Below are 92,488 nucleotides of genomic sequence, written 5' to 3'. Positions count from 1 at the left end.
CCTTCGGTTAACCCGATCTACGCCGGGCCATCGTGGGGGCGGACTTGTCCGCGAGCGCTGCTTTGTGCTCCGACTCCGAGTGCTCTGCCAAAAAGCTCGCGAATGAATTCGCTCCCACAAAAACAGCTGCTTTGTGCAGCAGTCGGATCACGCTTCGCGTGTGCCGTTGCGGTTCGTGGCGCCCATCGTGAGATTGATTGGGCCTGATTCAGCAGCTGTACTTTCATTGCCTTGCCGGCGGCGGCTCGTAAAGTGGTTGCATCGCATCCGGATTGGCAGAGGTTATCGCATGAATTTCGCTTACAGCCCGCGTGTGGAGGCGCTGCGCCAGCAGCTGCGCGCCTTCATGGACCAGCACATCGTGCCACGCATCGGTGCCTGGCATGCCGAGGTCGCTGCAGGTCAGTATCCCGTGTCCTTTATGGACGATCTCAAGGCGCTGGCACGTTCCGAGGGGCTGTGGAACCTGTTCCTGCCTTCGTTGCGCGACGATGAGCCAGGCATGGGCTTGAGCAATCTTGAGTACGCGCCCCTGGCAGAAATCATGGGGCGCGTGCACTGGGCATCCGAGGTGTTCAACTGCAATGCGCCGGATACCGGCAACATGGAGTTGCTGCACCTGTTCGCCACGCCCGAGCAGCGCGAGCGTTGGCTCAAACCTCTGCTTGAGGGAGAAATCCGCTCGGCTTTCGCCATGACCGAGCCGGACGTGCCGTCGTCCGACGCCACCAATATCCAGACGCGGATCAGTCGCGACGGTGGCGATTACGTCATCAACGGGCGCAAGTGGTTTATCACCAACGCCGCGCATCCCCACTGCAAGGTGCTGATCGTGATGGGCAAGACCGATCCCGACGCCGACACGCATCACCAGCAGAGCATGATCCTGGTGCCCTTTGACACGCCTGGCGTGGAGCTGGTGCGCAATATACCGGTGATGAACCACATCGCCCCGGAAGGCCATTGCGAGCTGCTGCTGAAGAACGTGCGGGTGCCTGCGAACTACCTGCTGGGTAAGGAGGGCGACGGCTTCATGATGGCTCAGGCGCGTCTCGGGCCGGGACGCATCCATCACTGCATGCGTTCGATCGGCATGGCCGAGCTGGCGCTGGAGCTGATGGTCGAGCGCTGCCAGGAACGCAAGGCGTTCGGCAAGTACCTGCAGCAGTACGCCAACGTGACCGACTGGATCGCCGAGTCGCGTATCGAAATCGAACAGGCGCGGCTGCTGGTGCTGAAGACTGCCTGGATGATCGACGAGGTCGGTGCCAAGGCCGCGCGCAAGGAGATTTCCATGATCAAGGCGCTGGTGCCGCGGATGCACACCAGCGTCGTCGATCGTGCCATCCAGGTCTACGGCGCGATGGGGCTGACGCCCGATACGCCATTGGCGGACATGTGGATTGGCGGCCGCTCCCTGCGCTTCGCCGACGGCCCGGACCAGGTGCACCTGCGCAGCATCGCCAGAATGGAGTTCAAGGCCAGCGAAGCCAGCCGCGGCGTTACTGCGGCCTACCTTACGCCACCGGGTCGCCACTGACCTGAGCGGTGCAGGCGGGAACCGTTCAGGTTCAGTGCCTCTCGCCAACGCCTCTTTCACAACCCGGCCCGATGGGACTTCCCATCGGGCTTTTGCTTTTCCAGTACGGAACTTAGCGTCTTGGGCTCCCGGGCCTGTGGACGACCGCTTAATAGCATCTAGTCTTCATGCAAGTGCGAGGCGTTATACGGCAGTGTTCGGACTTTCATTGACTTGGCTCAATGGAATCCCTTCTGGTGCGGGGCGGGCTTGATTGCAATCAAGGGTAATCTCGAACGCTGTCACCTACCATGCCTTGAACATTTCAGCCGGAAGTGGAGTTATATGAAGCCCCTGTGTAGCACGTCTGTTGTTGTCGGCAATTGGGGGAAGCATCTGCTGGTTGCAGTGTTCCTTATGCTTGCCAGCCTGGCGCTGCAGGCCAAAGAGTATGAGGTCGAACAGCAGCGCATCGAGCAGTTCTTCCCGCAGGTCACCCACGTCTCCGAGCCTGACGGCGAATACCAGGTGCGTACCCTTGCCGATGGTGTCGGCACCGTCCATGGCTATGCCTTCCAAAGCATCAACGTTACCCAGATCCCGGCTTATTCCGGCAAGCCGATCAACATGCAGGTGTTGCTCGACAACGAGGGCGTCATTGTCGATGCCTATGTGCTGGAACATCACGAGCCGATCCTGCTGATCGGTATTCCCGAGCAAAAGCTGCACGATTTCAACGCCAAATATGCCGGCATCAAGGCCGATCAGCGTGTAGTGATTGGCCGTTCGCGTGACAGCAACGCCGTAACCATCGATGCCTTGAGCGGCGCCACGGTGACCGTGATGGTCATCAACGAGATCGTCATGGGCGCGGCCCATGAAGTGGCGGCATCGCTGGGGTTGGTCAAGAGCAATATCGGTGCGCGGCAGAAGCCGGCGACCGTGCTCAAGGATGTCTATCGGCCCGCCAGTTGGAGCGAGCTGACCGGGGATGGCTCGATTCGACGTCTGCACCTGACCAATGGTCAGATCAACGAAGCCTTCCAGGGTACCGAAGCCGAGGGAATTGACGAGGCGTCAGCCGACAGGGTCGAGGAAACCTTCGTCGATCTCTACGTGGCGCAGCTGGATCCACCCACCATCGGTCGTAACCTGCTGGGTGACAATCAATACCGCTTCCTGATGGAAGAGCTCAAGCCGGGCGAGCATGCCATTGCCGTGCTGGGCAGCGGCGAATACTCCTTCAAGGGCTCGGGCTATGTGCGTGGCGGGATTTTCGATCGGGTCCAGCTACGCCAGTTCGGCAACATCTACAGCTTCCGCGACCTCGATTTCCAGCGTCTCAACGACGTCTACGCCGAAGGCATACCTGACTTCAAGGAAATGGCCATTTTCATCATTCGTGAGCATGCCGGGTTCGATCCGGGTACGCCGTGGACGATGGAGTTGCTGGTGCGTCGCCAGACCGGCCCGGTAGACAGCATCTTCACCAGTTTCGAGCTGCCCTATCAAATTCCCGAGGAATACATCGAACGACCGCTGCCGACCGCCGAGGAACTGGCGATCATCGAGGAAGCCAATCGTCCGATGTGGGTCAATATCTGGTATCAGAAGAGCTTCCAGATCGGCGTGATACTGGTCGCGCTGACGCTGCTGACTGTCATCCTCTTCATGCAGGACAAGTTCGCCAAGCACCCCAACTTCCTGAAAATGCTGCGTCATGGCTACCTGATCTTCACCGTGGTGTTCATCGGCTGGTATGCCCTGGGGCAGCTGTCGGTGGTCAACGTACTGACCTTCGTGCATGCGCTGGTACAGGATTTCCGCTGGGAGCTGTTCCTGACCGATCCGGTGATTTTCATTCTCTGGGTCTTCACCGCCGCAAGCATCCTGCTCTGGGGACGTGGCGTGTTCTGCGGCTGGTTGTGCCCCTTCGGTGCGCTGCAGGAACTGATCAACGAAGCCGCGCGCAAGCTGAAAATTCCCCAGTACGACGTGCCCTTCGCCGTGCATGAGCGGCTCTGGGCCATCAAGTACATCGTATTGCTGGTGCTGTTCGGTATCTCGCTGGAATCCATGATGCTGGCCGAGAAGGCTGCCGAAGTGGAGCCATTCAAGACCGCCATCACCCTCAAGTTCGACCGTCAGTGGTGGTTCGTGCTCTACGCGGTGGCATTGCTGGTGATCAATATATTCACCCGCAAGGTGTACTGCCGTTACATATGCCCGCTGGGTGCAGGGCTCGCGATCACCGGTCGCTTCCGGCTGTTCGATTGGCTCAAGCGGCGCAAGGAGTGCGGCAGTCCGTGCCAGATCTGCGCCAATGAATGCGAGGTGCAGGCAATTCATCCGGATGGGCATATCAACCATAACGAATGCCACTACTGTCTGGATTGCCAGATGACTTATCACAACGAAAACAAGTGTCCGCCGCTGATCGCGAAGAACAAGCGCGCCAGGCGTGACAAGAAGGCCCCAGCTGCACCGCAGTTGATTCCCGTGCAAGTGGTGGAACCCTGAGTGCTCGGTTGCGAGCTGCTCGAAACTGGTAGCAAGACCCGTTTTTGACAAGATGTCCCAAAGGAGCAAAACCCCATGAGCGAAAAAGATTCCAAGAACACCCCGCAAGCCCCAGAGAAGCTCGGCCTGAGTCGCCGTGGCTTCCTCGGCGCCAGCGCGGTTACCGGCGCGGCCGTAGCGGCGACCGCTTTCGGCGGCGCAGTAATGAGCCGCGAGTCCTGGGCTGCCGCGGTGAAGAATGCGCAGCAGAACATTCACGTCGCGCCGGGCGAGCTGGACGACTACTACGGTTTCTGGAGCGGCGGCCACCAGGGCGAAGTGCGTGTGATGGGCGTCCCGTCGATGCGCGAACTGATGCGCATCCCGGTGTTCAACGTCGACTCCGCCACCGGCTGGGGCCTGACCAACGAAAGTCGCGCGATCATGGGCGAGAGCGCCAAGTTCCTCAACGGCGACTGCCACCACCCGCACATCTCCATGACTGACGGCAAGTACGACGGCAAGTACCTGTTCATCAACGACAAGGCCAACACCCGCGTCGCGCGCATCCGTCTGGATATCATGAAGTGCGACAAGATGATCACCGTGCCGAACTGCCAGGCCATCCACGGTCTGCGTCTGCAGAAAGTGCCGCACACCAAGTACGTGTTCGCCAACGCTGAATTCGTCATCCCGCACCCGAACGACGGCAAGATCTTCGATCTGCAGGATGAGAACAGCTACACCATGTACAACGTGATCGACGCCGAGAAGATGGAGATGGCCTTCCAGATCATCGTCGATGGCAACCTGGACAACACTGACGCCGACTACACGGGTCGCTTCGCCGCTGCCACCTGCTACAACTCGGAAAAGGCCTATGACCTCGGCGGCATGATGCGCAACGAGCGCGACTGGGTCGTGGTGTTCGACATTCACGCTGCGGAGAAGGCAGTAAAGGAAGGCAAGTTCATCACTCTTGGCGATTCCAAGGTGCCGGTGATCGACGGTCGCAAGAAAGCCGAGAAGGACAGCCAGTTCACCCGCTACATCCCGGTGCCGAAAAACCCGCACGGTCTGAACACCTCGTCCGACGGCAAGTACTTCATTGCCAATGGCAAGCTGTCGCCAACCGTATCGATGATCGAAATCGCCAAGCTGCCTGACCTGTTCGCCGACAAGCTCAAGGACCCGCGTGACACCATCGCCGCCGAAGTGGAACTGGGCCTCGGCCCGCTGCACACCACCTTCGACGGTCGCGGCAACGCCTATACCACCTTGTTCATCGACAGCCAGGTGGTCAAGTGGAACATGGCCGACGCCGTTCGCGCCTATAACGGTGAGAAGGTCAACTACATCAAGCAGAAGCTGGACGTGCATTACCAGCCTGGCCACATCCACGCCTCGCTCTGCGAAACCAGCGAAGCCGACGGCAAGTGGCTGGTTGCGCTGTGCAAGTTCGGCAAGGACCGCTTCCTGCCGACCGGCCCGCTGCACCCGGAAAACGATCAGCTGATCGATATCTCCGGTGATGAGATGAAGCTGGTCCACGATGGCCCGACCTACGCCGAGCCGCACGACTGCATCATGGCCCGTCGCGATCAGATCAAGACCAAGAAGATCTGGGACCGCAACGATCCGTTCTTCGCACCCACCGTGGAAATGGCGAAGAAGGACGGCATCAACCTCGATACCGACAACAAGGTCATTCGCGACGGCAACAAGGTGCGCGTGTACATGACCTCGATGGCGCCGGCGTTCGGCGTGCAGGAGTTCACCGTCAAGCAGGGCGATGAGGTTACCGTGACCATCACCAACATCGACCAGATCGAAGACGTGTCCCACGGCTTCGTCATGGTCAACCATGGTGCGAGCATGGAAATCAGCCCGCAGCAGACTTCTTCGATCACCTTTGTCGCAGACAAGCCGGGCCTGCACTGGTACTACTGCAGCTGGTTCTGCCATGCGCTGCACATGGAAATGGTCGGTCGCATGATGGTTGAGCCGGCCTGACGCAAGGGCCGTACTCGTGGGAGAGGTTTGAAGCGGGATACGCTCTTGCATCGAATCGATCCCACGCTTTTCCAGCACGGCGACCCTTGCAGGGTCGCCGTGCTGCATTATTCGCCTGGACGCTGAAGAAGGTAATTAGCTGTGCTCGGATTTCAGGCCACCCGTAGGTTGCAACCACTGGCGCTTGTAGCGCTGATTATTTCCAGCGGTGCCGCCGTGGCGGAACCGCAACCCATCACCGCTCTGCCGCTGCAGGCAGAGGGTGAAAATCGCTGGACGCTGCCCGCCGGCGAGTACAGTGGTCAATTTCTCATTGACCAGCCGCTGACGCTTGCTTGTGCGCCCGGGGCGGTGATCCGCGGGGAAAACCAGGGCAACGTCCTCACCGTGCGTGCGCCCGATGTAACCATCGAAGGGTGCGAGCTGCGCGAGTCGGGCCGTGACCTGACCCATATGAACGCGGCGATCTTTCTGGAGCCCACTGCCAATGGTGCGGTAATCCGCAACAACTACCTGCAGGGCGCGGGTTTCGGTATCTGGTCTGAGCTCAATCAGAATGTGCTGATCGAGGGCAACCGGATCGAAGGTGAGCTGAGCCTGCGTTCCCAGGATCGCGGCAACGGCATACATCTGTTTTCCGTCAAAGGCGCCCGCGTGCTCGACAACCACGTCTGGAATGCGCGTGACGGCATCTATATCGACAACTCCAATGGCAACAGCATCGAGCGCAACCTGTTCGAGGATCTGCGCTACGGCGTGCACTACATGTTCTCCCACGATAACCGGGTGATCGGCAATGTCACGCGCCGGACCCGCACTGGCTATGCGCTGATGCAGAGCCGCAAGCTGACGGTGATCGGCAATCGCTCCGAGCACGATCAGAACTACGGTGTGCTGATGAACTACATCACTTACTCGGTGCTACGGGACAACTTCGTCACTGATGTCGAGCGTGGTGATACCGGTGGCGACAGCATGATCAGCGGCGGCGAGGGCAAGGGGTTGTTCATCTACAACTCGTTGTTCAACATCATCGAGAACAATCATTTCCAGCGCAGCGACCTGGGTATCCACCTGACCGCAGGTTCGGAAGATAACCGCATCAGCGGAAACGCCTTCGTCGGGAATGTCCAACAGGTCAAATACGTGGCCACACGGACCCAGGAATGGTCGGTCGACGGACGTGGCAACTACTGGAGCGATTACCTGGGATGGGATCGCAACGAAGACGGACTGGGGGATATTCCCTACGAGCCCAACGACAACGTCGACCGCTTGCTGTGGATGTACCCGCAGGTGCGTCTGCTGATGAACAGCCCCAGTATCGAAGTGCTGCGCTGGGTGCAGCGGGCATTTCCGGTGATCAAGTCGCCGGGGGTGCAGGACAGCCACCCGTTGATGAAACTGCCTACCGAGAAACTGATGAACACAACGCAGGAGCCCAACTCATGAGTGCTGTAGAGATTCAGGGCGTCAGCCAGCGTTATGGCGACATGACCGTATTGCACGATTTGAACCTGACCCTGGGCGAAGGCGAGGTGCTGGGGCTGTTCGGCCATAACGGCGCCGGCAAGACCACCACCATGAAGCTGATTCTCGGTCTGCTGCAGCCCAGCGAAGGGCACGTACAGGTGCTGGGGCGTGATCCACGCACCACCGATGTCCGCCGCCAGATGGGCTATCTGCCGGAGAACGTGACCTTCTATCCACAACTGACCGGCCGCGAAACCCTGCGCCATTTCGCCCGCCTGAAAAGCACGCCACTGGGCCAGGTCGATGACCTGCTTGAGCAGGTCGGCCTGGCTCATGCGGCGGATCGGCGGGTAAAAACCTATTCCAAGGGTATGCGCCAGCGACTGGGGCTGGCCCAGGCTGTACTGGGTGAGCCGCGCCTGTTGCTGCTTGACGAGCCGACGGTGGGCCTTGATCCCATCGCCACCCAGGACCTCTATCAGCTGGTCGATCGTCTGCGTCGCAGCGGCACCAGTGTGATTCTCTGCTCCCACGTGTTGCCCGGTGTGGAAGCGCATATCAACCGTGCGGCCATTCTCGCCAAGGGGCGCATGCAGGCCATTGGCAGTATCAGGCAGTTGCGCAGTGAAGCCGGTTTGCCGACGCGTATTCGCGCCAGTGGGGTCAGCCAGAGCGAAGCCTGGCTGGAGCGCTGGACTGCAGCGGGCTATGCGGCGCAGCGACATGGTGAAGATGGGGTCGAGGTTGTTGCCATCAACGGTCACAAGCTGCCGCTGCTGCGCGAGCTGCTCGGGGAAGGCGAGCCGGAAGACGTCGAGATTCATCAGCCGTCGCTGGAGGATCTGTATCGCTACTACATGGAACGCGCCGGTGACGTGCGGGTTGCGGAGGGCACGCTATGAATCAGGTCTGGAACATTGCCCGCAAGGAGCTCAGTGACGGCCTGCGCAACCGCTGGTTGCTGGCCATCAGTCTGCTGTTCGCAGTGCTCGCGGTGGGTATTGCCTGGCTGGGGGCGGCGGCTTCGGGGCAACTGGGCTTCACCTCGATTCCGGCGACCATCGCCAGCCTGGCGAGCCTTGCCACCTTCCTCATGCCGCTGATTGCGCTGCTGCTGGCCTATGACGCCATCGTCGGTGAGGACGAGGGCGGCACGCTGATGCTGCTGCTGACCTATCCGCTGGGACGTGGACAGATTCTGTTGGGCAAGTTCGTCGGTCATGGACTGATTCTGGCGCTGGCAGTGCTGATCGGCTTCGGCTGTGCGGCGGTAGCCATCGCGCTGCTGGTCGAGGATATCGAGCTGGGCATGCTGGTCTGGGCCTTCGGGCGCTTCATGATCTCCTCGACCCTGCTGGGCTGGGTGTTCCTGGCGCTGGCCTACGTGATCAGCAGCAAGGTCGGCGAGAAGTCCAGCGCTGCCGGCCTGGCGCTGGGCGTCTGGTTTCTTTTCGTGCTGGTCTTCGATCTGGTGCTGCTGGCGCTGCTGGTGCTCAGCGAGGGCAAGTTCAGTCCCGAATTGCTGCCCTGGCTGCTGCTGCTCAATCCCGCCGATATCTACCGGCTGATCAACCTGTCCGGTTTCGAGGGCGGCAGCGCCATGGGTGTGCTGTCGCTGGGCAGCGATCTGCCCATGCCTACTGCGGCGCTCTGGTTGTGCCTGCTGGTCTGGGTTGGCGTCTCGCTGTTGTGCGCCTATGGCGTGTTCCGCCGTCGGCTTGCCTGAATCTAGTTCTGAAGGAATTGCAATGATGAAAGCGTTTTACACCAAGGCCTCCGGGGTTTTAATTGCCATGTTGTTGCTGACGGGTTGTGGCGAAAGTGAGCAAACCACCCAGGTACAGGAGCCGTTGGCCTTTCACGCCGATGACGAATGCCATGTCTGCGGCATGGTCGTCCTCGACTTTCCAGGTCCCAAGGGCCAGGCGATAGAAAAGGGCGGGGTGAAGAAGTTTTGTTCCACGGGGGAAATGATCGGTTGGTGGCTGCAGCCGGAAAATCGCGTATTGGACGTACGGCTCTACGTGCATGACATGGCTCACGGCAGCTGGGAGCAGCCCGATGATGCTCATCTGATCGACGCGAAAAGCGCCTGGTATGTGGCTGGCACGCAGCTCAAGGGCGCCATGGGCGCGGTGCTGGCGTCTTTCTCCGATGAGGCTGCAGCACGGCAGCTGGCCGCCGAGCATGGAGGCCGTGTGCTGCGCTTCGAGGAGATAGACCAGGCGGTATTGCAGGAAGGCGTGGGCATGGAGCACATGGACCACGGCGACCATCTGGAGAACATGAAGCACATGGAACAGATGGGGCATGAGGCGTCCGATCAAGAACACGACCATGCGGGTCATTGAGCGGCAACAGACAACTTCAATGAGGTGAATGAAATGATGGGTATCAGTATCTGGCAGCTTCTGATCATTCTGCTGATCGTGGTCATGCTGTTCGGCACCAAGCGCCTGCGCGGCCTCGGTTCGGATCTGGGCAGCGCCATAAGCGGCTTTCGCAAATCGGTAAACGAAGGGGAAAGCACCCCTGAGCCGGTCAAGCACGAGATCAAATAGACCCGCTTGAAGACGGCTGCTTCTGCTGCAGGAGCAGTCGCCTTCCTCTGTTGTGGGGCGGACAAGGTCCGCGAAAGGCTCCTCGCCAGGGCATGATTCCCACTGCGGGCATGGTCTGCTCCTGCAAAAAAATACGCTACAGGTTCCCCTGTGCGCCGCCGCCGCTCGTCGTTGGCGCACCCTCTCTTGAAAAATCTGATTGCAATCAAGTCTGCCAAAGCCCCCTAAGCTGTAGAAAGTAACCCTGGCTGCCGTAATCGTGGCAGCCGTCATTCAGGCGTGGCGGAGCTGTCCGCTGCCCGCCGTAGAAGAAAGTTTTCAGGAGGCCTTGTGCAAGTTCTCGATCGGCGAAAAGCCCTGAGTATTCCACCTGTGTGGCGTCTCGCGTTTCGCCCGTTCTTTCTCGCAGGCAGCGTCTTTGCCATGTTGGCCATACCGCTGTGGATTGCTGCCTGGACCGGGCTGTGGCCGGGTTTTCAGCCCACCGGTGGCTGGCTGGCCTGGCACCGTCACGAGATGCTGTTCGGCTTCGCCATGGCCATTGTTGCCGGATTTTTGCTGACCGCCGGCCAGACCTGGACCGGTCAGCCGGGCGTTTCCGGCAACCGGCTGATGGTGCTGGCTGGCGTGTGGCTGGCTGCGCGTTTGAGTTGGTTGCTGGGCTTGCCACTGGGCCTGTTGATTCCACTCAATCTGCTGTTTTTACTCGGTGTGTTGGTGCTGATGGCGCGGATGCTCTGGGTGGTCCGGCAGAAGCGCAACTATCCCATCGTGGCTGTGCTCACCCTGATGATCGGCGCCGAGTTGCTGGTGCTTTGCGGTTTGGCGCTGGGCGACGATGGACTGCAACGACAGGGGGTATTGGCCGGCCTTTGGCTGGTGGCAGCCCTTATGGCGTTGATTGGCGGGCGTGTGATTCCGTTCTTCACCCAGCGTGGCCTGGGTCGTGTCGAAGGTGTGAAGCCCTGGGTCTGGCTGGATATCGGGCTGCTGGTGGGCAGTGCGCTGATCGCCGCGCTCTATGCGAGCGGAATTGCTCTGCAGCAGAGCATGGTGTCAGGCCTGTTGTTGCTGGCTATCGGCGCCGGACATTTGTTGCGGTTGCTGCGCTGGCATGACAAGGGAATATGGGGCGTACCGCTGTTGTGGTCCCTGCACCTGGCGATGTTGTGGCTGGTGGTGGCGGCAGTAGGACTGGCGCTGTGGAACTTCGGTTTGCTGATCAACCCCAGCCCCTCCCTGCATGCCCTGAGCGTAGGCGCCATGAGCGGGCTGATTCTGGCGATGATCGCGCGGGTGACGCTCGGGCATACCGGGCGACCGCTGGAATTGCCACCGGGTATCTTCTGGGCCTTCGTACTGTTCAATCTGGGTGCGCTGTCTCGGGTGTTCTTTTCGACCTTCCTGCCCCTGACCTCGCTATGGCTGGCAGCGGCTTGCTGGGCTGTTGCACTTGCCCTTTATGTCTGGCGCTACGCCCCCATGCTGGTGGCGGCACGAGTCGACGGCCATCCGGGCTGATCGCCCGAACCAATCATTCCCGGCCTTTGGCCATTGTTGAAAAACTGCTGCCCTTCCAGTGCGGGAGGGCAACCTGCGGCTCGGCAAAATGCCGGCATCGGAGATGAAGATGAAAAACGAGTTCAAGGATCGCCTCGCGGTGATCACCGGCGCCAGCTCGGGAATCGGCCTGGCCCTTTGCGCGGCGTTGCTGCAGCGCGGCGCTCGCGTACTGGCCATGTCGCGTAGCGTGGGTGGCCTTGGTCCGCTGCTGGAAACCTATGCCGAACAGCTGCACTGGCTGGCAGGCGACGTGACCTCAAGAGACGACCTGCTTGCGCTTGCCCGTCGGGCGGCGGAACTGGGGCCGGTGGATTATCTGGTACCGAACGCCGGTATTGCCGAGCTGGGCGATAGTCTCGACATGGGCGCCTTCGACCGTCAGTGGGCCGTCAACGGTGCGGGTGCATTGAACACGCTGGGGGCTCTGCGCAACGAGCTGGCCAAACCGGCTTCGGTGGTATTCATCGGCACCTTTCTGATAGGCAGAACTTTTCCGGGGTTGGCTGCCTATATCGCCAGCAAGGCGGCGCTGCTCGCCCAGGCGCGTACCCTGGCAGTAGAGTTCGCACCGATGAACGTGCGCATCAATGTCGTCTCGCCGGGTCCCACTGCAACAGCCATCTGGGGCACTCTGGGGCTGAGCGACGAGCAGTTCGAACAGGTGGCGGAAGGCGTGAGCAAGCGTCTGCTGCCAGGCCATTTCCTGGAAGCCGCAGCAGTTGCCAACGTCGTTCTTTTCCAGCTTTCCCAAGGCGCTCGTGGCGTATATGGGCAGGACTGGGTGGTGGACAACGGTTACACGCTGGCTTGACACCCTGAAACCACCGTCAAGGAGCACGCATGCTGTTCAAGTGGAAAAAGACTGCGAGGCGCTTGCAGCTGGAGCGCGACACTCTGCAGGCAACCTGTGACGATCAGGCCAGCCGTATCGCTGCATTGCAGGAGCAGCTGGCTGATGCCAGGACGGGCAGTCAGGATAGCCAGCAGCAACTGGACTACTACCGGGGCGTGGCCGGCAATCTGATTCGCTTCAGCGCCTCCGTTGCTCATCTGGGCGACTCGTTTGAGTACCTTACCGGGCAGCTCAGCGAGAACCATACGCGTGCGGAGCAGGTCGCTGATGCGGCCTTGAGCAACCAGGAGCACTTCGGCGAATTGCAGGGCAGAGCTGCCGAGATGGAGGGCGGGCTCAATCAGGCTTCGACGAAGGTCGATACCCTTGCCGGGCGCTCACAGGAAATCAACGGTATCGTCGATCTCATCAGCGGTATTGCCAGCCAGACCAATCTGCTGGCCCTCAACGCAGCCATCGAGGCTGCGCGGGCTGGCGAGGCCGGTCGCGGCTTCGCGGTGGTCGCCGGAGAAATTCGCAGCCTGGCTGAAAAGACCGCATTGGCCACTGCCGATATCGTGCACAAGATTGGCGAAATCCAGGCGGAAATCGCCAATGTGCACGACTATATCCAGTCACAGAGCAGCATGGCGCAAGGCTTCAGCCGTACAACGGAACGAGCGGTCGATGCCATGGAGAGGCTGCATCAGTTGGCTGGCAGCATGCGTCAGGGTATCGAAAGTTCGTCATTCCGGGCCGGCATCGAGCTGGCGAATCTGGACGAACTTTCGCTCAAGTTCGTGGTGTACAACTACGTTCTGGATTCCACTCGGCAGAGCGCGCCGTCGCTGCCTGGCGAGCGGGAGTGCCGTTTCGGTCGCTGGTATTACGGCGAGGCGAACCGCAGCATGCATCAGCAGGATCATTTCCGGCAGATCGAGCGGCCGCACATTGCCGTGCATGATCAGGGGCAGCGGGCAATACAGGCCTTCAGTCGCCAAGCGCTGGACGAGACGCTCGCCTGTCTCGGGCGGATGGAAGAGGCCAATCTGGATGTGATGCGTATCGTTGCCGCGGTGGTGCGCGACCATGAAAGAGGCACTCAGGCGGAACCTGCGCACGTTTGAAGTTCTTCATGCCCGCTGGCGACGACCGTGAGGTCTGTTGCCGGCACGCTGGTGTCTGCGCAAAGCGACCCGGCAAGGTTTGCATGAGCCTTACCGCTTGCTCATGCCAACTCGCCTGTTTATAGCAAAAATATTGCTTTCATAAAGCAATACTATCCATTGGCTCTTATTGTTGCGCGTGCCGATAATGGGCGCCTCCCCTGGCTGGCGTGTCAGCTCCTCGCGTCATCCTGGGTCTTGAAGCGTCGCTAGTGCGCAGTCCATGGAAGGACATTTTTAACTGGCCCTCTTCTGCTCAACCTCCATAGTTGAACCCATGCAAGAACGCCTCTTCGACTGGTGTCGATCCTTTGTGCCCGCTCCCCTGATCGCTCGCCCCATTGAATGGCTGCGTGCTTCGCTGGGTATCGGCATGGCGCTGGCACTGGTGATGACGGTCGGCGCCTGGGTGTTCGGTGCCGCCATCATGCTGCCGCTGGCAGCACCGGCGGCAGCGACCGCCGTGCTGCTGTTTGTTGCTCCGTCGAGTCCATTCGCCCAGCCGTGGGCGGTCGTTGCCGGCAACCTCCTGGCCACGTTGATTGGCGTGGTGCTGGGGGCCAGCGGCATGCCTGTGGTTGCGTCTGCAGGGATTGCCGCAGGGCTGGCGATTGCGTGCCTGTACGGGCTGCGTTGCCTGCACCCGCCAGGGGCTGCGCTGGCCCTGGTCGCGGTGGTGGGTGGTGAGCAGATCGAGTCGTTTGGCTTTGCATTGCTCTATCCGGTGGCGTTCAACTCGTTTCTGCTGGTGGTGGTTGCGCTTGTCTACAACAACCTGACCGGACACCCCTATCCCAAGCCCCGGCCACGGAAGGGCAACGCTCATCACACCCTGGATGCGCTGCCCGGTGAGCGCATGAGCTTCAGCGAGGATGATGTTGAGCGGGCTCTGGAGGATTTCGGCGAGTATGTGGACATCACTCGCGATGACCTTGCGCAATTGATCAAGCAGACCGAGAAGCATGCGCTGCGGCGCAGCATGGGTGAGATCACCGCAGCCGATATTATGTCTCGCGATCTGTATTGGGGTACGCCAGGCTGCACCATCCAGCGCGCCTGGCAGACGCTGCGCGAGCATCGCCTGCATTCATTGCCGGTGCTCGATGCCGACAGCCGCAGGCTGCTTGGAATCGTAACCCTGGTCGATCTGCTCAAGCACTTTCGACCGACTTCGGCACGACTGAAGTTCGGTCAGTTGAAGTTTCTGCGTGGGGTGCATCTGGGAACGATCATGAGCAGCCCGGTGGTGTCGGTGAGCGAAAGCGCACACATGGTAGATCTGGTGTTCTTACTGTCCGACCAGGGGCTGCATTGCCTGCCGGTAGTCGACGATCAGCAGCGACTGGTGGGCATGATTACCCAGACCGATCTGATTGCGGCGCTGTACCGAAACTGGCTCAAGCATCTGCCCGACTAGCAGGCCGTTGCTTCAGATTTCGTAGTTCCAGCGCGACCAGTCGTAATCATCCTTGGCCACCTCATGCAGCAGTTCGATGGCTCTGAACAAGGCCGGTGATTGCGCTGCGCGGACGTAGACCAGATAGACCGGATAGCTGAACTCCGGCGCCTGCTCGACCCGCTTGAGAATGCCTTCGTCCAGATAGCGTTGCACCACTCGGGTGCGGAAGTAGCCGCGGCCTCCGCATTGCAACAGGTACTGCAGCGCCAAGGGGCCCAGGCTGAAGGACAGCGCTGAGCGCATGTTGCCCGGCAGGGCCAGGTCGTGCTGCTCACGAAAGGCCGGGCCCCAGTCCACATAGATATAAGGTTCGGGATGGGCGACCTGCACGACCTGGATCAGCTTTTCTTCGAGTACCTGCTCGACCTGCAGGCCTGGCCAGTAGGCCGGTTGATGAACCAGCGCAGCGTCCAGAGCGCCGAGTTCAAGTTTCTTCAGCAATTCGTTATCACTGGCCACATCGCTGCGTAGCGCATGGTCGGGCAGCGCCTGGCGCAGACGCTGTACCCAGGCCAGCATCAGTGGGTTGCTCAGGCTGACTTCAGCTCCGAGAGACAGCAGCTTGTCGTATCCGCGCGGCAACGGCAGGTCGCGTTTTGCGGTTTCCCAGGTCTGCACCAGTTGTGTGGCATAGGTGACGAAGCGTTCGCCATCGCTGGTCAGCCGTGCACCGGCGCGGTTGCGTATGAACAGCCGGCAGCCAAGCTGTGACTCCAGGCTGCGCACGCGCGCAGTGACTGCTGTCTGGGTGATGTGCAGACGTTCGGCGGTGGCGATGAAGCTGCCGCTGCGAATGATCTCGAGAAAGGTGCGGGCGAGATCGATATCCATGAGCGGCTCGTGATGAAGAAGTTGGCTGGAAGGCGGCTCAGATGACGATCAAAGCCGACCGGGCGCTGAAGTCTGGCCAACGGGAGGAAAAGCGCCCTCGGGCCAGGCTTCAGTGAGTGGACGCGCAATGATGGCAGAAAGTGACAGCTGCTAACCGATGCTGCTGCGCGGCAGCCAGAGGATCATTGCACCGCAGAATACCGTCAGGGCGATACAGAACCACATGAAGCGACGCTGGCGGCGTTCCGGCGCGCTGTCGGCATGTTCGGGCAAAGGCATGCCGCAGGTGCCGCATTCGGCATCCCTTGGCGGGTTGTCTTGCTGGCAGTACAGGCACTTGGGCATGGCGGTTTGTCCTCATCGATCAATGCCAGCTTGCCATGCCGGCCTTGCGATCAGGGTTGACGGTAATCAACCCCGGTTACAACGCCGGCTGGCTACGGGCGGTCACTCGAACTGTTCGAGGCGCTGGCGATCGAGAATGGTGATCTGGCGGCCGTCCTGAGTGATGATGGCTTCATCGATCAGGCGCCGGATGATGCGCGAAAAGGTTTCCGGCTGAATCGAAAGATGCCCGGCGATCAGCTGTTTTGCCATGGGCAACTCGAAGCTGTTGCCGTCATCCCGGGTGCGCGCCAGTTGCGTCATCAGATAGCGCACCACGCGGTGGGTTGCGTTCTTCAGCGACAGCGTTTCAATCTCGTTGATGCGCTGGTGCAGGCGCACGCTCAACTTGCCGAGCAGGGCGAAGGACAGTCGCTGGTTGGCTTCCAGCAGGCGCATGTAAGCGGTGTTGGAGAAGCGGTAAACCTGCGAGGGGCAAACGGCTTGGGCCGAAGCGACATAGTTGGGCGTGTCCATCAGCATCATGGCTTCGGCAAAGGTCTGGCGATTGCCGATGACCTCGAAGACCTTCTCCTGCCCGTCAGGCGTCAGGCGATAGATCTTGATGGCTCCCGAAATGACGAAATAGAAGGAGTGTGCCGGCTCGCCCTGATGGAACAGGTTGTCGCCCTTGTCCAGGTTGAGCAGTTGGCTGGAGCTCATCAACTCATCCATTTGCTCGTCGTTGAGCGGCTCGAACAGATGGTGGCTGCGGAGGATCTGGTTGTGTACGCGATGAAGCACCATGCAAGGCATCCTGTTTCTAATAATTGGCCACCCGCATACGCCTTTTTACGGCGAGGCGGCAGATCGCTCGTACCCGAACGGTAAGCCTTTGGATCGTCGTGGGCAATCCGAAAGGCAGCACTCACTGAAGACTAGCCCAACAGTGCGAGCGCTTTTATTGATACAGGCCAGTGTTGCGAGAGGCAAAGGCTGGCCTGGGCCGTATTGAGACATGGCTCAATGATTGTGGCTGTCCGGCTCGTTCCAGTGCGGCGCAGCGAAGAGCTCGGGGTACTGATGCAGGCTGGCGAGAATGCGTTGAACACCCTGATCTCGCTCCGCCGGTTCGGACAGTGCTTCGGCGCCCTTGAGCAGATCGATCAGCAGCACGTGAAGCGCGGCGTCGGCCTGTTCCGATAATTGGCAATTCTCGATGAGGTACGAGACATGCGTCTCGACATCCTTCTGCAACTGGATGGCTTGCGCCTCGCCAATGGGCTGCGCCGGATTGCCCGCCAGCGCCGTCTCGACGGCGTGCTGCAGGCGGGTCATGCCTTCACGCAGCGGTGCGTCGGTTTGCCATTGCTCGCCGGTTGTCACAGGTGCCTCAGCGGAATGACCGGCATGATCGTGGTGGCTTTGTGCGGCGTGCGCGGTGCTGATGACCATATCCAGCGCCACGCCGCTGGCCATTGCCAGTATCGAAGCCAGTGCCAGGCCCCAGGCCAAAGGTTGGATGACTGCTTTCATATCGCCTCCGGTAGCTCGAATACCGCGAGCGGTTTGCCCGCTTGGACAGATCTTTCTCAGTGTGTCGGGGTTTTCAGGAACAGGATGTTGTTCTCAAGGTGAATGTGCTGCATCAGGTCATCACGCAGCTCTTCCAGCCCGCGGTAAAGCGCACGCCAGGTATTGCACGCATTGGCCGGTGGGGTGATGTCGTTGGTGAGTGCTGCCAGCTGGGCCAGAGCAGCGCCATGCTGGTCGTGCTCGTAGCGCATGACCGCAATGGGACCGTGGGTCTGCGGGACTTCGATGCCGCTTCGCAGCATCGGAAACAGAATCTGTTCTTCCTTGAGCATGTGGCTCTCCAGCTCCTGCTGCATGCTCCATAGGTGTTCGGCGAGGCCGAGTGGGCATCCGGGCTTGTTGCCGTGAACCTGCTCCACGCGGCTGGCCAGGCGGATCAGCTCGGGAAACTGCTCGCGGTGGCGTTCATGGAAGCGTTCGAGGATGTGTTCGATCAGCGTGCCGACCGATTCTGCGCGCCAGTCCGGATCGCTGTCGGGCGAGCTGCTCAATCCGGCCAGCTCGGCGGCAATCGCCTGGGCGTCAAGGTCGCGTTGCAGGGCTGCATCGCGCAGGCTGGTGTTGCCACCACAGCAGAAATCCAGCTTGTACTGGCGGAACACGCGAGTGGCGCCCGGGATCAGGCAGGCCAGAGTGCCCAGGGTTTGCTCGATCAGTGCAGTTGTCATAAAACGAGTTCCGGGTTGAAGTTTGACTGCATCTTCGCAAGCGCCATGCCATTGCCAACTTGTTGTTAAACAAGAAATTAAAATTAAGCATGGTGATAAATACCTGCACGGGTTAGGGTTTTAAAAACCTTGAGGGTATAGATGACCATGATGGAAGAAGCGCTGCTTGCCGATCTCGTCGCCGAACTGCCCAGTGCCGTGCGCCTGCAACGGCTGGTGCATACCCTGCACCAGAGGTTTCGCTGTGGCGCGGTGGTGCTGTTGCGGCTCGATGACGATACCTTGCGGCCCCTGGCGGCCGTCGGGCTGGTTCAGGAAGCGCTTGGCCGTCGCTTCGTCGTCGCCCAGCACCCACGCCTCGCCGCCATTCTTTCGCAGCGCGAGCCGACCTGGTTCGAGCCTGACAGTCGCCTTCCCGACCCTTATGACGGCCTGCTGGATGAGCATGTCGGTGAGCCTCTTCCGGTGCATGACTGCATGGGCGTCAGCCTTTATGTGGAAGGCAAGCTGTGGGGCGCACTGACGCTCGATGCCTTGCATGCCGGGACCTTCGGTGACGATGCCCGGCGCGATCTGCAGCGTTATACGCTGGTGATAGAAGCAGCGATCCGCATCACCCGGCTGGAGCATGAAAATCGCGGGCTGCGGCTGGCGCGCAGCGACGTGCTGGAAGCCACCCGGATGCCTGCCGATGGGGAAATCCTGGGGCAAAGCCGGATCATTGCCGAGTTGCTGCGCGAGCTGGAAGTGGTGGCTGACTCCGAGCTGCCGGTGCTGCTGCTGGGTGAAACTGGGGTCGGCAAGGAGTTGTTCGCGCGCTGGCTGCACCGTCACTCGCGGCGCCGCAACAAGCCGCTGGTGCTGGTAAACTGCGCGGCGCTGCCCGAATCGCTGGCTGAAAGCGAGCTGTTCGGGCATATGAAAGGTGCCTTCTCCGGCGCCACCACGGATCGTCCGGGGCGCTTCGATGCGGCCAATGGTGGCACCCTGCTGCTTGACGAGGTGGGGGAACTGCCATTGACCGTGCAGGCGAAGCTGCTGCGCACGCTGCAGAATGGTGAAATCCAGCGACTGGGCGCCGACAAGCCGCGACAGGTGGATGTGCGAATCATCGCTGCAACCAATCGCAATCTGCGCGAAAGTGTGCGCGACGGAAATTTCCGCGCCGACCTCTACCATCGCCTGTCGGTCTATCCGGTGCCGATTCCACCGCTGCGCGAGCGGGGCAATGATGTACTGATTCTTGCCGGCTACTTTCTCGAGCTGAATCGTGCGCGCCTGGGGTTGCGCAGCATGCGTCTTTCGCCTGCTGCAGAACGTGCCCTGCTGGCCTATGGCTGGCCGGGCAATGTGCGCGAGCTGGAACACGTGATCAGCCGCGCGGCGCTGCGACTGCTTAGCCGTGGCGCTTCGCGCAGCGAGATTCTCACGCTGGAGCCCGATCTGCTTGATCTGGACAGTTCTCACCTGACGCCACTGGCCCCGACCGCCGAGGCGCCGGTGGCGGTTGATGAGGGGATTGTCCCGCTGCGTGAGGCGGTCGATGCCAGTCAGCGCCAGGCCATCATCCGGGCGCTGGAGGCCAGTGGTGAGAACTGGGCGCAGGCGGCGCGACTGCTGGACGTTGATCCCAGCAATCTGCACAAGCTGGCGCGGCGACTGAAGCTGAAGTGATCGTCACTGATGAAGGGGCGTGCCGTGTGTCGCTTGTCGGGAATGGTCGGTGCTGCGCGAGGGTCTATCCTTTAGCTCATAACAAGACGAGGAAAGGTCATGGCTCTGGATCAACAGGAATTCGAGGCGCTGCTGGCTCAGGCGCAGACACACGCCGACCTGGCCGCCAGCGAGAATCAGCCGTTGCACTACCGGGCGGCCTTTGAGGCCAGTCTTAAGGCCATGCGCTTGCTGGCTGAAGAGTCTGGTGCCTGGCGGCAGATGGTCGCTCGTGCCACGGAAGAATTTCAGGGGGATGAGGGGGTTTAGAAAGAATCGGTCAAAGAGCCAGGCCGGGGCGTCAGGGAGCGCGCACCGGTAGATTGCGGCGCAACACTCCCAGGCCTTCCGCCTGACCCTCGCCTTGATGTCCATCAATGTTGTTAACGAGTCAGCTCCCTAGACTGCCGGCTGTTTCCTTTCAGCCCCGGAAAGCCGCCGTCGCTTGTGGCGCGGTGCGCATGTATCCGATTGTCTAGGAGTTGCCATGCACCTGGTCTGTCCGGCAGGAAGCCTGCCCGCGCTCAAGGCCGCCGTCCAGCAGGGCGCCGATGCCATCTATGTCGGTTTCAGAGACGACACCAACGCCCGCCATTTCGCCGGGCTCAACATGGATGAAAAACAGCTCGACAAGGGTCTGCAGCTGATTCGCGAGAAGGGCCGGCAGCTGTACGTCGCCGTCAATACCTATGCCCAGCCCGATGGTTGGAAGCGCTGGCAGCGTGCGGTGGATCAGGCTGCAGACATGGGCATGGACGCGCTGATCGCCGCCGATCCGGGTGTGCTGGGCTATGCCAGCCAGCGCCACCCGCAGCTCAACCTGCACCTCTCGGTCCAGGGCTCGGCGACCAACGCCGCAGCGCTGGCGTTCTATCAGCAGCGCTACAACATCAAGCGTGCGGTGCTGCCGCGGGTGCTGTCACTCAAGCAGGTCAAGCAGGTGGCGGCGGGCAGTCCGGTGCCCATCGAGGTGTTTGCCTTCGGCAGCCTGTGCATCATGGCCGAAGGGCGTTGCCATCTGTCGTCCTATCTCACTGGCGAGTCGCCGAACCTCTGCGGCGTCTGCTCGCCGGCCAAGGCGGTGCGCTGGAGTGAGGAGCCGGAAGGTCTGACCTCACGCCTGAACAATGTGCTGATCGATCGTTATGCCGAAGGTGAGTCCGCGGGTTATCCGACGCTCTGCAAGGGCCGTTTCATGGTCAATGGCGAGCGCTTCCATGCGCTTGAGGAGCCGACCAGCCTTAATACGCTGGACTTGATTCCCGAGCTGGCCTCTATCGGTGTCACGGCGATGAAGATCGAAGGACGCCAGCGCAGTCCGGCCTATGTCGAGCAGGTCACCCGCGTCTGGCGCGCCGCGCTGGATTCCTTCCTGCAGGCGCCGCAGCGCTATGCCGTGCAGCCGGGCTGGCGCGAAGTGCTGGACGGCCTGTCCGAGGGTTCGCAAACCACTCTGGGCGCTTACCACCGGGCTTGGCAATGAACGAGGAGCCAACCATGAAACTCAGTCTGGGCCCTGTGCTGTTCTACTGGGATCGTCAGCAGACGCTGAACTTCTACGCCGACATGGCCGGCTTGCCGCTGGATGTCATCTACCTGGGTGAAACCGTCTGCTCCAAGCGCCGCGACATCGGGCTGGATGACTGGATAGGGCTGGGGCGTGAACTGATGCAGGCATCATCGGCGCAGATCGTCTTGTCCGGACTGACCCTGATCGAAGCCGCCTCGGAGCTGTCCGGTTTGAAGCGCCTGTGCGACAACGGCGAGCTGCTGGTCGAGGCCAATGACATGGGCGCAGTCCACTACCTGTCTGAAAAGCGGCTGCCCTTCGTGGGTGGCCCCGCACTGAATCTCTATAACGGTCATGCGCTGGCCGAGCTGGTTAAAAGCGGCATGTACCGCTGGGTGCCGCCGGTGGAGATTTCCGGCGCGATGATCAGAAGCGCCCGCGAACAGCTGGTGAGTCTTGGTGTGACGCCGCCGGAAATCGAGATTTTTGCCTACGGTCATCTGCCTCTGGCGTATTCGGCGCGCTGCTTTACCGCCCGAGCGGAAAACCGCCCCAAGGACGACTGCCAGTTTTGCTGCCAGAACTACCCGGAAGGCATTCCGCTGCTCAGTCAGGAGGGCGAAGCGTTGTTCACCATCAATGGCATCCAGACCATGTCGGCCTCGGTCAGCAATCTGCTGGCCGATTACCCGGCGCTGGTGGCCAGCGGTGCCGATCTTCTGCGCCTGAGCCCCAGGGCATCAGGTATGAACGAAGTGGTCGCGGCATTCGATGCCGTGCGCAAGGGTGCCCTGCCGCCACTTGCCGTCGAAGGCTGCAACGGCTACTGGCACGGCCAGCCTGGCATGCTGCGGGCAGAGGAGGCTGGATTATGCTGAAACCACGCGCACAACTACTGAAGCTCGGTGAGCAGCTGTTGCCACTGGCGGCGCGCACGCCTTTCCTGTTGCAGCGCATCGCGCTCGAACGCAGCCTGAACCAGGTGTTTGCCGAGCCGCTGGCCGAGGGCGCCTTCGAGGCGCTGGAAGGCAACTGGATGCGCCTGGAAGTGGCCGACCTGAAACTGGGCTGGTGCCTGAGCTGCGATCGGCAGAAGCTGCGCATTGCCGAGCAGGCGCCGGTGCAGGTGACCATTCGAGGCAACTGGCGCGAGTTTCTGCTGCTCGCCAGTCGCCAGGAAGATCCGGATACTCTGTTCTTCCGCCGCCGACTGGTGATCGAAGGTGATACGGAGCTGGGCCTGTCGATCAAGAACCTGATCGACAGCCTTGACCCGGACATGCTGCCGCCCTGGCTGTGGAAGGTGCTGCAAGGTGCCGGAGAGGAAGTGGCCCAGGCAGGTCGGGCGCAGCCCGCAGCCGTATAGGCCGACTATGTTCCCGTCAGGTGTTGGCACGAGCCTGCTTTTGTAAGCCGGTCATCTGCGCGGTTCCCTTCGCGGCCAGGGGCTGCTCCTGCGGAGGTGCACGCCACCCGTAGGGGCAGGCGCGCCCGCAAATCAATACTCAGGCATTCAGACCGAATGCAGCCGATACACAGGCTGCATTCGGTCGCTGGCGATAATGCTCTTCATGTCCTCGAACAGCGCACTTGTTTCCTCTTCGCTGCAGTCCTCGCGGTAGCGCTTGCGCAGGCCATAGCTGCTAAGAGTGATGTGGACATTGGGGGTGACGCCATGTTGCGCCAGGCAGGCGCGTGCGCAATGCATCGGGCAGCCGTCGATGGCAAGGATGGGGCGCCCCGAGTTGGCCTTGTTGACCAGCGAGCCGACTCGACCGCCAACACCGGCGATGCAGGACATTTCCGCAATTCCGGCGCGATCGAGGCGTACTGCGAGGGTGTTGGCCAGCTGCGCCACGTTGGAGCAGCCGGAGCAGGAATACACCAAAGGTAGATGGGATGTCTTGGACATGGCGTTCTCCTGTCCGGATGCAAGGCCCGAGCAGTATGTTGCTGACCTTGGCTGTCCGCTTTGACGGCTATCAAGAACGCTGCGGCAATGCGTCGCGCTCACTCCTGGTAGGCAGCAAGACCCTGGCTGTCGAGGATCTCGATGCGGCGCCGCTGGACGTTGATCATTCCCGACTCGATCAGTCGATGCAGGATGCGCGAGAAGGTCTCTGGCTGGATGCCGAGCTTGGAGGCGATCAGGCGTTTGGGCACGTCGAGGGTGACCACGCCGCTGCTGTCATCCTGCGCCTGATAGAGAAAGCGCACCACGCGATGACTGGCGTTGGCGAGTGTCAGGGTGTCGATTTCGTTCATGCGCTGATGCAGGCGAATGCTCAGTGTGGCGAGGATATCCAGGCAGATGCTTGGATGCTCTTCCAGCATGCGCCGGTAATGTGGGCCGTGCAGGCTCGCCACCAGGCTGGCTTTGAGCGCCGTGGCGCTGACCGGGTAGTTGGGTGCGCCGGTAAACAGCAGGGCTTCGGCGAAGGACTCGCCGCTGCGGATGATTTCCACCAGCTTTTCCTGGCCGTCGCATACCACTCGATGCAGTTTCACCTGGCCGCTGAACAGAAAGTAGAACCGTTCGGCCTTGTCACCCTGATGAAACAGCGCAGCACCTGCGGGCAGGCGGCGGAGGTTGGCCGAAGCGCAGACTTCCTGTATCGCCGCTTCGGGAAGCCGGCTGAACAGGTGGTGGCGGCGCAGCTCCGCAACAAGAGATGTTTCGGTGAGCATGGTTTCTCCCCCCGGCACGAGTCCAGGATTGTTCGAGGCTGCATCCTAAAAGGCCCGATGCCGATTCTTCCTTGACCGCTGACAAGATTGCCTGCCGGAAATGATACGGGTCACGCCTTTGGAAAATGCCTGATGCAAATTGACCATCGTCAATTCATGTCTGGGCGTCATCCTCTAAGTTTCACACCATATTGTGTTTTAAGATTTTAATTAATCTATATGTTGTGTCTTGGGGGCTTAATGAACGAGGTTGTCGAACTGCATCAGCCCGTCTCGCTGCGTAAGCGTGACGGGCGATTGGTGGCTTTCGAGCTGGGCAAGATTGTGCGTGCGATCAAGGCGGCGGGACATGCCACTGGCGAATTCGATGGCGAAGCGGCACAGGCGCTGGCTGCACGGGTGCTGCTGCGATTGCCGCAGCGGGTGGTACAGATCGAGCAGGCGCAGGATGCCGTCGAGCGGCTGCTGATGGAGTCTGGTCACTACGCCACCGCGCGCGCCTATATTGTCTATCGCGAAAGCCACGGACGTCTGCGTCGCGACCGCAAGGCCATCGTCGATGTCGCCTCCTCGATGAATGAATACCTGTCGCGCGAAGACTGGCGTGTGCGCGCCAACGCCAACCAGGGCTATTCGCTGGGCGGGCTGATCCTCAACGTATCGGGCAAGGTTACCGCCAATTACTGGTTGGATGAGGTTTACAGCCCGGAGATAGGTGCTGCACATCGTGAAGGTGATCTGCATATCCATGATCTGGACATGCTCGCCGGTTACTGCGCCGGCTGGTCGCTGCGCACCTTGCTCAACGAAGGCTTCAACGGCATTCCAGGGCGTGTCGAGGCGGGTCCGCCGAAGCACCTCTCCAGTGCATTGGGGCAGATGGTCAACTTCCTCGGCACCCTGCAGAACGAATGGGCCGGCGCCCAGGCGTTCAGCTCCTTCGATACCTATCTGGCACCTTTCGTACGCAAGGACAGACTGGGCTACAGCGAGATCCGTCAGGCTATTCAGGAGTTCATCTACAACCTCAACGTGCCGTCGCGCTGGGGCACCCAGACACCCTTTACCAACCTGACGTTCGACTGGGTTTGCCCGGAGGATCTGCGCGAGCAGATACCTTACATCGGTGGCGAGGAAATGCCCTTTGCCTATGGCGACCTGCAAGCGGAAATGGAGCTGATCAACCGCGCCTATATAGAAGTGATGCAGGCGGGTGATGGTTTGGGTCGGGTGTTCACTTTTCCGATCCCGACCTACAACATCACCCATGACTTTCCCTGGGATAGCGAGAACGCCGACCGCCTGTTCGAGATGACCGCGCGCTACGGCTTACCGTATTTTCAGAATTTCCTTAACTCCGACATGCAGCCCAACCAGGTGCGCTCCATGTGCTGTCGCCTGCAGCTGGACGTGCGCGAGCTGCTCAAGCGCGGCGGTGGGTTGTTCGGCTCCGCCGAGCAGACCGGCTCGCTGGGGGTGGTGACTATCAATTGCGCGCGTCTGGGCTATCTGCATCAGGGCGACCGCAAGGGTCTGTACGAACATCTCGATGCGCTGCTGGAAATGGCCATGCAAAGTCTGGAGGTCAAGCGCAAGGTCATTCAGCACCATATGGATGCCGGACTGTATCCCTATACCAAGCGTTACCTCGGCACCCTGCGCAATCACTTTTCCACCATCGGCGTGAATGGCCTGCACGAGATGGTGCGCAACTTCAGCGAGGATGCCGAGGGTCTGCATACGGCTGCGGGCAGGGCGCTGGCCCTGGAGCTGCTGGACCATGTGCGGGCAGTGCTGGTGCGCTTTCAGGAAGAAACCGGCCATCTTTACAACCTCGAAGCCACGCCGGCGGAGGGCACTACCTACCGATTTGCCAAGGAAGACCGCAAGCGCTTCCCGGATATTCTCCAGGCCGGCACGGTCGAGGCGCCGTACTACACCAACTCTTCGCAGCTGCCGGTCGGCTTTACCGACGATCCGTTCGAGGCGCTGGCGCTGCAGGACGAGCTGCAGACCAAATACACCGGCGGCACCGTCCTGCATCTGTATATGGCCGAGCAGATCTCCTCCATTCAGGCCTGTAAAAGCCTGGTGCGCAAAGCGCTCGGGCGTTTCCGGCTGCCCTATCTGACGATTACACCGACGTTTTCCATCTGCCCCGTGCACGGCTATCTGAGCGGTGAGCACGAGTTCTGTCCGAAATGCGATGAAGCGCTGCTGCAGAAACAGCAGAGCTGCTGTGCCTGAACTATTTCCCATCCAAAGGAGTGAGCACCATGAAACAAGCGATTCAACTGCCCGAAGCCCAACGCCAGCGCTGCGAGGTCTGGACCCGTGTCATGGGCTATCACCGCCCGGTTGCCGCTTTCAACCCCGGCAAGCAGTCCGAGCACAATGAGCGCCAGCACTTCACCGAGGCCGCAACGCAGGCAGCGGTTGCGTGATCAGTACGTTACGGGTCGGGGGGCTGGTCCCTCTGACCACGCTGGACTTTCCGGACCATCTTGCATGTGTGCTGTTCTGTCAGGGCTGTGGCTGGCGTTGTCGTTACTGCCATAACCCGCAGCTGATCCCTGCCTGTGGCGAGCAGGAGAAGCGCTGGGATGAGGTTCTCGAATTTCTCCGGCAGCGCATAGGCCTGCTTGAAGCGGTGGTGTTCAGCGGTGGTGAGCCGACCTTGCAGCAGGCGTTGCCCGAAGCGATCGCCGAAGTCCGCGCCATGGGCTTCAAGATCGGACTGCACAGCGCCGGGATCAAGCCCCGGCTGTTTCGCCAGGTATTGCCGCTGGTGGACTGGGTGGGCTTTGACGTCAAGGCGCTGCCCGAGTACAGCACACTGATCACGGGTGTCGAGGGCAGCGGCAAGGCCAATTGGCAAAGCCTCCAATACCTGCTCGACAGCGATGTCGCTTATGAATGCCGCACCACGGTGCACTGGCATCTGTTCGATACCGAGCGGCTCTGGTGCATGGCTCAGCGCCTGCGGGCTCTGGGTGTCGAACGCTTCGTCGTGCAGTGCGTTCGGATCGCACGGATGCTTGATCAGAGCCTTGCGCCGGCGCAGGCGCCGCGGGATCTGTTGAGCCTCTGGGCACGTCTCGATGAGCTGTTTCCAGCTTTTCTGGTGCGCGATTGAGGCTGCTGGGCCGCCGCGCTGCCATTTCAGCGGCCTGTTAAGATGCTGCATTTCTCCAGCGGGGAATTCCATGCAGCAGTCTGTTTCACTGGACGCCCGCACCGCCCGTGTACTGCCCTGGCTGGTGGCCATCGCGTTCTTCATGCAGACCCTCGACGGCACCATTCTCAACACCGCCCTGCCGGCGATGGCGCAGGATCTGGCGGAGAACCCGCTGCGCATGCAGGGCGTGGTCATCGCCTACATGTTGACCGTGGCGTTGCTGATTCCAGCCTCTGGATGGCTGGCCGATCGTTTTGGCACGCGGCGCGTCTTCTTCCTTGCCATCGTGCTGTTCACCCTTGGCTCGCTGCTCTGCGCAATCTCCACCACTGTCGACCAACTGGTGATGTCCCGCGTGGTCCAGGGCATGGGTGGGGCGCTGATGCTGCCGGTTGGACGCCTGGTGGTGTTGCGTGCCTATCCGCGTAGCGAGTTTGTCAGGGTCATGACCTTTATCGCGTTGCCCGGCATGGTCGGCCCGCTGATCGGTCCGACTCTGGGCGGCTGGCTGGTGGAGTACGCTTCCTGGCACTGGATATTCCTGATCAACCTGCCGGTGGGGCTGGTAGGGGGCATCGCCGCGTTTCGCTTTATGCCTGACCTGAAAAGCCCCGAGCGGATACGTTTCGATCTGGTCGGCTTTCTGTTGTTCGGCGCAGCCATGGTGCTGATCACTGTCGCGCTGGAAGGCTTGGGCGAGATGCACATGCCGCACGCTCGCGTACTGCTGCTGATCGTGGTCGGTAGCGCCTGTCTGGCTGCCTACTGGTTGCGTGCAGGGCGCATCGACAGACCGCTGTTCAGCCCGTCGCTGTTCCGTACCCGCAGTTTCGCCGTGGGTATTTTCGGCAACCTGTTCGCGCGCCTGGGCAGTGGCGCGCTGCCTTTTTTGCTGCCGCTGCTGTTGCAGGTGGCGCTGGGTCACTCGCCGGCGCAGGCGGGGATGATGATGATCCCGCTGGCGCTCGGCGCCATGCTGATCAAACCGCTGGCCAAGCCACTGATCGATCGCCTCGGCTACCGGCGCATTCTGATTGGCAACACGCTGTTGCTGGGCGGTCTGATCGCCAGCCTGGCCACGCTCGATGCTGCCACGCCGATGGTGCTTCTGTTGCTGCACCTGAGCCTGATCGGCATGGTCAATTCGATGCAGTTCACCGCGATGAATACCGTCACTCTGGTGGGGCTCAGTTATCGGGACGCCAGCAGCGGCAACAGCCTGCTGTCGGTGGTCGTGCAGCTTTCCATGAGCCTGGGCGTTGCTGCTGCCGGCGCGTTGCTGGGCGGTTTTACCCTTCCGGACGCCCAGGGCGAGGCTGTGCTGCAGGCCTTTCAGCTGACCTTTCTTTGCATCGGCGGCCTGTCGATGCTGGCCGCCACGCTGTTCTTCCAGCTCGACAGCAAGCAGAAAATGGCTGCCCGGCTTGTGGATCTGGAGTAGGGCTGCCTGATTCTTCCGGGTCTGGGCGCCAGTGTGGGGGCTGAATCTGTTGCATCTGTCCCTGCGAGGCGTTACTACTGCGCGTCGTTTTCTGTCTGGGTGATATGCAGATGAGCCCGACCAATAAGCCGTGGGTGCTGGGTTTGACCGGCGGTATCGGCAGTGGCAAGAGTGCGGTGGCCGAGGCGTTCGGCAGGCTGGGTGTGCACTGGGTGGATGCCGATCATGCCGCGCGCTGGGTCGTTGAGCCTGGCAGGCCGGCGTTGGCGCTGATTGCTCAGCGCTTCGGGGAGGGCGTCCTCGCGGCGGATGGCAGCCTGGATAGGGCTGTGTTGCGCGGGCTGATATTTGACGATCCGGAGCAGCGCAAGTGGCTTGAGCAGTTGCTGCATCCGCTGATTCGCCAGGAGGTTGCTGAACATCTGGCCAGGGCGCAGTCCCCCTATGCGATCATGGTTTCGCCGCTGCTGGTCGAGTCCGGCCAATACCGCCAGGTTGACAGGGTGCTGGTGGTCGATGTGCCCGAGGCCTTGCAACTGCAGCGTGCCGCACGGCGCGATCAGGCCAGCGAAGAGCAGATCCGCGCCATTCTCAAGGCCCAGGCCAGTCGTGAAGAGCGTCTGCGCCATGCCGACGATGTGCTGGTCAACGACCGTGACATGGGCTGGCTGAAGACCGAGGTCGAACGCCTGCACACTTTCTATCTGACGCTGCGAGGAGGTCAGGAATGAGTACTGCTGTAGTGGAATGCCCAACCTGTGGCGCGCCAGTGGAGTGGGGGCCGCAGAGTCCGAACCGACCGTTCTGCTCGGATCGCTGCAAACTGATTGACCTCGGCGCCTGGGCTTCGGAAGAGCACACGATTCCGGGTGATGAGCTGGAGGATGATGTGTTTTCGGGCGATGTGCCGCCGCGTCAGCATTGACGGGTTGCCAGGCCTGCTGTTGTCTGCTGACTGCTACTCATCATTCCAGGGGGGCTGCAGGTAACGGCTTCGATTGAAGGTTTCCACCCAGTCGGGGTAGAACACGACCAGTGCGCTGATCACGGTGCCGTTGATGAAGGCTTCGGGAAACATCAGCAGCCAGATGAAGCCAGCGAAGTCATCGAGCCAGGGCGGCATCGGGTAGCGTCCGTCGAACAGCAGGATACCGAGTCCGGCCAGAATGCAGAAAAGCGCGGCCAGGCCTGCGGCGAAGAAGCCCGAGAAAAATATGTAAATGAACAGATTGCGTGGCTGCAGGCGCTCGACCAGTCGTGCACACAGATGGGTGATGCCGACCGGAATCAGTACCAGCAGTACGCCATTGAGGCCCAGCGCGGTCAGCTGCTGATGACCGATGAGCGTCAGGCCGACCTGCGCAGCGAAGGCGGCGAGGATTGCCAGTGGCCAGTCCAGCAGCAGGGTTACCGCCGTCAGGCCGATGAAATGCACGGACAGCCCGGAATCGAAGTCACGGCGGACCAGCCAGAGCAGAAAGATTGCCAGCATTGCACCACACACCAGGTGCTGGCGGCGGATATCGCTGAAAAGCTCCACCCAGGGCGCCCGCATGCACGCCCAGACCAGTCCGCCGGCATAGAGCAGCCAGCCCAGAAACAGGCTGGAGGGAGCAAGCAGTTCGGCGGCAATCATCCTTGTTTCTCCTCGTCGCAGATCTTTCGATAGCAGGCGGAGTATAAGAGGTGAAGTTGTGACCGATTGTCTGGACGCTGGTTCGTAGGAGCAAAGGAAGCTGGATGGGATGCTGTCGGCGGGGAGCTGCCGGAGGCGCTACTGCCGAGGTCAGGTGTTTGTGAGACGAAGCTGCTTGCTATTTCGCTGGTAATCCGGATAATTCCGCAGCCTGTCGCCGGGGATGCCTAGCCCGTCGACGCAAACCAAGGTGGGGGATGCCAAGCCCGCCGACACCACTGCCGTAGCGGACGCGCTGACCCGAGCCCCCGATAGCGTCTGTTTCCGGCTGTCCTGGCCTTGCCAGGGCGAGCACCATTCAGTAAGATTCGCCGTCTTATTTTCAGGGCGGCCCCTGAGGCTATAACGAATGAAGACTTTTACTGCTAAACCGGAAACCGTCAAGCGCGACTGGTTCGTCGTCGACGCTGCCGGCCAGACCCTGGGTCGTCTGGCAACCGAGATCGCTAGCCGCCTGCGTGGCAAGCACAAGGCGGAATACACCCCTCACGTCGATACCGGCGACTACATCGTCGTTATCAATGCCGAGCAAGTGCGTGTTACCGGTGCCAAAACCACCGACAAGATGTACTACTCCCACTCCGGTTTCCCGGGTGGCATCAAGTCGATCAACTTCGAGAAGCTGATCGCCAAGGCGCCAGAGCGTGTGATCGAGACCGCGGTCAAAGGCATGCTGCCGAAAAACCCGCTGGGTCGCGACATGTATCGTAAGCTGAAGGTGTACAAGGGTGCCAATCACCCGCATACCGCTCAGCAGCCCCAAGAACTGAAGATTTAACGGAATAGTTCATTATGTCGGCGACTCAAAATTACGGCACTGGCCGTCGCAAGACTGCAACCGCGCGCGTCTTTCTGCGCCCCGGTACTGGCAAGATTTCCATCAACAACCGCGAGCTGGACAACTTCTTCGGGCGTGAAACCGCTCGCATGGTTGTACGTCAGCCGCTGGAGCTGACCGAGACTGTCGAGAAGTTCGACATTTACGTTACCGTCCTGGGCGGTGGTGTAAGTGGTCAGGCTGGCGCTATTCGTCACGGTATCACTCGTGCGCTGATGGATTATGACGAGACTCTTCGTCCTGCTCTGCGCAAGGCTGGCTTCGTTACTCGTGATGCTCGTGAAGTTGAGCGTAAGAAGATCGGTCTGCGTAAAGCGCGTAAGCGTCCGCAGTACTCGAAGCGCTAATTCAGGCTTCAAAAAAGAGCGCCCAGCTTCTTCCGGAACTGGGCGCTTTTTTTATGGGTGATTTTCTTCCTGCGACAGTGTGTCGCGCGTGGAGAGGCCCGGCTTTTGGGGCTTGCGGCTGACCTGTGACGGCTTATTGCCTTGTCAGGAGAGGGGCTTTTCTTTACCATTTGGCGAATTTTTTCGCGGCCTAGTTTTTCGGTAGACGCACGTAGTAGACGCCTGCTTTCGGTAGGCCATAAGAAACTGATGGGAGACGACTGAATGAGCAATGACGGCGTGAATGCTGGCCGGCGTCGCTTCCTGGTAGCCGCTACTTCGGTAGTGGGTGCTGCAGGAGCGGTGGGGGCCGCGGTCCCGTTTGTGGGATCGTGGTTCCCAAGTGCCAAGGCCAAGGCGGCCGGAGCACCGGTGAAGGTGAATATCAGCAAGATCGAGCCGGGCCAGCAAATGGTCGCCGAGTGGCGAGGACAGCCGGTGTTCATCCTGCGCCGTACCGAGGAAGCGCTCGCCAACCTGGGCAAGCTCACCGATACGGTTGCCGATCCGAACTCCGAAGCGTCCGAGCAGCCGACCTATGTCGATCCTCAGGTTCGTTCGATCAAGCCGGAACTGCTGATCGTGGTCGGACTTTGTACGCACCTTGGCTGCGCCCCGTCTTTCCGGCCGGAAGTAGCGGCGCCCGATCTGGGTGCTGATTGGCTGGGTGGCTATTTCTGCCCCTGCCATGGCTCGAAATATGACATGGCTGGCCGCGTCTACAAGGGGCAGCCTGCACCCTTGAACCTGCCGGTTCCCCCACATTCGTACGAGACGGACTCTGTCGTCGTCATCGGCGTGGACCAGGAGAACGCGTGATGAGCAAGTTCATGGAATGGGTTGATGCCCGCTTCCCCGCGACCAAGATGTGGGAAGACCATCTCAGCAAGTATTACGCACCGAAGAACTTCAACTTCCTGTATTTCTTCGGCTCCCTGGCGCTGCTGGTTCTGGTCAACCAGATCCTTACCGGCATCTGGCTGACGATGAGCTTCGAGCCGTCTGCCGAAGGCGCCTTCGCGTCCGTTGAGTACATCATGCGTGATGTCGAATACGGCTGGATGCTGCGCTACCTGCACTCCACCGGTGCTTCGGCGTTCTTCGTCGTGGTTTACCTGCACATGTTCCGCGGCATTCTCTACGGCTCCTATCAGAAGCCGCGTGAGTTGGTGTGGATTTTCGGCATGATGATCTACCTGGCTCTGATGGCCGAGGCCTTCATGGGCTATCTGCTGCCTTGGGGGCAGATGTCCTACTGGGGTGCGCAGGTGATCATTTCGCTGTTCGGTGCCATCCCGGTGATCGGTGACGACCTGACACAGTGGATTCGTGGCGACTACCTGATCTCCGGTATCACCCTGAACCGCTTCTTCGCGCTGCATGTCATTGCGCTGCCGATCGTGATTCTCGGTCTGGTCGTGTTGCACATCCTGGCGCTGCATGAAGTGGGCTCGAACAACCCGCTGGGCGTCGATATCAAGAAGAACAAGGATGAAAATGGCGTGCCCCTGGACGGCATTCCGTTCCATCCGTACTACACCGTCAAGGATATCGTCGGCGTAGTGGTCTTCCTCTTCGTCTTCTGCGCAGTCGTGTTCTTCTTCCCCGAGATGGGCGGTTACTTCCTGGAGAAGCCGAACTTCGAGCCTGCGAACGCGTTCAAGACGCCGGATCACATCGCGCCGGTGTGGTACTTCACGCCCTACTACGCGATTCTGCGTGCCGTTCCTGACAAGCTCCTGGGCGTGATCGCCATGGGTGCCGCGATTGCCGTGCTGTTCGTGCTGCCCTGGCTGGATCGCAGTCCGGTCAAGTCCATGAAATACAAGGGCTGGATGAGCAAGGTTGCGCTGGTTCTGTTCTGCATCTCGTTCATCATCCTCGGCGTGCTGGGCGTGCTGGCTCCTACGCCTGAGCGCACGTTGGTATCTCGGATCTGTACTGCTATCTACTTCGGTTACTTCATCCTGATGCCGTTCTACACCAAGCTCGAGAAGACCAAAGTAGTTCCGCAAAGGGTGGATGGCTGATGAAAAAGCAATTTGCTGCATTGATTCTTGCATTGGTGCCGGCATTCGGTTTCGCCGCTGCTCCCAGTGTTGCTCTGGACAAGGTCGAGATCGATCTGACCGACAAGGCAGCCATGCAGGATGGTCTGAAGACCTTCGCCAACTACTGCATGGGCTGTCATAGCGCGCAGTACCAGCGCTACGAGCGTGTGGCCACCGATCTGGGCATTCCTGAAGACGTCATGATGGAAAACATCGTCTTCAGCGACGCGAAGTTCGGTGATCACATGAAGATCGGTATGTCGCCCGATGAAGCCAAGGTCTGGTTCGGCGCGGCTCCACCGGATCTGACGCTGGTTGCGCGGGTGCGTGGCAATGACTGGTTGTATTCCTATATGCGCGGCTTCTATGTGGACCCTGCGCGTCCCTATGGCTACAACAACACGGTCTTCCCGAGCGTAGGCATGCCTCATGTGTTGGCGCCGCTGCAGGGCCGTCAGGTTCTGCCAAGCACGCTGCCGGAAGGCCAGTCGGTAGCCTGCAAGCAGGTCCAGGTCGTCGAGAATGGCCGCAAGCAGTTCGATCCGCTGACCGGCACGCCGATCACCCATGAAGACTGTGAGCAACTGACTGTCGTTCCGGGTACTGGTGAGCTGACCGAGGCGGAGTACGACGAGAAGATCAAGAACCTGGTGACCTTCCTGGCCTACTCGGCCAACCCGGTCAAGCTGGAGAGCCAGCGCATCGGCACCTATGTGCTGTTGTTCCTGGCGGTCTTCTTCGTGTTCGCCTATCTGCTCAAGCGTGAGTACTGGAAAGACGTCCACTGACTTTCCGCTGTTTAGCTGTACCCTGCGCGCGCCCTGATGGGCGCGCGCGTTTTTCTGCATTCATGAAATCCAATTAGGAGGGCGCTATGGCTGCGACCAATCGACTGGTCTGCTATTCCGATCCCGCCGATCATTATTCGCATCGGGTGCGCTATGTGCTTGCCGAGAAGGGCGTAAGCGTCGAGATAGTTGATGTCGACCCTGCTCAGTGCCCGGTCAGACTGAGTGAGGTGAATCCTTACGCCAGTGTTCCTACCCTGGTGGATCGTGAGCTTGCGCTATACGAGCCGAGCGTGATCACCGAATATCTGGAAGAGCGCTATCCGCATCCGCCGCTGCTTCCGGTCTATCCGGTAGCAAGGGCCAATACCCGACTTCTGGTGCATCGGATTCAGCGTGACTGGTGTGCGCTGGTGGATATCGTGACTGATCGGCGAGCCCCCGAAAAGGCGCGGGAACAGGCTCGCAAGGAGCTGCGTGAAAGTCTCACGGGGGTTTCGCCAGTGTTTTCCGAGAAAGCCTATTTCATGAGCGATGAGATCAGCCTGGTGGATTGCTGTCTGCTACCGATTCTATGGCGTTTGCCTGCGCTCGCAATTGAACTCCCCAGGGCGGCCAAGCCGCTGCTCGATTATATGGAAGTCAATTTTGCCCGCGAGGCCTTTCAGGTCAGTCTGTCCGCTGTTGAGCGCAACATGCGCTAAGAGAGGTGCTTATGACTTCAAGTCGTCCCTACCTGGTTCGGGCGCTGTATGAGTGGATCGTCGATAACGACTGCACGCCGCATTTGCTGGTCGACGTCGAATATCCCGGTGTTCAGGTGCCTGCGGGTTTTGCCAGTGATGGGCAGATCGTGCTGAACGTCGCTCCCAGCGCCGTTCGCCATCTGCAAATGGAAAATACTGCTATCAGTTTCGAAAGCCGCTTCGGTGGCGTTCCGCATAGTCTGCATGTGCCGACTGCCGCGGTCATGGCGATCTATGCGCGGGAAAATGGTCAGGGAATGGTGTTCGAGATCGAACCGCCGGATGACCATGCGCCAGACGATGGCGCCGCCGGTCCAGAGGCTGGCGACACGCCGCGCCCGGCGGGGCGACCCAGTCTCAAGGTTGTCAAGTAAGCCTCGGTAAAGAGTATGCCTCAAGCGAAAGGCCGTTCCGCTTGAGGCATGCCGGGTGTCGCGCAAGCCGGCCTTGAACAGTCGTCAGTCGATATATTCAAACAGCTTGACGATGCGCTGTACGCCAGAAACGCTCTGGACCACGCTTGTTGCGCGGTTGCCTTCCTGGCGGGTGACGAGGCCGAGCAGGTAGACGATACCGTTCTCGGTGATGACCTTGATGCGCGAGCCCGGAACGTCCTGGTTGGTCAACATCTGGGTCTTGATCTTGGTAGTCAGCCAGGAGTCGTTACTGCGGGCCAGTGCGGATGAGGGCTGCAGCACCTGTATTTCGTTGTGTACCCGCTTGACGCGCTGAACCGAGCCTGCGGCCTGTTCGGCGGCCTGCTTTAGCTCGCTGCGAGGTGTCTGGCCGGCAAGCAGCACGACGCCGTTATAGCTGGCGACAACGATGTTTGAGCCATTCTCCAGGTCGGGATGGGCTTTGGCAATGTTCACTGCGGCCTTGGTTTCGATCAGCGAATCGTCGATCTTGCTGCCGATAGTGCGGGTTCCCCGGTTGTCATCAATCGGGGCATCGCGTGTGGCGGTCAGAACCGAGCTGCAGCCGGTGGCGGCGAGACAGAGTGCGAGTACGAGCAGGTGGGGGCGGAACGGATTCATTCTTCACTCCCGAACAGTTGGTTGTCGATCAGATCGCACAGGCAGTGGATAACGAGCAGATGTACTTCCTGAATGCGTGCGGTGACCTTGGCCGGCACGCGAATCTCGACGTCTTCCGGCAGCAACAGTGAAGCCATGCCGCCGCCATCGCGACCGGTGAGGGCGACTACCAGCATCTCGCGGTCGTGGGCGGCCTGGATAGCCTGGATCACATTGGCGGAGTTGCCGCTGGTGGAGATCGCCAGCAATACATCACCCGGCTGGCCGAGCGCGCGAATCTGCTTGGAGAACACTTCGTTGTAGCTATAGTCGTTGGCGATCGAGGTCAGCGTAGAGCTATCGGTAGTCAGGGCTATTGCCGGCAGGCTGGGACGCTCGCGCTCGAAGCGGTTGAGCAGCTCTGAGGAGAAGTGTTGGGCATCGCCAGCCGAACCGCCGTTGCCGCAGGTGAGGATCTTGCCCTCGCTGAGCAGCGTATGGACCATTACCTGTCCGGCCTGTTCGATACTCGGGGCGAGTACGTTCATTGCCTGCTGCTTGGTTTCGATGCTGGCCTGAAAAAGCTGACGTATACGGGATTGCATATCCATCGGTGTGTTGACCTTCAAGTGTCGGGCTGGCCGCGTGGGCGTGCGGGAACAATGCTGGTCCAGGCTGTTCGGTGTCGTCAGCCATCGAACGCGTTGCGGATCCAGTTGGGTGTTGCCGTGCTGCTGTCCGCTTCGATTGCGATTACATCAAAGCGGCATGGGTGTGCGGACCAGCGGCTCTCCGTTTGCAGGAACAGCTGAGCCGCTCGGATCAGCTTCTGCTGTTTGCGCCGGTCGATGCTTTCCAGGGCGCCGCCCCAGGCGCTGTGGCGTCTGTAGCGAACTTCGATGAATACTACTGTATCGCCATCGAGCATGACTAGATCAAGCTCGCCGCTACGGCACAGCCAGTTACGCTTCAGCAGACGCAGGCCTCGTTGCTCCAGATGATGCAGCGCACGGTCTTCGGCCTGGCGTCCGCTGGTTTGTCTGTCAGTGCTGGTCAATCAGCGTTTCCCCGATGGGCTGTATCGCTCCGTCGCGGAATTCGGCCCACGGCAGGCGGCGCTCGATACGTTGTTCAGGGGTAAGGCTGAGCGTGCCGGAGTATCCCTCCAGCTGTGTTTCCGGGAGTGCCGTGAGCTGATTCAGGCGTGGCGCCAGCAAATAGGCATCGGCGCCCATCGCGTAGAGCCGTCCAAGACTGCCGCGGGCTTGCGGCCATTTGCTTTCGATCTGCTGACGCAACGGCAGTTGGGCATCCAGCAGCCAGGGGGTTTCGGTGAAGCGGATGCCTTCAAGGTCAAGGTACTGGCTGCGATTGTCCGTTGCCGCGTGCAGATGAGACGTGGCGTATACCGGAAGGTCGCCGGCGTACTGGAAGATCAGGGTGGGTTTGACCTGTTGAGCCTGCTGTGGGGTGGCCGCCAGGAACAGGAAGTCGACGTCCTGTCGGCGCGTGGGTTGCGATTGCAGGCTGCTGCTGGAGTCTCCGGCGATGCTGCGTACCTGGAGGAGGTCGGCGATCTGGTTGGCGAGCGCGACGGGCTCGGCCAGGGGTTCGGCGGCTACCAGTGCGCCGCCTTGTTCCTGCCACTGGCGGCGGAAGGCATCCAGTACGCGATTGCCCCATTCGCCTCGAGGTGTCAGGGCGATAGCACGGCGATGCCCGTCATCCCAGGCGCGGCGTGCCACCTCGCGCGCTTCGTCTTCGGCAGCCAGGCCGAACTGAAACAGCTGTGGCGGATTCTTTTGGCCGGCATCGCTGTAATTGAGCGCCAGCGTGGTAATCGGCAGCTGATCACGCTCGGCGAGTTGCCGCACCAGAGCCTTGTCCAGTGGACCAACCACCAGTTCCACGCCGGATGCGGCAGCCTGTTGGTAGAAGGCGTCAATTGAAGAAACGCGTGCGCTGTCGAACAGCTCGATCTTCAGGTCCTGGCCTGATTCAAGGTGGGCAGCAAGAAAGCCGTCGCGCAGGGCGCGCGCGACGCTGGCCAGCGGACCGTCCATGGGCAGCAGAAGGGCGATATGCGACAGCGGGCGGTCAGCCAGTTCACGCAGTGTTACCAAGGCATCGGGTAGCTGTTGCGCAGCCGGGTGGCCGGGATTCTGTTGCACCCATGCATCTATGGCTCGTTGCTGTTGAGTCAGGGTTCCGGACGACTTCAGTGCGGCAGCCAGCGATAGCCAGCCGGACAGATCCTGGTCGGCGACGGGCTGCAGCTGACTGATCGGCAGGCCTGACACCAAAGACCAGATCTTCTGATGATTCTGTATTGCCGCTTCGCCGCTCAGCAGGGGGGCGACAAAGGTCCGTTCACGAGCTGCTTCGAGAGGCTGGTCGTTCGCTTCAAACGCCTGCGCGCGTGCCAGCTGGCTACGAAGCTGCTGGTCGACGGGCAGCTCTGCGAGGCGTTCGAAGGCCGGATGTTGCAGTGCCTGCAGTGCGCGCTGCGGGTCGTTGTCGGCCAGTGCCAGCTCTGCACGGAGAGTGCTGGCGAAAATCTGTTGTGCCGGCGGTAACTGATCAATTGCGACCTGCTCCAGAATCAGGCGGGCCTGGGCGGGGTCGCCCTGGCGAATACTCTGGTCGGCGGCAGAAAGGCGCAGCAGCGCGGCTTTGGCTGGGTCGCTGGCATCGGCTTCCTTCAGCAGTTGTTGCGTTGAAGCCTGGGGGGTGCGTGGCAAATCACCCAGTGTCGACTTGGGCGAGCTGGCGCAGGCCGACAGCATGGCGGCAATGCAGATGAAGAGAAGCGGGCGTAAGCGAGCCATCATGTGATCATTCCTGGAGACACCGGCAAAGAGCGTCTGATTGTACCCAAGCCCCGCCGGCACTGCGATGTTGTGGCTGTCAAACGAGCTACAATGCGCGTTTTCGTGATGCGAGGTACGCCCTGTGACTGCACCAGATGCCGTGAACTCCACCGCTGGCGTGCTCTATGTCGTTGCTACGCCGATCGGAAATCTTGAGGACATCAGTGCGCGGGCGCTGCGCGTACTGCGTGAGGTGGCGCTGATTGCAGCAGAAGATACCCGCCACTCGGCACGGCTTCTTCAGCATTTCGGCATTGCCACCGCACTGGCTGCGTGTCACGAGCACAATGAGCGGGACGAGGGTGGCCGCTTTATCGGTCGGTTGCTGGCGGGCGAGGATGTGGCGCTTGTGTCCGATGCCGGAACTCCGCTGATTTCAGACCCTGGCTACCATCTGGTCAGGCAGGCGCGGGCGGCGGGCGTGCGTGTCGTGCCGGTGCCGGGCGCCTGTGCGCTTGTCGCGGCACTTTCGGCGGCGGGTCTGCCATCTGATCGATTTATCTTTGAAGGGTTTCTGCCGGCCAGAGAGGCGGCGCGCCGTGCGAGGTTGGAGCATCTGCGTGAAGAGCCCCGAACCCTGATTTTCTACGAGGCGCCGCACCGCATTCTGGAGTGTCTGCAGGACCTTGAGGCTGTATTCGGTGAGGATCGGCCAGCTGTGCTGGGGCGCGAGCTGACCAAGACATTCGAGACCCTCAAGGGCCTGCCGCTGGCACAGCTGCGTGCCTGGGTCGAGGCTGACAGTAATCAGCAGCGCGGCGAGTGCGTGCTTGTGGTCGGCGGCTGGCAGGCTTCTGAGGGTGAAGACGAGGTGGGTGCCGATGCCCGCCGTGTCCTGCAGCTGCTCTTGGCGGAACTGCCGCTCAAGCGTGCCGCGGCTGTTGCTGCGCAGATAACTGGCGTTCGCAAGAATCTGCTGTATCAGCTGGCTTTGCAGGAAAAGGATCAAGGCTGATCGGCGGATTTATCAGCTTGCGGGGGCGGGGCGGGGCAAGTACCCTAGCGGTCGGAGAGTCGATCGGACAGTCGCTGTCTCTTTTTGTTCCGCAAAAAGGGAGGGAGGAAAGTCCGGGCTCCATAGGGCGAAGTGCCAGGTAACGCCTGGGAGGCGTGAGCCTACGGAAAGTGCCACAGAAAATAACCGCCTAAGCGCTTCGGCGCCGGTAAGGGTGAAAAGGTGCGGTAAGAGCGCACCGCGCGGCTGGCAACAGTCCGTGGCTAGGTAAACCCCACTTGGAGCAAGACCAAATAGGGATCCATTGGCGTGGCCCGCGCTGGATCCGGGTAGGTTGCTAGAGGCAGTCAGTGATGGCTGTCGTAGAGGAATGACTGTCCTCGACAGAACCCGGCTTACAGATCGACTCTCCGACTCACTTCCAAAATCCCCTCGCGTCTAGTCCAAAAAAGTATTGCTCTTGAGAAAGTACTTTAACTTCAGGTCGTAGGCTTTTGGTCTGCCGTAAGAAGTTGGTTTTCGCTCGCCTGCGTTTTAGCGTCTGTATCGTGATTGTCTCCTAAATTCCCGCCACATAAGGGTTTTTCCCCTTCAGCTCACCTTGACGGTGGGGTCGCTGCATTTCTATAGTGCGCATAAGTGGTAAGAAGTGGAATGAAGTGGGTATTTATGGGCAGGGATAGCTAATTCAGGGGAAGCGCAGCCGTGTTTCGCGGAGCAAATGCAATCAGTCTCGATGCCAAGGGGCGGCTAGCCATGCCCAGCCGGTATCGTGACGAGCTCGTTTCGCGTTGTGATGGCCAGTTGATAGTCACCATCGATGCCGTCGACCCCTGCCTGTGTATCTACCCTCTGCCCGAATGGGAGCTGATCGAAGCCAAGCTTCGCGAGCTGCCGTCGCTGCATGAAGAGAGCCGCCGTCTTCAACGATTGCTGATTGGCAATGCGGTGGATCTGGAGATGGACGGCAATGGCCGCGTGCTGGTGCCGCCGCGGCTGCGTGAGCATGCACGGCTGGACAAGCGAGCCATGCTGGTCGGCCAGCTGAACAAATTCAGTTTGTGGAACGAGGACGACTGGAACGCGCAGGCAAATGCGGATCTGGCGGCCATTAAACAACCCGGTGCCTTGCCGGAAGCACTGCGTGAGCTAATCCTGTGAGCCAGACCAGCAGCTACAAGCATGTGACCGTGTTGCTCGACGAGGCCGTCGCGGCGCTCGCTGTGCGCGCTGGTGGCCGCTATATGGACGGAACCTTCGGGCGGGGCGGGCATAGCCGGCTGCTATTACAGCAGCTTGGGGCTGATGGCCACTTGCTAGGGTTCGACAAGGACCCGCTGGCAATCGCTACGGGGCAAGCACTGGCGGCCGAAGACGGCCGCTTTGTCGTTGTGCAACGAAGTTTTGCCGAGCTGGGTGAAGAGCTGACGCAGCGCGGCTGGCTCGGCACTCTTGACGGTATCCTGCTGGATCTTGGAGTGTCCTCGCCGCAGCTGGATGACCCGGAGCGTGGCTTCAGTTTTCTCAATGATGGCCCTCTCGACATGCGCATGAATCCTGATCAGGGAATCAGTGCAGCAGACTGGATCGCCAGTGCTTCCGAGGAAGAGATCGCCCGTGTTTTCAAGGATTACGGCGAAGAGCGCTTTGCCAGACGCATGGCGCGTGCCGTTGTGCAGCGTCGGCTGGAAAAACCCTTCGAGCGTACAGCTGATCTGGCGCAGGTGCTGACCGTTGCCAATCCCGCCTGGGAAAAGGGCAAGAATCCCGCGACCCGTGCCTTTCAGGGCCTGCGTATCTTTATCAACAATGAACTGGGCGATCTGGAACGGGGCCTTGAAGCTGCCTTGGAAGCGCTTGCGGTGGGTGGTCGACTGGTGGTGATCAGCTTCCATTCGCTGGAAGATCGCATCGTCAAACAGTTCATGCGCCGCCATGCCAAGGGTGAGGCGGATACCCTGCCACGCGATCTACCGATCATTCCGGAAAAGTTTGTCCCGCGTCTGAAGCTGCTCGGCAAGCCGCAGTATGCCTCCGCCGAAGAGGTCAGAGCCAATCCGCGTTCTCGCAGCGCGGTGATGCGTGTTGCGGAGAAATTGCGATGAACCCCATGGCGCGGACGATGCCCGGCGGCAGCATGACAATGCTGGTGCTGTTCGTTGCCGTGCTGGTTTCGGCCATCTCGGTTGCCTACAGCGCGCACTGGAATCGCCAGCTGCTCAATGAGCTGTACGGCGAACTCAGTGTGCGCGACAAGGCGCAGGCTGAGTGGGGGCGACTGATCCTCGAGCAGAGTACCTGGACGGCGCATAGCCGGATTGAAGCGCTGGCCACCGAACAGCTGAAAATGCACGTCCCGGAAGCGGCTGATGTCAGGCTGGTGTCTCCGTGAGACTTCAGGGCGCGCTCTATCCTTGGCGTTTTCGTATCGTCCTGGCGTTGCTCGCGCTGATGGTGGGTGCCATCGCCTGGCGTATCGTTGACCTGCAGGTACTCGATCAGGCATTTCTCAAGGGTCAGGGCGATGCGCGCAGCGTGCGGCATATCCCGATTCCGGCTCATCGCGGGCTGATTACCGACCGCCACGGCGAGCCGCTGGCCGTGAGTACGCCAGTGACCACGCTGTGGGGCAATCCGCGTGAGATGCAGGATGCCCAGGCCCGCTGGGATGAACTGGCCAGGGCGCTTGGTCAGGATGCGGGCGTGCTGACCAAGCGCCTGCAGGAGCAGGCTGGGCGCGAGTTCATCTACCTGGTGCGTGGTCTGACGCCGGAGCAGGGGCAGCGAGTGCTGGACCTGAAAGTTCCCGGCGTCTATGCCCAGGAAGAGTTTCGTCGTTTCTATCCTGCCGGCGAAGTTGCCGCCCATGTGGTTGGCTTTACCGATATTGATGATCGCGGTCGGGAGGGAATGGAGCTGGCTTATGAGGACTGGCTGGCCGGGGTGCCCGGCAAGCGTCAGGTCCTCAAGGATCGTCGCGGTCGGCTGATCAAGGATGTGCAGGTGGTTCAGAATGCCAAGGCTGGCAAGGCCCTGGCGTTGTCCATTGATCTGCGCCTGCAGTATCTGGCCCACAGCGAACTGCGCAAGGTGGTGCAGGCGCACGGTGCCAAGGCGGCAAGTCTGGTGATGGTTGATGTCCATACTGGCGAAGTCCTCGCCATGGCCAATCAGCCTACCTACAACCCCAACAACCGGCGCAACCTGCAGCCGGCAGCCATGCGCAACCGTGCGCTGATCGATGTGTTCGAGCCTGGCTCGACGGTCAAGCCATTCAGCATTGCCGCCGCGCTTGGCACTGGCAAATACCAGCCGGAATCCGTGATCAACACGTTGCCGGGCTGGATGCGTATCGGTCGCTACACCATTCGCGACGTGTCGCGCGGTGGGATGCTCGACCTGACCGGCATCCTGATGAAGTCGAGCAACGTCGGCATCAGCAAGATCGCCCTGGATATCGGGGCGGAGCCTGTTTACGCGGTCATGCAGCAGGCCGGCTTCGGCCAGTCCACCGGCCTTGGCTTTCCGGGCGAGCGTGTCGGCAACCTACCCAATCATCGCAAGTGGCGCGATGCCGAAACCGCTTCCCTGGCTTATGGCTACGGCCTGTCGGTGACTGCCGTGCAACTGGCCCATGCCTACGCCGTGCTCGGCAACGAAGGCACCAACGTACCGCTGTCGTTGCTGCGGCTGGACCAGCCGCAAGTCGGGGTTCAGGTCATCGACCGGGATATATCCAACAAGGTGCTGAAGATGTTGCAGGCGGTGGTCGAGGAAGAGGGTGGCGGTGGTTCGCGCGCCAGGGTTCCGGGCTATCACGTCGGTGGCAAGAGCGGCACGGCGAAGAAGGTTTCCGGAACCGGCGGCTATACCCAGGACGCCTATCGGGCGTTTTTCGCGGGTGTCGCTCCCGTTTCCAATCCACGTATCGCAGTGGTGGTTGTGGTTGATGAGCCCAGCGAGGGCGGTTACTACGGCGGTCTTGTCGCGGCGCCGGTATTCGGCAAGGTCGCCGCGCGTGCCTTGCGCCTGATGAATATCACTCCAGACAACCTGCCGCCCGCGGCGGAGATTCAAACCGCTGAAGCAGCCAAGGGCAAGGGAGGGCGAATCTGATGCCGATGCCGCTGAACCAATTGTTGCCACAGGCTGATAGCGCCACGCTGATCCGTGAACTCACACTGGACAGCCGCAAGGTGCGACCCGGCGATCTGTTTCTGGCGGTGCCCGGCCTGCAGCAGGATGGCCGTCTGCACATCGCTGATGCCATTTCCCGTGGCGCGGCTGCGGTAGCCTTCGAGGCCGAAGGGGCGCAACAGATGACCGCCGCGAGCGCCGAACTGGTATCGGTACGGAACCTCGCCGAACAGTTGTCGGCGATTGCCGGGCGTTTCTACGGGGAGCCCAGCCGTGGCTTGCATCTGGTCGGCGTGACCGGCACCAACGGCAAGACCAGCGTCAGCTATCTGATCGCTCAGGCACTGGATCGCCTCGGTGAGCGTTGCGGCATCATCGGCACCCTGGGCACCGGTTTTCATGGTGAGCTGGAGCTGGGGCGTCACACCACACCGGACGCCATTGGCGTACAGGCGAACCTGGCCAATCTGCGGGCGCAGGGCGCGCGTGCGGTAGCAATGGAGGTGTCGTCGCACGGTCTGGCGCAAGGGCGAGTGGCAGCACTGGCGTTCGATGTGGCGGTATTTACCAATCTGTCTCGTGATCATCTCGACTATCACGGCTCAATGGAAACCTATGGCGAGGTCAAGGCCGGCCTGTTCAGGCTGCCTGGGCTGAGTTGCCGGGTGATCAATCTGGATGACGCCTTTGGTCGTGCGCTGGCTGCGGAAAAGGGTGAATCACGGCTAATTACCTACAGCCTGGAAAGTCCCGACGCCTACCTCTACTGCCCTGAGGCGCAGCTCGACGATGACGGTGCTCATGCACGGCTCGTCACGCCACAGGGCGAGCGTTCGCTGCGCAGTCCGCTGCTGGGTCGCTTCAATCTCAGCAATACCCTGGCGGCGATTGGTGCGTTGCTGGGCATGAATTATCCCCTGGACGAGATTCTCGCCGTACTGCCTGCCCTTGAAGGCCCGGCTGGCCGCATGCAGCGGCTTGGCGGTGGCGACAAGCCGCTGGTGGTGGTCGATTACGCGCACACCCCCGATGCCCTGGAAAAGGTTCTCGGCGCGTTGCGTCCGCACGCCCGGGGGCAACTGCTGTGCCTGTTCGGTTGTGGCGGAGATCGTGATCGCGGCAAGCGTGCCTTGATGGCCGAAGTGGCGGAACGCCTGGCCGATCAGGTGCTGGTGACCGACGACAATCCGCGTAATGAGGACCCGCAGCAGATTCTCGACGAGATTCGCACAGGCTTTACTGCACCGGACCGCGTGCTATTCCAGCCGGGTCGCGCCGAGGCCATCGCCAACTCCATTGCCGGCTGTGGCCCGGATGATGTGGTGCTACTGGCCGGCAAGGGACACGAGAATTACCAGGAAATCAAGGGTGAACGGCTGCCTTTCTCCGATCTGGATCAGGCCGAGAAGGCCCTGGCTGCCTGGGAGAGCGCTCATGCTTGAAGCCTTGCGCCTGAGCCAGTTGGTCGCGCCGTTATCCGCTGAACTGATAGGGCATGACGTAGCCTTTGCCGCCGTCAGCACCGATAGCCGTGCCATCAATCAGGGGCAGCTGTTCATTGCCCTGAGCGGACCGCGCTTCGATGGGCATGCCTATCTGGCTGAGGTCGCTGCCAAGGGCGCGGTCGCCGCGCTGGTCGAACGGCATGTGGCCGATGTAGCGCTGCCACAACTGGTGGTTGCCGACACCCGTATTGCCCTCGGCCAGCTGGGTGCGCTGAACCGTGCCGCCTTTGCCGGTCCGCTGGTGGCGATCACTGGCTCAAGCGGCAAGACCAGCGTCAAGGAAATGCTTGCCAGCATCCTGCGTGCGGCTTATGGCGCCGATGCGGTATTGGCCACGCGCGGCAATCTGAACAACGATCTTGGCGCGCCGCTGACCCTGCTCGAACTGGCGCCACAACACCAGGCTGCCGTCATCGAACTTGGCGCTTCACGCCTGGGTGAAATCGCCTATACGGTGAGTCTGGCGCGCCCGGATGTCAGTCTGATTACCAACGCAGGCACCGCCCATGTTGGTGAGTTCGGCGGTCCTGAGAAGATTGTCGAGGCCAAGGGAGAGATTCTCGACGGACTGGATGCTCAGGGTATTGCCGTGCTCAATCAGGATGATCCGGCCTGGCCCGTGTGGAAGCAACGAAGTGCCGGTAAGCGCGTGCTGAGCTTTGCCCTGCAGGCTTCTCAAGCCGACTTCCGTCCCGCCGGCATCGGCCAGGACGCACGCGGTTGTCCGAATTTCACTCTCGTCGGCCCGAATGGTTCCGTGCCGGTGCAGCTCAATCTGCTCGGATACCACAATATCGCCAACGCCCTCGCAGCGGCTGCTGCCGCCTCTGCACTGGGCGTTGCGCTGGAGCATATTGCGGCCGGCCTGCAGCAGTTGCAGCCGGTCAAGGGGCGTGGGGTCGCGCAGATGCTCAGCAACGGCGTGCGCCTGATTGATGACAGCTACAACGCCAATCCCGCTTCCATCCGTGCGGCCACCGATGTGCTGACCGGTTTTTCCGGTCGGACCCTGTTGGTTCTGGGTGACATGGGCGAACTAGGCGAGTGGGCCGAGCAGAGCCATGTCGATGTGGGCTGTTATGCCGCCGGCAAGGTCGATGCGCTGTTGGCCGTTGGTCCTCTGATGAAGCATGCAGTCGAGGCCTTCGGCGCCGGTGGCCGGCATTTCACCGATCAGCAGAGCCTGATCGAGGCGCTGCAATTGGAGCAGGGCAACACCACCATTTTGATCAAGGGATCACGCAGCGCCGCGATGGACAGAATTGTCGCCGCGCTGGGTGAGTCTGCCATGGAGAAACACTGATGCTGCTGCTGCTCGCCGAGTACCTGCAACAGTTCCACAAGGGCTTCGCGGTCTTTCAGTACCTGACCCTGCGCGGGATTCTCGGCGTGCTCACGGCCTTGGTGCTGTCGCTGTGGATGGGGCCGTGGCTGATCCGTACTTTGCAGATGCGCCAGATCGGGCAATCGGTACGTACCGATGGCCCGCAATCACACCTGTCCAAATCCGGTACGCCGACCATGGGCGGCGCGCTGATCCTCAGTGCCATCGCCATCAGCACACTGCTCTGGGCGGATCTGTCCAACCGCTATGTCTGGGTAGTGCTGGCCGTCACGCTGCTGTTCGGCGCCATCGGCTGGGTCGATGATTACCGCAAGGTGATCGAAAAGAATTCGCGCGGCCTGCCAAGCCGCTGGAAGTATTTCTGGCAATCGGTGTTCGGCCTGGGTGCGGCGATCTTCCTTTATATGACTGCGCAGACGCCGGTGGAAACCACCCTGATCCTGCCGCTGATCAAGGACATCGAGATTCCGCTGGGAATCGGATTCATCGTGCTGACCTATTTCGTCATCGTCGGTTCGAGCAACGCCGTCAATCTCACCGACGGGCTCGATGGTCTGGCGATCATGCCGACCGTGATGGTCGGCGGTGGCCTGGGCATTTTCTGCTACCTGTCGGGCAACGCGAATTTCTCCGAATACCTGCTGATTCCCTATGTACCGGGCGCGGGCGAGCTGATTGTGTTCTGTGGTGCGTTGATTGGTGCCGGCCTCGGTTTTCTGTGGTTCAACACCTACCCGGCGCAGGTCTTCATGGGTGATGTCGGTGCACTGGCCCTCGGCGCGGCCCTGGGCACCATCGCCGTCATCGTTCGCCAGGAAGTGGTGTTGTTCATCATGGGCGGCGTGTTCGTGATGGAAACCCTGTCAGTGATGATTCAGGTTGCTTCGTTCAAGTTGACCGGCAAGCGGGTGTTCCGCATGGCGCCCATCCACCACCATTTCGAACTCAAGGGCTGGCCCGAGCCACGGGTGATCGTCCGTTTCTGGATCATCACCGTGATTCTGGTGCTGGTCGGCCTTGCCACGTTGAAGTTGAGGTAATAAAGAGTGCTGATCGCTTCCGACCAGTTCCGCATCGTTGTCGGTCTCGGCAAGAGCGGCATGTCCGTGGTACGCCATCTGGCGCGCCGTGGGCAGCCCTTTGCCGTGGCGGACACCCGTGCGAACCCGCCGGAGCTGGCCACTCTGCAGGCGCAGTACCCGCATGTCGAGGTGCGTTGCGGCGAGCTGGATGTCGAGTTTCTCAGCCGCGCCAGCGAACTGCTGGTCAGTCCGGGGTTGGCCGTGAACACGCCGGCGCTGCAGGCTGCAGCCGCGCGCGGTGTGAAGCTGTCAGGCGATATCGATCTGTTCGCGCGTGAAGCCCGCGCACCGATCATCGCCATCACCGGCTCCAATGCGAAAAGCACCGTGACCACGCTGGTAGGTGAAATGGCCCAGGCAGCCGGACGCAAGGTTGCGGTGGGCGGCAATCTCGGTACGCCGGCGCTGGATCTGCTGAACGATGATGTCGAACTCTATGTGCTCGAGCTGTCGAGCTTTCAGCTGGAAACCACCGCGCAGCTGAATGCTGAAGTGGCGACCTGCCTGAATGTCAGCGAAGACCATATGGACCGCTATGCTGGGCTGCCGGCGTATCACCAGGCCAAGCACCGAATCTTCCGGGGTGCGCGTCAGGTCGTGATCAACCGTGATGACCGACTCAGCCGTCCGCTGCTGGGCGATGATGTGCCGGTCTGGTCGTTCGGTCTCGGCAAACCGGATTTTAAAGGTTTTGGGCTGGTCGAAGAGAGCGGCGAGACGCATCTGGCCTTCCAGTTTGAGGCGCTGATGCCGGCGCGCGAGCTGCGTATGCGTGGCGCGCACAACCAGTCCAATGCGCTTGCCGCATTGGCGCTTGGCCATGCGGCAGGCCTGCCGTTCGAGCCAATGCTGGATACGTTACGCCGGTTTGGCGGTTTGCCTCATCGCTGTCAGTGGGTCGGCGAGCATGGGGGCGTGAATTACTACGACGACTCCAAGGCCACGAACGTCGGCGCCGCACTTGCAGCGATTGGCGGACTCGGTGCCGATATTGCTGGCAAGCTCGTGCTGATCGCCGGTGGCGACGGCAAGGGTGCGGATTTCTCTGCACTGCATGCCCCGGTGGCGCGCTACTGCCGTGAGGTGATTCTGCTGGGGCGTGACGCCGGGCTGCTGGCCAATGCTCTGGACGGCGCGGCGCCCGTTCATCGCGTCCAGTCTCTCGAGCAGGCTGTTCAGCGTGCAGCCCTCAGTGCACAACCCGGCGATGCCGTGCTGCTGTCGCCGGCCTGCGCGAGCCTGGACATGTTCAAGAATTTCGAAGAGCGCGGCCTTCTGTTCGCCGCCGCGGTGGAGGCGCTGACATGATGCTCGCCTTCTTGCGCAATGCTCCGTCGCCGCTGTTCGGTCGCCGTGGCGTGGACCTCGACTTTCCCATGCTTGCCGGCTGCCTGGCGCTGCTCGGGCTGGGCCTGGTGATGATCACTTCGGCGTCTTCCGAGGTTGCCGCAGTGAATGCCGGCAACTCGATGTACCACATGATCCGCCATTTGATTTATGTACTGCTGGGCCTGGGCGCAGCAGCAGCGGTGCTGCTGGTACCGCTTTCCGTGTGGCAGAGGCTGGACTGGATGCTTCTGCTCGCGGCTTTTGCGCTGCTGATTCTGGTGCTGATCCCCGGCATTGGCCGTGAGGTCAATGGCTCGATGCGCTGGATCGGCTTCGGCGCCTTCAACGTACAGCCTTCGGAGCTGGCAAAGCTCTTCGTCGTGGTTTATCTCGCCGGCTATCTGGTGCGTCGACAGCAGGAAGTGCGTGAAAGCTTGTGGGGCTTCTTCAAGCCGTTTCTGGTGCTGATGCCGATGGCTGCACTGCTGCTGCTGGAACCCGATTTCGGGGCCACTGTGGTGATGATGGGCGCGGCGGTGGCGATGCTGTTTCTCGGTGGCGTCGGCTTGATTCGCTTCAGCCTGCTGGTATTGCTGGCAGTGGGCGCGGTATTCGTGCTGGTGCAGACCCAGGAATATCGCTTGCAGCGCCTGATCACCTTCACCGACCCCTGGGCCGATCAGTACGGCGCCGGCTATCAGTTGACCCAGGCACTGATTGCCTTTGGCCGCGGCGAATGGCTGGGTGTAGGGCTGGGCAACAGTGTGCAGAAGCAGTTCTACCTGCCTGAGGCCCATACCGACTTCGTGTTTTCGGTACTGGCCGAAGAACTGGGCATGGTCGGCGCGCTGTTGACCATCGCACTGTTTGCCTTCGTGGGTATCCGTGCCCTGTATATCGGGCTGGCCGCGGAGCGCTCGCGTCAGTTCTTCGCCGCTTATGTCGCCTGGGGGCTGGCATTCCTCTGGTTGGGCCAGTTCCTGATCAACGTTGGAGTTAATGTCGGCCTGCTGCCGACCAAGGGCCTGACCCTGCCTTTTCTCAGCTACGGCGGCAGTTCGCTGGTGGTGACCTGCGCGAGCATGGCGCTGCTCCTGCGCATCGAGTGGGAAAGCCGCACCGTGCTGGGTAGCGAGGATACCGAGTTCAACGAGGCCGACTTTGCCGAAACGCCTGCGCTCAGGAAGAAGGAGGTCGCTCATGGCCGCTAATGTCCTGATCATGGCTGGCGGCACTGGTGGGCATGTGTTCCCGGCGCTGGCCTGCGCGCATGAATTCCAGAACCGCGGCTATCAGGTCCACTGGCTGGGCACACCGCGCGGGATCGAGAACGAAGTGGTTCCGGCTGCGGGTTTGCCGCTGCACCTGATCGAGATCAGCGGCTTGCGCGGCAAGGGTATCGGTTCCCTGCTCAAGGCTCCGTTCCAGTTGCTGCGCTCGCTCTGGCAGGCGCGGCGGGTGATGCGTGAGCTGCAGCCGGTCTGTGTGCTGGGGCTGGGTGGCTACGTCACGGGGCCGGGTGGACTGGCTGCGAAGATGGCCGGTGTTCCGCTGATCATCCATGAGCAGAATGCCGTCGCCGGCACTGCCAACCGCAGCTTGGTGCCCTTTGCCCGGCGCGTGTGCGAGGCCTTCCCGGACACCTTCCCTCGCAGCGAAAAACGCCGCACCACCGGCAATCCGGTACGCCGCGAGCTGTTTCTCGAGACGGCCGGGGAAGCAATGGTCGATCGTCGGCCACGTCTGTTGGTGCTGGGAGGCAGTCTGGGTGCCGAGCCCTTGAACAAGCTGCTGCCCGCTGCGCTGGCGCAAGTGACGCAGGCATTGCGTCCCGAGGTGTTCCATCAAGCGGGCAAGCAGCACGCCGAAATCACCCGCGAGCGTTATGCCGAGAGCGGTGTCGAGGCCGAGGTCAAACCTTTCATCAAGGACATGGCGCACGCCTATGCCTGGGCCGATCTGGTGATCTGCCGCGCCGGCGCACTGACCGTCTGCGAGTTGGCGGCGGCCGGACTGCCTTCATTCCTGGTGCCGCTGCCGCATGCCATCGACGACCACCAGACCCGCAATGCCGAATATCTGGCGAAGGAAGGCGCTGCCGTCCTTCTCCCTCAAGCAAAGACCGATGCTGCCGCGCTGGCCGCGCAGCTGACCGAGGTAATGATGCAGCCGGAAAAACTCAAGACCATGGGGCTCGCTGCACGCCGGCTGGCCCGGCCCGATGCCACTCGTAGCGTGGTCGATATCTGCCTGGAGGTGGCCAATGGCTAAGTCCCCAGCCGCCGTCAAGGCCGAAGTGCGGCGTATGCGCCGTATCCGTCGCATTCATTTTGTCGGTATCGGCGGGGTGGGCATGTGCGGCATTGCCGAAGTGCTGCTCAACCTCGGCTACGAAGTATCCGGCTCCGACCTCAAGGAATCACCCAGTACCCAGCGTCTGCAGATGTTCGGTGCGCATATCTTTATCGGCCATCAGGCGGGCAACGTCGCCGGTGCTGACGTGCTGGTGGTGTCCAGTGCGGTCAATACCAGTAACCCGGAAGTGGCGCTGGCTCTGGAACAACGCATTCCGGTGGTGCCGCGTGCGGAAATGCTCGCCGAGCTGATGCGCTACCGTCACGGTATCGCTGTGGCCGGCACCCATGGCAAAACCACTACTACCAGCTTGCTGGCTTCGGTGTTCGCTGCTGGCGGGCTCGATCCGACCTTCGTCATCGGTGGTCGCCTGACCGCCGCTGGCACCAATGCGCAGCTGGGCAGCAGTCGTTACCTGATCGCCGAGGCAGACGAAAGCGACGCCAGCTTCCTGCATCTGCAGCCGATGGTCGCGGTGGTGACCAACATCGACGCCGACCATATGAGCACCTACGGTGGTGACTTCGGCAAGCTGAAGAAGACCTTCATCGAATTTCTGCACAACCTGCCGTTCTACGGGCTGGCAGTACTCTGCGTGGATGATCCGGTGGTACGCGAAATTCTTCCGCAGATCGGTCGACCGACCACCACCTACGGTGTAAGTGAAGACGCCGACGTGCGTGCTATCAATATTCGTCAGGAAGGCATGCGTACCTGGTTCACTCTGTTGCGCACCGGCTGCGAGCCGCTCGACGTTTCGGTGAAGATGCCGGGTAAGCACAACGTGCTGAATGCGCTGGCGACCATCGCCATTGCCACCGACGAGGGCATCGACGATGCCGCCATCATTCACGGTCTGTCTGAATTCGGTGGCGTGGGCCGTCGCTTCCAGGTCTATGGCGAGCTGCCGGTCGACGACGGCAGCGTGATGCTGGTCGACGACTATGGCCATCATCCGCGCGAAGTCGCTGCAGTGATCCAGGCGGTGCGTGACGGCTGGCCGGAACGCCGCCTGGTGATGGTCTATCAGCCGCATCGGTTCAGCCGTACCCGTGATCTTTACGAGGACTTCGTCCAGGTGCTGGCAGAGGCCAATGTGCTGCTGCTGATGGAGGTCTATCCCGCGGGTGAGGAGCCGATTCCCGGTGCCGACAGCCGCCGCCTGTGCCACAGCATCCGCCAGCGTGGCCAGCTTGACCCGATCTATATCGAGCGCGGCATTGAGCTGGCGCCACTGGTCAAACCGCTCCTGCGTGCCGGCGACATCCTGCTGTGCCAGGGCGCCGGTGATATCGGTGGGCTGGCGCCGCAACTGATCAACAGCCCCCTGTTTGCGGATACAAGCGCCGCGAGGAAGAGTGAATGACTGCCCTGCAATCGACCCGTGATCCCAAGGCCTTTGGCCGGGTCGCCGTACTCTACGGCGGCAAGAGTGCGGAGCGCGAAGTTTCCCTGAAGTCCGGTACGGCCGTGCTCGAAGCCTTGCAGGCAGCAGGCGTCGATGCCTTCGGCATCGATGTCGGTGACGATCTGCTGCAGCGCTTGGGTCGAGAGCGCATCGACCGTGCCTTTATCGTCCTGCATGGGCGTGGCGGGGAAGACGGCAGCATGCAGGGGCTGCTCGAGTGCGCGGGGATTCCCTACACCGGCAGCGGCATCCTCGCCTCAGCCCTGGCCATGGACAAATTGCGCACCAAGCAGGTCTGGCAGAGCCTGGGGCTGCCAACACCGCGGCATGCCGTACTGGCCAGTGAGGCCGATTGCCAGGTAGCAGCACACAGCCTGGGCTTTCCGCTGATCGTCAAACCCGCCCATGAAGGCTCAAGCATCGGCATGGCGAAGGTTGCCGACACCGCCGAGCTGATAGAGGCCTGGCAGGCGGCCAGCGCCTACGACGCCCAGGTGCTGGTCGAGCAGTGGGTTCAGGGCCCGGAGTTCACCATCGCCACGCTGCGTGGCGAGGTGTTGCCACCAATCGGGCTGGGTACGCCGCATGCCTTCTACGACTACGACGCCAAGTACCTGGCCAGTGATACCCAGTACCGCATTCCTTGCGGTCTGGATACGGACAAGGAGCAGGAGCTGCGTAACCTCACCGCTCGTGCCTGTGAAGCCGTGGGTATTCGTGGCTGGGCGCGCGTGGATGTCATGCAGGATGCCTCTGGTGCGTTCTGGTTGCTGGAGGTGAACACCGTTCCGGGCATGACCGATCACAGCCTGGTACCGATGGCCGCGCGTGCCGCCGGACTGGATTTCCAGCAACTGGTGCTGGCGATTCTTGACGCCAGCATGGCGGGGAACTGACCGATGATCACCACGCTGCGTCACTCACAACCCGCCAGCGGTCGCGCCACGCGCAAGCCGCCGCAGCGTGGTGCGAGCCGTCTGGTGCAGCGTGAGCCACTGTCGGCGCGCCTGCCGCGTCCGAGCCTGAGTGCAGTGAAGCGCATTCTCTGGCCGTTACTGCTGGTCGTGCTGGCTGTCGGAATTTACGAGCTGGGTGAGCGCCTGGCGCCCTATGCCGATCGACCAATCTCCAAGGTCAGCGTTCGGGGTGATCTGACCTATGTCGATCAGTTGACTGTGCAGGAGCGCATGGCGCCGTTCGTCGAAGCCAGCTTCTTCAAGGTTGATCTGGATGCCTTGCGCCACGACCTTGAGCAGATGCCCTGGATTGCTCATGTTGAGGTGCGTCGCGTCTGGCCGGATCAGGTCACGGTGCGTCTGGAAGAGCATTTGCCCATTGCTCGCTGGGGTGATGAGGCGCTGCTGAACAACAGTGGTCAGGCTTTTACGCCCAGTGACCTGGCCCGCTATGAACACCTGCCGCAGTTGCATGGTCCGAAGCGGGCTCAGCAACGAGTCATGCAGCAATACCAGATGCTCAGTCAGATGTTGCGCCCCCTGGGCTTTTCCATCGAGCGCCTGGAGTTGCGCGCGCGTGGTAGCTGGTTCGTGACGACAGATCAGGGCATCGAACTGTCACTGGGCAGAGACCAGATAATCGAAAAAATGCGTCGCTTCACTGCCATTTACCAGCAAACGCTGGCGCAGGAGAGCGAAAAAATTGCGCGGATCGATCTGCGCTATGCCAACGGCCTGGCCGTGGCCTGGCGCGAGCCGAGTCCGACTGCGGCGGATCCGTCCGTCGTTGCGAAGAATTGAGGAATGAAACACATGTCTAGCGTGCAAAGCGGCAAGATGATCGTCGGTCTCGATATCGGCACCTCCAAGGTGGTGGCGCTGGTGGGCGAAGTAACGCCCGATGGTGAGCTGGAGATCGTTGGCATCGGTACTCACCCTTCGCGCGGCCTGAAGAAGGGCGTCGTGGTCAATATCGAATCCACCGTACAGTCGATTCAGCGTGCGGTTGAGGAAGCCCAGCTCATGGCGGGCTGTCGTATCCATTCGGCATTCGTCGGTCTGGCGGGCAATCACATCCGCAGCCTCAATTCCCACGGGATTGTCGCTATCCGCGACCGCGAAGTCAGCAGTGCGGACCTAGAGCGCGTGCTGGATGCGGCTCAGGCCGTGGCTATTCCAGCGGATCAGCGTGTGTTGCATACCCTGCCGCAGGACTATGTGATCGACAACCAGGAAGGCGTGCGCGAGCCGCTGGGCATGTCTGGCGTGCGTCTGGAGGCGAAGGTCCACGTGGTGACGTGTGCGGTGAATGCCGCGCAGAACATCGAAAAGTGTGTGCGTCGCTGCGGTCTGGAGGTGGACGACATCATTCTCGAACAGCTGGCCTCGGCACACGCAGTGCTGACCGATGACGAGAAGGAGCTGGGCGTCTGCCTGGTGGACATCGGCGGTGGCACCACCGATATCTGCATCTTCACCGAGGGTGCGATCCGACATACCGCCGTCATTCCGATTGCCGGTGATCAGGTCACCAACGATATCGCCATGGCCCTGCGCACGCCCACGCAGTACGCCGAAGAGATCAAGATTCGCTATGCTTGCGCGCTTGCCAAGCTGGCCGGCCCGGGTGAAACCATCAAGGTGCCCAGCGTTGGCGACCGGCCACCAAGGGAACTCTCGCGCCAGGCGCTGGCCGAAGTGGTCGAACCCCGCTATGACGAGCTGTTTACCCTGATCCAGGCTGAACTGCGGCGCAGCGGTTACGAGGATCTGGTGCCGGCAGGCATCGTTCTCACAGGTGGTACGGCGAAGATGGAAGGCGCCGTCGAGCTGGCCGAAGAAATCTTCCACATGCCGGTGCGCCTGGGTGCACCGCACAGTTTCCATGGACTGACGGACGTCGTCCGCAACCCCATTTATTCAACGGGCGTGGGCCTGTTGCTGTACGGCATGCGCAAGCAGACCGACGGCAACTCCATGTCCGGTCTCGGCAACTTCGCTGAAGAAACCAAACCATCTGTCGTGGAACGGCTGAAAAGCTGGATCCAGGGCAATTTCTGAGCAGTGCGGCAGAAACCACAACTAGAAAGCTGGAAGGAGAGAGGGACATGTTCGAACTCGTAGATCATACCCCGCAAAGTGCAGTCATCAAGGTGATTGGCGTAGGCGGAGGCGGCGGCAATGCCGTCAACCACATGGTGCGCAACAACGTTGAAGGTGTGGAGTTCATCTGCGCCAACACCGATGCCCAGGCGCTGAAGAAAATCGATGTGCGGACCGTACTGCAGTTGGGCTCCGCGATTACCAAGGGCCTGGGTGCAGGCACCAATCCGGACATCGGTCGTCAGGCCGCGATGGACGACCGCGAGCGCATCGCCGAGGTGCTGCAGGGCGCCGATATGGTGTTCATCACCACCGGCATGGGCGGCGGCACCGGCACTGGTGCGGCGCCGGTTATCGCTTCGGTGGCCAAGGAAATGGGCATTCTCACCGTGGCCGTGGTGACCCGTCCGTTCCCGTTCGAGGGGCGTCGTCGCATGCAGGTTGCCGACGAAGGCATTCGTCAGCTGTCCGAGTGCGTCGATTCGCTGATCACCATCCCTAACGAAAAACTGCTGACCATCCTCGGCAAGGATGCCAGCCTGCTGTCCGCGTTCGCCAAGGCCGATGACGTGCTGACCGGTGCGGTACGTGGCATCTCCGACATCATGCAGCGTCCGGGGCTGATGAACGTCGACTTCGCCGACGTCAAGACCGTCATGGGTGAAATGGGCATGGCGATGATGGGTACCGGTTGCGCCACTGGCCCGAACCGCGCCCGTGAAGCTACCGAGGCGGCGATTCGCAATCCACTGCTTGAAGACGTCAACCTGCAGGGGGCACGTGGCATTCTGGTCAATATCACGGCGGGTCTTGACTTGTCCCTGGGCGAGTACGCGGCTGTTGGTGAAATCATCGAGGCCTTCGCTTCCGATGAGGCCACCGTCAAGGTCGGCGCCGTCATCGACCCGGAAATGACCGACGAGCTGCACGTCACTGTGGTTGCAACCGGTCTTGGCCCGCGCAACGAGAAGCCGGTCAAGGTTGTGGACAACACCGTGCAGACCGCAGCGGTCGCGTCGCAAGCTGCCTCGGCTCCTCGCCAGGATCAGGCTGCGGTGAATTACCGTGACCTGGATCGCCCGACCATCATGCGCAACCAGGCCCATGCTGCCGCTACAGCGGCCAAGCTGAATCCCCAGGAGGATCTCGATTATCTGGATATTCCGGCATTCCTGCGTCGTCAGGCTGATTGATTGGGTTTATCAGGACTATTGGTGTGATTGGTATTCAGCAAAGTGGGCTTCTGCTATGATCCCCGCCTTTGTTGGAAACCATTCGCAACAGCGCACTAGCGAAACCAGGCCATGATCAGACAACGCACCTTGAAGAACATCATTCGCGCCACGGGCGTCGGCCTGCATTCGGGGGAAAAGGTTTACCTGACCCTGAAGCCGGCACCTGTGGATACTGGAATCGTGTTCTGCCGCACCGACCTCAATCCGCCGGTACAGATTGCCGCGCGGGCCGAGAACGTCGGCGAGACCACCATGTCGACAACGCTGGTCAGCGGCGACGTCAAAGTCGACACGGTGGAGCACCTGCTCTCGGCGATGGCCGGGCTTGGCATCGACAATGCTTTCGTCGAACTGTCGGCATCGGAAGTGCCGATCATGGATGGCAGCGCTGGTCCTTTCGTATTCCTGATTCAATCGGCTGGCCTGCAGGAGCAGGACGCGCCGAAGAAGTTCATCCGCATTATCCGTGAAGTCACGGTGGAGGACGGCGACAAGCGCGCCACCTTCCTGCCGTTCGAAGGCTTCAAGGTGAGTTTCGAGATCGACTTCGACCATCCGGTATTCAAGGGTCGTACTCAGACTGCCAGCGTGGATTTCTCCAGCACTTCCTTCGTCAAGGAAGTCAGCCGTGCGCGAACCTTCGGCTTCATGCGCGACATCGAATTCCTGCGCTCGCACAACCTGGCCCTGGGTGGCAGTGTCGATAATGCCATCGTGGTCGATGAAGACCAGGTGCTTAACGAAGACGGCCTGCGTTACGAGGACGAATTCGTCAAGCACAAGATTCTCGATGCAATTGGTGATCTTTACTTGCTGGGCACAAGCCTGATCGGTGAATTCCGCGGCTTCAAATCCGGACATGCATTGAACAACCGTTTGCTGCGCACCCTGATGGAACAGAAGGATGCGTGGGAAATGGTGACCTTCGATGACTCCCAGACCGCGCCGATCTCCTACATGCGCCCGGCAGCTGCGGGCTGAGCAATACTCTCCTTCCTTTTTTCAAGGCCACCTTCGGGTGGCCTTTTTTTACGACTTGCTTTGAGGTGCGATAAATACTTGTCGCGGCGGGGAACAAAAGCCTTCAAAGCAGGCCTGAACGAGGCGCGCACCGCGCTACTCTGGCACTTACAGCCCGATGAGCGTGAGCCGAATCTGCTTTACAATTCCGCCTTCGCCATTGTTGGCGGCTTTCGATGAGGTGATGATCCGATGCGAGTCCTTGTATGCGGTGCCAGTGGCCAGGTCGGCCACGAGTTGGTAGACCGTGCCCATGTGTACGGTCTCGAGGCGCTGGGCATGACTCGGGAGCAACTGGATATAACCGATAAGCAGCGGATTGCGGAACTGGTTGGCCAGTTCAAGCCGGGGTTGCTCATCAACGCTGCCGCCTATACCCACGTTGATAACGCCGAAACACAGGCCGAGCAAGCCTATGCAGTCAATCGTGATGGCGTGGCCGGGCTGGCTGAGGCTGCACAGCAGGCGAATATCCCGTTGCTGCATATCTCCACCGACTATGTGTTTTCCGGCGAGGAGCAAAAAGCCTACCGTGAAACCGATCCGGTGGCGCCAACCGGTGTCTACGGTGCCAGCAAGCTGGCGGGAGAGGTCGCGATCCAGGGGGTGCTGGAGCGGCATGTGATCGTGCGCACCAGTTGGGTGTACGGCGTGCACGGCCACAACTTCGTCAAGACCATGTTGCGTCTTGGGCAGCAGCGTGACGCGCTGTCGGTGGTTGCCGACCAATTCGGTTGCCCCACCCAGGCGGGCAGCCTTGCCGAGGCGCTGCTGCAACTGGCTCAGCGCTATGCGCACGAAGGCACTCTGGCCTGGGGGCTTTACCACTACAGCGGTCATCCGCAATGCAGCTGGTTCGACTTTGCGCAGGAGATATTTCGTCAGGCTGCGGCAAGGGGCCTGCTTGTGAAGGTGCCGCAAGTGTCTGCAATCACGACCGCGCAATACCCTACACCCGCGCGCCGACCTGCCTGGTCGGTGCTGGACTGCACGAAGTTCGAGCAGACCTTCGGCATTGCCCCGCAAGACTGGCATGACGACCTGGCACGCGTTCTCGATACGCTGGCTGCCGCGAACGCCTGAAGGCCAGAGCTGGCCGGCAAGTATCGCAACATCATCGCGCTCTGGTGATCCCCGCCGCTGACAGGGGTATTCTTGCGAGCTTTTGCGGCGCGACACAAGGCGTGCCGATTGTGGAGAATCCTGCGTGAGCGTATTTCAGGCGATTGTGCCTATCTTCGGCTTGATCATGCTCGGCTATGTGTTGGGTTGGCGGCGCTGGCTGGCCGGCGAGGCGGCGACGGGTCTTGCCAATATCACCTTCAAACTGTTCATGCCGGCGATTCTGTTCACCGGCATTGCCCGGGCCGAACTCGGTGATGGCATGTCGCCGATGCTGCTACTGGCCTACTTCGGCCCGGTGCTGACGGTTTTTGCCGTGGTCGGGCTGGTTACCCACCGTCTGCTCGGACGCTCGTCAGCACTGGGATTGACCGCGGCCTATTCAAACAATGTCCTGGTCGGGATTCCCCTGGTAACCACGCTGCTGGGGGCGGCGAGCCTGGTCTATGTCTTCGCCATTCTGGTGTTTCACAGCCTGATCCTGTTTTCTCTGCAGAGTTTCTACAGTGCCTTTGGTTCGGGGCAGAAGGTCAGTGCCGGATCATTGCTGAAAAACCTGGCCAACCCGCTGATTGTCGGGTTGTTGTTGGGGGCGGCGCTGAATGTGTCCAGCCTGGATCTGCCGCAGCCGCTCTGGCGCATCGCCGACTGGCTGGCGCAGGCGGCATTGCCCTGTGCGCTGATCGTGCTGGGGCTCAGCCTGTCGCGCTATCGCCTGCGACCCAACATGACTGCACTGGCGCTGACGCTGGTCAAGCTGGGAGTCTTTCCGCTGCTGGTGTGGTACTTCAGCAGCCTGCTGCCTGGGCTGGGACAGGAGGCGCGGGCGGTTCTGGTGCTGTTGGCAGCCTGTCCGAGCGGCGTCAATGTGCTGGCCTTTGTGGCCAATGCGGAAGATACCCGTGCGGTCAGTTCGACAGTCTTTCTGTCCACCCTGCTGTCGGCTGCCAGCCTGCCAATGTGGATGTGGCTGATGGCGGCGTGAGAGGGTGTTTACAAATTACTGCGCCCGACCATGCTGCGTTGATCAGTCTGAAGATGCTTATATACAGCAGTACACCGCTTTTCCGGCTGATTGACTCGCTGCGCTCATCCTTCGGGCCAATCTTCGGCTGTTACTCCTGCTGGCCGTTGCGCCTTGTCTGATCGTCGCTCGCTACTTTGCAAACCCTCTATTAGGGCAGTCAGGATGGTTTGCCGGGCTGCCCGTCATGCGCGCCGGTGGCCATGATCTCTTCCAGGCGCAGTCCGGTTAGTCCGTGGATGGTGCGCCAGAGGTAATAGAAGATCGCCATCATCATCAGCATGCTGGGAATTGCGATCATCGGGTAGCTGAGCAGGGTCATGCGACCCAGTTCGGCATTGAAGGCTTCGCTGCCGGCCGGGCTGTTGACGATCCACTTGGCGAGAACGTAGTTCATGAAGGATGAAAAGAAGAAAGTGCCGCTGAGAAAGTAGGTGGCGCGCAGCAGTCGGGTCTCGAAGTGAGCCGTCTGGCCGTTGCGTTCGAGCTGCTCGTGCACCTTGTCGACGTTGAGCAACTTGGGGTTGTAGAGCAGCGTGCGGATCAGCGGGAAACGCGTACGTGTGGAGCCCAGGACGGCGATGCCGATAATGCCGGGGATGGCTGCTTCCTTGACGGCCAGCCATTGCGGGTCCAGTTGCAGCAGACCGATACCCCCAGTCAGCAGTACGCTGACCAGCCCCAGCAGGGCGATCCAGTTGAATTTGCGGTATTTCACCAGTTCGAAAAGGCCCCAGCCGAGTGGGAATGCCAATGCCAGCACCAGTGCGCCGTCTGCCCCCAGGCGTTCTTCACCGCTGAGCTTCATGAGGATCAGCGATGGGATCAGGATGCTGATCAGCAGATCGATCAGGGGGCGGGGCTTGTGCTCGGTCGGCTGACGGGTATGTGTGTCGGTCATCTGGGTCTTTTTCATTTCGGATAAGGGCGGAATCATCGCCTGTCGCCGAGGACTTGGCTATAGGGGCAATGGGGGTTCGGTGACATTCGGTTACCTGACCCATGCAAAGAGATTTCGCGTCAACGGCCTGACACTGAGCCCGGGTTGCGTTTTTCTGCCCATTGCGTGGTTTCGAATACGCTGACGACGAGAATCGCCAGGGCTAACGGAAGGATCAGATAAAAACCTCTGAATACGATCAGCGCGGCCAGTACATCGGCAGTATCCAGTTCCGGAAGTGCCGCCAGAAATGTCACTTCAAGTACGCCCAGCCCGCCCGGTGCATGGGACAGCAGGGCCAGCGAAAAGGAAGCGAGAAACACGGCGAGTACCACCAGATAGCCGGGATTGCTGTCAGGGGGAAGGGCGAAGTAGATGATTGCAGCGGCGCAGAGCAGCTCCAGCGGTGCCGCAATCAACTGCTTGCCGACGATCGGCAGACGCGGGTATTCGATCCGCCATTTGCCGATGTGAAACGGAGCCAGCTGCCGCCAGGAACCTATTACGTAAAGCCCGACCAGAGACAGCAGGGACAGGCCGATTGCAGTCGATACCCAGCGTTCGACATTGATCAGCCGGTCCAGCAGCGCCGGTTCCAGAAGCAATACCGTTCCACCGGCCAGCAGGGTGCCGAGCACAAAGGTCAGCGAGCAGAAGACGATCAGTACGCCGATCTCGTGTGGTGTGAGCCCTTTGCTGCGGTAGGCCCGGTATCGCAAAACCGCGCCGGAAAACACCGATGCACCTATGTTGTGTGCCAGCGCGTAGGTCGTGAACGAGCAGAGGGTGATGAACCACCAGGAGATTCGCTTGCCCAGATGGGCGATGGCTATTCGGTCGTACCAGGCGAGCGCGAAATAGGCGCCAAGTGTGGCAAGCCCTGCCAGCAACCAGTTGCGGTAGCTGATGGCTGCGAGGCTTTCGGCGAGTTCGGCCAATGACAGGGTGCGAATTTCCTGATAAAGCAGATAGCCGCAAAGCAGTACTGCAGTGATGCCGACCAGAGTCCAGGCGACATCGCTTCTTTTCATCATGCAGGGGCTCCTGGGCAATGGCTCGGTCTCGAAGCCGGGCTTGGGGCATCGAACGCACACCGCAAAATTCGACGTCGGTTTTTTATCGGCAGCGTTCAGGGCGTTTTGTTCAGTCTGTGCGGGTCGCTGAGATTCCGGCAGGCAGATGCTGTGCAGCAGTGGGCAGCTATTCTGCAAAGGGTGCTTTGAACCTGATTTTGCACCTGCCCGGAGAAGGGCAGGCAGCCCCGTAACAGCCAGGTCGTCAGCTGCGAGGCATGCGGTTATGCGCAGCCCAACGCTCGATCAGTTCGCGTAACTGGGACATTTCCACCGGTTTGGACATGTGTCCGTCCATTCCGGCCTTTCTCGCACGTTCTCGGTGCTCGCTGAGAATATGAGCCGTGAGTGCGATCACCGGTGTACGCGGCCGGTTTTCTGCGGCTTCCCAGGCGCGTAGCTGTGCGGTGGCCTCAAAGCCGTCGAGAACCGGCATTTCGCAGTCCATCAGAACCAGGTCGTAGTGCCGTGCCTTGATGGCCGCCAGTGCCTGCTGTCCGTCGCTGGCAGTATCGGGCTTGAGGTTGAGTTTGTTCAGCATGCCCCGAATGACCTTGGTCGAGATGCTGTTGTCCTCGGCCACCAGAATGCGGAAGTCCTCGGGTATCGAAGGTGCTTTGACTGAGGCGGGCGAGGGGCGTGTCACACGCCCGGCAAGCTCGTCAGCCAAGGTGGCTTTCAGGGTATAGCCGGCCACGGGTTTGGCAAGGATGCGCTTGATGCCGGCGTTACGCGCTACGATCTTGCTGGGTGAGCTGCTCATACCAGTGAGCATGATCAGCAGGATGTCGTGGTTGAGGCTGAAGTCTTCGCGAATCTTGCTGGCCAGCTGCATGCCGGTCATGCCGGGCATGCCCTGATCGAGCAGCACCACATCGAAATACTCATGCAGGTGGGCCTTGGTACGCAGCAGCGCCAGTGCCTCCTTGCCAGATGCGGCGGTGGTGACCTCCATGCCCCAGCCGCTGCACTGCTGTTCGAGCACTTTGCGGCAGGTATCGTTGTCGTCCACCACCAACAGGCGCGCGCCCGGCAGCGGGCCGTTCAGGTCGCTGCCGGGTTGCTCCAGCGGTTTGGCGGTGAGTGGCAGGCTGATCCAGAGCGTATTGCCGGTGACTTCGCCGGTCTGGATGCCGAACTCGCCATTCATCAGGTGCACCAGTTGCCGGGCAACGATCAGTCCCAGGCGGGCTCCGTATCCGGTGGCGGTGAGAAAGTCGTGGCTCTCCAGCTCGGCATTGAGCAGGGCATCGCACTCCTGAGCGTCCAGTGGATGGCCGCTGTCCTGAACAGTAATGCGCAGGCGTGTCTGTCCATCGGCTTCATCCACTGCCGCGACCAACAGGACGTCGCCTTCCTCGGTCTGCCGGAAGGCGTTTTCCAGCAGGCTCAGCAGCGTCTGGCGCAAGCGTGTCGGATCGCCGGCAACGATATGCGGCATCTGTGGCTGGATAAAGCTCACCAGCTCGACCTTCTGCTGTTCGGCCTTGGCGCGGAAGATGCTCAGGCTGTCCTCGATCAGCGCATTGAGGTCGAACTGCACATCTTCCAGCTCGATCTGGCCGGACTCCAGTTTGGATATATCGAGAATTTCATTGATCAGGTTGAGCAGTTCATTGCCGGAGCTGTGGATGGTCTGGACATAGTCGCGTTGCCTGGCTGACAGTTGGGTGTCCAGCAACAGCTCGCTCATGCCCAGCACTCCATTCATTGGCGTGCGAATCTCATGGCTGATACTGGCGAGGAAATCAGCTTTGGTTTTTTGTTCGGCGCTGGTGACAGCTTCGGCTGTGTGCCGGGTACGGTGGCTTGCCTGGATCTGGCGTTGGCGCTCATGGACGGCAAGACTGAAAAGCAGGCCGGCGCCTGTCGCCGCACTGAATACCACGGTGGACAACCAATCAGGATGGAGCTGATAGAAACCGAGCAGCATGGGCAGGACGAAGATGAAACTGGCGTCGAACAGCAGTATGCCGGCCAGCAGCAGGCGCGCTGGCCTATAGCCCTGGCGCCAGTGGTGCAGGGCGACGGCAGTGACGCTGATAGCGACGATCAGCAGTGTGACGTTGATCAGCCAGCCGAACCAGAACTGCTGAACGAGGGCTATGGTTGCGACCAGTGCGCTGATGCAACCGAGCTGCAGCGCGAGCAGGCGACTGACCCAGGCTTGGCGGCGCTGGTTGAAGAAATCCAGTGTGAAGACCAGCAAGGCAATACAGGCAATCAGCGCCGAGATATCGGCAATCAGGGCCTGACTGTAAAGCAACCCCGGCAGCCAGATTGCCAGCAGCCCGAGATTCGCGGGTGCACACAGCAGCAGGGCGCCATGCAGCACGGCAAGCCCCAGGTTGCTGTGGCTGGAGGTGCGGGCGAAACGCAACAGGTTGAAAAACATCAGCAGTGCCAGCGCACTGAACAGGCCGCCGAACAGATAGGCCGGACGTGCTCTTTCAATCAAGCCTCGCTCATCAAGCGTCTGGAACCAGGCCGTGATCGGGTGAGACGAGCTCAGGCGGATGTAGGCTTCACGCGTTTGGCCGTCATTGGGCAGGGAAAACAGATAGGCGCGCGTCGGCAGGGGGCGTGATTCAGGGGGGCGCAGTTCGCCGGTTTCAACGTGGCGCTCAAGCTGCCCGTCACGCAGCAGATAGAAATCCAGGAATTGCACGCGCGGTGCGAACAACCACAGCCAGTGGGGTTGTGAGAATGCCGGGAGGCTGACCTGCAGCCAGATCGCCTGATCGCTTGCTGGGGCACTATAGGAAAGCTTTTCAATACGTTGGAACAGGCTGCGCTGAGCCAGTATTTCGTTCAGCGTGAGGCGTTCGGACTGATCAGTCAGCATCCGCCAGTTATGCGGAGTTGTCGGTTCGCCTATCGCCGGGTTTTGCGTAACGGCAAAAGCGGGCAAAGCTGATGCCATAGCCAGAAAAAGGCCGAAGGCAAAGGCTATGACTACCCGAAGTCGGCGCACGGCGGAAAACCCTTCATCGGTAGGACGACCAAAATTATAGTCGCGTCGACGTGGCGCTGTAATGCGCGCAACGGCAAGCGATCCCGCCGTGCGCGCATGCTTTCTGACGCTTCAGTTCCGGCCTTGCTCGCGCGCGATGGCGCGGTAACCGATGTCGTGGCGATAGAAGTGACCATCCCAGTCGATACGGGCCGCGAGGGCGTAAGCGTTCTGCTGAGCTGCGCACACCGTTTCACCCATGGCGGTGGCGCAGAGCACTCGACCGCCTGCCGTGGTGATTTCGCCATTCTGCAGGGCGGTGCCGGCATGGAATACCTTGCCCTGTAGCTGTGCGGCGGCATCCAAGCCACCAATCACGGCACCCTTGGCGTAGTCACCCGGATAACCGCCCGCTGCCAGTACCACGCCGAGGCTCGGACGCGGGTCCCACTGGGCTTCGATCTTGTTCAGTGCCTTGGCCAGTGCGGCCTCGATCAGAAGGACCAGGCTGGATTGCAGCCGCAGCATGATCGGCTGGGTTTCCGGGTCACCGAAGCGGCAGTTGAACTCGATCACCTTGGGTGCGCCGTTGCCGTCGATCATCAGGCCGGCATAGAGGAAGCCGGTATAGACGTTGCCTTCGGCGGCCATGCCCTTGACGGTTGGCCAGATGACTTCGTCCATGACGCGCTGGTGCACGGTATCGGTGACCACGGGCGCAGGCGAGTAGGCGCCCATGCCGCCGGTGTTGGGGCCGGTATCGCCATCGCCGACGCGCTTGTGGTCCTGGCTGGTGGCCATCGGCAGCACGTTTTCACCGTCGACCATGACGATGAAGCTGGCTTCCTCACCGTCGAGGAATTCCTCGATCACCACGCGCGACCCTGCATCACCGAAGGCGTTGCCTGAGAGCATGTCGCGCACGGCTTCTTCGGCTTCACTCAGGGTCATCGCAACGATTACGCCCTTGCCGGCGGCCAGGCCGTCGGCCTTGATGACAATGGGCGCGCCCTTTTCGCGCAGATAGGCCAGCGCGGGCTCGACTTCGGTGAAGTTCTGGTAATCGGCGGTGGGGATCTTGTGGCGGGCCAGGAAGTCCTTGGTGAACGCCTTGGAACCTTCCAGCTGAGCGGCGGCGGCGGTGGGGCCGAAGCAGTCCAGGCCGCGCGAGCGAAATAGATCGACCACGCCGATGACCAGCGGTGCCTCAGGACCGACGATGGTCAGCTGTGCGTTCTGCGCGGCGAAATCCGCCAGCTTTTCGATATCCAGTACATCAATGGCGATGTTCTCGCACTTGGCCTCGGTCGCTGTTCCGGCATTGCCTGGTGCGACGAAAACCTTCTCGACACGCGGATCCTGCGCCACCTTCCAGGCCAGCGCGTGTTCGCGTCCGCCGCTGCCGATGATCAATACGTTCATTGTTCTTTCCCTGTGGAGGCGGGCCCGTGGCCCGCTCGGCGGATAAAAAAAGCGTTATCCGCCCTACGATGTCAGGCGTTCCCGCTAGGGTGGATGGCCGAAGCCATCCACCTGCGAATCAGTGCCGGAAGTGACGCATGCCGGTGAACACCATGGCGATACCGGCTTCGTCAGCAGCGGCGATCACCTCGTTGTCGCGCATCGAGCCGCCGGGCTGGATCACTGCAGTGATGCCTGCCTTGGCCGCGTTGTCGATGCCGTCGCGGAAGGGGAAGAAGGCGTCGCTGGCCATCACTGCGCCTGGTACTGGCAGGCCGGCGTGCTCGGCCTTGATCGCAGCGATGCGAGCGGAGTTGACGCGGCTCATTTGGCCGGCGCCGACGCCCACGGTCTGGCGGTTCTTGGCATAGACAATGGCGTTGGACTTGACGAACTTGGCCACTTTCCAGGCGAAGATCAAGTCATGGATTTCCTGCTCGGTGGGGGCGCGGCGGGTGACTACCTTGAGGTCGTCAGCGGTGATCATGCCGACATCGCGGCTCTGTACCAGCAGGCCGCCGTTGACGCGCTTGAAGTCCCAGCCCGGCGCGCGCTCGGCTGGCCACTGGCCGCATTCGAGCAGGCGCACGTTGGCCTTGGCGGCGACCACTTCGCGGGCCTCGGCACTGACGGATGGGGCGATGATGACTTCAACGAACTGGCGCTCGACGATGGCGCGGGCGGTTTCACCGTCCAGTTCGCGGTTGAAGGCGATGATGCCGCCGAAAGCCGATTCGCTGTCGGTGGCATAGGCCAGTTCATAGGCCTGGCGGATGCCGCCTTCGTCTTCCGGCACCACGGCCACGCCGCAGGGGTTGGCATGCTTGACGATGACGCAGGCGGGTTTGACGAAGCTCTTCACGCACTCCAGCGCGGCATCGGTGTCGGCCACGTTGTTGAACGACAGTTCCTTGCCCTGCAACTGGCGCGCGGTGGCGACGCAGGCTTCATCGGCGTGCTCGACGTAAAAGGCTGCGATTTGGTGCGGGTTTTCGCCGTAGCGCATGTCCTGCGCCTTGACGAACTGGGTGGTGAAAGTGCGCGGCAGCTGGCTACGGCCTTCGGTGGACAGCGTCTCGGCAGCCTGGTCGATGGTGCCCAGGTAGTTGGCGATCATGCCGTCATAGGAGGCGGTGTGCTCGAAGGCCTTGAGGGCCAGGTCGAAGCGCTGGGCGTAGGTCAGGCCGCCCTCGCGGAGATTTTCGATGATGCCGAGGTAATCGCCTGCGTTGACCACGATGGCGACATCCTTGTGGTTCTTCGCGGCGCTGCGAACCATGGTCGGCCCGCCGATATCGATGTTCTCGATGGCGTCGGGCAGGGTGCAGCCGGCCTTGGCCACGGTGGCGGCGAAGGGGTAGAGGTTGACCGCGACCAGATCGATCGGGTTGATACCGTGGTCGCTCATGACCGCGGCGTCCAGATCCCGACGACCGAGGATGCCGCCATGGATCTTCGGATGCAGGGTCTTCACCCGGCCATCCATCATTTCCGGAAAGCCGGTGTAGTCGGCCACTTCGACGGCGGCGATATCGTTTTCACGCAGCAGCTTGAAGGTGCCGCCGGTGGAGAGAATCTCGACGCCAAGGCTGGCGAGTTCACGGGCAAATTCAACGACGCCGGTCTTGTCCGATACGCTGATCAGTGCGCGGCGGACGGGAAGGCGGAGGGAATGATCGGTCATAACGGTTCCATCGAAGGTTTAGCCGCAAACTGCAAGTTACAAGGGAAAAGCGCTATCGCCTGCCGCTTGAAGCCTGTCGCCTGGGGCTCAAAGAAGGTCGTATTGCTTGAGTTTCTTGCGCAAGGTGCCGCGATTCAGGCCCAGCAACTCCGAGGCCTTGGTCTGGTTGCCCTTGACGTAATTCATCACGGTTTCCAGCAAGGGCGCCTCCACTTCAGAGAGCACCAGGTTGTATACATCCGTGACGTCGGCGCCCTCGAGATGGGCGAAGTAATTGTGCAGCGCTTTCTCGACACTGCCGCGCAGGGTCTGGCCTGCCTCGCTCGGTGTATTCAAATGCTGCTTGAGGTTTATGTTGTCGCTCACGGATGTGGTTCCAATAGCCAGTGTTTCGTTCAACAGCGTCATGCGGCCACCCCTGTTTCATCCCTTGAGTCAGGGTTGGTTCGGCGTTCCTCGAAGAAGGCTCGAACACTTGCGCACTGCGCGTCCCTGTTTTCCAGACGATTGAATCGGCTACGGTGCTCCCGTGCCCCCGGTTGTGTTGCGAGATACCAACTGACGTGCTTGCGCGCGATGCGCACGCCCATTACTTCTCCATAAAAGGCGTGCAGCGCCTCCAGATGATCCAGCAGTATCTGTTCGATCTCATCCAGGCCTGGGGCCGGTAGCAGCTCACCGGTAAGCAGGAAGTGGTCGATTTCGCGAAAAATCCAGGGCCGTCCCTGTGCCGCGCGTCCAATAAGCAGTGCATCGGCGCCGGTGTCCAGCAGCACTTGGCGCGCCTTGAGCGGCGAGTCGATGTCGCCATTGGCAAACACCGGAATCGATACAGCCTGCTTGATGCGGGCAATGGTTTCGTACTCTGCCGTACCCGTATAAAGGTCGGCGCGTGTGCGGCCGTGTACGGCCAACGCGGCGATGCCGGACTGCTCGGCGATCTGCGCCACCCCAAGCCCGTTTTTGTTCTGTCTGTCCCAGCCGGTGCGAATCTTCAGCGTCACCGGAACATCTACGGCGCCCACCACGGCTTCGAGAATCCGTGCAACCAGCAGCTCGTCCTTCATCAGGGCCGAGCCGGCCGCCTTGTTGCAGACCTTCTTTGCCGGACAACCCATATTGATGTCGATGATCTGTGCGCCCAGTTCGACATTGCGTAGGGCCGCTTCGGCGAGCATCTGCGGATCGCCCCCGGCGATCTGTACCGAGCGCGGCTCCGGGTCGCCATCATGCTGCATGCGCAGGCGCGACTTGCGACTGTTCCACAGGCGCACGTCGCTGGTCACCATTTCCGAGACCACCAGGCCGGCGCCCAGGCGTCGGCACAACTGGCGGAACGGCTGATCGGTCACGCCTGCCATGGGCGCGAGAATCAATCGATTCGGGAGAATATAAGGACCGATGCGTACCGCTGACATGAAGATTCCCTGCCTGGAGACTGCGATCGGGGGGTGTAAAAAAGGGTGTGCATAATACCCGCTCCGCATGGCAGGTTAAAGCTTGAGTTGAACAAAATCTGAACAATGACCAGCTTATCGTCGAAGGCCGGCTTGTCACGTTCGGGCGATGAGTGGCGGGCTGCAGCGGCGCCCGGGCGACCTGACCGCTACTCCGGCGAGCGAAAGGCCAGGCTGTAACTCACCGCCCTGGCGCCGGGGTCGAGTATGTCCAGCGCGATATGAATGGGAATCTGTGAGGGCATCTGACGCTGGCCGGCGAGTTCGCCAGAGAGGTATTCCCCGGGCTTGAAGGTGCGATTGGCCACGACCTGTCCACTGATGTCGGTGAAGCGGATCTCCAGCAGCGGGAACGGTTGGGCGAAGGCGGCGCGGTTGTAGATGATCGCGTCGACCACCAGTGCACCGGTGAAATCGGGGTGGCTGCGCACCACCAGATTGCTGCTTCTGATCTGTTCGATATCGACCCGCGATGGCAGCTCGCAGCCCAGTACCGGGCACAGCTGTTCAAGCCAGGGACGGTATTGGTTCTGACGCGCCAGTTCGTCGAAGTTGTAGATCACGTATTGCCCTGCAAGCGCCAGCAGGGCAAGCAGGTTCAGTGCGCCCCAGCCCAGCCAGTGGCCCCAGGGGCGGCGGCGAGCCTGCCAGTCGAGCTGCAAAGGTTCGTCCTCAAGCTCGAAAAACGGGGCGTCGCGATCCTTTTGTTCGTACGTGTGAGGTGGCGTTACTGACGTTGAATCCTTGGCGGGCTGTGGCGCAGGTAATTCAAGGTCTGCTTCCTCCGGTTCGGTCAAGGAAGGTTCCAGCCGTTCCGTTGGCTGGGGCGAGGTCGGGTCGGGTTGTGTAGCGGTAGCGGGGGGCGTTACGGTGTCGAGCGGCGGCTCTGCTGCTTCCCGGGCCGGCTCGTGGCTATCCTCGTGAAACGGCGCGGGCGAAACGGTTGTGACGGCGCTGGTGGGCACCTGTGTTGTTTCTGCGCCAAGAAGCCGTTCGGCCCAGGCTTCATCATCCGCTGGCGCCGTATGCTGAGACTGCTCTAACTGAAGCAGTTCGCGGGCCAGCTCCAATTCTTCGCGCTCAAGCTTCGCCAGCTCCTCGTCCAGATCGAGGCTGTCCAGATCGATGTCGTCGTGAATCCACAGGGTGTCGTCTTCGGTGCTAGAGGGCACCGGGGGCTGGAGCGGCGCACTGACGGGCGTCGGCGCTGGCGTGTCTGCAGCAATGACGCGCAGTTTATCTTCTGTGCTCAGCTGCTGGACGGCATTGAAAAGCTCCATGCAGGCGCCGCAACGCACCACGCCTCGCGCCGCAGTGAGCTGGGTGCGATTGACGCGGAAGCTGGTTCGGCAGTGCGGGCATTGGGTGACGAAACTGGTCATGCAGGGTTCCGGCGCAGCAGCGTGGCTCGCAGCGAAATGGAAACAGACGCTAGTCTAGCGCATGCACATTGCCGAACGGCAGTGGCGGTACGTGCAGGCCGTCACTGCCGTGAAGCAGATTCAGCGCCGGCGAACGCCGGTAATCCGTACCCAGCCGTCTTTTTCAGCAGTAGGGTCGAGATCGAATTGCGCCGCATAGGCTGCGCGAACCTCCTCGGCCTGCTCGGCAAGGATTCCGGACAGGGCGAGCAGGCCGCCGGGTTTGACACGCTCGCCAATCTGCTCCGCCAGTTCCACCAGCGGCCCGGCGAGGATGTTGGCGACTACGACGTCGGCTTGGCCATTCGGCAGCTGCTCGGGCAGGTATAGCGGGAAGCGTGCCGGGTCGATGCCGTTGCGTCCGGCATTGTCGCGGGAGGCTTCGATGGCCTGAATATCGATGTCGGTGCCGATAGCCTGGCCGGCGCCAAGCAACAGCGAAGCGATGGCCAGGATGCCCGAACCACAGCCGAAGTCCAGCACCTGCAAGCCCAGCAGTTGCTGGGCATCGAGCCATTCCAGGCAGAGCGCCGTGGTGGGATGGGTGCCGGTGCCGAAGGCCAGACCCGGGTCGAGCAGCAGATTCACCGCATCCGGTTCGGGAGCCGCGTGCCAGCTGGGTACGATCCACAAGCGACGGCCGAAGCGCATGGGCTGGAAGTTGTCCATCCAGCTGCGTTCCCAGTCCTGGTCTTCGATGCGTTCCAGCTGGTAGTCGGGTAGCTCACCGCCGGTCAGCAGTTGCAGGTGGGCCAGCAGGTCGTTTTCATCGACATCGGCTTCAAACAGGGCCAGCAGGTGAGTGTGCGACCATAACGGCGTGGTGCCCAGATCCGGCTCGAATATCGGTTGGTCCTCGGCATCCATGAAGGTTACCGATACGGCGCCCACGCCCAGCAGGGCGTCTTCAAGGGCGGGCGCCTGCTCTGGGGCGATGGCGAGGCGAAGTTGTAACCAGGGCATGCAAAGCTCCCGTTAAAAGCAGTTCAAGCAACAAGCCTCAAGCTGCAGGAAAAAGAAAGGGAGCGGCTATGCCGCTCCCTTTGGGTGCACATCATATCGCTTGCAGCTTAGTGCTTATCCATACCCAGTTTCTTTTCCAGGTAGTGGATGTTCACGCCACCCTTGCAGAAGCCTTCGTCACGAACCAGATCCCGGTGCAGCGGGATGTTGGTCTTGATGCCGTCGACGACGATTTCGTCCAGGGCATTGCGCATGCGCACCATGGCTTCTTCGCGCGTCGCACCGTAGGTGATCAGCTTGCCGATCAGTGAATCGTAGTTCGGCGGAACCGTGTAGCCGCTGTACAGGTGTGAATCGACGCGTACGCCGTTTCCGCCCGGAGCATGGAAATGCTTGACCTTGCCGGGGCTCGGCAGGAACTTCTCCGGGTCTTCGGCGTTGATCCGGCATTCCAGCGAGTGGCCACGGATGACCACGTCTTCCTGCTTGATCGACAGCTTGTTGCCCGCAGCAATGCTGAGCATTTCCTTGACGATGTCCACGCCTGTGACCATCTCGGTAACCGGGTGCTCGACCTGTACGCGGGTGTTCATTTCGATGAAGTAGAAGCGACCGTCTTCGTAGAGGAACTCGAAGGTGCCGGCGCCCCGGTAGCCGATCTCGACGCAGGCATCGGTGCAACGCTTGAGCACTTCGGCGCGGGCCTTTTCATCGATGAAGGGGGCTGGCGCTTCTTCCAGTACCTTCTGGTGACGGCGCTGCAGCGAGCAGTCGCGGTCGCCCAGGTGAATGGCGTTGCCCTGGCCGTCGGACAGCACCTGGATTTCCACGTGGCGTGGATTGCCGAGGAATTTCTCCAGGTAGACCATCGGGTTGCCAAACGCCGCACCAGCTTCGGTGCGGGTCAGTTTGGCCGACTTGATCAGGTCTTCTTCCTTGTGCACCACGCGCATGCCGCGACCACCGCCGCCGCCTGCTGCCTTGATGATCACTGGGTAGCCCACTTCACGGGCAATGCGCAGTGCTTCCTTTTCGTCTTCCGGCAGCGGGCCGTCGGAGCCGGGAACCACGGGCACGCCGGATTTGATCATGGCGTTCTTGGCAGACACCTTATCGCCCATCAGGCGAATGGTTTCAGCTTTCGGGCCGACGAAAGCGAAGCCGGATTTTTCCACCTGCTCGGCGAAATCGGCGTTCTCGGCGAGAAAACCATAGCCGGGGTGAATGGCGGTGGCGCCGGTAACCTCTGCCGCGGCAATGATCGCCGGAATGTGCAGATAGGAATTGGTGGCAAGGGGCGGGCCGATGCAGACGGATTCATCCGCCAGGGCCAGGTGCATCAGTTCACGGTCGGCAGTGGAATGCACCGCGACGGTCTTGATGCCCAGTTCCTTGCAGGCTCGCAATATCCGCAGGGCGATTTCACCGCGGTTTGCGATCAGTACTTTTTCCAACATCGCTGGCTCTCCGCGGTTCAAACGATGGTGAACAGCGGCTGGTCGTATTCGACCGGCTGACCATTCTCCACCAGGATGGATTCGATGGTGCCGCTGGTTTCGGCCTCGATGTGGTTCATCATCTTCATGGCTTCGACGATGCAGAGGATGTCGCCTTTCTTGACGCTCTGGCCGACATCGGCGAACGGCTTGGATTCCGGCGAGGAGGCGCGGTAGAAGGTGCCAACCATCGGCGAGCGGACGACGGTGCCGTTCAGCTTCGGTGCGACCGGAGCGGCATCAGCAACGGGTGCGGCGGCTACGGGCGCAGGTGCCGGGGCGGCGGGGGCCTGAGCGTAGAACGGCTGCTGCATGGCCACTTGCTTGCTGTGGCGGCTGATGCGCACCGACTCTTCGCCCTCGTGGATCTCCAGTTCGTCGATGCCCGACTCTTCCAGCAGTTCGATCAGTTTCTTGACTTTGCGAATATCCATGAAGCGTTGACTCCCAGGTAAGTTCAAAGGGTATTGCCGCTCGCTTGTCGAGCCCCGGCATGCTTGCGCGCAGGCCCGTCAGGAAGCAGCGAGGTGTTCCAGGGCGGCCTCCAATGCCAGCCGATAGCCGCTGGCGCCAAGGCCGCAGATCACGCCTACCGCGACATCCGAAAAGTAGGAGTGATGGCGGAATGGTTCACGCTTGTGCACGTTGGAGAGGTGCACTTCGATGAATGGGATGCTCACTGCCAGCAACGCGTCACGTAACGCGACGCTGGTATGTGTGAATGCCGCCGGATTGATCAGGATAAAGTCCACGCCTTCGCTGCGTGCAGCGTGGATGCGCTCGATCAGTTCGTACTCTGCATTGGATTGCAGGTGCAACAGATGATGGCCAGCGTCGCGAGCACGCTGTTCGAGGTCCTGGTTGATCTGTGCCAGCGTCACCGCGCCATAGACACCGGGTTCGCGTGTGCCAAGCAGATTCAGGTTGGGGCCATGAAGGACCAGAAAGGTCGCCATGAATGTTCCTTGTTTTTATGCGCGGTCGTGCCGGTAGAGGCTGGGCCGACCAGTAAGGGGAAAAACTATGCATGAAGCGGGGGTTGACTGTCCAGTCATGCTGCAATCGGCGTAAATGCCCGCATTATGGCTGGAGTTTGCTGCAGGGATTTCAGCGTATTCGCCCTCAGCGCAAGGCCTCGGCGCGGTCCAGGCGTTCGGTGAACTGCCTGGCAGTGATTTCACCGACGACGCGGATTTCGTTCATTTCCTGCCCGGCGCCATCGAAGAAGAGCACAGCGGGCGGGCCGAACAGCTTGTAGCGATCCAGCAGGGCGCGCTGTTCCGCATTGCTGTCGGTGATGTCAAAGCGAATCAGGCGATAGTCGGCCAGGCGCGGGGCGATCAGTGGGTCGGCAAATACTTCGCGCTCAATCACCTTGCAACTGATACACCAGTCGGCATACCAGTCGAGCATGAGTGGTTGTCCGGCGGCGCGCGCCGCCAAGAGTTGCGCGTCGAGAGCCGCCGGTGTCGAGAGGGTATGCCAGCCCTCCGCTTCCACGGTACTGCCTGCAGCCAGTGTGGCGCGCGGCAGTGGCCGCAGCGGGTCTGAGCCACCTTGCAGCGCACCGACCCAGGCAGCCAGGGCGTAGACCAGTAACACCAGGCCCAGCAGTTGTGCGAGCTTCTGTCGTGGTGTTTTGGAGGTGAACTCCAGGGTGCCGAGGAATAGCGCTGCGCCAGCGGCGAGTAGTCCCCACAAGGCCAGTGCCAGGGACCCCGGCAGCACGCGTTCGAGCATCCACACCGCCACGGCGAGCAGCAGAACACCGAAAACGTTGCGTACCGTGAGCATCCAGGGGCCGCTCTTGGGCAGCAGTGCGCCGCCACCGGTGGCGAACACTACCAGCGGTGCGCCCATGCCCAGGCCCAGGGCGAAGAGCTTCAGGCCGCCGCCCAGGGCATCGCCACTGGCGCTGATGTAGAGCAGTGCGCCGGCCAGCGGCGCGGATACACAAGGTGATACCAGCAGGCTGGAAACGGTACCCAGCAGCGCAGCGCCCATGAATGAGCCGCCCTTGGCATTGCCGGCCAAGCGGTCTAGGCGGCTGCTCAGAAACTGAGGCAGGCGCAGTTCGAACAGGCCAAACATGGCCAGCGCAAAAAGCACGAAGAAGAACGCAAAAGGTACCAGTATCCAGGGCGATTGCAGGCGTGCCTGCAGATTCAGTTCAGCGCCGAACACGCCCATCAGGGCACCGAGCAGGGCAAACCCTCCCGCCATCGGCAGTACATAGGCAAGCGACAGCAGGAAACTGCGCATACCGCGAGTCTGGCCGCGCAGCACCACGCCGGAAAGAATCGGCAGCATCGGCAATACGCAGGGGGTGAAAGTCAGGCCCAGTCCGGCGAGGAAGAACAGTGCGACCGAGCGCCAGGACAGGGTGTCAGTGGTGTCGCTATCGCTGCTGGTGCCGACGGCTGCTGGAGTGCCGTCTGCAGCGATGCGAAAGCTCTGGGTTTCCGGCGGGTAGCAGAGCCCCTTGTCGGCGCAGCCCTGGTAACCGACTTGCAGCGTGAAAGGCCTGTTGTCGGGGTTCTGTACCGGTAAATTGATATCGAGAACGCCGTAGTAGGCTTCGATTTCACCGAAGTACTCGTCGGTCTTTTGGACACCTTCCGGCAGCTGTGCCTCGCCAATGATCACGCTGGCGTCGTCGGCCTTGAACTGGAATCGATGCCGATAGAGGTAATAGCCTTCGGCACCGACGAAGCGCAGCTGGATCCGCTCCGGGGTGGCGTCCACCAGGCTCAGGCGGAAGGCTTCATGCACCGGCAGAAAGTCCGCGCTGTTGTTAAGGCCTCCCAGCGTGGAACTGGGGCGACTGTCGAACAGACTCGCGGTGGCGGGAAGGGCGAACAGCAGGATCAGCAGACTCAGCAAACGGCGCATGGTCATCTCGCAGGCAACAATGGGGGCATGATACCCAACGTGGTGGGTGGCCGCTTGGGCGCAAGGTCGCACTACCAGACCGCTGAATAACTATCTGCGTTGGCGATACTGCGTTAAAAACAGGCTCGAACTGCTCGTTTAGACCGCTAAACTCCGCGTCCTTGCCTGTTTTTGCCAGCTTCGCCTACGTTTTTCAACGACCTGCTACAGCTCTTCACTTTGCAACCAGATAATGCCGTCCCGTTCGCAGCAGTGCAGCGCGCGTAACGCTTGCCCTGCGCAGGGCCCGGCGACGCACTCGCCACTGTCGATCAGAAACAGCGCACCATGGGTTGCGCACTGGATCAGGCTGCCGCTGATATCGAGAAACTGGTCCGGGAGCCACTCCAGCGGGATCTGGCGGTGCGGGCAGCGGTTCTCGTAAACATGTACGACGCCATCCTTGCGCACGGCGAACAGGCGCTGGCCATTGACTTCAAAGCCTTTGCTGTGACCTTCGGCAATCAGGCTCGCTGCGCATAAACGAATCATGCAGGCTCCTTCTGGTGAGTTGCGATATTACCCGGAGCGATCTTTTCATGCTGGGTGGCCACCGATATCGTGGCTTTGAATTCACCTGTTGATCTGACCGGCTATGTCCGTCGAGGAATACTGATGCGATTTTTACTGCCCTTGATTGTGGTTCTGCTTGCTGCCTGTCAGTCGGCTCCACCGCTGCCCGTATGGCAAAGCCCCGAGGGGCTGGAACATGCCGATCTCGGAATGATCATTGACCTGCGCAGCGGTATGTCGCTCACGCCGCAACAGCTGCTGGACGAGTTGGCCGGCAGCGATCAGGTGCTGGTGGGGGAGCGCCATGACAACCCCGATCATCACGCACTGCAGCTCTGGTTACTGCAAGCCCTGGCGCAGCAACGCGAACAGGGCAGTGTTCTGCTGGAGATGCTCAACCCGGATCAGCAGCAGAAGGTCGCTCAGGTTCAGGGCCTGATAAATCAGGCAGAGCCTCCTGCCGACCTGCCTGCAGCGCTGGGCTGGCAGCAGGGCTGGGACTGGGCGCTCTATGCGCCGCTGGTGGAATATGGGCTGGCACAGCCTTATCCGCTGTTACACGCGAATCTGGACCGGACCGAGATATCCAGTATCTATCGTGACGTGCCGACAGTGACCGGTGCGCCGTCTGCGCCGCCTGTTCAGGCCGCATTGCTGGAGCAGATTCGCGCATCGCATTGCCAGATGCTTCCCGAAACGCAGTTGCCGGCGATGCTCGCCGTGCAGCAACAGCGTGACAAGCGTATGGCGCAGCAGCTGGCTGCCGCGCCAAAGCCTGCGGTGCTACTGGCGGGCACCTTTCATGTTCGGCGTGATTTAGGGGTGCCGCTTTATCTGCAGGAGCAGGCAAGCGTGCACGACCTGCGCGTACTGATACTTGCTGAAGTAGGAGAGGCGGTGCGTGCCGAACAGGCTGACTTCGTCTGGTTCACGCCGTCACAGCCGCAGCAGGACCACTGTGCGAAGTGGCGTGACAAGGCAGAATAATCTGCGTGGATAAAAAAAGACCCGGCAAGAGCCGGGTCAAAACCGTGATTAGCTTGATGAGGAGATAACCTGAAAGATCGACTGCCTGGACCCTCCAACTTACCGGCTGACCTTGCGATCAGTTGCGTTAATAGTAACAATTCTCATTTCGGTGTCAACGGGCATCTCTAAAATAAATCCGACATTTTTAAGCTGGCCCTGGAGCCCGCTGCATGCCGAGATACCGCGCGTAAATGCTCAGGCAGTGATAGGCAGTCGCAGCTGAGTAACTTCCTTGTTCAGCAGGTCGATGCGTCGGGCCATGCTTTCGATCAGGCTATGGGCGATCTTCGGATTGCTTTGCATCAGACTGAGAAACTGATCCTTGGGGATCACCATGACCGTACAGGGGGTTGTGGCCATGACGGTGGCGCTGCGCTTTTCGCGGGTGAACACGGCCATCGCCCCGAATATTTCATCCCGCTGTACGTCGCCAACCTTCTGTCCGTCGACAATCGCGTCGGCATGGCCTTCGATGATGATGAAGACATGCTCTGCATCATCCCCCTGGAGAATCAGCTTCTGGCCTGCGGCGAAGTGCTGGAAGCCCGTCGTCGGCTGAATCTCCGGCTGCTTCAGGCGCGCCAGTGCGTCAGAGAGCAGCGCCGTCTGGCCAATAAGGTACTGGGTAAAGAGTTCCTGACGCTGCTGGTCAGCATGGATATGGCGAAATACGGCACTGCGTGAATAAGGAATCAGGCGAATCGATTCATCGCTGCGGTAGCGGCAGTCGGGAAGCTCTATACCCTGGCGCAGGCCGAGAAGGTCGCCTTCCTGCAGATAAAACAAGGGTCTTTCATCGACCAGCGCATGCAGCAGCCCGCTTTCGATGATAAACAGCTGCTGACCGGGCAGTTCTCCGTTCAGGTCCTCGGAGCTGCCGATCTCGATAGTCGCACCGGATGGCGTCAGGCCTTCCAGCAGCTGGGCTGGGATTTCCTGCAGGCGATTGATCAGGCGGTCGGCGTAGGCTGGCTGTTCTCCGAGTAGATACATGACGGTAATCCTTGAACAAACGAGCTTACAAATAGTTGGGCGTTGCGCGCGCCAACAATAAGCGCCGCGCCGGCGAGGAGTAAATCGCGTCACGTGCAGGTTGTGAGCTAGCTCTTGTTGGTGTGTCTGGAAGGGTCCAGGTGCCGGTTCAGTTCATCCTTGACCGATGCAGGCAGCGCCTTCCAGTCGCTATCGCGCAGGGCGCCCTCGACGGCGTAGAGCAGTACGCGAGAGGCGCTGAAGCCGCGAGACTTGACCGCCTGGTAGGCACCGACCGCACCGAGGCGGCGCAGGTCTTCCAGAGTATGGATGCCGGATGCGTGCAGCCATTGTGCGGAAGTCTTGCCGAGGTTTTTAAGGGTCAGCAATTCGTCGTGCATGGCGTCCTTATCGGCCAGGGTGGCCGGTGAGGAAGTGGGGCGGCTTGCGCCGCCGTTCAGCGCTGCCCACAGCCCGCTTTTGCGCAGGCAGACCTGCACAAGTATAGAGGCAGCGCCGGCTTCTGCCCGCGCCTACAGGTTGCGTTTGTTGCCTCAGTAGCTGGCGCTCTGCGACGACTGTCAGAGCCCCGGCAGCCGCTGACGAATGGCTGCCAGTAGATTGTCCAGGCTAGCGGCATCGGGCGTGTCCAGACGTCGGCTGAGCAGCTGCTCGCTTTCACTCAGGGGTTCGCGCGAGGCCTGCTGTGCCTTGACCACCTCCATGGTTGCGTCGGACGGATCGCTGCCTTCGACCTGCCGCTGCGCAAGCCACTGCTCGATAACCGCATCGGGAGCTTCGCAATCGATGATGAGAAACGGTACGCCAGTGGCTTCTGCGACTTGCCAGGCGGCCTGGCGTTGCTGCTGCTTGAGGTAGGTTGCGTCGATCACGACCGAGAACCCTGCGTGCAGTGCGGCTTCGGCCAGGGTGTGCAGTCGTTGGTAGGTGGCCTCGCCGGCTTCGGCACTGTAGATGCCGGTACCCAGTTCTTCGGACTGTTCCTGTTGCTCGCCATGCAGGCGCTTGCGTTCAACATCAGAGCGCAATCTCAGCATCCCCAACGCCTCGACCAGGCGCAGGGCTACATGGCTTTTGCCGGATGCCGAAACCCCATGGGTGATGGCCAGGAAGCGTGAAGGAATCGCGCTGTAGCTTTCCGCCAGGTTGGCGTAGCTGCGGTACTGGCGGACGATGACCTTGCGCTCGACTGCATCCTGCTCCTGGTACAGCCTGAACAGGTTGACCTTGGCCCGCACCAGGGCGCGGTAGGCCTTGTACAGGTTGATCAGCTCCAGTGCGGCGTAATCGCCGGTGCGCTCCAGCCAGTCATTGAGGAAGCGCCGTGCCTGGCACTTCAGGCCGCGATCTTCCAGATCCATTGCCAGGAAGGCGGCGTCGGAAGCGATATCGATCAGGCGGAAGGGTTCGTTGAATTCGATACAGTCGAACAACACCACCTGGTCGTTGATCAGGGCAGCGTTGCCCAGATGCAGGTCGCCGTGGCATTCGCGGATAAAACCTTGTTGACTGCGCTGCTCCAGCAAAGGATAGAGGCGCTCGATGCTGGTTTCTGTCCAGTCGATCAATGCATCCAGCTGTTGCAGGTCGGCCTGTTCGGTTAGCAGGGGACGGATCTGCTCGAAGTTCTGTCGCATGGGCGCGACGATCGCCTCGGCACTGTTCAGCGGGTGGCCTTCGGGTACCTGAGGAATGCCCTGGTGGAAATGGGCGATCTGCTCGGCAAGGGCGTCGATATGGGCGTCGGCCAGCTCGCCGCGCGCCTGCACTTCTGCCAGGAGCTGGGTCTGCGGGAATTCGTGCATTTGCAGCAGGTATTCGATGGGTTCGCCGTCACCGCCTAGAACCGGAGCTTCAACACTGCCGGTAATGGGCAGCACCTGCACATACAGGTCGGGCGCCATGCGCTGGTTCAGATTCAGTTCCTGCTCGCAGAAATGCTTGCGCGAGGCCAGTTCGGTAAAGTCGAGAAAGCCGAAATCCACCGGCTTTTTCATCTTGTAGGCATAGGTGCCGGTCAGGATGACCCAGGAAATATGTGTTTCGATGACCCGGAAGCCGTCGACCGGATGGGAGTAGAGGGCCGGATTTTGCAATGCGGCAATCAGTGCTTGGCTCACGGTCATTCCTTGTAGGTATGTTGTACGAACATGTGAGGGATATCGGAACGAAGCTCACACCGTTTGAAAACGCACCATTATGTCCATCCGGGAGTGACCTGCAAACCGCCAGGAGGCCGCATTCCCGGATGATCAAAGTGCGTATAATCCGCCGCCATGACTAAAGCACGCTCCCCACGTTCCCGTTCAAGGCGCCGATCCGGCGGTTTCCGGCCCTGGCTTGGCTGGGCTGTAAAGCTGTTTCTCGTGGCGCTGGTGATACTCGCCGGCGTGGCCATTTATCTGGATGCGGTGGTTCAGGAAAAGTTTTCCGGCAAGCGCTGGACGATCCCGGCAACCGTGTTTGCACGCCCGCTGGAGTTGTTCGTCGGGCAGAAGCTCGACAAGGATGACTTCCTGACGGAGCTCGATGCGCTGGGGTACCGCCGTGAGCGTGCGGTTGATGGGCCTGGCGTGGTTTCGGTTGCCGGCAACACCATTGAGATGCACACACGCGGATTCCATTTTTATGAGGGTATCGAGGAGTCTCAGCGTATCCGGGTGCGCTTCTCTGGTGATTTCGTCGCGAGCCTGACTCGCGGCAACAATGTCGAACTGCCGGTGGCGCGACTCGAACCCCTGGTGATTGGCGGGCTCTATCCGGCGCATAACGAAGATCGCATCCTGATCAAGCTGGAGCAGGCGCCGCCTTATCTGCTGGAAACCCTGGTCGCGGTCGAGGATCGGGAGTTCTTCGATCACTTCGGCGTTTCGCCCAAGTCCATCGCCCGTGCCGCCTGGGTCAACCTGAGCGCCGGCGGGGTGCGTCAGGGCGGCAGTACCCTGACCCAGCAGCTGGTCAAGAACTTCTATCTGACCAACGAGCGCAGCCTCAGCCGTAAGGCCACCGAGGCGATGATGGCGATCCTGCTGGAGCTGCATTACGACAAGCGGGAGATTCTCGAGGCGTACCTCAACGAGGTTTTTCTGGGACAGGATGGCCGGCGGGCGATCCATGGTTTTGGCCTGGCCAGTCAGTATTTCTTCGGTCGCCCACTGGTCGAATTGCAGGTGCAACACGTCGCTCTGCTGGTCGGTATGGTCAAGGGGCCGACTTATTACAACCCCCGGCGAAATCCGGAGCGCGCGCTGGAGCGGCGTAATCTGATTCTTGACATGCTGGTCGAGCAGCAGGTGATTGACTCCGAGACGGCGGCTGCGGCCAAGCAGAAACCGCTGGGTGTGACGCCGCGTGGCAGTCTGGCTGACAGCTCCTACCCGGCGTTTCTCGATCTGGTCAAACGTCAGCTGCGTGAAGAGTATCGTGACGAGGATCTGACTGAAGAAGGTTTGCGCATATTCACCAGTTTCGATCCGATTCTGCAGGCTAAAGCCGAAAAGGCCATGACCGAGACGCTCAAGCGCCTCGGTAAAGCAGCCGAAGGTGTCGAAGGCGCGATGCTGGTGACCAATCCGGAAACCGGAGAGCTGCAGGCGATGCTGGGTGGTCGTCAGCCAGGATTTGCCGGCTTCAATCGGGCGCTGGATGCCTCGAGGCCCATTGGATCGCTGATCAAGCCGGCAATCTACCTGGCAGCCCTGGAGAAACCCAGCCAGTACACCTTGACCAGCCTGCTGGAAGATGAGCCATTTTCGGTCAAGGGTGCGGATGGCCAGGTCTGGAGGCCGCAGAACTACGGGCGCAACGCTCACGGTGCAGTTTATCTCTACCAGGCGCTGGCCAGTTCCTACAATCTCTCCACGGCCAGGCTGGGGCTGGACCTGGGTGTGCCGCATGTCTTGAAGACACTTGAACGGCTAGGGGCTTCACCGCAGTGGCCGGCTTATCCTTCAATGCTGTTGGGGGCGGGCGGGTTGCGTCTTATCGAAGTGGCGGACATGTATCAGACGCTCGCCAATGGGGGTTTCAATACGCCGTTGCGGGGCATTCGGAGTGTTGTCGCGGCTGATGGCGAGCCGCTGAGTCGCTATCCGTTCAAGATTCAGCAGCGTTTCGATGCGGGTGCGATTTATCTGACTCAGTACGCCATGCAGCGCGCCATGCTTGAAGGCACAGGGCGCTCTGTCTACAACCAGCTCCCCAGATCGTTGGCGCTCGCGGGCAAGACCGGTACCACCAATGATTCGCGTGACAGCTGGTTCGCGGGCTTCAGTCAGGACTTGCTGGCAGTGGTCTGGCTGGGCCGCGACGACAATGGCAAGACTTCACTGACAGGCGCCACGGGTGCATTGCAGGTCTGGGCCGACTTCATGCGCCGCGCGGACCCGCTGCCGCTGCAGATGCCGATGCCGGATAATGTCGTAATGGCCTGGATTGATGCACAGACCGGGCAGGGTACGGCTGAGAATTGTCCTGGTGCGGTACAGATGCCCTATATTCGTGGCAGTGAGCCCGCGGCAGGGCCAGGCTGCGGTATCCAGGCGCCTGCCGAATCGGTAATGGACTGGGTTCGCGGCTGGTTGCGTTGAAACTCCCGGATGCATGAAACAACACTGTTGGCTGCATGAAACGATTATGAGGTTTGAATGTTGAGCAACAAGCGATGGATGGTTGTTCTGGTGGCTGCAGCGCTGACGCAGGGCTGTGCAACGGTCAATCGGGGCGCGATACCTGTGGTTGATTCCGGTGCGCCGGTATCCGAGGAGGTGGCGGCGCGGCAGGCCTACCGCTCTAGCGGCACGCCTGTGTCTCAGCAGGGTGTGCAGCCGGGTTCCGGGGATGCGGGAGTAATGGTCATGGTGCCGCAGCAGAATTCTGCCCCCCTGCAGACCTTTCCTGCACCTGATGCGACGTTCAGTGGCTCGGTCGACCCGGCACCTGGAGCGTCCGAACCCTGGACGCCTCCTGCGCCAGCGCCTCAGGCTCCGGTGCAGGGTCAGCCAATGCCCAGTGGCATTCCCTCGGGCGGGGGGCTTTCTGCCGATGAGCGGCTCGATGGCCCGGTGCTGGCGCTGCTGACCACGGCTCAGCAGCAGCAGGGCGGTGGAGACCTCAATGGCGCCGCGTCCAGCCTCGAGCGCGCCCAGCGCATTGCGCCACGGGAGCCGCAAGTACTTTACCGTCTGGCCGAGGTGCGTCTTGCCCAGGGTGATGCAGTACAGGCGGAGCAGCTTGCGCGGCGCGGGCTGAGCTATGCTGGCGATCGTCCGGCGTTACAGGCGAGTCTATGGGAGCTGATTGCGCAGGCGCGCGAGCGTCAGGGCAATGCCGCGGGGGCTGCGCAGGCTCGCGAGCGCGCCAGGGTTTCGCTGTAATGGGGCGCGGTGATGGATAGTCGCGTTCCAGAGCTGGCTGAACAGCTTTTGCTGATTGAGCGCGAACTGCGTGTACTGGGGGTGTGGGAGGCCTTGTCACCCGATCCGCAGGCCCTTGCCAGTCGCGAGCCGTTCTGTGTGGATACGTTGTCGTTCGAACAGTGGTTGCAGTGGGTTTTCCTGCCGCGCATGAAGGCAATCCTGGAAAGCGGTGCGGCGTTGCCAGCCGTTTCCGGCATTCTGGCGATGGCGGAGATGGTCTACCGTGATGCTCCGCAGTCTGTTGCCGGCCTGCTTGAGGCACTGAAACGCTTTGATCTGCTGATCAGTCACGGTGAGCATTGAACCTCGCCAGCTAACCGTCTGGTGAGTGGTGATCGCGCTCAGTCGCAGGTGTCGGCAATCTTCTGCCTGGCTTCGGCAATGCGCGCCTGGCGTTCTTCTTCGTTCAGGCGTCGCACCTCTCCATCCTCTTCCACGCGTACCCGGGGATTGTTCTGCAATTGCGCCAGATTCGTGCGCAGTGACGTGCAGTATTGCTGGCGCTGGGCTTCCTGCGCGACCACCTGTTTTTTGACCTGGCGCTCGATATCGCGCTGCTCGGTTTCGTCAGTTGCTTGCGCTTCGGCAGGTTCTGCAGATGCAGTTTTGGGGGGCGGCGCAGCGGTATTGAGCGTTTCCACTGCCTGGCCTTGAGGCGGTTGCGCGCCAAAATGCGTGACGCCCTGTGCGTCCACCCATTTGTAAATCTGGCCGGCCATCACGCTGCCGCTCAATGCGAGCAGCAGACCGCCCGCGAGAATAGTCGAACGCATGCTTATCCCTTCTGTGGATGCAGTACCAGGTCGGTACTATACGCAAAACCTCCGGCCCCTCATTCTGCGCTGGATCACAGCTGAAAACAGTCGGAAGGCATCAGCAGGCTTGACTTGGCAGGGTCTAATCCGAACAATTCCATGCTTGCTGTTCCGACGACGCTGAACAAGCGGTTTTCGGTCATCCATAAAGGTGCATACCCGCGCCGACTTGCTGCACCCGCAACGCGTTACCTCGCGCTGGGAGGAGCGCCCCGCAATACTATGGGGTTTTCCTGGTACTTGCTTAGTCAGTAGCTGACGTAGTCGGCGACCACCGTCGCTCATGCGCTGCTGAGCAGTAAAACCTATTTCTGGCCGGTCCGGCGCGGAGCGGCTATCTGGCGTTTTAGAGGTGAACAACGTGGAATTATTATCCGGCGCTGAAATGCTCGTCCGCTTTTTGCGCGACGAAGGCGTTAAGTACATCTATGGGTACCCGGGTGGTGCCGTTCTGCATATCTACGATGCGCTTTTCAAGGAAAAGTCCATCGAGCACATTCTGGTTCGTCATGAGCAGGCCGCCACCCACATGGCCGATGGCTATGCACGGGCAACCGGCAAGGCCGGCGTGGTGTTGGTGACCTCCGGTCCTGGTGCGACCAATGCCATCACCGGCATTGCTACCGCTTTCATGGACTCGATCCCGATGGTGGTCATTTCCGGTCAGGTTCCGAGCAACATGGTCGGCACCGATGCCTTCCAGGAAACCGACATGATCGGTATCTCCCGGCCCATCGTGAAGCACAGCTTCATGATCAAGCATCCTTCGGAAATCCCCGAGGTGATGAAGAAGGCGTTCTACCTCGCCGAGTCCGGGCGTCCTGGTCCGGTGGTCGTTGATATCCCGAAGGATATGACCAACCCGGCCGAGAAATTCGAATACGTCTACCCCAAGAAGGCCAAGCTGCGGTCCTACGGACCTGCGCTGCGCGGTCACTCCGGGCAGATTCGCAAGGCGGCGGAGTTGTTGCTGGCGGCCAAGCGGCCCATTATCTACGCCGGTGGCGGCGTGATTCTGGGTGGGGCTTCCGCACAGCTGACCGAGCTGGCGAAGATGCTCAATCTGCCCGTGACTAACACCCTGATGGGCTTGGGTTGCTATCCGGGTAGCGATCGCCAGTTCGTCGGCATGCTCGGCATGCACGGCAGCTACACCGCCAACCTGGCCATGCACCATGCCGATGTGATTCTGGCGGTCGGTGCGCGCTTTGATGATCGCGTGATCAATGGTGCGGCGAAGTTCTGCCCGAACGCCAAGATTATCCACATCGACATTGATCCGGCATCCATCTCCAAGACGATCAAGGCCGACATTCCGATCGTCGGCCCAGTGGGCAGCGTGTTGACCGAGATGGTCGCCATCGTCAAGGAAATCGGCCAGGCGCCGAACGCCGAGACGGTCGCCAGCTGGTGGAAGCAGATCGATGAGTGGCGCGGCAACCGTGGCCTGTTCCCTTACGATAAAGGCGACGGCAGCATCATCAAGCCGCAGGCCGCCATCGAAATGCTCTGCGAAGTGACCAGGGGCGAGGCTTATGTAGCGTCGGACGTTGGCCAGCACCAGATGTTCGCTTGCCAGTACTACAAGTTCGACAAGCCCAACCGTTGGCTCAACTCGGGCGGCCTCGGCACCATGGGCTTCGGCCTGCCGGCAGCCATGGGCGTGAAGCTGAACTTTCCCGAAGCCGATGTCGCCTGCGTTACCGGCGAGGGCAGTATCCAGATGAATATCCAGGAACTGTCTACCTGCCTGCAGTACGATCTGCCGGTGAAGATCATCAACCTCAACAACGGTGCGTTGGGCATGGTCCGCCAGTGGCAGGACATGGTGTACAACAGCCGCTACTCGCACTCCTACATGGAGTCGCTGCCTGACTTCGTCAGGCTGGCTGAAGCCTACGGGCACGTCGGCATGCGCATCACCGATCTGAAGGATCTCAAACCGAAAATGGAAGAGGCCTTTGCCATGAAGGATCGGCTGGTATTCCTTGATATCGCTGTCGATACCAGTGAGCACGTCTACCCGATGCAGATCAAAGACGGTGCCATGCGCGACATGTGGCTCAGCAAGACGGAGCGGACCTGATCATGAGACACATCATTTCCCTGTTGATGGAAAACGAACCAGGCGCGCTGTCCCGTGTAGTTGGGCTGTTCTCGCAGCGCAACTACAATATCGAGAGCCTAACGGTTGCGCCGACCGAGGACCCGACGCTGTCGCGCCTGACCCTGACGACTGTCGGGCACGAGGAGGTGATCGAGCAGATCACCAAAAACCTCAACAAGCTGATCGAGGTGGTCAAGCTTGTGGATCTGTCTGAAAGCGCGCACATCGAACGCGAACTGATGCTGATCAAGGTGAAGGCTACTGGCGCACAGCGTGCCGAGGTCAAGCGCACCACCGACATCTTCCGTGGACAGATCGTCGACGTCACCACCAACGTCTACACCATCCAGCTGGCCGGCACGACCGACAAGTTGGACAGTTTCATCCAGGCCGTCGGTACCGCATCGATCCTGGAAGTCGTGCGCAGCGGTGTCACCGGGATTTCCCGTGGCGACAAAGTGCTGAGCATCTAACACGTTTTATCGAATGGCCCGAACGGCCAGTAACTGGGGTAATTCAATGAAAGTTTTCTACGACAAAGATTGTGATCTTTCCATCATTCAGGGCAAGAAGGTCGCAATCATCGGCTACGGCTCCCAGGGTCACGCGCATGCGTGCAACCTGAAGGATTCGGGTGTGGACGTTACCGTTGGTCTGCGTGCGGGTTCGCCATCGGTCGCCAAAGCTGAAGCTCATGGCCTGAAGGTCGACAATGTCGCCGCTGCCGTTGCTGCCGCCGATGTGGTGATGATCCTGACCCCGGACGAATTCCAGGGTCGTCTGTATCAGGATGAAATCGAGCCGAACCTGAAAAAGGGTGCCACCCTGGCCTTCGCCCACGGTTTCTCGATCCACTACAACCAGGTCGTACCACGTGCTGATCTGGACGTGATCATGATCGCGCCGAAGGCTCCGGGTCACACCGTGCGCTCCGAGTTCGTCAAGGGCGGTGGTATTCCTGACCTGATCGCCATCTATCAGGATGCTTCCGGCAACGCCAAGAATGTTGCTCTGTCCTACGCTTCGGGTGTGGGCGGCGGTCGTACCGGTATCATCGAAACCACCTTCAAGGACGAGACCGAAACCGACTTGTTCGGCGAGCAGGCTGTTCTGTGCGGCGGTTGCGTCGAGCTGGTCAAGGCCGGCTTCGAAACGTTGGTCGAAGCTGGCTACGCGCCGGAAATGGCCTACTTCGAGTGCCTGCACGAGCTGAAGTTGATCGTCGATCTGATGTTCGAAGGCGGCATCGCCAACATGAACTACTCGATCTCCAACAACGCCGAGTACGGCGAGTACGTGACCGGCCCTGAGGTGATCAACGCCGAGTCCCGCGCCGCCATGCGTAATGCCCTGAAGCGCATTCAGGACGGCGAGTACGCGAAGATGTTCATCAGCGAAGGTGCTACCAACTACCCGTCGATGACTGCCTATCGTCGTAACAACGCTGCCCATGGCATCGAAGTGGTCGGCGAGAAGCTGCGCGCGATGATGCCTTGGATCGCTGCAAACAAGATCGTCGACAAGACCAAGAACTGATAGCGGTTCTGCTTGAAAAGGAACGCGGCCCAGGCCGCGTTCTTTCGTTGGGCCAGGCTTCAATCTGGTATAAAAACGGTGATGGTCTCAGGATGAACCGCCTGTGCCAGGGTCGGTCGAAATTATTCAAACCTGCAGTAAGGTGAATTTACATGAGTGAGCATCCGGAAGAGCCGAACAAGTCAGTCGAGCCGGAAAGTCTGCTGCCTATCGACGAGCATGTCGAAGAAATCCAGGATTCCGAAGGCCATAAAGTTCGCCATCGCGGTATTTACCTGCTCCCCAATCTGTTCACTACCGCCAATCTGTTTGCCGGATTCTTTTGCATCATTACTGCAATAAACGGCAATTTCTATGTTGCTGCGGCAACCGTTTTCGTAGCGATGGTGCTCGATGGTCTCGATGGGCGCGTGGCTCGCCTGACCAATACCCAGAGTGCCTTCGGTGCTGAATATGACTCACTTTCCGATATGGTGGCGTTCGGTTTGGCGCCAGCGATTCTGGCCTATGAATGGGCATTGTCCGAGTTGGGTAATGTCGGACTGGCCGTGGCGTTCATCTATGTCGCTTGCGCTGCGCTGCGTCTGGCCCGCTTCAATACCCAGATAGGTAAGGTCGACAAACGCTGGTTTATAGGTCTTGCCAGTCCAGCGGCGGCAGGTGTGGTAGCTGGTTCGGTATGGGCTGTGTGGGCGCTGGATGAGGCGGGGGTAAAGGGTGTGGATCTCCCTTTGGCGCTAGTCATGCTCTTTGCGCTATTGGTGGCCGCGGCTGGCCTGTTGATGGTCAGCAACATCAAGTACTACAGTTTCAAAGACCTCGACCTTAAGGGGCGGGTGCCCTTCGTAGCCATTCTTGTCGTGGTACTGGTCTTTGCAGTTGTCTTCAGTGATCCGCCGCGAGTGCTACTGTTGATCTTCCTGGCTTATGCAGCCTCCGGTCCGGTGCAGTTTCTGATGCGTCGTAACAAGCGTGTCGACAACTGAGGTATCTCCCGATCCACTGTCCGGTATAAGCCCAGTCCCTAGGCAGCGGAGTTCACATGCTGATCAAGATTCCCAACGCTGGCGATTGCCGTGAACATCAGGTAACTCCCGAAGAGGTATATCTGGAGCGGCGTCGGATCTTGAAAGGGCTGGCCGCTTCAGCGACGCTTGCAGCTTTCCCCCGCTTTTCTTGGGCCGAAGCAGGGCGATATGCAGAGGTTCCTGTTGCGGAGGCACCGGCTTGGTTCGATGACAAGCTGCTGCACGCACGCTGGCAAAATTTGCCAGACGACGAGAGCCTAACGCCCTACCGCGATGCCTCGCATTACAATAACTTCTACGAGTTCGGTCCGGACAAGGGGGATCCGGCACGGCATGCGGCACGCATGGTTACCGAGCCCTGGACCGTCACGGTCGATGGGGAGGTCGAGCATCCAGGACAGTACTCAATAGAGGATCTGTTCGTGCCGAGTCAGCTCGAAGAGCGCATCTATCGTCTGCGTTGCGTTGAAGCTTGGTCAATGGTTATTCCGTGGTTGGGTATTCCTCTGGCCGAGCTGATACAGCGGCTAACACCAACCTCTGCGGCGAAATATGTACGTTTCGAAACCTTGGCTCGCCCAGAGCAGATGCCGGGAATGCGCGCCGGCTTTTCACTCATCGACTGGCCCTATGTCGAAGGGCTCAGAATGGACGAGGCAATGCATCCGCTCACGTTATTGGCGGTCGGGATGTACGGGCGTGTGCTCCCCAACCAAAATGGTGCACCACTTCGCTTGGTGGTTCCCTGGAAGTACGGGTTCAAAAGTATCAAGTCCATCGTGCGCATTAGTTTCGTGCGTGAGCAGCCGCAAACCACTTGGCAGAAGATGGCGCCTGAAGAGTATGGTTTCTACGCCAACGTCAATCCGCAGGTCTCCCATCCTCGCTGGTCTCAAGCCCGGGAGCGGCGACTGCCCGGAAGTCTCTTCAGTCCGAACATTCGCGAAACCCTACTGTTCAATGGTTATGCAGATCAGGTTTCGCATCTGTATGCCGGAATGGATCTAAGTCGGGAGTACTGATGCGCCATTTCTGGTGGCGGCTGATGATATTCCTTGTCGCCGCTAGCGTGCCTTTCTATTGGTTGTATCTGGCGGCTACCGCCGCGCTAGGGCCGGACCCAGGCAAAGTGCTGGTCGATAACCTGGGGCAGGGGGCTCTGGTTTTCCTGCTGTGTTCGTTAATGATGACGCCGTTGCAACGGTTGAGCGGTTGGGCAGGCTGGATTTCATGTCGTCGACAGCTGGGCTTGTGGGCGTTTGCCTATGCGGTGCTTCACTTGTCTGCTTATCTTTATTTTCTGCTGGGCTTCGATTTCGGCAGCTTCGGCACCGAGTTGGTTGAGCGGCCTTATATAGCCCTAGGTGCGCTGGCTCTTTTGGGGCTTCTGGCGCTTGCGGCAACTTCGACCCGCTGGAGCATGCGTAAGTTAGGCAAGCGCTGGAAACAGCTGCACCGTCTTGTGTATCCGGTGTTGCTAATCGTTCTGCTACACATGCTCTGGGTGGTACGTGCTGACGCAGGGCGTTGGGCGCTTTATGCGTCTATCGCGGTCGTATTGCTGTTGGTGCGACTGCCGGCGCTATCTCATCGTTTGTCTGGTTTCCAGGCCAGGAAGAAAAAATCGTCTAGGCTGAATAAAAATACCGGTTGACGTGAGAATTGGGCTG

At 60.7% G+C, this 92,488-nt stretch carries 89 protein-coding genes and 1 other RNA gene; 60 read left to right on the top strand and 30 right to left on the bottom strand.

The genetic code is table 11. The annotated features are described in order from the left end of the window. Positions 1 to 289 precede the first annotated feature (289 nt). The 12 genes from NAV32_RS11210 (at position 290) to NAV32_RS11155 (ending at position 15,043) form a co-directional block, all read left to right on the top strand. Positions 290 to 1,540 (top strand): acyl-CoA dehydrogenase family protein, encoded by a 1,251-nt coding sequence (locus NAV32_RS11210; RefSeq protein ID WP_256052875.1) that lies wholly within the window; start codon positions 290 to 292, stop codon positions 1,538 to 1,540. A gap of 396 nt (positions 1,541 to 1,936) precedes the next feature. Beyond that, positions 1,937 to 4,039: a transcriptional regulator NosR gene (gene nosR, locus NAV32_RS11205; protein WP_423836425.1), complete on the top strand. Its 2,103-nt coding sequence runs from the start codon at positions 1,937 to 1,939 to the stop codon at positions 4,037 to 4,039. A 75-nt stretch (positions 4,040 to 4,114) separates the two neighbouring features. Further along, positions 4,115 to 6,031 carry a TAT-dependent nitrous-oxide reductase gene (nosZ, locus tag NAV32_RS11200; protein WP_256052873.1) on the top strand — a complete coding sequence of 639 codons (1,917 nt, stop codon included), beginning with the start codon at positions 4,115 to 4,117 and terminating at the stop codon, positions 6,029 to 6,031. Between the two features lie 141 nt (positions 6,032 to 6,172). After that, positions 6,173 to 7,483 carry a nitrous oxide reductase family maturation protein NosD gene (locus tag NAV32_RS11195; protein ID WP_256052872.1) on the top strand — a complete coding sequence of 437 codons (1,311 nt, stop codon included), beginning with the start codon at positions 6,173 to 6,175 and terminating at the stop codon, positions 7,481 to 7,483. Then, the gene (locus tag NAV32_RS11190) at positions 7,480 to 8,406 is read left to right on the top strand and encodes an ABC transporter ATP-binding protein (protein WP_256052871.1); all 927 of its coding nucleotides are present in this window, start codon (positions 7,480 to 7,482) and stop codon (positions 8,404 to 8,406) included. Before NAV32_RS11195 ends, NAV32_RS11190 begins: the two co-directional genes overlap by 4 nt. Then, the gene (locus NAV32_RS11185) at positions 8,403 to 9,230 is read left to right on the top strand and encodes an ABC transporter permease (protein WP_256052870.1); all 828 of its coding nucleotides are present in this window, start codon (positions 8,403 to 8,405) and stop codon (positions 9,228 to 9,230) included. The genes NAV32_RS11190 and NAV32_RS11185 overlap by 4 nt, the downstream gene beginning before the upstream one ends. Before the next feature lie 25 nt (positions 9,231 to 9,255). Continuing rightward, positions 9,256 to 9,855 carry a nitrous oxide reductase accessory protein NosL gene (locus NAV32_RS11180; protein ID WP_256052880.1) on the top strand — a complete coding sequence of 200 codons (600 nt, stop codon included), beginning with the start codon at positions 9,256 to 9,258 and terminating at the stop codon, positions 9,853 to 9,855. Positions 9,856 to 9,888: 33 nt separating this feature from the next. Then, complete coding sequence (gene tatA, locus NAV32_RS11175) at positions 9,889 to 10,065, top strand: twin-arginine translocase TatA/TatE family subunit (RefSeq protein WP_423836424.1); 177 nt, start codon at positions 9,889 to 9,891, stop codon at positions 10,063 to 10,065. 330 nt (positions 10,066 to 10,395) lie between these two features. Further along, positions 10,396 to 11,586, top strand: a complete 1,191-nt coding sequence (locus NAV32_RS11170) for an NnrS family protein (protein ID WP_256052869.1) — start codon at positions 10,396 to 10,398, stop codon at positions 11,584 to 11,586. Between the two features lie 109 nt (positions 11,587 to 11,695). Next, positions 11,696 to 12,439: an SDR family NAD(P)-dependent oxidoreductase gene (locus NAV32_RS11165; protein ID WP_256052868.1), complete on the top strand. Its 744-nt coding sequence runs from the start codon at positions 11,696 to 11,698 to the stop codon at positions 12,437 to 12,439. A gap of 29 nt (positions 12,440 to 12,468) precedes the next feature. Beyond that, positions 12,469 to 13,587 (top strand): methyl-accepting chemotaxis protein, encoded by a 1,119-nt coding sequence (locus tag NAV32_RS11160; protein WP_256052867.1) that lies wholly within the window; start codon positions 12,469 to 12,471, stop codon positions 13,585 to 13,587. A gap of 316 nt (positions 13,588 to 13,903) precedes the next feature. Beyond that, positions 13,904 to 15,043 carry an HPP family protein gene (locus NAV32_RS11155; RefSeq protein WP_256052866.1) on the top strand — a complete coding sequence of 380 codons (1,140 nt, stop codon included), beginning with the start codon at positions 13,904 to 13,906 and terminating at the stop codon, positions 15,041 to 15,043. A 12-nt stretch (positions 15,044 to 15,055) separates the two neighbouring features. On the opposite strand, the gene NAV32_RS11150 is transcribed toward NAV32_RS11155, so the two are convergent. The 5 genes from NAV32_RS11150 to ytfE all read right to left on the bottom strand — a co-directional run bounded on the left by NAV32_RS11150 (position 15,056) and on the right by ytfE (position 18,504). Beyond that, positions 15,056 to 15,916: a LysR family transcriptional regulator gene (locus tag NAV32_RS11150; RefSeq protein ID WP_256052865.1), complete on the bottom strand. Its 861-nt coding sequence runs from the start codon at positions 15,914 to 15,916 to the stop codon at positions 15,056 to 15,058. Positions 15,917 to 16,066: 150 nt separating this feature from the next. Then, complete coding sequence (locus NAV32_RS11145; protein WP_256052864.1) at positions 16,067 to 16,261, bottom strand: DnrP protein; 195 nt, start codon at positions 16,259 to 16,261, stop codon at positions 16,067 to 16,069. A gap of 102 nt (positions 16,262 to 16,363) precedes the next feature. Continuing rightward, entirely contained in the window at positions 16,364 to 17,047 is a 684-nt protein-coding gene (locus tag NAV32_RS11140; RefSeq protein WP_256052863.1) for a Crp/Fnr family transcriptional regulator, read from the bottom strand. Between the two features lie 216 nt (positions 17,048 to 17,263). Then, on the bottom strand, positions 17,264 to 17,776 hold the full coding sequence (locus tag NAV32_RS11135) for a DnrO protein (RefSeq protein WP_256052862.1): 513 nt from the start codon (positions 17,774 to 17,776) through the stop codon (positions 17,264 to 17,266). A gap of 56 nt (positions 17,777 to 17,832) precedes the next feature. Continuing rightward, positions 17,833 to 18,504: an iron-sulfur cluster repair protein YtfE gene (gene ytfE, locus NAV32_RS11130; RefSeq protein ID WP_256052861.1), complete on the bottom strand. Its 672-nt coding sequence runs from the start codon at positions 18,502 to 18,504 to the stop codon at positions 17,833 to 17,835. A 147-nt stretch (positions 18,505 to 18,651) separates the two neighbouring features. On the opposite strand from ytfE, the gene norR reads away from it, so the two are divergent. The 5 genes from norR (at position 18,652) to ubiT (ending at position 23,093) form a co-directional block, all read left to right on the top strand. Beyond that, positions 18,652 to 20,178 carry a nitric oxide reductase transcriptional regulator NorR gene (gene norR, locus NAV32_RS11125; protein ID WP_256052878.1) on the top strand — a complete coding sequence of 509 codons (1,527 nt, stop codon included), beginning with the start codon at positions 18,652 to 18,654 and terminating at the stop codon, positions 20,176 to 20,178. A 99-nt stretch (positions 20,179 to 20,277) separates the two neighbouring features. Beyond that, positions 20,278 to 20,487: a hypothetical protein gene (locus tag NAV32_RS11120; protein WP_256052860.1), complete on the top strand. Its 210-nt coding sequence runs from the start codon at positions 20,278 to 20,280 to the stop codon at positions 20,485 to 20,487. Positions 20,488 to 20,704: 217 nt separating this feature from the next. Continuing rightward, positions 20,705 to 21,700, top strand: coding sequence for a ubiquinone anaerobic biosynthesis protein UbiU (ubiU, locus tag NAV32_RS11115; RefSeq protein WP_256052858.1), 996 nt, complete (start codon positions 20,705 to 20,707; stop codon positions 21,698 to 21,700). Positions 21,701 to 21,714: 14 nt separating this feature from the next. Then, positions 21,715 to 22,605 (top strand): U32 family peptidase, encoded by an 891-nt coding sequence (locus NAV32_RS11110; protein WP_256052857.1) that lies wholly within the window; start codon positions 21,715 to 21,717, stop codon positions 22,603 to 22,605. After that, the gene (gene ubiT, locus NAV32_RS11105; protein WP_256052856.1) at positions 22,599 to 23,093 is read left to right on the top strand and encodes a ubiquinone anaerobic biosynthesis accessory factor UbiT; all 495 of its coding nucleotides are present in this window, start codon (positions 22,599 to 22,601) and stop codon (positions 23,091 to 23,093) included. Before NAV32_RS11110 ends, ubiT begins: the two co-directional genes overlap by 7 nt. A gap of 147 nt (positions 23,094 to 23,240) precedes the next feature. Here ubiT and NAV32_RS11100 read toward each other — a convergent pair whose 3' ends face one another. Together NAV32_RS11100 and NAV32_RS11095 are read right to left on the bottom strand one after the other, a co-directional pair. After that, positions 23,241 to 23,639: a putative zinc-binding protein gene (locus tag NAV32_RS11100; protein ID WP_256052855.1), complete on the bottom strand. Its 399-nt coding sequence runs from the start codon at positions 23,637 to 23,639 to the stop codon at positions 23,241 to 23,243. A 98-nt stretch (positions 23,640 to 23,737) separates the two neighbouring features. Continuing rightward, a complete protein-coding gene (locus NAV32_RS11095; RefSeq protein WP_256052854.1) occupies positions 23,738 to 24,415 on the bottom strand; it encodes a Crp/Fnr family transcriptional regulator in 678 nt (225 codons plus the stop codon). Between the two features lie 240 nt (positions 24,416 to 24,655). On the opposite strand from NAV32_RS11095, the gene NAV32_RS11090 reads away from it, so the two are divergent. The 6 genes from NAV32_RS11090 (at position 24,656) to yacG (ending at position 29,959) form a co-directional block, all read left to right on the top strand. Then, a complete protein-coding gene (locus tag NAV32_RS11090) occupies positions 24,656 to 26,662 on the top strand; it encodes a ribonucleoside triphosphate reductase (RefSeq protein ID WP_256052853.1) in 2,007 nt (668 codons plus the stop codon). 29 nt (positions 26,663 to 26,691) lie between these two features. Then, positions 26,692 to 26,859: an anaerobic ribonucleoside-triphosphate reductase gene (nrdD, locus tag NAV32_RS11085; protein ID WP_256052852.1), complete on the top strand. Its 168-nt coding sequence runs from the start codon at positions 26,692 to 26,694 to the stop codon at positions 26,857 to 26,859. Continuing rightward, positions 26,856 to 27,551: an anaerobic ribonucleoside-triphosphate reductase activating protein gene (locus NAV32_RS11080; RefSeq protein WP_256052851.1), complete on the top strand. Its 696-nt coding sequence runs from the start codon at positions 26,856 to 26,858 to the stop codon at positions 27,549 to 27,551. The genes nrdD and NAV32_RS11080 overlap by 4 nt, the downstream gene beginning before the upstream one ends. 70 nt (positions 27,552 to 27,621) lie before the next feature. Continuing rightward, positions 27,622 to 29,034, top strand: a complete 1,413-nt coding sequence (gene mdtD, locus NAV32_RS11075) for a multidrug transporter subunit MdtD (protein ID WP_256052850.1) — start codon at positions 27,622 to 27,624, stop codon at positions 29,032 to 29,034. A 110-nt stretch (positions 29,035 to 29,144) separates the two neighbouring features. Continuing rightward, on the top strand, positions 29,145 to 29,765 hold the full coding sequence (gene coaE / locus NAV32_RS11070; protein WP_256052849.1) for a dephospho-CoA kinase: 621 nt from the start codon (positions 29,145 to 29,147) through the stop codon (positions 29,763 to 29,765). Then, the gene (gene yacG / locus NAV32_RS11065) at positions 29,762 to 29,959 is read left to right on the top strand and encodes a DNA gyrase inhibitor YacG (protein WP_256052848.1); all 198 of its coding nucleotides are present in this window, start codon (positions 29,762 to 29,764) and stop codon (positions 29,957 to 29,959) included. The genes coaE and yacG overlap by 4 nt, the downstream gene beginning before the upstream one ends. Before the next feature lie 33 nt (positions 29,960 to 29,992). Here the strand turns inward: yacG and NAV32_RS11060 are convergent, their stop codons facing one another. After that, entirely contained in the window at positions 29,993 to 30,670 is a 678-nt protein-coding gene (locus tag NAV32_RS11060) for an energy-coupling factor ABC transporter permease (protein WP_256052847.1), read from the bottom strand. A 409-nt stretch (positions 30,671 to 31,079) separates the two neighbouring features. Here NAV32_RS11060 and rplM point away from each other — a divergent pair, with 409 nt between their 5' ends. The 7 genes from rplM to NAV32_RS11025 all read left to right on the top strand — a co-directional run bounded on the left by rplM (position 31,080) and on the right by NAV32_RS11025 (position 35,913). Next, positions 31,080 to 31,508: a 50S ribosomal protein L13 gene (rplM, locus tag NAV32_RS11055; protein ID WP_019342644.1), complete on the top strand. Its 429-nt coding sequence runs from the start codon at positions 31,080 to 31,082 to the stop codon at positions 31,506 to 31,508. A 14-nt stretch (positions 31,509 to 31,522) separates the two neighbouring features. Beyond that, a complete protein-coding gene (gene rpsI / locus NAV32_RS11050; protein ID WP_181082061.1) occupies positions 31,523 to 31,915 on the top strand; it encodes a 30S ribosomal protein S9 in 393 nt (130 codons plus the stop codon). A gap of 264 nt (positions 31,916 to 32,179) precedes the next feature. Beyond that, on the top strand, positions 32,180 to 32,773 hold the full coding sequence (gene petA, locus NAV32_RS11045) for a ubiquinol-cytochrome c reductase iron-sulfur subunit (RefSeq protein ID WP_256052845.1): 594 nt from the start codon (positions 32,180 to 32,182) through the stop codon (positions 32,771 to 32,773). Further along, positions 32,773 to 33,984 (top strand): cytochrome b, encoded by a 1,212-nt coding sequence (locus tag NAV32_RS11040; protein WP_256052844.1) that lies wholly within the window; start codon positions 32,773 to 32,775, stop codon positions 33,982 to 33,984. Before petA ends, NAV32_RS11040 begins: the two co-directional genes overlap by 1 nt. Beyond that, positions 33,984 to 34,793 (top strand): cytochrome c1, encoded by an 810-nt coding sequence (locus tag NAV32_RS11035; RefSeq protein WP_256052842.1) that lies wholly within the window; start codon positions 33,984 to 33,986, stop codon positions 34,791 to 34,793. Before NAV32_RS11040 ends, NAV32_RS11035 begins: the two co-directional genes overlap by 1 nt. A gap of 86 nt (positions 34,794 to 34,879) precedes the next feature. Continuing rightward, positions 34,880 to 35,497 (top strand): glutathione S-transferase N-terminal domain-containing protein, encoded by a 618-nt coding sequence (locus NAV32_RS11030; RefSeq protein WP_256052841.1) that lies wholly within the window; start codon positions 34,880 to 34,882, stop codon positions 35,495 to 35,497. Positions 35,498 to 35,508: 11 nt separating this feature from the next. After that, the gene (locus NAV32_RS11025) at positions 35,509 to 35,913 is read left to right on the top strand and encodes a ClpXP protease specificity-enhancing factor (protein ID WP_256052840.1); all 405 of its coding nucleotides are present in this window, start codon (positions 35,509 to 35,511) and stop codon (positions 35,911 to 35,913) included. 84 nt (positions 35,914 to 35,997) lie between these two features. Here NAV32_RS11025 and NAV32_RS11020 read toward each other — a convergent pair whose 3' ends face one another. The 4 genes from NAV32_RS11020 to NAV32_RS11005 form a co-directional block, all read right to left on the bottom strand. Further along, complete coding sequence (locus NAV32_RS11020) at positions 35,998 to 36,576, bottom strand: BON domain-containing protein (protein ID WP_256052839.1); 579 nt, start codon at positions 36,574 to 36,576, stop codon at positions 35,998 to 36,000. Continuing rightward, on the bottom strand, positions 36,573 to 37,166 hold the full coding sequence (locus NAV32_RS11015; protein ID WP_256052838.1) for a phosphoheptose isomerase: 594 nt from the start codon (positions 37,164 to 37,166) through the stop codon (positions 36,573 to 36,575). Before NAV32_RS11015 ends, NAV32_RS11020 begins: the two co-directional genes overlap by 4 nt. Positions 37,167 to 37,243: 77 nt before the next feature. Beyond that, the gene (locus NAV32_RS11010) at positions 37,244 to 37,612 is read right to left on the bottom strand and encodes a YraN family protein (RefSeq protein ID WP_256052837.1); all 369 of its coding nucleotides are present in this window, start codon (positions 37,610 to 37,612) and stop codon (positions 37,244 to 37,246) included. Continuing rightward, a complete protein-coding gene (locus tag NAV32_RS11005) occupies positions 37,599 to 39,386 on the bottom strand; it encodes a penicillin-binding protein activator (RefSeq protein WP_256052836.1) in 1,788 nt (595 codons plus the stop codon). Before NAV32_RS11005 ends, NAV32_RS11010 begins: the two co-directional genes overlap by 14 nt. A 121-nt stretch (positions 39,387 to 39,507) precedes the next feature. On the opposite strand from NAV32_RS11005, the gene rsmI reads away from it, so the two are divergent. The 20 genes from rsmI to NAV32_RS10905 all read left to right on the top strand — a co-directional run bounded on the left by rsmI (position 39,508) and on the right by NAV32_RS10905 (position 60,962). Beyond that, positions 39,508 to 40,380, top strand: coding sequence for a 16S rRNA (cytidine(1402)-2'-O)-methyltransferase (rsmI, locus tag NAV32_RS11000; protein ID WP_256052835.1), 873 nt, complete (start codon positions 39,508 to 39,510; stop codon positions 40,378 to 40,380). Between the two features lie 55 nt (positions 40,381 to 40,435). Beyond that, positions 40,436 to 40,794: RNase P RNA component class A (rnpB, locus tag NAV32_RS10995), an RNA gene on the top strand. 291 nt (positions 40,795 to 41,085) lie between these two features. Next, positions 41,086 to 41,541 carry a division/cell wall cluster transcriptional repressor MraZ gene (mraZ, locus tag NAV32_RS10990; protein ID WP_256052834.1) on the top strand — a complete coding sequence of 152 codons (456 nt, stop codon included), beginning with the start codon at positions 41,086 to 41,088 and terminating at the stop codon, positions 41,539 to 41,541. Then, positions 41,538 to 42,485 carry a 16S rRNA (cytosine(1402)-N(4))-methyltransferase RsmH gene (gene rsmH / locus NAV32_RS10985; protein ID WP_256052833.1) on the top strand — a complete coding sequence of 316 codons (948 nt, stop codon included), beginning with the start codon at positions 41,538 to 41,540 and terminating at the stop codon, positions 42,483 to 42,485. The genes mraZ and rsmH overlap by 4 nt, the downstream gene beginning before the upstream one ends. Further along, the gene (gene ftsL, locus NAV32_RS10980; RefSeq protein ID WP_256052832.1) at positions 42,482 to 42,772 is read left to right on the top strand and encodes a cell division protein FtsL; all 291 of its coding nucleotides are present in this window, start codon (positions 42,482 to 42,484) and stop codon (positions 42,770 to 42,772) included. The genes rsmH and ftsL overlap by 4 nt, the downstream gene beginning before the upstream one ends. After that, complete coding sequence (locus tag NAV32_RS10975; protein ID WP_256052831.1) at positions 42,769 to 44,496, top strand: penicillin-binding transpeptidase domain-containing protein; 1,728 nt, start codon at positions 42,769 to 42,771, stop codon at positions 44,494 to 44,496. The genes ftsL and NAV32_RS10975 overlap by 4 nt, the downstream gene beginning before the upstream one ends. After that, the gene (locus tag NAV32_RS10970; RefSeq protein ID WP_256052830.1) at positions 44,496 to 45,959 is read left to right on the top strand and encodes a UDP-N-acetylmuramoyl-L-alanyl-D-glutamate--2,6-diaminopimelate ligase; all 1,464 of its coding nucleotides are present in this window, start codon (positions 44,496 to 44,498) and stop codon (positions 45,957 to 45,959) included. The genes NAV32_RS10975 and NAV32_RS10970 overlap by 1 nt, the downstream gene beginning before the upstream one ends. Further along, positions 45,952 to 47,325 carry a UDP-N-acetylmuramoyl-tripeptide--D-alanyl-D-alanine ligase gene (locus NAV32_RS10965; protein WP_256052829.1) on the top strand — a complete coding sequence of 458 codons (1,374 nt, stop codon included), beginning with the start codon at positions 45,952 to 45,954 and terminating at the stop codon, positions 47,323 to 47,325. Before NAV32_RS10970 ends, NAV32_RS10965 begins: the two co-directional genes overlap by 8 nt. Then, entirely contained in the window at positions 47,325 to 48,407 is a 1,083-nt protein-coding gene (gene mraY / locus NAV32_RS10960; protein ID WP_256052828.1) for a phospho-N-acetylmuramoyl-pentapeptide-transferase, read from the top strand. The genes NAV32_RS10965 and mraY overlap by 1 nt, the downstream gene beginning before the upstream one ends. A 6-nt stretch (positions 48,408 to 48,413) precedes the next feature. After that, complete coding sequence (gene murD / locus NAV32_RS10955) at positions 48,414 to 49,757, top strand: UDP-N-acetylmuramoyl-L-alanine--D-glutamate ligase (RefSeq protein ID WP_256052827.1); 1,344 nt, start codon at positions 48,414 to 48,416, stop codon at positions 49,755 to 49,757. Beyond that, entirely contained in the window at positions 49,754 to 50,989 is a 1,236-nt protein-coding gene (ftsW, locus tag NAV32_RS10950; protein WP_423836423.1) for a putative lipid II flippase FtsW, read from the top strand. The genes murD and ftsW overlap by 4 nt, the downstream gene beginning before the upstream one ends. Beyond that, positions 50,979 to 52,049, top strand: coding sequence for an undecaprenyldiphospho-muramoylpentapeptide beta-N-acetylglucosaminyltransferase (gene murG / locus NAV32_RS10945; RefSeq protein ID WP_256052826.1), 1,071 nt, complete (start codon positions 50,979 to 50,981; stop codon positions 52,047 to 52,049). Before ftsW ends, murG begins: the two co-directional genes overlap by 11 nt. Then, complete coding sequence (gene murC, locus NAV32_RS10940; protein WP_256052825.1) at positions 52,042 to 53,499, top strand: UDP-N-acetylmuramate--L-alanine ligase; 1,458 nt, start codon at positions 52,042 to 52,044, stop codon at positions 53,497 to 53,499. The genes murG and murC overlap by 8 nt, the downstream gene beginning before the upstream one ends. Next, positions 53,496 to 54,437 (top strand): D-alanine--D-alanine ligase, encoded by a 942-nt coding sequence (locus tag NAV32_RS10935; RefSeq protein ID WP_256052824.1) that lies wholly within the window; start codon positions 53,496 to 53,498, stop codon positions 54,435 to 54,437. The genes murC and NAV32_RS10935 overlap by 4 nt, the downstream gene beginning before the upstream one ends. A gap of 3 nt (positions 54,438 to 54,440) precedes the next feature. Beyond that, positions 54,441 to 55,298, top strand: coding sequence for a cell division protein FtsQ/DivIB (locus NAV32_RS10930; protein ID WP_256052822.1), 858 nt, complete (start codon positions 54,441 to 54,443; stop codon positions 55,296 to 55,298). A 12-nt stretch (positions 55,299 to 55,310) separates the two neighbouring features. Beyond that, entirely contained in the window at positions 55,311 to 56,558 is a 1,248-nt protein-coding gene (ftsA, locus tag NAV32_RS10925; protein WP_256052821.1) for a cell division protein FtsA, read from the top strand. A gap of 47 nt (positions 56,559 to 56,605) precedes the next feature. Beyond that, positions 56,606 to 57,793 (top strand): cell division protein FtsZ, encoded by a 1,188-nt coding sequence (gene ftsZ, locus NAV32_RS10920; RefSeq protein WP_256052820.1) that lies wholly within the window; start codon positions 56,606 to 56,608, stop codon positions 57,791 to 57,793. Between the two features lie 111 nt (positions 57,794 to 57,904). Next, the gene (gene lpxC / locus NAV32_RS10915; RefSeq protein WP_256052819.1) at positions 57,905 to 58,816 is read left to right on the top strand and encodes a UDP-3-O-acyl-N-acetylglucosamine deacetylase; all 912 of its coding nucleotides are present in this window, start codon (positions 57,905 to 57,907) and stop codon (positions 58,814 to 58,816) included. Positions 58,817 to 59,047: 231 nt separating this feature from the next. Then, positions 59,048 to 59,938 carry a dTDP-4-dehydrorhamnose reductase gene (gene rfbD / locus NAV32_RS10910; RefSeq protein WP_256052818.1) on the top strand — a complete coding sequence of 297 codons (891 nt, stop codon included), beginning with the start codon at positions 59,048 to 59,050 and terminating at the stop codon, positions 59,936 to 59,938. Positions 59,939 to 60,062: 124 nt separating this feature from the next. Further along, positions 60,063 to 60,962 carry an AEC family transporter gene (locus NAV32_RS10905; RefSeq protein WP_256052817.1) on the top strand — a complete coding sequence of 300 codons (900 nt, stop codon included), beginning with the start codon at positions 60,063 to 60,065 and terminating at the stop codon, positions 60,960 to 60,962. A gap of 199 nt (positions 60,963 to 61,161) precedes the next feature. Here NAV32_RS10905 and NAV32_RS10900 read toward each other — a convergent pair whose 3' ends face one another. The 14 genes from NAV32_RS10900 to NAV32_RS10835 all read right to left on the bottom strand — a co-directional run bounded on the left by NAV32_RS10900 (position 61,162) and on the right by NAV32_RS10835 (position 77,872). After that, the gene (locus NAV32_RS10900; protein WP_256052816.1) at positions 61,162 to 61,902 is read right to left on the bottom strand and encodes a VC0807 family protein; all 741 of its coding nucleotides are present in this window, start codon (positions 61,900 to 61,902) and stop codon (positions 61,162 to 61,164) included. A gap of 119 nt (positions 61,903 to 62,021) precedes the next feature. After that, positions 62,022 to 62,975, bottom strand: coding sequence for a lysylphosphatidylglycerol synthase transmembrane domain-containing protein (locus tag NAV32_RS10895; protein ID WP_256052815.1), 954 nt, complete (start codon positions 62,973 to 62,975; stop codon positions 62,022 to 62,024). Between the two features lie 244 nt (positions 62,976 to 63,219). Beyond that, the gene (locus tag NAV32_RS10890; protein WP_256052814.1) at positions 63,220 to 65,988 is read right to left on the bottom strand and encodes a hybrid sensor histidine kinase/response regulator; all 2,769 of its coding nucleotides are present in this window, start codon (positions 65,986 to 65,988) and stop codon (positions 63,220 to 63,222) included. A gap of 111 nt (positions 65,989 to 66,099) precedes the next feature. After that, a complete protein-coding gene (gene purD / locus NAV32_RS10885; RefSeq protein WP_256052813.1) occupies positions 66,100 to 67,389 on the bottom strand; it encodes a phosphoribosylamine--glycine ligase in 1,290 nt (429 codons plus the stop codon). A gap of 118 nt (positions 67,390 to 67,507) precedes the next feature. After that, positions 67,508 to 69,112: a bifunctional phosphoribosylaminoimidazolecarboxamide formyltransferase/IMP cyclohydrolase gene (gene purH, locus NAV32_RS10880; RefSeq protein ID WP_256052812.1), complete on the bottom strand. Its 1,605-nt coding sequence runs from the start codon at positions 69,110 to 69,112 to the stop codon at positions 67,508 to 67,510. Positions 69,113 to 69,199: 87 nt separating this feature from the next. Further along, complete coding sequence (gene fis / locus NAV32_RS10875; RefSeq protein ID WP_256052811.1) at positions 69,200 to 69,520, bottom strand: DNA-binding transcriptional regulator Fis; 321 nt, start codon at positions 69,518 to 69,520, stop codon at positions 69,200 to 69,202. After that, entirely contained in the window at positions 69,517 to 70,530 is a 1,014-nt protein-coding gene (dusB, locus tag NAV32_RS10870) for a tRNA dihydrouridine synthase DusB (protein WP_256052810.1), read from the bottom strand. The genes fis and dusB overlap by 4 nt, the downstream gene beginning before the upstream one ends. Positions 70,531 to 70,718: 188 nt before the next feature. Next, positions 70,719 to 71,951 (bottom strand): DUF3426 domain-containing protein, encoded by a 1,233-nt coding sequence (locus NAV32_RS10865; RefSeq protein WP_256052809.1) that lies wholly within the window; start codon positions 71,949 to 71,951, stop codon positions 70,719 to 70,721. Positions 71,952 to 72,071: 120 nt separating this feature from the next. Further along, positions 72,072 to 72,953, bottom strand: a complete 882-nt coding sequence (gene prmA / locus NAV32_RS10860; RefSeq protein WP_256052808.1) for a 50S ribosomal protein L11 methyltransferase — start codon at positions 72,951 to 72,953, stop codon at positions 72,072 to 72,074. A gap of 107 nt (positions 72,954 to 73,060) precedes the next feature. Continuing rightward, the gene (gene accC / locus NAV32_RS10855; RefSeq protein ID WP_256052807.1) at positions 73,061 to 74,410 is read right to left on the bottom strand and encodes an acetyl-CoA carboxylase biotin carboxylase subunit; all 1,350 of its coding nucleotides are present in this window, start codon (positions 74,408 to 74,410) and stop codon (positions 73,061 to 73,063) included. Between the two features lie 17 nt (positions 74,411 to 74,427). Next, the gene (accB, locus tag NAV32_RS10850; protein ID WP_256052806.1) at positions 74,428 to 74,883 is read right to left on the bottom strand and encodes an acetyl-CoA carboxylase biotin carboxyl carrier protein; all 456 of its coding nucleotides are present in this window, start codon (positions 74,881 to 74,883) and stop codon (positions 74,428 to 74,430) included. A 78-nt stretch (positions 74,884 to 74,961) separates the two neighbouring features. Beyond that, positions 74,962 to 75,405 (bottom strand): type II 3-dehydroquinate dehydratase, encoded by a 444-nt coding sequence (gene aroQ, locus NAV32_RS10845; RefSeq protein WP_058075647.1) that lies wholly within the window; start codon positions 75,403 to 75,405, stop codon positions 74,962 to 74,964. Between the two features lie 166 nt (positions 75,406 to 75,571). Beyond that, a complete protein-coding gene (locus NAV32_RS10840) occupies positions 75,572 to 77,341 on the bottom strand; it encodes a protein-disulfide reductase DsbD (protein WP_256052805.1) in 1,770 nt (589 codons plus the stop codon). Between the two features lie 204 nt (positions 77,342 to 77,545). Further along, positions 77,546 to 77,872 carry a Rieske (2Fe-2S) protein gene (locus NAV32_RS10835; RefSeq protein WP_256052804.1) on the bottom strand — a complete coding sequence of 109 codons (327 nt, stop codon included), beginning with the start codon at positions 77,870 to 77,872 and terminating at the stop codon, positions 77,546 to 77,548. 123 nt (positions 77,873 to 77,995) lie between these two features. On the opposite strand from NAV32_RS10835, the gene NAV32_RS10830 reads away from it, so the two are divergent. Further along, positions 77,996 to 78,880, top strand: a complete 885-nt coding sequence (locus tag NAV32_RS10830) for a ChaN family lipoprotein (protein ID WP_256052803.1) — start codon at positions 77,996 to 77,998, stop codon at positions 78,878 to 78,880. Between the two features lie 237 nt (positions 78,881 to 79,117). Here NAV32_RS10830 and NAV32_RS10825 read toward each other — a convergent pair whose 3' ends face one another. The 3 genes from NAV32_RS10825 to NAV32_RS10815 all read right to left on the bottom strand — a co-directional run bounded on the left by NAV32_RS10825 (position 79,118) and on the right by NAV32_RS10815 (position 82,035). Continuing rightward, positions 79,118 to 79,915 (bottom strand): cyclic nucleotide-binding domain-containing protein, encoded by a 798-nt coding sequence (locus tag NAV32_RS10825; protein ID WP_256052802.1) that lies wholly within the window; start codon positions 79,913 to 79,915, stop codon positions 79,118 to 79,120. 107 nt (positions 79,916 to 80,022) lie between these two features. After that, entirely contained in the window at positions 80,023 to 80,295 is a 273-nt protein-coding gene (locus NAV32_RS10820) for a TfoX/Sxy family protein (protein WP_256052801.1), read from the bottom strand. Positions 80,296 to 80,475: 180 nt separating this feature from the next. Further along, complete coding sequence (locus NAV32_RS10815; protein WP_256052800.1) at positions 80,476 to 82,035, bottom strand: AAA family ATPase; 1,560 nt, start codon at positions 82,033 to 82,035, stop codon at positions 80,476 to 80,478. A 156-nt stretch (positions 82,036 to 82,191) separates the two neighbouring features. On the opposite strand from NAV32_RS10815, the gene mrcB reads away from it, so the two are divergent. From mrcB to NAV32_RS10800, 3 genes are all read left to right on the top strand, one after another. Further along, positions 82,192 to 84,504, top strand: a complete 2,313-nt coding sequence (gene mrcB / locus NAV32_RS10810; protein WP_256052799.1) for a penicillin-binding protein 1B — start codon at positions 82,192 to 82,194, stop codon at positions 84,502 to 84,504. A gap of 78 nt (positions 84,505 to 84,582) precedes the next feature. Continuing rightward, a complete protein-coding gene (locus NAV32_RS10805) occupies positions 84,583 to 85,290 on the top strand; it encodes a tetratricopeptide repeat protein (RefSeq protein WP_256052876.1) in 708 nt (235 codons plus the stop codon). A gap of 12 nt (positions 85,291 to 85,302) precedes the next feature. Beyond that, the gene (locus NAV32_RS10800) at positions 85,303 to 85,635 is read left to right on the top strand and encodes a YqcC family protein (RefSeq protein ID WP_256052798.1); all 333 of its coding nucleotides are present in this window, start codon (positions 85,303 to 85,305) and stop codon (positions 85,633 to 85,635) included. 38 nt (positions 85,636 to 85,673) lie between these two features. Here NAV32_RS10800 and NAV32_RS10795 read toward each other — a convergent pair whose 3' ends face one another. Next, positions 85,674 to 86,105, bottom strand: coding sequence for a DUF4124 domain-containing protein (locus tag NAV32_RS10795; protein ID WP_256052797.1), 432 nt, complete (start codon positions 86,103 to 86,105; stop codon positions 85,674 to 85,676). Positions 86,106 to 86,508: 403 nt separating this feature from the next. On the opposite strand from NAV32_RS10795, the gene NAV32_RS10790 reads away from it, so the two are divergent. The 6 genes from NAV32_RS10790 to msrQ all read left to right on the top strand — a co-directional run bounded on the left by NAV32_RS10790 (position 86,509) and on the right by msrQ (position 92,472). Continuing rightward, on the top strand, positions 86,509 to 88,233 hold the full coding sequence (locus NAV32_RS10790; RefSeq protein ID WP_256052796.1) for an acetolactate synthase 3 large subunit: 1,725 nt from the start codon (positions 86,509 to 86,511) through the stop codon (positions 88,231 to 88,233). A gap of 2 nt (positions 88,234 to 88,235) precedes the next feature. Beyond that, positions 88,236 to 88,727 carry an acetolactate synthase small subunit gene (gene ilvN / locus NAV32_RS10785; RefSeq protein ID WP_037026062.1) on the top strand — a complete coding sequence of 164 codons (492 nt, stop codon included), beginning with the start codon at positions 88,236 to 88,238 and terminating at the stop codon, positions 88,725 to 88,727. A 46-nt stretch (positions 88,728 to 88,773) separates the two neighbouring features. Next, complete coding sequence (gene ilvC, locus NAV32_RS10780; RefSeq protein ID WP_256052795.1) at positions 88,774 to 89,790, top strand: ketol-acid reductoisomerase; 1,017 nt, start codon at positions 88,774 to 88,776, stop codon at positions 89,788 to 89,790. Positions 89,791 to 89,942: 152 nt separating this feature from the next. Beyond that, complete coding sequence (pssA, locus tag NAV32_RS10775; protein ID WP_256052794.1) at positions 89,943 to 90,776, top strand: CDP-diacylglycerol--serine O-phosphatidyltransferase; 834 nt, start codon at positions 89,943 to 89,945, stop codon at positions 90,774 to 90,776. Positions 90,777 to 90,832: 56 nt separating this feature from the next. Next, entirely contained in the window at positions 90,833 to 91,840 is a 1,008-nt protein-coding gene (msrP, locus tag NAV32_RS10770) for a protein-methionine-sulfoxide reductase catalytic subunit MsrP (protein ID WP_256052793.1), read from the top strand. Then, entirely contained in the window at positions 91,840 to 92,472 is a 633-nt protein-coding gene (gene msrQ, locus NAV32_RS10765) for a protein-methionine-sulfoxide reductase heme-binding subunit MsrQ (protein WP_256052792.1), read from the top strand. The genes msrP and msrQ overlap by 1 nt, the downstream gene beginning before the upstream one ends. Positions 92,473 to 92,488: the final 16 nt, after the last annotated feature.

Origin of the sequence: Stutzerimonas stutzeri (assembly GCF_024448695.1) — a bacterium.
In the GTDB taxonomy this organism is placed as follows: domain Bacteria; phylum Pseudomonadota; class Gammaproteobacteria; order Pseudomonadales; family Pseudomonadaceae; genus Stutzerimonas; species Stutzerimonas stutzeri_T.
Note: the sequence above shows the minus strand (reverse complement) of the source record. Positions and strands in the feature narration are given on the sequence as shown.

Bases quoted from the DNA above. Each gene is read 5' to 3' on its own strand.
- NAV32_RS10830 (WP_256052803.1), top strand. From the start codon at position 77,996: ATGCGATTTTTACTGCCCTTGATTGTGGTTCTGCTTGCTGCCTGTCAG.
- yacG (WP_256052848.1), top strand. From the start codon at position 29,762: ATGAGTACTGCTGTAGTGGAATGCCCAACCTGTGGCGCGCCAGTGGAG.
- NAV32_RS11190 (WP_256052871.1), top strand. From the start codon at position 7,480: ATGAGTGCTGTAGAGATTCAGGGCGTCAGCCAGCGTTATGGCGACATG.
- nosZ (WP_256052873.1), top strand. From the start codon at position 4,115: ATGAGCGAAAAAGATTCCAAGAACACCCCGCAAGCCCCAGAGAAGCTC.
- NAV32_RS11185 (WP_256052870.1), top strand. From the start codon at position 8,403: ATGAATCAGGTCTGGAACATTGCCCGCAAGGAGCTCAGTGACGGCCTG.
- prmA (WP_256052808.1), bottom strand. From the start codon at position 72,953: ATGCCCTGGTTACAACTTCGCCTCGCCATCGCCCCAGAGCAGGCGCCC.
- mdtD (WP_256052850.1), top strand. From the start codon at position 27,622: ATGCAGCAGTCTGTTTCACTGGACGCCCGCACCGCCCGTGTACTGCCC.
- nrdD (WP_256052852.1), top strand. From the start codon at position 26,692: ATGAAACAAGCGATTCAACTGCCCGAAGCCCAACGCCAGCGCTGCGAG.
- NAV32_RS10865 (WP_256052809.1), bottom strand. From the start codon at position 71,951: ATGACCAGTTTCGTCACCCAATGCCCGCACTGCCGAACCAGCTTCCGC.
- NAV32_RS10935 (WP_256052824.1), top strand. From the start codon at position 53,496: ATGACTGCCCTGCAATCGACCCGTGATCCCAAGGCCTTTGGCCGGGTC.
- NAV32_RS10930 (WP_256052822.1), top strand. From the start codon at position 54,441: ATGATCACCACGCTGCGTCACTCACAACCCGCCAGCGGTCGCGCCACG.
- NAV32_RS10825 (WP_256052802.1), bottom strand. From the start codon at position 79,915: ATGTATCTACTCGGAGAACAGCCAGCCTACGCCGACCGCCTGATCAAT.
- NAV32_RS11135 (WP_256052862.1), bottom strand. From the start codon at position 17,776: ATGAAAGCAGTCATCCAACCTTTGGCCTGGGGCCTGGCACTGGCTTCG.
- NAV32_RS11060 (WP_256052847.1), bottom strand. From the start codon at position 30,670: ATGATTGCCGCCGAACTGCTTGCTCCCTCCAGCCTGTTTCTGGGCTGG.
- NAV32_RS10900 (WP_256052816.1), bottom strand. From the start codon at position 61,902: ATGACCGACACACATACCCGTCAGCCGACCGAGCACAAGCCCCGCCCC.
- NAV32_RS11030 (WP_256052841.1), top strand. From the start codon at position 34,880: ATGGCTGCGACCAATCGACTGGTCTGCTATTCCGATCCCGCCGATCAT.
- NAV32_RS11040 (WP_256052844.1), top strand. From the start codon at position 32,773: ATGAGCAAGTTCATGGAATGGGTTGATGCCCGCTTCCCCGCGACCAAG.
- NAV32_RS10795 (WP_256052797.1), bottom strand. From the start codon at position 86,105: ATGCGTTCGACTATTCTCGCGGGCGGTCTGCTGCTCGCATTGAGCGGC.
- fis (WP_256052811.1), bottom strand. From the start codon at position 69,520: ATGACGCTGTTGAACGAAACACTGGCTATTGGAACCACATCCGTGAGC.
- NAV32_RS10965 (WP_256052829.1), top strand. From the start codon at position 45,952: ATGCTTGAAGCCTTGCGCCTGAGCCAGTTGGTCGCGCCGTTATCCGCT.
- accB (WP_256052806.1), bottom strand. From the start codon at position 74,883: ATGGATATTCGCAAAGTCAAGAAACTGATCGAACTGCTGGAAGAGTCG.
- NAV32_RS10895 (WP_256052815.1), bottom strand. From the start codon at position 62,975: ATGATGAAAAGAAGCGATGTCGCCTGGACTCTGGTCGGCATCACTGCA.
- purH (WP_256052812.1), bottom strand. From the start codon at position 69,112: ATGACCGATCATTCCCTCCGCCTTCCCGTCCGCCGCGCACTGATCAGC.
- dusB (WP_256052810.1), bottom strand. From the start codon at position 70,530: ATGTCAGCGGTACGCATCGGTCCTTATATTCTCCCGAATCGATTGATT.
- lpxC (WP_256052819.1), top strand. From the start codon at position 57,905: ATGATCAGACAACGCACCTTGAAGAACATCATTCGCGCCACGGGCGTC.
- NAV32_RS11020 (WP_256052839.1), bottom strand. From the start codon at position 36,576: ATGAATCCGTTCCGCCCCCACCTGCTCGTACTCGCACTCTGTCTCGCC.
- NAV32_RS11005 (WP_256052836.1), bottom strand. From the start codon at position 39,386: ATGATGGCTCGCTTACGCCCGCTTCTCTTCATCTGCATTGCCGCCATG.
- petA (WP_256052845.1), top strand. From the start codon at position 32,180: ATGAGCAATGACGGCGTGAATGCTGGCCGGCGTCGCTTCCTGGTAGCC.
- rfbD (WP_256052818.1), top strand. From the start codon at position 59,048: ATGCGAGTCCTTGTATGCGGTGCCAGTGGCCAGGTCGGCCACGAGTTG.
- NAV32_RS10820 (WP_256052801.1), bottom strand. From the start codon at position 80,295: ATGCACGACGAATTGCTGACCCTTAAAAACCTCGGCAAGACTTCCGCA.
- NAV32_RS10805 (WP_256052876.1), top strand. From the start codon at position 84,583: ATGGTTGTTCTGGTGGCTGCAGCGCTGACGCAGGGCTGTGCAACGGTC.
- norR (WP_256052878.1), top strand. From the start codon at position 18,652: ATGATGGAAGAAGCGCTGCTTGCCGATCTCGTCGCCGAACTGCCCAGT.
- pssA (WP_256052794.1), top strand. From the start codon at position 89,943: ATGAGTGAGCATCCGGAAGAGCCGAACAAGTCAGTCGAGCCGGAAAGT.
- aroQ (WP_058075647.1), bottom strand. From the start codon at position 75,405: ATGGCGACCTTTCTGGTCCTTCATGGCCCCAACCTGAATCTGCTTGGC.
- murG (WP_256052826.1), top strand. From the start codon at position 50,979: ATGGCCGCTAATGTCCTGATCATGGCTGGCGGCACTGGTGGGCATGTG.
- NAV32_RS11210 (WP_256052875.1), top strand. From the start codon at position 290: ATGAATTTCGCTTACAGCCCGCGTGTGGAGGCGCTGCGCCAGCAGCTG.
- ftsA (WP_256052821.1), top strand. From the start codon at position 55,311: ATGTCTAGCGTGCAAAGCGGCAAGATGATCGTCGGTCTCGATATCGGC.
- NAV32_RS10800 (WP_256052798.1), top strand. From the start codon at position 85,303: ATGGATAGTCGCGTTCCAGAGCTGGCTGAACAGCTTTTGCTGATTGAG.
- ftsL (WP_256052832.1), top strand. From the start codon at position 42,482: ATGAACCCCATGGCGCGGACGATGCCCGGCGGCAGCATGACAATGCTG.
- NAV32_RS11035 (WP_256052842.1), top strand. From the start codon at position 33,984: ATGAAAAAGCAATTTGCTGCATTGATTCTTGCATTGGTGCCGGCATTC.
- NAV32_RS10840 (WP_256052805.1), bottom strand. From the start codon at position 77,341: ATGCGCCGTTTGCTGAGTCTGCTGATCCTGCTGTTCGCCCTTCCCGCC.
- NAV32_RS11155 (WP_256052866.1), top strand. From the start codon at position 13,904: ATGCAAGAACGCCTCTTCGACTGGTGTCGATCCTTTGTGCCCGCTCCC.
- NAV32_RS11015 (WP_256052838.1), bottom strand. From the start codon at position 37,166: ATGGATATGCAATCCCGTATACGTCAGCTTTTTCAGGCCAGCATCGAA.
- ubiT (WP_256052856.1), top strand. From the start codon at position 22,599: ATGCTGAAACCACGCGCACAACTACTGAAGCTCGGTGAGCAGCTGTTG.
- NAV32_RS11145 (WP_256052864.1), bottom strand. From the start codon at position 16,261: ATGCCCAAGTGCCTGTACTGCCAGCAAGACAACCCGCCAAGGGATGCC.
- rpsI (WP_181082061.1), top strand. From the start codon at position 31,523: ATGTCGGCGACTCAAAATTACGGCACTGGCCGTCGCAAGACTGCAACC.
- NAV32_RS10970 (WP_256052830.1), top strand. From the start codon at position 44,496: ATGCCGATGCCGCTGAACCAATTGTTGCCACAGGCTGATAGCGCCACG.
- NAV32_RS11165 (WP_256052868.1), top strand. From the start codon at position 11,696: ATGAAAAACGAGTTCAAGGATCGCCTCGCGGTGATCACCGGCGCCAGC.
- msrQ (WP_256052792.1), top strand. From the start codon at position 91,840: ATGCGCCATTTCTGGTGGCGGCTGATGATATTCCTTGTCGCCGCTAGC.
- NAV32_RS11180 (WP_256052880.1), top strand. From the start codon at position 9,256: ATGAAAGCGTTTTACACCAAGGCCTCCGGGGTTTTAATTGCCATGTTG.
- ftsW (WP_423836423.1), top strand. From the start codon at position 49,754: ATGATGCTCGCCTTCTTGCGCAATGCTCCGTCGCCGCTGTTCGGTCGC.
- NAV32_RS11140 (WP_256052863.1), bottom strand. From the start codon at position 17,047: ATGGTGCTTCATCGCGTACACAACCAGATCCTCCGCAGCCACCATCTG.
- mraY (WP_256052828.1), top strand. From the start codon at position 47,325: ATGCTGCTGCTGCTCGCCGAGTACCTGCAACAGTTCCACAAGGGCTTC.
- ubiU (WP_256052858.1), top strand. From the start codon at position 20,705: ATGCACCTGGTCTGTCCGGCAGGAAGCCTGCCCGCGCTCAAGGCCGCC.
- NAV32_RS11110 (WP_256052857.1), top strand. From the start codon at position 21,715: ATGAAACTCAGTCTGGGCCCTGTGCTGTTCTACTGGGATCGTCAGCAG.
- NAV32_RS11025 (WP_256052840.1), top strand. From the start codon at position 35,509: ATGACTTCAAGTCGTCCCTACCTGGTTCGGGCGCTGTATGAGTGGATC.
- ytfE (WP_256052861.1), bottom strand. From the start codon at position 18,504: ATGACAACTGCACTGATCGAGCAAACCCTGGGCACTCTGGCCTGCCTG.
- murC (WP_256052825.1), top strand. From the start codon at position 52,042: ATGGCTAAGTCCCCAGCCGCCGTCAAGGCCGAAGTGCGGCGTATGCGC.
- nosR (WP_423836425.1), top strand. From the start codon at position 1,937: ATGCTTGCCAGCCTGGCGCTGCAGGCCAAAGAGTATGAGGTCGAACAG.
- accC (WP_256052807.1), bottom strand. From the start codon at position 74,410: ATGTTGGAAAAAGTACTGATCGCAAACCGCGGTGAAATCGCCCTGCGG.
- mrcB (WP_256052799.1), top strand. From the start codon at position 82,192: ATGACTAAAGCACGCTCCCCACGTTCCCGTTCAAGGCGCCGATCCGGC.
- NAV32_RS11160 (WP_256052867.1), top strand. From the start codon at position 12,469: ATGCTGTTCAAGTGGAAAAAGACTGCGAGGCGCTTGCAGCTGGAGCGC.
- NAV32_RS10835 (WP_256052804.1), bottom strand. From the start codon at position 77,872: ATGATTCGTTTATGCGCAGCGAGCCTGATTGCCGAAGGTCACAGCAAA.
- msrP (WP_256052793.1), top strand. From the start codon at position 90,833: ATGCTGATCAAGATTCCCAACGCTGGCGATTGCCGTGAACATCAGGTA.
- NAV32_RS11090 (WP_256052853.1), top strand. From the start codon at position 24,656: ATGAACGAGGTTGTCGAACTGCATCAGCCCGTCTCGCTGCGTAAGCGT.
- NAV32_RS11095 (WP_256052854.1), bottom strand. From the start codon at position 24,415: ATGCTCACCGAAACATCTCTTGTTGCGGAGCTGCGCCGCCACCACCTG.
- NAV32_RS11120 (WP_256052860.1), top strand. From the start codon at position 20,278: ATGGCTCTGGATCAACAGGAATTCGAGGCGCTGCTGGCTCAGGCGCAG.
- rplM (WP_019342644.1), top strand. From the start codon at position 31,080: ATGAAGACTTTTACTGCTAAACCGGAAACCGTCAAGCGCGACTGGTTC.
- coaE (WP_256052849.1), top strand. From the start codon at position 29,145: ATGAGCCCGACCAATAAGCCGTGGGTGCTGGGTTTGACCGGCGGTATC.
- ftsZ (WP_256052820.1), top strand. From the start codon at position 56,606: ATGTTCGAACTCGTAGATCATACCCCGCAAAGTGCAGTCATCAAGGTG.
- ilvN (WP_037026062.1), top strand. From the start codon at position 88,236: ATGAGACACATCATTTCCCTGTTGATGGAAAACGAACCAGGCGCGCTG.
- NAV32_RS11150 (WP_256052865.1), bottom strand. From the start codon at position 15,916: ATGGATATCGATCTCGCCCGCACCTTTCTCGAGATCATTCGCAGCGGC.
- NAV32_RS11100 (WP_256052855.1), bottom strand. From the start codon at position 23,639: ATGTCCAAGACATCCCATCTACCTTTGGTGTATTCCTGCTCCGGCTGC.
- purD (WP_256052813.1), bottom strand. From the start codon at position 67,389: ATGAACGTATTGATCATCGGCAGCGGCGGACGCGAACACGCGCTGGCC.
- tatA (WP_423836424.1), top strand. From the start codon at position 9,889: ATGATGGGTATCAGTATCTGGCAGCTTCTGATCATTCTGCTGATCGTG.
- ilvC (WP_256052795.1), top strand. From the start codon at position 88,774: ATGAAAGTTTTCTACGACAAAGATTGTGATCTTTCCATCATTCAGGGC.